Raw genomic sequence first — 115,343 nt, forward strand, 5'->3', positions numbered from 1 at the left:
CTCTCCATTGGGGTTCAACCTTCAATGGAGAGTTTTTTTGTATATATAGATATCAATCATTACTTCTCACTACCTGAGAAAATCTTGATTCGCTGTTCCTCAGACAATTTGCAGATAAGCAACGTTCCGTCTTCCTCTGCTACAATATAGCCATCCAGGCCCTGGATAACAACCTTCTTCTCATTCATGGTATGAACGATATTGTTCTTGGATTCCACCATCTGGATATTATCTCCAATCAGTGCATTGCCATACATATCCTTATGGCTCTGTGCCAGGAGGCTTCCCCATGTACCGAGGTCACTCCATCCAAAGTCGGCAGGCATCACGAAGATTTCCTCCGCTTTCTCCATGATAGCATAGTCAACAGAGATATTCTCGCACTCAGGATAACGCAGATCAATTTCAGCCTGCTCCTTATCTGTACCATAAATACTGCGCATGCTCTCGAAAATCTTGGCAATGCTTGGCTGGTAAACACGGAAGGCATTGACGATGGTTGCGGCACTCATCACGAAGATACCGGCATTCCAGAAGAAACTCTTATCTTGAATATATTGAGTAGCTGTCTCCAAATTTGGTTTTTCCCTGAACTGATCAACACGGAAGATTTCCTTGTTACGGGCTGAAGGGGTACGGAGATCAGCCTGAATATAGCCATAACCTGTCTCTGGGCGAGTAGGCTTCATTCCCAAAGTAACAATGCTGTCAGTCTCACCAGTAAACTTCAAGGCAGATGTTACCACTCTTCTGAATTCGTTGGCATTGGTAACGATATGATCAGAAGGAGATACAACAATATTTGCATGAGGATCCTTTTCCTTGATTCGCCAACTGATATAGGCGATGCAAGGAGCTGTGTTTCTTCTGCATGGTTCCTGCAGAATATTACCCTCAGGAATCTCAGGCAACTGCTCGTGAACCAAGGCTGCATACTTTTTATTGGTTACTACCCAAACATTCTCCGGGTCACAGACACCCTCAAAACGATCGAATGTAAGCTGTAAAAGTGTACGACCTGTTCCTAAGACATCAATAAACTGCTTAGGCTTGTCCACGGTACTCATAGGCCAGAATCTACTGCCTACTCCACCTGCCATAATTACCAAATGATTATTTTTATGAGCCATATTTATACCTTTTTATATAATATTCCGCAAAAGTAATAAAAATAATTGGTTTAAACAAATAAAGGATGGAAAATTATTCCATCCTTTACCATATTTTGAAAAAACTCGTGTTATTCGAGCACTTCCCGTATCCCAGTATCAATGCAAAACTTAGAGCTTTCCAAGTTCAGCTTTCCAGTCAGCATAAGCCTCAAGATAAGCACTGCGATTTGCCTCATCAGGCTCAATTACCGCCAATTTCTTAAGAGATGCAAATGCCTCATCGTGATCCTTATAGATTCCGGCACCGATACCAGCTCCCTTGGCAGCACCAGCACTACCATCGGTCTCGTAAAGTTCAATGGTTGCACCACTCACACCTGCCAGGGTATCACGGAACAGAGGACTGAGGAACATATTTGCCTTTCCTGCATGAACCTTCTTGATATCCATACCCATCTGCTGCATAATCTCCATACCATAGCAGAAACTGAACACGATACCTTCCTGTGCAGCTCTTACGATATGGGCACGATTATGCTTGGTAAAGCTCAAGCCACGGATAGAACAGCCCACTTCACGATTTTCCAATACGCGCTCTGCTCCATTGCCGAAAGGAATAATCTTCACGCCGTCGCTGCCAATAGGCACACCGGCTGCCATATCGTTCATATCTGCATAGCTTACATCTGGCGTGATGTTACGATGTACCCAAGCATTCAGAATACCTGTGCCATTTATACAAAGCAACACTCCCAGACGGTCGAGTTCCGTTGTATAGTTAACATGTGCGAAGGTATTGACACGACTCTTTGGATCGTAATTGACATCACCGAGCACACCATAGACTACTCCGGAAGTTCCTGCGGTGCTGGCAATCTCACCAGGATTGAACACATTCAGGCTGACAGCATTATTAGGCTGGTCACCTGCACGATAAGAGATAGGAGTTCCCTCCTTCAGACCAAGTTCCTCAGCGGCAGCCTTGCAGACTACGCTCTGAACAGAGAAGGTAGGAACAATATCTGCGAGCATACTCTCATCGAATCCGAAATAATCAAGCAGGAACTTGGCTGGTTTCTTTGCCTTGAAGTCCCACATCATACCTTCAGAAAGTCCGCTGATAGTAGTCTGTGCCTCACCGGATAGTTTCATCGCCAGATAATCACCAGGGAGCATAATCTTATCTATCTTATCGAAAAGCTCAGGCTCGTTCTCCTTGACCCACGCCAGTTTGGAAGCGGTAAAGTTACCTGGAGAATTGAGCAGATTACGCAAGCAGAGATCCTCACCTAAATCATGGAACGCTTTCTCGCCGTAAGGAACTGCACGGGAATCGCACCAGATGATAGATGGACGCAGAACCTGCTGGTTCTTATCCACACAAACCAGACCATGCATCTGATAGGAAATACCGATAGCAAGAATATCCTCACCTTTGGCACCACACTCCACCATAATCTTCTTGAGAGCCAACTTGGCATTGTCCCACCACATTTGCGGATCCTGTTCAGCCCATCCTGCCTTTACTGCCATGATAGGTGCTTCATGATCAGGATAGAATGCAGAAGCAACAATCTCACCACTATCTACATCTGTAAGAGATGCCTTTACAGAACTTGAACCCACATCAAAACCTAATAAATATCTTCTAGCCATTTGTCCGTTATTTAAAATTGTTTGTTATTACTAAACCTAAAGTATAGAAATGCATTTGATAGAAATGCTCATTCCATATTTCATTATACAATTATAATACGAACAAACTGACAGATTCCCCCATCAGGATAACGAAAAAAATCAAGTTGGTGCCCAACAGGTGTATTTCACTCGCACATCAGCTGTTGTGCAAGCGCATATCAGCTGTTATGCAAGCGCACAACAGCTGTTGTGCGCTTTGAAAAGACTATGACTCCGGAAACAAGAATTAATCTTTCAGACAACTTCCATTGCTTCTTCGGACAACTTCTATTGCTCCTTTCGATGACTTACGTTGCTTCTAACAACAACGCAACTAGCTTCGTTAGACAACGTAACTAACTTCATTAGACAACGTAACTAACTTCATTAGACAACGTAACTAACTTAGTTAGATAACGTAACTTAGTTAGATAACTTACCAGACTTCTATCAATTACCAAAGAGATCAAGTTCCTGCGATTGCTTGCTGTTCTCGCAGTCATCCTCCTCTTTCTGTATAGAGGCAGAAGAGAAATCAAGCATCAGCTGCTGCATAGCCGAACTCTTATAGTTGATACGATAAACTCCATATCCCTTGCCTTTCTCTATGATAGAACTTGGATTCTTGGAATTCTTAATAAGATACTGAGAAACAAAACCATACACATATTTATAATCTAGAGGGGTAAAAATCGAGTTACAAGAATTATAAACATGACGGACAATCTTCTCCAACTTGAGACCTTGACTGCCGGCTTGTACCAAAACGTTGAATATTTCTTGTTCTAAATTCATATAAATTATGCTAGATGGTTATGGTGAAAAGAAATTTGAATAAAGACAGAGAAGAGTGAATCGAAAGAAGAGTAAACAGGAAGAAAAGTGAATAAAAAACAGAAAAGCCGCAGTTTCTTCCACTAAGTTAAGAAACTGCGACTCTTAAGGTTCTTATTTAAGCGAGAGCTACCTTGTTGTCCTCTTCCTTAATCTTACCCTCTTTGAAGAGCCATCCAATACCAAGGATAGCATCCTCAACACTAATCTTTGCCTGCTTAGCAACCTCCTCCAAAGAGAGAGACTGTTCTGCTGCTGCCAATGCTTGGTAAACATCACCAGCACGGAAACCTGCGTTCTCAGCAGTCAAATAGATAACTTCCTTCTTAGCTGTAGAAGTCTTCTTTGTAGCTGTAGCAGTCTTTGCTGCTGTAGCCTTCTTAGTAGCTGTCTTCTTGGCAGCTGTCTTAGTTGTTGCTTTCTTTTCTACCATGTCTTTAGTAATAATTTGTTTTGAGAAATGTTTGTTTCTTAAGCATTTCCTTAATTATTCTGATGCAAAATTAAAAAAAATAATTTAAATTTTAGCATTTTAAAGCAGAAAAGTGCTTGTACACAAGAAGTTGCACCGCATTTCTTGACTTACATCAAGATAAATGCAGTGCAATTTATAATTAATCTTTCAAATCAAGCTTAATCTCCAGCTCATCAAGCTGCTTTGGGTCCAGCTCTGAAGGAGCATCAAGCATCACGTCGCGACCTGAATTGTTCTTTGGGAATGCGATGCAGTCGCGGATACTGTCGAGACCAGCCAAAATGCTCACGAAGCGATCAAGACCGAAAGCAAGACCTGCGTGAGGTGGTGCTCCATACTTGAAGGCGTTCATCAGGAAGCCAAACTGAGCCTCAGCACGCTCTGGCGTGAAACCGAGAACCTCGAACATCTTCTCCTGCAACTGAGTATCGTGGATACGGAGAGAACCTCCACCCACTTCGATACCATTGCAGACGAAGTCGTATGCCTTGGCACGAACCTGCTCTGGATGTTCATCGAGCAATGGGATATCATCAGGATTTGGCATGGTGAATGGGTGGTGTGTTGCCATCAGGCGCTGCTCCTCATCACTCCACTCGAAGAGAGGGAAGTCAATAATCCAAAGACACTTGAACACGTTCTTGTCACGCAAGCCCAGACGATCACCCATCTCAAGGCGGAGTGAGCAAAGCTGGATACGAGTCTTATTGGCATTGTCGCCGCTCAGAATCAAAACGAGGTCGCCATCGTTAGCACCCATTACAGTCTTGATTTCTGCAAGTTCCTCTGGAGAGTAGAACTTATCGATGCTACTCTTCACTGTGCCATCTGCATTATACTTGATATATACCAAGCCCTTGGCACCTACCTGTGGACGCTTTACAAAGTCGGTCAACTCGTTCAACTGCTTGCGGCTATAGTCAGCACAACCAGGAACACAGATACCACCAATATACTTAGCCTCATCGAATACAGAGAAGTTACCCTTGCCTGTGAAAGCATCCTTCAACTCTACAAACTCCATGCCGAAGCGAAGGTCTGGCTTATCGCTACCGAAACGGCGCATAGCCTCATGCCATGTCATCTGCTCCAGCTTAGGAAGCTCTACACCACGAATCTCCTTGAAGAGATGGCGAGCCATTTCCTCGAAAAGATTGATAACATCGTCCTGATCTACGAAGCTCATCTCGCAGTCAATCTGAGTAAACTCAGGCTGACGGTCTGCACGAAGGTCCTCATCACGGAAGCACTTGGCAATCTGGAAGTAGCGGTCGAAACCTGCTACCATCAGGAGCTGCTTCAAAGTCTGAGGGCTCTGTGGAAGAGCATAGAACTGACCAGGATTCATACGAGAAGGAACAACGAAGTCGCGAGCACCTTCTGGTGTACTACCGATGAGGATAGGAGTTTCAACCTCCATGAAATTCTGTGAATCGAGGAAGTTACGAATCAAGATACACATACGATGACGCAACTCCAAATTCTTGCGAACCGCAGGACGGCGCAAATCGAGATAGCGATACTTCATGCGAATATCATCACCGCCATCAGTATTATCTTCGATAGTGAAAGGAGGTGTCTGACTCTGAGAGAGCACATTCAGCTCCTTTACCAGGATTTCAATATCACCAGTATCCATTTTAGGATTCTTGCTCTGTCGCTCACTAACTGTACCCTTGACCTGGATGCAATATTCACGACCCAGCTTATTGGCAGCATCACACAAGGCCTTATCATCTGCCTCGTTGAAAACCAACTGTGTGATACCATAACGGTCGCGCAAGTCAACGAATGTCATACCACCCATCTTTCTTGAGCGCTGTACCCATCCGGCAAGTGTAACTTCCTTGCCAGCATCAGAGAGACGAAGCTCTCCACAAGTTTGTGTTCTGTACATACCTTATTATATTATATATTTTTGTTTCTGATGTGCAAAGTTACTATAATTTGGGGAAACAACAAAATAAAATCGCAAAAATGTTACTATAAATAACACCTTTGCGACTTTATACATTATCTTTTCACATGCTTAGGGTGATTTTGGTGCCACTGTCTGGCTCTCTTAAACGCCTGACGATGGAACTTTTCTTCTGCCTTGATGATCTTAAGCACCTTGCTGGCAGGCAGGATATACATAAACCGATTATGATATTCCTGCTGCAACTGCTTCATCTCGATATCCAACTCATCCTGGCGGCGGATAGCCTCAGCACAACCATTCTCGTCTGCCGGATTGACGAAATGATACCTACGCATCTCATCAAAACAAGAACGCATCTTCTTCATCATCTGGCGGTAAACCGGGAAGAACTTACTTGCTTCCTGCGGAGTGAGACTCGCATGGATTGTAATATACTGCTCCAATTCTGCCTCAAAACGCTTCGGGTCAAATGGCGGACGCTGACCTTGAGAATTCTCGGCATGACAGGTCAGCCCCATCATGGTCATCACAAGAACTGACATAATAATCAGGATTAGATGTCTTGTTCTATGCATGCTATTATTATCTTCTTTCATCTATAAGTCTTTTTTAATCTATTCTACATCAATTCTCCGCAACAAGTTGAGCATAGAAATCCTGACTATCCATCATCGTATAATCAGCCATCTGCTCAAAGGCAGCATCATCCCCGTCTGTGACGTGTGAACTCTCAATGGCTGGAGTTTCGTTATGCGCCAAAGCATGATGCTTCTTCTCTGACTGTTGAAGCTGGTAAAGCACACCACCACCCAACATAGCAGTCACGGCTAAGACGGCAGCAATCTTTCTGAGAGGCAAACGTCTCCACAGGCTTAAATGCACGAACTTAGCCTTATTCTCCTGAAGTTCCCTATCAGTCTCTTCAAGAGTATCAATTTCCTGCACAGGAATCTTTGCCATCATCTGTTCTGCAAAGTTATCGAAATAACCTTCAGGAACCTTGAAATGGTTTTCCTTGCCGAAAATATCATTTATTTTTTTCTCTTCGTTCATCATATTGCAATATCCTTTCTTCTTTTATTTGAATAGACGATTTACATCTCATAAGGTTTAATCAAACAGATGCAAATATTCTGTTATTTTTTTCACTGCTAGATGATAAGAAGCTTTCAGTGCACCTTCACTGGTATTAAGAATCTGACTCATCTCAGAATACTTCATTTCCTCAAAATATTTAAGATTAAAAACCGTCCTCTGCACTTCAGGCAATCTTGCCACCGCTTCCTGTAACCTGGCCTGCACTTCATTACCATCAAAATATTCGTCGCTCATCAACCTGGATGCCACGGAAACATCTTCATCAGCACTTACTCTATCTGACAGTTTCTGTTTTCTCAGGAAATCGAGTGATTCATTGATGGCAATACGATAAAGCCAGGTAGAAAGCGAAGACTTTCCCTGAAAATTCTGCAGATTACTCCATACCTTGATGAATACATTCTGAAGAACATCATTAGCATCTTCATGACTGAGCACGATACGACGCACCTTCCAGTATAGTTTTTCACTATACTGCTTAACCAGCACTGCGAATCCTTCTCGCCGGGTGCGTGGTTCCCGAAGCATCTCTACCAGTTCAGAATCACTGAGTATCATGAAGTTTTCCTATTTAATAATACTAATTCTTTAATTCTTATTACTTGCCTACTTTCCGGCTATAGATATTTTTTTAATTGCTCGAATATCACACCATCATATCCATAGACATCGGGATAGCTTACCACACCCTTGGCAAATGGATAAAGCGTGTAATACGTGATGAAGAGCGGAATCTGCGGTTCCACCTTTACCGATCCAACCACTAATTTCTTAATCTTTAGAGAATCGGCTGTCATCGAATAGTTGATGCGCTGGATAAGCTTTTCGTTTTTCTCATGAAGCAGGAATTTAGCGAGTTCGAAAGGTTTCTCTACCCTTATGCATCCATGCGATACGCCTCTGTCTTCCCGGCTGAAAACAGTCTGACTCGAGGTATCATGCAGATAGACAGAGAAGTTATTATCGAAACGGAAAATGATTCTTCCCAACGAATTTCCCTTTCCACCACGCTGAACCACACCATATTTACCGGAAAGCAACATGGCTCTTGTAACCTGAGCCGGATTCACTTCCTCACCTGTCGAACGATCTGAGATATAGTAATTGCGCGCATTGAAGTAAGCCGGATTTCCAGCATGATGCACCATATCCTTGACCATGATGCTGCGAGGCACAAACCATTTCGGATTCAGATCCATCCGCTTGATATAACTGTTCAGTATCGGTGTCTTGGTCTTGGTTGAGCCACATCCAATCTTCATCGCAAGCGTATCCTGCTCATCTATGGCATAAAGATGAAAAGATGGTATATTAACCAGCACATACTTCTTATGTCTGGCAGGACTGTCAGCCTCCCTCCACCGGCATCTCTCCATGTTCACAAGAATCTTCATTCTCTGATTTCTGTCAAGACCTTCCGACTTCAATTTTTCCTGCAACGTATAATAGAAAGGAGACTTTGGCTGAACATCCTTCAAGAATGCCGCCAATCTGCTTTTCTCAGTTTCTTCGCCACCAACATCCACCCTACTTCTCAACTGCTGAAGAGCAAGATGAAAAAAAGCATCACTGGCATGCTGCATCTTCACATCAAAAAGGCCACGGTATCTCACAGCCCGCTTGATGGAATCGTATGGATTGGGGGCAATGCTGTCCAGACGATTCAGGACGAATGAAGGATTGACGAATCCAAATCTCTGACCGCCCACGTATCTCAAATACGACTTGGTAAGTCTGTATTCCAGACGAGCCATCACATGGTTGATATCCTCGTTGCCTTCCCCCAGATTCAAGCTATGGAGTCTTTCCAGATCTTGAGTAATCTGATTCACATAGAAATGCTTAGTCTTGAATCCCATTTCATCCACCTTCTGCAGATAGGTCAGCAGCGTATCTGCACGATGATCTATTCCATGGCGGTCAACCCAAAGGAATCCTCCATGATTGCGATAATATCTCTTGGTATGCAAGTCGGCAACAGTAGAACCCGAATCATTGTTCATCAAGCTATCCATCAATCTTCTTACCTTTTTGGAATTGATTGCATAGTTTGGGTTCACCAGCTCCTGATAGTATTCCAACGTCAAGTTCTGATTTTCGTTGGGTTCATGCTGCTTACACGACAGAATGACCCAACAGAGCAGGAATGGCAAAATTCTAAGTATTTTCACGAAACGTATATGAATGATAAAAGAAGTCAACAGTTAACGTCTAACCAGAATCTTTCTCGTAAAGGAGGTTCCTACCTTGATGATATAGACACCATCAGAGAGAGAAAGGTTAAAGCGCTTGTCCTGTCCCTCTACCCTGAAAGACTTCACGGCGACACCAGCCAGATTGTAGATGGTAACTATCTGACTGTTGGCTCCGGTGATATGCATCACGCCTCCGGAATAAGTCAAGGAAATCTTCTGCACTTCCATGTCTATCATTTCCTCAGCACCTGTCCGTGCCGAAGAAACCATAGGCACAGCAAACATCATGCATGGCATCATCAATATGGTAAGTATAGTTTTCTTCATATTCCTGCTTTTACGTAAAAAAATACTTTCCTGCAAAGATATAAAAAAAGAAGGAACCTGCCATCATTCCAGATGCCAAGTTCCTTCTTTTTATATATATTTAACCGTAATTACATAATTCCGTCGGCACGGAGCTTCTGCTGCCACTTCCAGGCAGAAGCCAAGACATCTTCAAGCTTAGCCTCAGCCTTCCAGCCCAATACTTCGTTAGCCTTGGTGCAATCACCCCAGATCTTCTCAATATCGCCCTCACGACGTGGACCATACTTCCAGTTCAACTTCACGCCAGTAGCCTTCTCGAATGTCTCTACGATTTCGAGAGTAGAGTTACCGTTACCTGTACCGATATTGAAGTACTCAATTGGTTCAGTCTCCTTGTCGAGTACACGAGCCATAGCGCAAACGTGAGCCTTAGCGAGGTCAACTACATAGATATAGTCGCGGATGCAGGTTCCATCAGGAGTATCATAATCGTTACCGAAGATGGTGAGTTCCTTGCGAATACCCATAGCAGTCTGAGTTACGTAAGGAATCAGGTTGTTTGGCACACCATTTGGCAACTCACCAATCTCTGCAGATGGATGAGCACCGATTGGGTTGAAGTATCTCAAGATAATGCTCTTGATGTTAGCACCGCTATGGATATAGTCTGCGATGATCTGCTCGTTCACCTCCTTGGTATTACCATAAGGAGAAGTAGCCTTCTGATGAGGAGCCTCCTCAGTTACAGGCAAGTTCTCAGGCTTAGGCTGACCGTAAACGGTGCAAGAAGAAGAGAAGATAATACCCTTTACGTTATATTTTGGCATCAACTCAAGCAGGTTGATGAGCGAAACCAGGTTGTTGCGGTAGTACAACAAAGGCTTCTGTACACTCTCACCTACAGCCTTGCTGGCAGCAAAGTGAATGATACCCTCGATGGCAGGATACTTCTGGAATACAGCCTCTGTAGCTGCCTTGTCACGAAGATCAACCTGCTCGAAAGCTGGACGAATACCTGTAATCTTCTCAATACCGTCAAGAACCTCAATCTTTGAGTTTGAAAGATTATCTACGATTACTACGTTGTAGCCTGCCTGCTGCAACTCTACTGTGGTGTGGCTACCGATAAAACCAGTACCGCCAGTTACCAAAATTGTTTGTTTCATATTGCTAGTCTATTGAATAATTGATATTATCTTTATTTATATGAAAGTGAGGATTGATGCCCGGCAGAAATCGATTCCGATACCGGACTTATCATCCTACACGTTTGCAAAAGTAATGCAAAAAAGTGAAACTACAAAATATTTCAGAAAAAATATGCCGAAAGATTTTTTATTTTCAAGAATAAGCTGTAACTTTGCATCTGAAATATAACTTATCAACAGAAATGGTGTGTTTCAGCAATTAACATTAGAATTATCAATTATTGACGCAAACAATGACGCAAACATTAAGGATTACGAATATGAAACAGTATGATATCAATCACGACATGCGGTACCTGCAGTTACTCGCACAGTCGTTTCCATCCATAGCTGAGGCTAGCACGGAGATTATCAATCTGCAAGCTATTCTCAATCTGCCGAAAGGCACAGAGCATTTCCTCGCCGATATTCACGGCGAGTATGAGGCCTTTCTGCACGTACTGAAAAATGCATCAGGCAACATCAAGCGTAAGGTGAACGAACTCTTCGGCAACACCCTGCGTGAACAGGACAAGCGTGAACTCTGCACCCTGATCTACTATCCGGAACAGAAACTGGAGCAGGTAAAGCAAAGAGAATCAGATATAGACGACTGGTATCACATTACCCTTCACCAGCTGGTGGCAGTTTGCCGTGATGTGTCAAGCAAGTACACCCGTTCCAAGGTACGCAAGTCACTGCCATGCGATTTCTCCTATATCATACAGGAGCTTTTGCACGAGCATACGGAAGATCACGACAAGGCTGCATACGTGAATGTCATCGTAGATACCATCATCTCTACAGGACGTGCTGACGATTTCATTGTAGCCATTGCCAATGTGATACAAAGACTCGCCATCGACCAGCTTCATATACTCGGCGACATATACGATCGCGGACCAGGAGCACACATCATTCTCGACAAGATGCGCCACTATCATAGCTGGGATATTCAATGGGGCAACCACGACGTACTCTGGATGGGAGCCGCAGCCGGCAATGATGCCTGTATCTGCAACGTCATCCGACTGTCGCTGCGCTATGCCAACCTCGCCACCCTGGAGGAGGGTTACGGCATCAACCTCATTCCATTGGCAACCTTTGCGATGGATACCTACGGCGATGATCCTTGCGAAGAATTCCAGCCAAAGATGACGGGTGGTGCAGCCGCTATGGATGACAAGACCAAACGACTCACATCTCTGATGCACAAGGCTATTGCCGTGATACAATTCAAGATAGAAGGTCAACTCATCGCCAAGCATCCAGAATGGAAAATGGACGGCAGACGACTCTTTGAGTACGTAAACTATGAAAAGGGAACCGTAGAGATTGATGGCAAGGAATACGAAATGTCCACATGCCACTTCCCTACCATCGACCCGGAGAATCCGAACAAGCTCAGCGAGGAAGAAGAAGTCCTGATACAGAAGCTGCACCATTCATTTATGGTATGCGAGAAACTGCACAAGCATATCAAAACCATGCTGCAGCATGGCTGCATGTATGCCATCTTCAACAACAACCTGCTCTTCCATGCTTCCTGTCCACTCAACGAAGACGGAACATTGAAAGAGGTAGAGATTTGTCCTGGAGAAAAGTATAGCGGCAAGGAACTGATGCATCATACCGGAATGCAGATTCGCACGGCATTCCAGCAGGATTCCGACCCAGACGAGAAACAGTATGCCATCGATTACTTCCTCTATCTCTGGTGTGGTCCAGACAGTCCACTCTTCGATAAGAGCAAGATGGCAACCTTCGAGCGATATTTTATCGCCGACAAGGAGACCCACAAAGAGGAAAAGGGCTACTACTTCAAGCTGCGTGATGACGAGAAGGTGATAGACCATATCATGGATGCCTTCGGGCTGAAGGGCGAGAATCGCCATATCATCAACGGTCACGTTCCGGTAAGAACCCTAAAGGGAGAGAATCCTATCAAGGCAAACGGAAAGCTGATGGTGATTGATGGTGGTTTCTCCAAAGCTTACCATAACGAGACGGGTATAGCAGGTTACACCCTGGTTTATCACTCTCGCGGTTTCCAGCTCGTACAGCACGAACCTTTCACAAGTGCCGAGGATGCCATCACACGCGGTACCGACATCAAGAGTACCACCCAGATTGTAGAAATGAGCAATCGAAGAATGCTCGTAGCAGATACAGATATCGGTCAGGATTTACGCAAGCAGATAGAAGATCTCCAGGAACTTCTCTATGCTTACCGACACGGCTACATCAAGGAAACAGAAAGAAAGAAGTAAAAACGAACAGGATGGTATCAGCAGGTACCTGAACAAAAAAATGCGAACAGTATGGTTGAAACGGGCTGAAAGCCCAAAAGCTCCTAGCCCAGGGCACCGCCCTGGGTATAATAGCAATCAACAAGACGCCCTGTAAGGGCAAAAGCTTTGTTTATTGCCTGTTTTTTAAAGCTTTTGCCCTTACAGGGCGACGGTTTTGCGTTCATAATTACCCAGGGCGATGCCCTGGGCTAGGAGCTTCTGCCCTTTCAGGGCGTATTGGGTAAATTCAACCGTACAGGTCGAACTTATCTTTTAGACAAGGAAATCTTCTTGCTCACCTTAAATCTATCAAATCCCTCACCATACACACCGATTACAGAACTCTGACTCACAAATGCAGTAGGGTCAATCTCATCAATCAGGCGGAATATCTTCTGCGATTCTCTCTGTCTAGCCAGCACAAAGAGCATGTGAACATCCTTGCCGCTATAGCAACCATGGCCATCCATTACCGTACATCCACGTTCGGCGGTCGTATTGATGGCAGCACTCAGCTCCAGATACTTGTCAGAAATGATAAAGAACTGTACCGAACGGCGCATGGCGTTGACAACATGATCAACTGTAAGCGAAACAACGAACAGGCACACATAACCATAAATCACCATTTCCCAGGAGCGAAGCACAAGATAAGAACTGGTAATGATGAGCAAGTCGCAAACCATGATGGCATGTCCCAGAGAAATGTTATAGTACTTATTGATCATTGCAGCCACCGTATCACTGCCTCCTGTAGAACCATTACATCCAAGACCCAATCCAGCACTGCTACCCATGAAGAAGGCACCGATGACTGTCGCCATAAAAGGCTGATCGTGAAGCAAAGGCGTCATACCTACCGTATGAATCTCTATGAAGCGAGTCACCGCAGCAAAGATTGCTACACCATAAATCGTCTTGGCACAGAATTTCCAACCCAGGATACGGAATGCAATCAACAGCAAAAATACGTTGAGCGCCAGATAAGTGACCGAGGCAGGAATGCCAAATCCCCAGCAGAAGATAGAGGCGATACCGCCTACTCCACCCATCGTGATATGATTAGGGAGGAGGAATAAATTGAGTCCGATACTACCTTCTACCATTGCCAGACCGATAATGATGTAGTCGCGCAACTCATGCATTTTTGTTTTTCTCGTCATTTGTTGTTTTTTTTTAAAAATCATGATTATTCATACCATAAACGTGAAGCCCAACAGGTTTCGGGGTGCAAAGTTACTAGAAATCTTGTTAAAATCAAAGTAGAATCTGCTAAAAAATAGTCTAAAATGAAAAAAAAGCTATTTTATGCCGACATTTCAAAAAATATTCATACTTTTGTACTGATCTATAAAGACAACGGAAGCAATATCTATTCAAGAAAACTATAAAGAAGAACGATTATAAACATCTTGTCTATGGCAGAAAAAAGCATTAACATCGCATCATGGCCTTGCCTCAGCAATGGCCTTCACTACAATTGGCTAGTAGATTACGCTGCTTTCAGCGCATTCGGCACCTTCGAGCTTTCAGCAGAAGAATGGGAAAAGCGCGACCTCATCGTCAACTTCAAGGGTAACTCGGAACTCACTACCGAGATAGACCACCAGCAAGCTGTCGATAAGGCCATCGACTTGGTGTCTTCTTTCCTAAAAGCGGTATTCTCTGAAAAAGAGGGAGCCACAAACTCACACTCAACTCTTTCACAACTCACTCTGGTCTGCCTACCAGCCTCAACCCGAAAGCATACTGAGCGCAGATTCCGCAAGTTCAGCGAACAGGTATGTGCGGCAACAGGTATGCAGAATGCCTACAACGCATTCAGCTTCACAACAACAAAGGATGAGGATGGAGATGAAGTGGATACACTTCATATAGATGAAACATTCTTCCAGGGAAAACAAGTGATCCTCTTCGATGACATTATTGCATCTGGAGGATCTATTGTTCGATTTGCTGAAAAACTAGAAAAATCGGGGGCTAAAGTCATTGCCGCACTCGCTCTGGGAAAGAAAATCCCAGACGGATACGACAATAACGAATAGCGATTACTAGAAATGGAATCTCACATCCACACCACATTGGAAAGGATTGCCTCGCTGGGCAAAATATTCTTTCGTGCCTGTAGCTGAATTATCTACCGCAAAGGTATTATAATTGGTGTCTGTGAGATTTCTACCCCAGAAACTTACATTGAATGCCTTGAAATTCAAATCAACATGTGCTCCCAAAACTGCATACAGCTTTTGGGAGTAAGTATTTGCATTGTCCCAATAGGTCTTGCCTTGTGCATTCACGTTTGCACCGAGGGTCAGCCAGTCGGTAAGACGATAGTCTGCCATCGCAGCCATTGTATGCTGTGGCACGTAAGGAACGTATTTTCCTTTATAGTCCACGGCATCCTCGCCTTCTCCATCCACATACTTATCAAACTTGCTGCGAGTATAACCATAACTCATTGCCCAATCAAATTTTCCATCGAAAAGCTGTCCTCTCAAAGCTGCTTCAATACCACAGCTGTGACTCTTTCCGGCATTCACCATCATACGTCCGAAGCCATAATTGCCCGCCATGACAGAGAGCTGCTGGTTGGTCACCTTCATATAGAAAGCACTCAAGTCAAAATGCAGCATATTATCGAAGAGATTCAGATGAGCACCAGCCTCATAATTCCAGGAAGTCTCTGGCTTGTAGGCGATGGTCTTGTCAATACGCTGGTAATCCTCCTCGGTATGCTTTACATGATAATCCCCACGCATTGCCTGATTACGATTGGCATTCAGTTCGGTCTGTAGCACATCGCTGAACATCTGGATATTATATCCACCAGCACGATAGCCCTTGCTTACAGTAGCATACACATTACTGCCCAGCTCATCAATCTTCAGATTAAGTCCGAATTTCGGTAAAAGCTGGCTATAATCGTCACTCACCTCGTGATCCAGCGAAGAATCCAAAACATTGGTAGCCAACATTCCCATTACATTGGCAGTCATCTGCATATAGGCACTGGCATCATAATGGATGGCAGTATGCATCAAGTCATAGCGCAAGCCCAAGGTGGCAGTAAGGCGATCGGTGATATTGAAGTTGCTCTCATGAAAGAATCCCAGGTTCCACTGAGGTGTATGATACAATCCCGGTGCACCCATATTCACATTCATAGATACGCCTCCAGCCTTCTCTATAGCCTTGGCAGCTGCAGCCTTGGCAGCCTTTTCCGGCATACCCTGTGCAATCATCTTCTGTGCCATCGCATTGACCATCGCATTATACATCTGCTTCTGGATAGCATTGCCGATAGGCTGGGTCATACCCTCATTGAAGAAGACCGGTCCATTGGTCTTCAGCCACTGATAAGAGAAGAAGCCACCCGCAGTCCAATTCCAGAAACCGCCCACAGCACGATTACTCTTCAAGGTAAATTCCTGGGTAAGCGAGTTCTGAAGCTGCTCCTGCAGGATGCTCATATAATCGGTAGGAAGATAATCCTGATCCATATTCATCTTATCCTTCAGATACTGATAGCTTGTGGTAGAAGCAAAGCTATAATCAGCTCCTGTATGATTCACGGTAACACCCGAGATAAAGGAATGGCGCAAATAGGTTCCGTCGAAGGTGGTGGAAGGAAGCGAAGCCTTGCCTGTCTCCAAATCCAGCTTGCCATAAGGGAAACCATTCTGGTCAACATACTGATAGTTGGCGAGAAGATCTACGTTCCATCCTCTGTTGAGCTTTGCCTTCAGCACAATCTTTCCTCCAGCCTCATCATACTTGTCGGCTCTGTTACCGGTATTCGTATTTCTGAAGAATCCCTTCTGTGCATCATTGAAAGCTGCTACCGTAAACGCCAGATGGTCATTGATACGGTGATAATGAGCCAGCTCTACATTGCGATAATATCGGGAACCATAACTCAACTTCAAATCAGTACCCTCATACTCAAACGGATTACGGGAATAGATACGCACCAGTCCGCCCTCTGTGTTCTGGCCATAGAGAGTAGCCTGAGGTCCACGCAGGATATCAATACGGGAAGTCTGATAATGATGAAGATTGAAGGCAGACTTGCTCATCACCGGGATGCCATCCAGATAGATACCTACCGCAGGACTGTTTACTCTGCTGCCAATGCCACGCACATACATAGCACTGGAAAGACGGCTGCCATAGTTTGGCATTACAAAATTAGGGATATAACTAGAAAGCTCTCGCAAATCGCGGGTGCCTAGTTTCTGTATCTGAAATCCACCGACAGAAGTACTGCTGAGTGACTGCTGGCGAAGGCGAAAGTTCTCTTTAGGTTGTGAAACCACAACCACCTCGTCGATATCAAACACCTTACTGCTATCGGTGAATACTTTGAAATTCGTGTTATCTACTCTTTCATTAACAAGGGACAGGACATTGCTTGTGCCAGCCCACAAAGAGATTGGCGCAACTGAGGAAGCCAGCGCCAATGCAATCATTTTCTTATTTATTATATCCTTTTTCATAACGGGTGCAAAGGTACAGCTTTTTCCTGACACCCAAAATCCTTATTTATTAGGAATTCCCCCTGCGATAGGACTTGACGGCAAACCAAATGTATGCCACCAGCAGGATGTAGCCTATATAATATAAGGTGGAAACACTGAAAATGATATAATCGAGTGCACATACACCTGCCAGACCGCCCAGATACAACAGGGCTTCACCAAACGGAAGACGATGATAAACTTCATCGACACATGCCAGTCCCACAATGAGAATACTCCATACCAAGGCAAGAAATACTCCCAACACCTTAGGTACCGCAAAAGGATTCAATGACGGATGGAAATAAAACTGTCGCCACATCTCTGGTTCAAAAGTCTGAATCCAGGCATAAAAGGCTGCCGAGATGGATACCAGAAGCACAAGAGCAAGAGGATACGGCGAATCAATATCATTGAAATGCACAATCTTGGCATTGCTATGAAATACCTTTCTTACCAGATAAGCCAAAGTGATGACTACGATGACCACCAGGAATATGAGCAGGTGGACATTGCTGAAAGTCATGATGAATTCAGAGATAGGATCATCCGGTACTACCTGAGGAAGCAATCTCGATTCCCTACTCCATCCAAACCTGTTATCTTCAGTGGCAAGCTGCACCCATACAGAGTCTATGCTGTCTTGTGGCACCATACGGATATCTGTCACAACCAGAAGCTGGTTCTTTTTGACAGAGAATGAATCTACCGAAAGACCACTCACCAATTCTTCTGGTTGCTGTCGCATCAAGTGGATAGAATCCTTAAACACCATAAAGTTATATTTGTTGGTGTAATGGTGGGTGGTAGAGAATGAGATAGAATCCAACTGACGGTCACTGTACTCCAGCATAGCTGCATGCTGTTGATGGGAGTTATGACGATGATAGCAGCTGTTGAGCATCAAACAGATGCCCAACATACATACCATCATTCTTATCATCAGTTTTATTCTCATTCTTCATTTTGGGTTACGAAACCCGTTTCGTTTTTATTTTGTGCTATAGACATTCATCTGGCACTCTGCACAGTTGAATTCCAATCGGAATCTTCTGCCATCGCCCAGCTCCAGGAACAGAGGCTCCTTCCATTGCGGCTTCTTGCCTCCTCGTTTTACACAATAACCCAAAGAGTAACGGATGCAATGGCGGCACTGCATGATGAGGGATTCTCCCTTAGGTTGCTCAACCTCAAATGCAGATTCAATATGCTTCATGCCATGCGCCTTGTAGAAATGCTCAGCACTGCGGTTAGCGATATTATAGAGATATGGCCATTTGCCATAGGCAGGCTGCCATACAAACTTCTCCGGGTTTAACTCGTGCTCACCAGCCTGATTCAGCTGATAAGGTGCAGAGAATATTTCTTCCACCACGCCTTTCACCAAGGATCTATCTACAATATTCTGAATTCCTTCTGTCGCCGTCTCGATCAAATCTCTACGAATCTCAGACAATACACTATTTGGAATGAAATAATTCTCAAGATCACCCGCAAGAACAACTTCATCACACTCAAATATCGTATTACCCATCTTGCTCAACTGCAGTCTGATGTTATCACCCTGCGGACGCCTTGCCAATTCCAACGGTGCTTCAAAGTCATAAGAATACTCATCAATCTTGTAAAAGAGATGCTTCTCCAAGAAGCCTTCTGTTGTCATTGAGTCTAATTGAGGAACATTAACCGAAGCACCAATCTCAATCAACACCTGCTGAAGAGCACCGGATTCTAAATACTGAGGCGTAACTCTGATGTGGAGAGGTATCTTGCGGCTCGCAGTTTTCTTTGATAGAATATTCTCAAAAGCCTGGTCATTATTACGATAGAGAGCCATGCCTGGGCGCAGATGCTCCGGCATACGAAGCGGATAGAGTCGGTTACCTTCCACACGGTTTACGCGGAATCCCTCCAGCTCTTTCTCGTCGTTGATAAAGCAGAGACCATCACCATTGGCAAAGCTTGCCACTGTCGCCACGTTGAAGGAAACATTACCTCTTATCTCCTTGACCTTACCTACATACTCGCCCATCGCCTTCGGTGTATCAAAAGAAGCGATGTCCGGCTGTCGCCCATTGAGGAAATAGTTGGTAAATCCTCTGTTGAATGTCTTTTTCAAGTTAGGCTGAAACGTATGGATAGCACGACCAAATGATGCTCTACAATACTTATCCGGATTGGCAGCAACAATCTCATCGAGTTTCCGACTATAGGCAGCCACAACATTCTTCACATAGTTTACATCCTTCAGGCGTCCTTCAATCTTGAAAGAAGTTGCACCCGCATCAGCAAGTTCCAGCAGATGATCTATCTGGCAGAGATCCTTCAAAGACAGCAGATGACGCTCATGCTCTATTTCATTTTCATTGGAATCTATGAGATTGAATTTCATTCTGCAGAACTGAGCACACTCACCACGGTTTGCAGAACGGCCGAAACATTTTTCCGAAGCATAGCATACACCCGAATAACTAACACAAAGCGCACCATGCACAAAGACCTCCAACTGCGTAGAAGGATTTTTCCTGTGGATTTCCCTGATTTCATCAAGAGAAAGTTCACGGGCAAGGACCACTCTATCGAATCCTAGCGTTGACAGCCAGGCAACCTTGTCTGCAGAACGTGCATCACACTGCGTGCTGGAATGCAACTCGCGATGCCATAGTTGATTGGCTCTTACATCCCAGAGAACACCCATATCCTGCAACAGGAGTGCATCCACTCCAATACGGTCCAACTCGGCAATCATCTTCAGCGTATCCTCCATCTCATTTTCATAGATGATGGTATTCACCGTCACGTGAACCTTGGCACGAAACTGATGGGCATAATCACAGAGTTTCTTAATATCCTCCAGCGAGTTGGCAGCAGCAGCGCGGGCTCCAAAGCGTGGTGCACCTATATACACCGCATCGGCACCATGATTGATAGCAGCGATACCACACTCCAGATTCTTGGCTGGGGCAAGAAGCTCTAGCTCCGTCAAGTGTATTTCTTTTTTCTTCTTTGCTTCAATATCATTCATTTCCTAACCTATCTTAGTTCTTTTTACGACTCCAACCTTATTGAATATCCTCAATGTTATAAGGAGTTTCCTGATAAACGTAATAGTTGATCCAGTTACTGTAGAACAGGTTGGCATGGGCACGCCATGTTACCAAAGGTGCCTCATTCGGATCGTCATGGAAGTAATAGTTCTCAGGCAATTCTACGTCGTCTCGCTTGCCCATGTCTCTTTTATACTCCTTATCGAGCGTGTTAGGCGCATATTCCAGATGACCTGTCACGAAGAATTCGCGTCCACCCCTCGCCATTACGATACTCACGCCACTCTCTGCAGATTCTGCGATAATATCCAGTCCCGGCACTTTTTCGATGTCTTCCCTGCGCACCTCTGTATGGCGGCTGTGTGGCATATTGAAGATGTCATCAAAACCACGGAAGATAGGGAGTGACGGATCAAGCGGTTTCTGAGGAAAGATACCAAACTTCTTTTTATCAAGCTGATATTTTGGTACACCATAAAAGTGATAGAGTCCAGCCTGCGCACCCCAGCAGATATACAGCGTAGAGGTAACGTGGGTACGTGCCCAATTGAATATCTCCTGGATTTCCGGCCAATACTCCACCTCCTCATATTCCATCGTCTCTATAGGAGCACCCGTCACTATCATACCGTCAAACTTCTGCTTTGACAGTTCCGCAAAGTCCTTATAGAACATCATCATGTGTTCTATCGGCGTATTCTTTGGAGTATGGCTCTTCAACTTCATGAAGTAAACCTCCAACTGCAGAGGCGTATTGGAGAGCAATCTCACCAAATCAGTTTCTGTCGTGATCTTAAGCGGCATCAGGTTGAGCACACAAATCTTCAGCGGTCTGATTTCCTGATTATGTGCACGACTCTCATCCATCACGAAAATATTCTCATGCTTCAGCAGCTCAATAGCTGGAAGTTTATCCGGTAATCTTAACGGCATCTTATCTTGTTCCTTTCTTCTTTAAAAACATTATATATATCCCCTTTTCTGCAAAAGCGGACATTTCACTTATTCCGTGCAAAGTTACGTTTTTATTTTGAAATAGCAAAAGAAAAAAGAAAGAAAAATAAACTCATATAGGAAAAATATCTTCTGTAACAAAAACAAAAAAGGCCGCATACCCTTTAATAAGAGTATTGCGACCTTATTGTATTTATGCGAGTCTCCAAGAGAACGCTAGTCTGAATGCCTATGCAACCAGATTAGTCCTTGAAGAAATCCTTAACAGCCTCGTTTGGTACCATCTTCTCATCGAAAACGTAAGCACCAGTCTTAGGGCTCTTAACCATCTTGATAACCTTTGTGTATGCGCGACCATCCATGTTACCTTCGTGGAGGGTAGCGACCGCTTTCTTTGCCATAGTCTATTAAAATTGATAAAATTGTTTATAAACTTGTAAGCGAGCTTACTTAATCTCCTTGTGAAGAGTCATCTTCTTAAGGATTGGGTTGTACTTCATCAACTCAAGACGCTCAGGAGTGTTCTTACGATTCTTTGTAGTCACGTAACGGCTTGTACCTGGCATACCACTGTTCTTATGCTCAGTGCACTCGAGGATAACTTGTACTCTATTACCTTTTGCTTTCTTTGCCATGATATTATTCTCCTATAACTTTAATGTCCTTCCAATCTACGTAGCCCTTCTTTACTGCCTGATTCAAAGCAGCATCGAGACCTACCTTGTTAATAAGACGAAGACCAGCAGCACTGATCTTGAGGCTGATCCAGCAACCCTCTTCTACATAGTAGAATTTCTTGCTGAAGAGGTTAACGTCAAAGCTTCTCTTTGTACGGTGCTTTGAGTGAGACACATTGCAACCTAACTGTGCCTTCTTACCTGTGATTTGACAAATTTTAGACATTTCTATCTTTAATTTTGTAATTCGTTAATTGATACCTATTCCAAACAGAGTGCAAAATTACAAAATAATTCGGTAATAACAAAATAATCCCTAAAAGAACGCTGTCTTTTAAGGATTATTAATACTTTATGGCTCTAAATTAGCATTTTATGCCTCTTTTTTCAAATCTTCAGCATGTTCTTTCAGGAAATCGAGCATACCCTTAAGCGCTGTATTTGTGGCAATTGCAAGATTGATATCGCGACCGAAATCCTCTGTAAGTTTCACCACACGAACATCATCCTTGCTACCAAAACCAACGAAGATTGTACCCACTGGCGCAGATGGAGTACCACCTGTAGGTCCCGATACACCTGTTGCCGAAATGGCGAAATCAACATTCAGGGCTTTGATGGCACCAAGCACCATCTCCTTGGCTACTTCCTCGCAGAAGGCTGTCTTCTCCTCCAGAAGCTCATGGCTCACTCCGAGAAGATTCTCTTTTACCTCATTGGTATAACTTACCACACCACCCTTGAAGTAATTGCTGGCACCTGGCACTGAGATAAGCGCTTCGGCGATACGACCGCCTGTGCAGCTCTCGGCTGTGCCCACTGTCTTGTCACTATTGTAGAGCATCTCCTGGATGCCCTTGCTTAATATCTTTGTTTCAAATTCCATAAGAATTTCTGTTTACTTAAATGTTACTTTACTATATGCAGGCAGATCGATGGTGGCAAAATCGCCATCACGATACTTGAATGTACCTACACAACCAATCATAGCCGCATTGTCTGTGGTATAGCTGAACTTTGGTATGTAGATGGTCCAGCCAAAACGCTTGGCATGATCACGGAAGGCATTGCGGAGACCATTGTTGGCACTCACACCACCAGCCACAGCCACATGCTTGATTCCTGTCTGTTTCACTGCCATACGCAATTTCTTCATCAGGATATCCACGATGGTGAACTCGATGCTCGCAGCCAAGTCAAACTTGTTCTTCTCCACAAAATCCGGATCAGCAGCTACCCACTTGCGCAGACTGTAGAGGAAACTGGTCTTGAAGCCAGAGAAGCTATAGTTCAGTCCAGGGATATGTGGCTCAGCAAAGCTGAAAGCCTTCGGATTACCCTGGCGGGCATACTTATCTACAACAGGGCCACCTGGGTAGCCCCACTCCAACACCTTGGCACACTTATCTATCGCCTCACCGGCAGCATCATCGATAGTCTGACCGAGAACCTCCATATCGTTGTAGGCATTCACCTTCACAATCTGCGAGTTTCCACCGCTCACAAGAAGACAGATAAATGGGAATGGAGGTGCACTCTGGTCATCATCGCTTTCCTTGATGAAATGAGCCATCACATGACCCTGCAAGTGATTGACATCAATCATCGGGATGTTGAGCGAACGGGCAAAGCCCTTGGCAAAGCTCACACCCACGAGCAGAGAACCCATTAAGCCCGGTCCACGGGTGAAGGCAACGGCAGACAGATCTTCCTTTCTGATGCCCGCACGGGCGATAGCCTGATCTACCACAGGCACCACATTCTGCTGATGAGCACGGGAAGCAAGCTCAGGCACCACGCCACCATAGGCACGGTGCACTTCCTGAGAAGCAGTCACGTTACTCAGCAATACTCCATTCTTGAGCACTGCGGCTGAGGTATCGTCACAACTGCTCTCTATACCTAATATATATATATCCTTTTTTTCTTCCATAATTACTAAGGGCTAAGCCCATATATATTAATGTGTAAGAATCTCCACACCCGTCTCAGTCATCACGAGTGTATGCTCCCACTGAGCAGATGGCTTTTCGTCACCGGTAATTACCTCCCATCCGTATGGATCATCGGCATCGATGAACACCTGCCAGGTTCCCATATTGATCATTGGCTCGATAGTAAACACCATACCAGGCACGAGCAACATACCAGTTCCTCTATGACCATAATGAAGAACCTCAGGCTCTTCATGGAACTGGCAGCCTACTCCATGACCACAGAGGTCACGGACAACACCATAACCATACTTCTTGCAATGCTTTTCGATGGCATGACCGATATCGCCCACAAAAGAGTAAGGCTTAGCCGCCTCCATACCAATCTCAAGACACTCCTTGGCAACACGAACCAACTGTTCCTTTTCAGGAGTTGTCTTGCCGCCAACGATGAACATACGGCTGGCATCTGCATAGTAACCATCCACGATGGTAGTCATATCCACATTGACGATGTCACCCTCTTCGAGAACATCCTCTTCCTTAGGAATACCATGACATACCACTTCATTGATGGATGTACATACACTCTTAGGGTAGCCCTCATAGTTGAGGCAGGCAGGAATCGCATTATGATCCTTGCAATACTGCATACAGAGGTCATCGATCTGCTGAGTATTGATACCCGGACGGATCATCTCGGCAACAGCATCGAGACAACCTGTATTCACGACACCACTCTTGCGGATGCCTTCTATTTGTTCCGGAGTCTTAATCAAGTCGCGGGTAGGCACGAGCTTACCCTTATTTTCCCAAAACATCACCTGCTTGTCGAGCTCTGTAACAGGCTGACCAGGCAGACAATGCCATCTTTTCTTCTTAACCATTGTCTAATTATTTAATATTTGCGACTGCAAAAGTACATTATTTCTTGCAGAATGCAAAATAAAATGGCAATTATTTGCAGTTGGACCGCAAATAATCACCATAAATCATTACTTCAAATAATCGTAGATTTTATCGCACCAGTCCTCTCCGTTCTGCGGACAATAGGTAAAGAGCCCTACCTCAGAAGCCGCACAGCAGTTACGGGCGCCGTCATCAATAAAGAGACATTCCTCCGGCAACGCCTTTTCCTGAGCCATCACGTAACGGAAGAAATTCTCGTCCGGCTTCATATATTTCACCTCATAGCTGCGATACATGGCATCGAAATAATCACCGATAGGGTGACCGTCGCCTGAGAAATCCTCACTATCCGTCCAAGCCGATACGTATGGATTGGTATTGCTGAGCAAGACCACGCGATATCCCTGCTTCTTGAGATTTCTGATGGTCATCAACTTGCGGGCAGGCACCTCCTTCATATAGCCCAGCCAGCAATGCTGCAGCTCCTCAAAGCTCACCTCTCGACCCACCTTCTCGCTTACCAGACGGCGATACTCCTCCTCGGAAAGCTTTCCTCCTTCCAGATCGCCATTCAAGCCCGACTGCTTATAAGGATCCATCTTCTCGGCAAACTCCTTCATACCTAACTCAACAAAGCGTTTGCCTGCCTCATTCTCGTCGAGGGTGATCACGACACCACCCATATCAAAAATAACCGTCTTGATCATATTATCCTTATTACTAATACCTTATATATTCTATTATAAAACATTTCTGCTACATTATCAAAAAACGCTTAGTTTAAAACAGCTCAAGCTTGTTCTTTCTGGCTTCTTCCAGCGAGACAATCTTCGCCTGCTGTTCGTGATACTCATTGCGCAAGCGTTCGTATCGCTCATCAAGTTCAGCTATAAACTTAGGGCATTCAGTCTCGTTGAGGAATCGGGCACAGATACCGGCATTCAGCGAAGCATCCTTCACCCAGATAACCGGTCCATCATACACCGGTGCGATCTTCAATGCCACATGCAGTTCGCTCGTGGTAGCGCCTCCCACCATGATCGGGATACGCAAGCCTGCCTTCTGCATCTCCTGGGCAGTGTGAACCATCTCTTCCAGTGATGGAGTAATCAAGCCGCTCAAGCCGATGGCATCCACCTTCTCTTCTATCGCCTTCTTCACAATCTGCTCGGCAGGTACCATCACGCCCAGGTCGATGATATCATAGTTGTTGCACGACATCACCACACACACGATATTCTTACCGATATCATGCACATCTCCCTTTACGGTCGCCATCAGTATCTTTCCGGCAGAAGTACTTCCACCCTGCTTCTCTGCTTCGATATGAGGCTGGAGGATGGAAACGGCAGCCTTCATGGTTCGTGCCGTCTTCACCACCTGCGGCAAGAACATCTCGCCCTTACCGAAGAGCTCACCCACCAGGTTCATACCATCCATCAGCGGACCTTCGATGACGTTCACGGCATGCGGATACTTCTGCAATGCCTCATCTATATCAGGTTGCAGGAACTCGGTAATACCCTTCTGCAGGGCATACTTCAATCTTTCCTCCACAGCCTGCTTACGCCACTCTGGAGCAGCAGGCTTCGGAGCTGGCGCACCGCCTGCCTTGGCTGCAGCCTTTGCCGCATCAGCCTTCGCCTTGATTTCGGCAGCCAGTTCGATGAGATCATCGGCAGCACCCTTTCTTCTGTTCAACACCACATCCTCGATGAGTTCGAGCTGTTCTTTAGGTATTTTATCATAATCCATTCTTGCCTTGGCATTTACGATACCAAAGTCCATACCCACCTTTTGGGCATGATGCAGGAATACACAATGAATCGCTTCACGGATATACGTATTGCCGCGGAACGAGAACGAGAGGTTGCTGACTCCACCACTGACATGTGCTCCAGGCAGATTCTGATGAATCCACTCGGTGGCACGGATGAATTCCACGGCATAATTATCATGCTCCTCCATACCCGTAGCGATGGCAAGCACATTCGGGTCGAAGATGATATCGAGCGGATTCATTCCCAGTTTATCTACCAGGAGGTGATAGGCACGCTCGGCAATCTCGATACGTCGCTCATAGGTAGTGGCCTGTCCCACTTCATCGAAGCACATCACCACAACGGCGGCACCATAACGCATCACATCACGTGCATGAGAGAGGAAAACCTCTTCACCCTCCTTCAGGGAGATGGAATTCACGATACATTTACCCTGACAGCACTTCAGTCCGGCAAGAATCACATCCCACTTCGAGGAGTCTATCATCACAGGCACCTTGGCAATCTCTGGTTCTGCCGCTATCATATTGAGGAAGTTCACCATTTCAGCCTTGGCATCCAGCAGTCCGTCGTCCATATTCACGTCCACCACGGCTGCACCATCTGCCACCTGCTTACGGGCAATACCGATGGCTTCCTCATAACCTTTCTCATTAATCAATCGCAGGAACTTCCTACTACCAGCCACGTTACAGCGTTCGCCTACGTTAACGAAGCGGCTGGCATCTACCGGCAGACGAACGGAATCATCCACCTGCAGCAAGTCCAAACCAGAGAGCCACATATACTTAGGCTTCTCCACCACCTGATGCGGTTTCTTACCCTCAGCACTTCTGGCATAGTGAGCGATGAATTCCGGACTGGTTCCACAGCAGCCGCCGATGATGTTGACGATGCCCTCATCGATAAACTCGGCTATCTGGGGAGCCATCGACTCAGCCGTCTCGTCATATTGTCCCATCTCGTTAGGCAATCCTGCATTAGGATGGGCACTAATATAATAAGGTGCAACCTTTGCCAGATGCTCGATGAACGGTTTCATCTGGGGAGCACCGAAGGCACAGTTCATACCTACCGAGAAAATAGGATAAGGAGAGAGCGAGGCCAGGAAAGCATCCACGGTCTGACCGCTCAGTGTTCTGCCAGCCAGATCACTCACCGTAAGACTGATCATAATAGGCAGTTCTACCCCATGCTTCTTCATCATGGTGATGGCAGCATCAATCATAGCCTTGCAGTTGAGCGTATCGAAGATGGTCTCGATGAGGATGACATCAGCACCACCTTCGATGAGACCATCCACCTGTTCGCAGACATCAGTGAAAAGTTCATCATACGTAATCTCCCGGGCAGCAGGATCACTGACGTCCGGACTCATGGAACAAGTTTTATTGGTAGGTCCCACATCTCCTGCTACGAAGCGTGGTTTATCGGGTGTAGAAAACTTATCACATTCGATACGCGCCAAGCGGGCGCCTTCGAAAGCCATTTCCCTAGCACAGTCTTCCAGGTGATAATCAGCCTGCGAGATGCGCTGACACGAGAAGGTGTTCGCCGTAATGATGTCGGCGCCCGCCTCCAGGTAACGTCGGTAAATATCAGAGATAACATCAGGGCGAGTGATGTTGAGCATATCGTTGTTGCCCTTCATCATTCCCGGCACATCGCGGAAGCGATCGCCTCTGAAGTCTTCTTCTGTAAGATTATACTTCTGAATCTCAGTACCCATGGCACCATCCAGAATCAGAATCTTCTCCTTAACAATCTCTCTTATATTCTTCATGGGTCTAAAAGTGCTTAATGGCTCTATCCATCTCTCTTCTGTCCTCTTTCTCCTTCAGGGTCTGACGCTTGTCATACTCCTTCTTACCCTTGCAGAGGGCGATATCCACCTTGGCACGTCCATTGTCGTCAATGAAGACAAGTGTAGGCACGATGGTAAAGCCCGGCTGCTTGCTATCCTCTTCCAAACGGCGCAATTCGCGCTTGGTGAGAAGGAGCTTGCGGTCGCGGCGAGCCTCATGATTGGAAAAAGAGCCATAGAAATAAGGCGAGATATTCATACCCTTTACCCAAAGTTCACCCTGATAGAAATCGCAGTAGCAATCTACCAGGGATGCCTTACCGCCACGGATCGACTTGATCTCGGTACCGGTAAGTACGATACCAGCGGTGTAAGTATCAACAAAGAAGTACTCGAACGATGCCTTCTTGTTGCGTATCTGTATCGGACTCTTCTTGCGGAGTTCCTGATCTTTCTTGTTCATAATCCTAATACCTTAATATTATATAATAGTGACGAAGTTTTCGATATGCTCATCAATATAGAAAGCCACCTTGCTGGTCCATTCCTCTTCGTTCTCCACGAATTCATCATCGAAATCATCAAACTCAGGGAATTTCTCATAAAGCGCCATGAAGTCCTCGTCGCTCATATCCCCCTCGATTTCTTCATGATGACTCTTATAGAGGAAATGACTTTTCTTGATAAGCTTTGAAAGCTCCACAAGCCCCCAGTTACGGAACGCCTTGTCGGTAGGATTCTTCCAGAGGAAGGCACCATAGCCGTTATGGATGAGCTGAATCATACCGCCATCCATCATCTCCTCGTGCAGGGTATCCCACGCCAGGAGCGTAATCTGGTCGCTATTCAGCTCAGCCATGGTCTCAGCAGTGAGTTCGCCACCAATCGCCTCGCGGATTGCATCCACGAAAGCCTTCACAAATTCATCCATGCCTGCCTCCGCTGCCTGCTGAAGCACGGCGTCCTGTATCTTAACTTCAATCATAATCTTCAAAATTGCTATTTTCAGTTTGCAAAGATACATTAAAATAGGGACAAACCCAAGAAAAAATCTAAATATTAGGTTAAAGAGTTAAAAAGAATACTCTTTTTTGGGTATTTTACAGATATTTTTTGTACTTTTGTGGTCGGAATTGAGGTTTAACGCCGATGTTTCAGCAAAACAATATGAATTTAAGAAGAAGAATTTATACTTTTATATATTCATTAATATAAAATTTAGCGAATATGATCTATTCAAAAGAAGTAGACAACATGTGCGTTGTCGCTAAGGGTCCTAACCACGGACCAGCTCCAATTCCTGAAGAGGGAAAATGGATTCAGGCAAAAGAGATCAAGGATATCTCTGGTTATACCCACGGTGTGGGTTGGTGTGCTCCTCAGCAGGGTGCTTGTAAGCTCTCTTTGAACATCAAGGAAGGCGTTATTCAGGAGGCTCTCGTTGAGACTATCGGTTGTACTGGTATGACTCACTCAGCTGCTATGGCTTCTGAGATTCTTCCAGGTAAGACTATCCTTGAGGCTTTGAACACTGACCTCGTTTGCGATGCTATCAATACTGCAATGCGCGAGCTCTTCCTCCAGATTGTTTACGGTCGTAGCCAGAGCGCTTTCTCTGAGGGCGGTCTTGTTATCGGTGCAGGTCTTGAGGACTTGGGTAAGGGTCTTCGTTCACAGACTGGTACTCTCTACGGTACTGTAGCTAAGGGTACACGTTACCTCGAGTTGACAGAGGGTTACATCACAAAGCAGTTCTTGGATAAGGACAGCCAGGTTTGTGGTTACGAGTATGTTCACCTCGGCAAGATGATGGAGGCTATCAAGAACGGTATGGACGCTAACGAGGCTGTCAAGAAGTTCACAGGTAGCTACGGTCGTACAACTGCTGAGCAGGGTGTTGTTAAAGCAATTGATCCACGTAAAGAATAATAAGGAGATACAGATATGATTAGAAAAGTAAGTTACGAAAGTCAGGAACGTCGCGAGAAGCAGGTTCTTGCTGCTCTTAATGCTAACGGTATTCAGAGCTTGGAAGAGGCTAATCAAATCTGCGAGGACGCAGGTGTTGACCCTTATCAGATGTGTGAAGATACTCAGCGTATCTGCTTCGAGAACGCTAAGTGGGCGTATGTAGCTGGTGCTGCTATCGCTATCAAGAAAGGTGCTAAGACTGCTGCTGACGCAGCTGAGGCTATCGGTATCGGTTTGCAGGCTTTCTGCATCCCTGGTTCTGTAGCTGACGACCGTAAGGTTGGTCTCGGTCACGGTAACTTGGCTGCTCGTTTGCTCCGTGAGGAGACTCAGTGCTTCGCTTTCTTGGCTGGTCACGAGTCTTTCGCTGCTGCTGAGGGTGCTATCAAGATTGCTGAGATGGCTAACAAGGTTCGCAAGAACCCATTGCGCGTTATCTTGAACGGTCTTGGTAAGGATGCTGCTCAGATTATCAGCCGCATCAACGGTTTCACATACGTTCAGACAAAGTTTGATTACTACACAGGTGAGTTGAAGGTTGTTAACCGCATCGCTTACAGCGACGGTCCACGTGCTAAGGTTAACTGCTACGGCGCTGACGACGTTCGCGAGGGTGTTGCTATCAACTGGAGCGAGGATGTAGATGTATCTATCACTGGTAACTCTACAAACCCTACACGTTTCCAGCACCCAGTTGCTGGTACATACAAGAAGGAGCGTATTGCTGCTGGTAAGCCATACTTCTCAGTAGCTTCTGGTGGTGGTACTGGTCGTACATTGCACCCAGATAACATGGCTGCTGGTCCTGCTTCTTACGGTATGACTGATACTATGGGTCGTATGCACTCAGACGCTCAGTTCGCAGGTTCTTCTTCAGTTCCTGCTCACGTAGAGATGATGGGCTTCCTCGGTATGGGTAACAACCCTATGGTTGGTGCTACTGTTGCTATCGCCGTAGCTATCGACCTCGCTATCAACAAGAAGTAAATTCTTTGAGATAACAAAGCAATAAGTATAAATGATCCCTGTAACTTGCTATAAGTTACAGGGATTTTTCATTTTCATATAAACGATATGGAAGAATACCAATCCCTTATCTTATTCATACAAACGATATGGAAGAATACCAATCCCCTATCTTATTCATACAAACGATATGGAAGAATACCAATCCCCTATCTTATTCATACAAACGATATGGAAGAATACCAATCCCCTATCTGAACTACATACAACAGCCCAATATTGTGTAAGAAAAATTCCATATTCTAATCTTTATACTGAAAGCCCCGAAAAATAAGGAGAGTAGAGACACAAAATTTTCCCTTAAGGAAAAATAAAAATATCCTTAAGGAAAAATATATTTTTCCTTAAGGGAAGAAATTTTTCTCCTTAAAGATAATTTTGACTTTCTGAAACTTGTAATATTATTTACTAAACTTAAGTAAGTACCTCCCCCACACGCCCTGAAAGGGCAGAAGCTCCTAGCCCAGGGTATCACCCTGGGTATGAGAACAATCAGTAAGACGCCCTGAAAGGGCAAAAGCTTTATATATTCTACTGCTTCAACGAACGGTGAATTTTGGAGAGACTATACGCCAGAGAATCCAGGAACAGGAAAAGACCCAGCAGCCAATAGCCCCAGGAATCTGCATCCCACAACCATACTACACCTCCTATCAGCAGCAGATTCAGAAGATGAACCACCAGATGCTTGCCTGCCAGGAAACTCAGGCGATAGGCATAATGAAAATGACAGAAAACAAAGACTCCTATCGACTCCAGGACATAGGCAACAACAATACCTGCCCCCAAACCATCCAGACCATACCATAGATAGCCGATGATTTCACAAACGATGAGCAATAATACGCAACAGCATTCCTGAACCAGAAATATCCGAGCCTCACCCCTAGACAAAGGGATATACTCCAGCGGCAGATAAAACGCCTTCCATAATAACCCTGCTGCTGCAATCTGAGTCATACCCAAGACACCTAGAAACTGAATGTTGTATAATAATGGTATGGCTATAGGAAGCAACAGGATAATGGCAATGATGATTGGACCCATCAAGAGGATATTCATCTCTAACTGCCTGTTTACAATCAGATTACGGTTTTCCGCCTCGACCATACAACTCTCCTCACTCTTTACTGCAGAAAGACGGGGATAATAATCAGTTTCCATCACCGAAAAGATCATACCACCATACACCAGCACCAGGGTAATACCGGAATTGAAAAGACCAACCACGGCGAGATCTCCCTGCTGATTGAGAAAGGCTCTTACCAGAAATTCTGCCCCACTACTCATCATTCCAGCCAAGACAAACGAGAGTCCCAGACGAACCATCGGGAAAGCTTTAACCAACTGGCTCCAGGAAAAGCACAAGCGAAACGGCTTTTCCTTACGTGAAAACCAAAAGGCAAGCAACCATTGGCTTAATGCCAACAGAAAAAGTACTACGAGAATTCCCTGCTCTCCGAAGTAGCCATAGATGGGCACAGAAACAAGCAAAGACAAGAGCGCCAACAAAGAAGACAGCACCGCCAACGCCTTGAGCTTACCCAATCCTTTGAGAATAGCCGTCTCACCTCCAGCCAATATGGTAAAGAAGATAGTAGGAGCCAACAATATGAAATGCAGGGTATGATTTCCCCACGAAAAGGTGAAGAGATTAAGCAAGGGGCCTAAAAGAGCACAAATCAAAGCACCCAGAAAAGCAGAAAGCAGACTGAGTAAACGGACCTGGGCAACAGCCTGGTCTATCCCGCTTCCGGTATCAGCCTCAGAAACCACTCTAACGCCACTGGTAGGAATACCGAGATTGGAAACAGAAGAAAGGAAATTGGAAGTAGAATTGAAAAGAGACAGCAATCCCATGCCTGAAGGTCCCAGGAACATAGCGGTAAATTTATTCCTGACTACGCCAACGAGCATATTCAACCCCTGTACTCCTCCAAACAATCCGGTATATTTCAATATATGCGAATAGCTGTTCTTTTCTGAATCCAGTCTTTCATCCATTTTCTTAGTCTTTCCCATAATACTTTAACGCAAATCCAGGATATTTATTGTAAAAACAGGGGATTTATTGTAAAAACAGGCAACAAAAAAAAGGCCGACACTCTTCATAAGAGTAATCGACCTTTATACTTTTCAATCTCCAAAGAAGATTCTTTTAGAAGATTAAGCCTCAGCTGGAGCCTCCTCTGTAGCCTCAGTCTCAGCAGCAGCCTCTGCAGCAGCAGCGGCAGCAGCAGCCTTCTTCTCAGCTACCTTCTTAGCGATTGCCTCGTTCATCTTCTTCTCAGCCTCGAGCTCCTTAGCAGCAGCTTCCTTCTTAGCCTTAGCGTCGCCCTCGCGAACAGCAGAAGCCTTAGCGTCCTTGCCATTCTTCCAAGCGTCGAAACGCTTCTGAGCCTCAGCATCGTCGAATGCGCCCTTCTTAACGCCACCCTTGAGGTGCTTCATCAAGTAAACGCCCTCGCCCTTGAGGATGTTGCGAACTGTGTCTGTTGGCTGTGCACCTGTCTCTACCCAGTAGAGTGCGCGCTCGAAATTCAAATCTACAGTAGCAGGATTGGTGTTAGGGTTGAAAGTACCAATCTTCTCAGTAAATTTACCATCACGTGGTGCTCTAACGTCAGCGATTACGATGCTGTAGAAAGCATAGTTCTTACGACCGCCGCGCTGCAATCTGATTTTTGTTGCCATTTTTTAAATCTAATTTTAATTTAATTATTAATGAGGTTTGAATTTTATGCTGTCATCTCGTGACAGCGGGTGCAAAGGTACTACTTTTATTTGGTACCCACAAATTTTTCTCCTATTTTATAGGCTTTTTTAGCATTTCTTTTAAGAATCAGGGCTTTATCGGATGCGATCAGCGGCTTTTACCAGCTTTTCGTCATCATTTACACCCTTATATGCCATAGCGACAAGTATCAGGCTGACGATTGGCAGACAGGCTGCGAACTCTGTGCCCATCTTGCCCTGAACCTCTGGAATAGGAATGATACCCAGAAGAATCAAGACATAATCTATCACCCACAGTACCTGAAGCAGCATGGTACATTTGCAGATACTCATCTGTACCTTGCGATTCTTATAAAGGAATATCGTTACCAACGATAAGATTGCTGTTACGCTGAGCAGGACAAACAGAGGGATGCAGGTGGCAGAGACAGCAAGACCGCCCTCGCCTGTCACCACACCCAGATTGTAAACCATGCTGTCTGTTCCCATTCCCTCTGGCGCTATACTGCCAATAGGAAAGAACAGACCCAGCGCACATACAATAACAGCTAAAAGCAAAAACAGGGTTTGTTTACGCTGTATCATAACTCTACCTGTCTTGTTTAGAGTTCATCCTCATCAGAAGAGTGAGCTGGCATACTTGGATCACGCCAATAGATGCTCTTCTCTACAAACTCCTCTGTAGCAATCAAAGTTGGCTTTGGCAACTTCTCATAGAAACGAGAGATCTCAATCTGCTCACGGTTCTCGAAGACCTCTTCCAAAGAATCGTTGTAAGAAGCAAACTCAGAGAGTTTCTTGCTCAAGTCCTGCTTAATCTCAAGCGAGATCTGGTTAGCTCGCTTAGCGATGATTGCAACACTCTCGTAAATGTTATGCGTATCATCACAGAGATCCATGATGTTACGAGTAACTGTGTTAACTGGTGCTTTTGATTTCTTATAATCCATAATTTATAGTACTATATATATTATATCTATTTTTATCTATCGTTTCCTGCTAGTAAGCTGTGAGGGGCATTATTTGTTGTCCCCTGCGAGCTTGTCGAGTGTATCCTCAGGATGTGCCTTCTCGAAAGCCTTGCACTTCTCGATATATTTCTCGGCAGTGGCACGCTCCTTAGAATCCGGATACTCATTGATGAAGCCATAGCATTCATCCTCAGCATCCTGATAGCGCTCCAGCTGCTTGCTCTCAATACTCATCTTCGCCAGTTCATACTTGCTCTTCATGATGAGTGTAGCAAATTCCTCGCGCTTGTTGCTGTAAGGATAATCCTTGAGGGCATTCTGCGCTGTTACGATGCAAGCCTCATAATTGTTGCCGCCGTTGGTGCAGTTGCCGAAGTAAGTACCCATATCGAAGTACAGGCGTGCACTCTTATACTCCTTCTCTACCAGAAGATCCTGCAAGGCAAAGAGACGGTTGGTTGCCTGAGCCTTGAGATGAGCATCCGGGAAGAGATCGAGAAACTCCTGGAAGGCTGTAATCGCAGTATAAGTAGTACTCTGGTCGAGTCGAGGCTCCGGGGCATTCTGATAGAGGCTTTCGCCCACAAAGTACTTCGCCATCTCTGCATACTGTCCCTTCGGATAGCTGGCATAATATTTCTTGAAATACTCTGATGCCGTTTCGTAATCCTTCAAGCCATACTCAGCCATCGCCAACATATAGAGACACTCCTCGCCCTCAGTTGAACCCTTCTTCATGGTTACAACTTCCTGCAACAGAGGAATGGCACGAGAATACTTGCCCTGTGCAAAACACTGCTTGGCATACTCGTACTTATAGGTAGGTGTTGCTGCCTTATATACCTGATTATATTCGCTCGCACAGCCAGTAAGAAGCAATGCTACACTAGCTGCGATTAGTATTGATTTCTTCATATTATTACTTTTGTGGATGCAAAGTTACAGATAATTTGCTTATTATCAAAAGAAAAAATACATTTTTTCGCAAATAATTAATCTTTATAACGATTAATGCCGTTTTTTTTGTATTTTTGCACCCAAAAACAGAGATTATGGACTTTAAAATCACATCAGAATATCAACCGACGGGTGATCAGCCGCAAGCCATCCGACAACTCACCGAAGGCATCCAGCAGGGAGAGCCCGCACAGGTGTTGCTTGGCGTAACCGGTTCCGGCAAGACCTTCACCGTAGCAAACGTTATAGCCAACGTGGGCAAGCCGACTCTTATCCTGAGTCATAACAAGACGCTTGCCGCCCAGCTTTATCAGGAGATGAAAGGCTTCTTCCCCAACAATGCCGTGGAGTATTACGTTTCCTACTACGACTATTACCAGCCGGAGGCATATCTGCCAACCACGGATACCTATATAGAAAAAGATCTCGCCATCAATGATGAGATCGACAAGCTCCGTCTGGGTGCCGTTTCCGCTTTGCTTTCAGGCAGAAAAGATGTCATCGTGGTATCTTCCGTATCATGCATCTATGGTATGGGTGGACCAGTAGCTATGCAGGAAAACATCATCAAGATTCACAGGGGACAGCAACTCGACCGAAATGAATTTCTCCGGAAACTGGTAGATGCCCTCTATGTAAGAAACGACATCGAACTGCAGCGCGGCAACTTCCGCGTAAAGGGAGAAACGGTAGATATCTTCATGGCGTACAGCGACAATGTGCTGCGAGTAACCTGGTGGGATGACGAGATAGACAGCATCGAGGAGGTAGATTCCCTCACCTATCACCGACTCGCCTCCTTCGAAGAATATGAGATTTATCCTGCCAACCTTTTTGTAACCAGCAAAGAGCAGCAGGAAATCGCCATCAGAATGATACAGGACGACCTGGTGAAGCAGGAAGAATTCTTCAAGAGCATAGGCGATGGCATCAAGGCACAGCGCATCAAGGAGCGTGTGGAATACGATATGGAGATGATCAAGGAGCTGGGACACTGTTCGGGCATCGAGAACTATTCGAGATATTTCGATGGCCGACATGAAGGAGAGCGGCCATACTGTCTGCTCGATTTCTTCCCGAAAGATTTCCTTCTGGTGGTAGATGAGAGCCATGTGAGCATTCCGCAGATCGGTGCGATGTATGGTGGCGATAGAGCCCGAAAGAAGAACCTGGTGGAATACGGTTTCCGATTGCCTGCCGCCTTCGACAACCGTCCGCTCACCTTCGAGGAATTTCACAGTATGATTCATCAGGCCATCTACGTGAGTGCCACCCCAGCCGACTATGAGTTGAGAGAATCTGAAGGTGTGGTAGTAGAACAGCTGATCCGCCCTACGGGATTGCTCGATCCGGAGATTGAAGTACGCCCAAGCGAGAACCAGATAGATGATCTGCTCGATGAGATTCTGACCAGAACCCACCGGGATGAACGTGTACTCATCACCACCCTTACCAAACGTATGGCAGAGGAGCTGACCGAGTTCCTGCTGAACCACAATGTAAAGGCTGCCTATATCCATAGCGATGTGGCAACGCTCGACCGCGTGAAGATCATGAATGATCTGCGAGCAGGCGTGTATGATGTACTGGTGGGTGTGAATCTGCTCCGCGAGGGTCTAGACTTGCCTGAGGTATCGCTTGTTGCCATCCTCGATGCAGACAAGGAGGGATTCCTGCGCAGTCACCGTTCCCTGACCCAGACCGCCGGCCGTGCCGCCAGAAACGTGAACGGCAAGGTGATTATGTATGCGGACAATATCACAGACAGCATGCAGAAGACCATTGATGAGACTGCCCGCCGAAGAAGCATCCAGCTGAAATACAATGCCGACCATGGAATTACGCCAAAGCAGATTCAGAAGGCGATTACCTCTGCACTGCCTATGGGCAAGGAAGAAGAAGCTGCTTCAGGTGCAGCCACCATCAAGAGCATCAAGAGTGCCGAGAAAGCCAAAGGCATTATGGATCATAAGAACATCAAGGGAGCCGAAGGATCCAGACAGCGTGTCTATATCGAACCAGATAGCGCCACGATGGTTGCCGATCCTATCGTCCGCAGCATGAGCAGGGAGGAACTGGAGAAGAGCATTGCCAACACCACTGCTCTGATGAAACAAGCCGCCAAGGACCTCGACTTCATGCAGGCAGCACAATATCGCGACGAAATCATCCGATTGCAGAAGGAATTGGAAGAAAAAGGATAAATATACGAAGAGGGTATGTCATAAGTCCTGATAATGGTAGCCCGAGGACGGATAAAAGCCCCAAAGTACCTAGGTGTCTTCAAGAGCGTAAACCCGCCAGGCGTCCCGGCGGATTTGAAATCCGCCGTAAAAAAAGGTTCGACCTATAAACACCGGGGGATTTGTAATCCCCCAATAAAAGGAAAAGCATACTCCTTTGCTGCGGATTGCAAATCCGCAGAGCCTAAATAGGTTAGGACATTTTTTAACGCCGGATTGCAAATCCGGCGGGACGCCTGGCGGACTTACGTTCTTTAAAAACTAAAAAAGGGTGCGTTGTGGACTTATGACACACCCTCTTTCAGGGCGTGTGGGAACTCTGTGATTTTCCGTTATTCAAACGACAGCTTTTTCAGGCGGGTACGCAATTGCTCAGCCTCGCTCTTCCTGATTGACAGCTTGATGCTACAGGTATTGTCGAAAGTCTGATCCACGATGCGGGGATTCATCTCCTTCACAATCCTCATCACATCATTCATCATCGGATAGGTGAAATCATAGGTTACGATTTCCTCTACCTGCTGCGTTACCTCCTCGCAATGCGCCAGGGCATCTATCGCTGCTTCACGATAGGCTACAATCAATCCGCTGGTACCCAGCTTGACTCCTCCGAAATAGCGAATTACAACAATCAGGATATCCGTCAATTCCGCCTTTGTTATTTGTCCCAGTATCGGTTTTCCTGCCGTAGAAGATGGTTCACCATCATCATTGGCACGAAACTCCGTGCGCTCCGGACCTAGCATATAGGCATAACAACAATGTCGGGCATCGTAATATTTCTTACGGTACCCGGCAACAATCTCCTTCACCTCGTCAACAGTGGTAACGTGGTGAGCAAAGGCGAGAAACTTACTCCTTTTCTCGGTGTAATATCCCTCGCCTACAGTATCTGATATAGTTTTAAATTCGTCAATCATTAATCCAACTTGTGAATAATCAATCCGCTGCGCAACTTTGGCTCAAACCATGTTGCCTTAGGAGGCATAATCTTGCCACTGTCAGCGATGTCCATAATCTGCTGCATGGTAACTGGATGCAAGGCCAATGCCATCTTCATCTCGCCACTATCTACACGACGCTTCAACTCGCCGAGTCCGCGAAGGCCGCCCACGAAGTCGATACGCTTATCAGAACGCAAATCCTTGATGCCCAGAATATCATCCAGAATCAGACGGGAAGAGATATCTACATCGAGCACGCCGATTGGGTCCTCATCATCATAGGTTCCTGGCTTGGCAAACAAACCGTACCATTTACCATCGAGATACACGAGAAAAGAATGGAGAGCGGAAGGCTTCAGGATATCCAAGCCAAACTGCTCGATTGCTTCATCAATGGCTATCTTCTCATAGCATGGGATACCCTCCTCATCGCCAGAAACATTCACATTAATTGCGTCAATCTCAATAACTTCGAAGTTCTTGGTAAGAGCATCAAGGAATTCATCTGATGTCAGACCATTCAGATCCTTTACGACACGGTTGTAATCAAGAATGGTGAGCTGACTTGCCTGGAAGCAGACAGCCATAAAATAGTTGTATTCCTCCTTACCAGTATGGTTAGGATTCTGCTTAGCCTTCTCTGCGCCTACCAAAGCTGCAGCAGCAGAACGGTGATGACCATCGGCGATATAGAGGCTAGGCATCTTGGCAAATTCAGCGGTGATGGTTTCGATATCCTTGTCATCACTGACAATCCAGAACTGATGACGGAAGCCATCGATTGGAGCAATAAAATCATACTCAGGCTCTGTTGCTGCATAGCGCATCAGAATCTCATTGAGCACAGAATTATCAGGATAAGCAAAGAAAACCGGTTCGATGTTTGCATTGCAGACACGAACGTGCTTCATACGATCCTCTTCCTTATCACGGCGGGTAAGCTCATGCTTCTTGATGACACCCGTCATATAATCATTTACGTATGCACCCACAACAAGACCATACTGTGTCTTGCCATTCATGGTCTGTGCATAGATATAATACTGTTCCTTATCATCCTGCTTCAACCAGCCATTCTCCTGGAACTTCCTGAAGTTCTCTGCAGCGCTTTCATAGACGCGAGGATCATACTCAGATGTACCTGGTTCGAAATTGATTTCAGGTTTAATGATATGATAAAGGCTTTTCTCGTTATCGCCAGCCTCGGCACGAGCTTCCTCTGAATCGAGGACATCGTATGGACGAGACTCAACTTGCTCTACTAAATCTTTTGGAGGGCGAATGCCCTTGAAAGGTTTTACTATTGCCATAATGTTATAATTTACTTTGTCAAGATGAATAAAAACACGAAAAGCCCATCAAGAGTGCTTCGGTGAAAAAGCACTCTTCATGAGCTATATATTCGGGATGAATAATTACTTATTTACCTGGAACTTGGTGCAGCCATCTGCAAAGAATGCATTGATCTGCTTGGCAGCTGCGATACCAGCATTGATGTTAGCCTCGGCTGTCTGCGCACCCATCTTCTTAGGGGTTGAGAAGTAGCGGCCCTCGAACTTGGCGAAGTCTGCATCAGCATCTGGCTTGATGTCGGTGATGAACTTCAAGTCCTCACGCTCTGCAAGAAGCTTCAGGAGCTCAGGCTCATTGATGACCTCCTTGCGGGCTGTATTGATAAGAATACCACCCTTAGGCAACTGGTTCACGGTCTTGTAATCGATGCTCTTGATAGTCTCTGGAGTAGCAGGGATATGAAGAGAAACGATATCGCAAGTCTGGAACAGCTCATCCTGAGACTTCACGGCGTGAACACCTGCAGCCTCGATGACATCTGCAGGGCAGAAGGCATCATAAGCAGACACTTCCATACCGAAGCCCTTGGCGATGCGAGCTACATTGCGACCCACGTTACCAAATGCCAGGATACCCAACTTCTTACCCTTCAACTCAGAGCCAGCCTTGCCATTGTAGAAATTACGAACTGTGAAAACCAGCAAACCGAATACCAGCTCGGCAACGGCGTTGGAGTTCTGACCAGGAGTATTCTCGGCTACTACGTTGTGAGCAGTAGCAGCAGCCAGGTCGATATTATCATAACCTGCACCGGCACGAACGATAATCTTCAGGTTCTTGGCTGCGTCGAGCACCTCGGCATCAGCCTTGTCAGAACGGATAATCATCGCATCCACATCCTTCACGGCATCGAGAAGCTGAGCCTTCTCTGTATATTTTTCGAGCAGTACCAACTCATTGCCTGCTCCCTCTATTTCTTTCTTAATGCCCTCGACAGCAGCTGCTGCGAATGGCTTTTCTGTTGCAACTAATACTTTCATACTTGAATCCTTTAAGAATCAATTATCACCAAGGATAATTATAAATTATTAATTGTTAATTATAAATTATCAATTAGTGTTGTGCTTCAAAATCCTGCATAGCCTTGACGAGTGCCTGAACACCCTCCATGGTCTGTGCATTGTAGCAGCTGGCACGGAAACCACCTACAGAACGGTGACCCTTGACACCAACCATGCCACGCTCTGTAGCGAAATCAAGGAATGGCTTCTCCAGTTCCTTGTACTCATCGTTCATCACGAAGCAGATGTTCATCAATGAGCGGGATGCCTCTTCCACGGTACCCTTGAAGAGCTTGTTGCGGTCAATCTCTGCATAGAGAACCTCAGCACGCTCGTGAGCTCGCTTGTCAGCAGCCTCTACGCCACCATTTGCCTTCAACCAGCGGAGGTTCTCCATCAAAGTATAGATAGGAACTACAGGAGGAGTATTGAACATACTGCCCTTCTCTACGTGAGTACGATAGTCGAGCATGGTAGGAATCTCGCGAGGAGCCTTGCCGAGCATATCATCCTTCACGACGATGACGGTAACACCAGCCATAGAGAGGTTCTTCTGGGCACCAGCATAGATGGCGGTGTACTTTGAAACATCCACAGGACGGCTCATGATATCTGATGACATATCAGAAATCAAAGGCACGTTCACATCTGGATCTACACGGAGTTCGGTACCATATATGGTATTGTTGCTTGTGAGATGCAAATAATCACAATCGGCTGGCACAACGTTAGGAACCTGAGGATAGAAAGTGTAATTGGCGTCGGACGATGATGCGATCTCCACGACCTCACCAAAATGCTTTGCCTCTTTCATAGCCTTCTTAGCCCAAGTACCAGAATTAATGTAGGCAGCCTTCTTGATGAGGAAGTTGGCAGGAATCTGCATAAACTGCAACGACGCACCACCACCAAGGAAGATTACGGAGTAACCCTCAGGAATGTCAAGAAGCTCCTTGAAGAGGGAGACAGCCTCGTCGACAACTGGCTGGAAATCCTTAGCACGGTGGCTGATTTCCATCAATGAAAGACCTGAACCATTAAAATCCAAAATCTGCTTTGCTGTGTTCTCAATCACTTCACGTGGAAGCATTGATGGACCTGCGTTAAAATTGTACTTCTTCATCTTGTTTAATTATTTTAGTTTTCTGACTATGCTATTCCTGTTAGCAGGAACAGTATAAGCGCAATCCACCCATTTAGGCAACTGAGCAACCCTAATGTATGGATTTACGGATGCGAAATTACATATTTTATTTGAATCTACCAAATTTTCCTGCACATTTTTAGCGATTTGGGCAAAAATCTTTCATTTTGTCAGTGCTTTTAACATATTTATCGCATATTTATGCCATAAATATCAATTTATAACAAGAAAAGCCTCCTCTGGATATAATTTCCAAGAAGAGGCTTTTATCTACATTAGAATCATCGCACTTCTTCTACGATGGTCTTTACGCCCTTAATTTTCTCACCCTTTACATTGTTGAGCACACTTCTCAACTTTGGTCGGGCTATCGCTGCATAGGCATAGCGGTCGTTGACATCAATCTTTCCGATTTCAGACGAATTCAATCCGCCCTTCTTGCAAAGGAAGCCCAGGATATCACCCTTGCTGATCTTATCCTTCTTTCCCTTACCTATATATAAGGTAGCCATTTTTGGCTTTGCAGGCATCGGCAACTCCTCAACGGCAGGAATCTCGTAATCCTCTACCTCTGCATCAACATATTCCGGAATGTGCTCCTCTGGACCCAACAGGAAGAAAGCTCTGCCCTGTGCCTCCCATCTTGCAGTACGACCCACACGATGGATATAGCCATCCTCGCTTTCCGGCATGTGGTAATGGATGATGTTATCAATGTCTGGGATATCGAGACCACGTGATGCGAGATCGGTACTCACCAGGATATTGGCACTGCCGTTGCTGAAACGATAAAGTGAAGCCTCGCGCTCCTTCTGCTCCAGACCGCCATGGAAGAAAGAGGTAGAGAACCCCTGCTCCACCAGATACTTATTGGTACGCTCTACGCTATCACGATAGTTCAGGAAGACGATGGTACTCTGGTCGCCCAAACTGCGGAGCAGCATACCCAGACTCTCCAGCTTATCCTTCACCGGACTTTCCACCTTATATATATGTACACGTTCAGGCACCTGCTCCTCGTCCATTCGATAATCAATCTTCTCTACTCTGCCCATGTGTACGAAACGAGGAATCTCCTCAGCCTCGGTAGCAGAAAGCAGGAAGTGACGGCGCAAGCCAGGAAGCGATTTCACCAAACGGCTCATCTCATCCTGGAAACCCATTTCCAGACATTTATCAAATTCATCAATTACGAGATATCTGATATGGTAACGGTTCAGATTACCCTTATCAAGATGATCGTTCAGACGGCCTGGAGTTCCGAAGACAATCTGTGGGCGCACCTGCTTCATCACGCGATGCTCATCCATTGTCGCACGACCTCCATAACAAGCCATGGCACGAAGTCCGCTACCCATATTCTTGAGCACGGTGGCAGACTGCAGCGCCAGCTCTCTACCCGGAGTCACCACGATAGCCTGCGGCTCATCGTCGCCGGCATCAATGAGTTGCGAGAGCGGCAGGAGATAAGCCAGCGTCTTACCACTACCCGTAGGCGAAAGCACTACCACATCTCTATCGGTGTGCAGCACGGCCTGCATCGCATCCTGCTGCATATCGTTGAGTTCGATACCCAACTTATCTAAAATTCTATCTATCATTGTCTTTTGTTTATTGAAAAAGAGATTACCTTTTCTTCATGATTTTATCTATTTCATCAAACTCCTTACCCATATTCAGGTTCAGATAGATGGTATAGAGCGGAAAAGCCCATTTAGACTGCTCATCAGGCTGAAGCTTTCTATACTTGACGAGATAAGGGAGTGCCTTCCTGTAATTGGCATCCACCTGTTCACGCACCTTTCTCGAAGTCTGCGAACTCTTATCCTGCTCCACTGCCATATTGAAGTAACAGATGCCTGCATTATAATATGGATCGGCAAGTTCCTCATTCACGGAGATAGCCTTATCGCTTACCTTGATACACTCCTGGAGCTTGCTCTGTTCGAAGAGGATGTTGCTCTTGGCAACAAGATACATATCACTGTCTGGCACAATGGTGAGAGCCTTATCTACTACTGCCATCGCAGAATCCAGCTGATTGATATCTACATAAAACTCCACGAGTCGTGGGAAGAAATACGGGAAAGTAGGCACCCGTTCGAATCCTTCCTTGAGCGATGCCAGATAGCGCGCTGTATCCTTCTCCAGATAATAGGTTTCGGCAAGATACTGCAACATATAGTTGTAATGCACGGTATCTTTCAGCGCTACATAAGAATGATGCAGCGTTGCCTTGGGATCCTTCATCTTATAGCCGGAATATACGGCATAATAGGCAGCCAAAGGAAGATGCTTATCCTTCTGGCTGTAATCGTACGACCGGAACAACGGCTGGTTGGCACAATCTATATAACGGTCGAAGAACTTATAGGAATCGGCATACTTCTTCTTACCGAGGAACCACAGTCCACCGTTAAAGAGATTGGTGCGGATATGGGAAAGATAATCAGCATGCTGCTTACGGAATTCGATTTCCACCTTTCCCTTTTTGTTAGGAACCATCTCTACAGAATCAAACTGCTGCGCAATCTCGAAGAGCTGTCGGGTGAAATTGAAGAGCTGGGCAGTATCATACTTCTGCTTGAGATAGAGCTTTTCGTTACCCTGCTCGTATTGCTTACGTACGGCATCGAAGTAGAGGTTCCAGATTTTCTTGTTGTTCTGATTGGCAGAATCTGCCAGAAGTTTCTGCATGCTTGCCTGCGCCTGAGGCAGGTTCTTGCCCGACTTCACCTGATCCTTCGCCAATTGAATTTCCTTCTTCTGGGCAAAGCCCGCAGATGGCACAAGAAGGAGCATCCACAATAGGACACTCGCCAAGTTGCGGAAAAACGGATATCCCCATTTACTTCTATATCCCGATATTTTATGTCTCAATCTATTATTTATTTCCATAATCATAATAGTACCAATATGTGTTGCTGTATGTATCGCGGAGAACAGACTGGCGTTCTACCGGATTGCTATACTTACGCTCCATCGACTGATAATCGGAAAAATCGGCATCCATCACGTTGTCGTGAAACTCTACGATAGGATGCGTCCGAAGATGACAATAGAGCAAAATTGCCTCTTTGTAATGAGTTGGCAGCTTGGTCAATTCGTGATACTTAACCAGCTTGCGGACAAATTCATCGAGCTTCTTGTCCAACAGAAGCGCACAAAGCTCGTACTCCTTCGAGAGGCGATACTTCAGACGATGTTTCTTCATCCAGGGCGATGTTCCATACATCCACACCGGAGCCTGCCACATCAATGCCTTGACGGACGTGCCATTGATATACATCGATTGGCTGCCGCCTACCAATGGATAGGAGAAAAGACGGCTGCCCAGCTCGCCCGTTCTGTAAAGACAGGCTATACGGAGCATCGTAAGCGACGAATCGGTCTGCAGGGATTTCTCTCCAACCTCTAAAGCTTTTTCATACTGTTTTTCTTTCATCAGATGTTCCATCTTCATTCTTTCGTGAAAGAGGCGATCATTGTTGGTGATGAAGATAACTGCCAGCATCATCACGACAAGCTGGGAGATGTTCACCCATGAGTAACGCGAGAACCAACCGAAACTATGTGGTTCCTGCTCAAGAGGTTCCAACTGTCTGACCACCCACATCACACCAGCCCAGACCAGGAGACTGAAAGGCAGAACAAGCCACCACCAGCCCAGCGAAACACTGGTATCTACATGGGTAGGCACATCGGCAATCAGGGCCAGCAAAAGGAATGAAGGGAAATAAGTAAGTCCGTGAAAACGACGCTTCACACGGGTCACCGCATATGCTCCCAACTGCAGCAGAAAGCATACAAAGGTAACAAGCAGCGGTGCAAGCGTATAGAAATAATCTGTCTTACCTTCTGATAAGACATGCTGCGCCACGGCTAAAATATCTGCCTGGTAACAAGCCAGGAATGTATAAGCAAAAACTAAAAAAATGATAGCACAGGCGAAGCGCATCTTCGCCGTGCTATTCCTTTTATGATCCATATATCTATGTTTAATTTTTCTTGAGCACCAGTGCCGAACGGGCTGGCAAGTAGAGCTTCAACCACTCCTTGCGATCGTTCACATACACAGGGTCATAGTTGGTGAGGTGGGTCATCTCGTCATCGTTCAGACCATTGCCACCAAACGCCTTGTTGTCGGTATCGAGTACCACACTATAGGCACCGGTAGGTACCAGGAAGCCATAGTCGGTAAACGAGCGGGTTGGCGAGAAGTTGAAGACGAAGAGCAGGTCGCCTCTCATATAAGCGAGTACCTGATCGCCATCATTGTGCCAGATTTCAACAACTGGTGTCTTGTTAAAGTTCTTTTCACTCTTAATTGTCTTGAGCATCTCCTTGTCGAAGTCGCCGAGATAGTGATAGCAGAGATCCTTGTTATCTACCAGATTCCACTGTCTGCGAGCATACTTGTAGCTCCATCCGTTACCCTCGCGAGGGAAATCAATCCACTCTGGATGACCGAACTCATTACCCATGAAGTTCAGGTAACCGCCATTGATGGTAGAAGCAGTAGCCAGACGGATCATCTTGTGCAAGGCAATGCCTCGGTGAACCATATCGTTCTCATCACCCTTCTTGAAGTGCCAGTACATATCAGCATCTATCAGGCGGAAGATGATGGTCTTGTCGCCTACCAGTGCCTGGTCGTGGCTCTCGCAATAAGAGATGGTCTTCTCGTCTGCACGACGGTTCTTGATTTCCCAGAAGATGCTGGATGGCTTCCAGTCTTCATCCTTCAGCTCCTTGATGGTCTTGATCCAGTAGTCTGGAATATTCATTGCCATACGATAGTCGAAGCCATAGCCGCCATCGGCAAACTTGGCAGCCAATCCAGGCATACCGCTCACCTCTTCAGCGATGGTGATGGCATTCTTGTTCACCTCGTGAATCAGACAGTTGGCAAGAGTGAGATAGCAGATAGCGTTATCATCCTCATGGCCATTGAAGTAGTCACCGTAATTGCAGAACGCCTCTCCCAGACCGTGGCTGTAGTAGAGCATAGAGGTTACACCATCGAAGCGGAAACCATCGAAGTGGTATTCGCTGAGCCAGTACTTGCAGTTGCTCAGGAGGAAGTGCATCACCTCATCCTTACCATAGTCGAAGCAGAGACTGTCCCAAGCTGGATGCTCATGTCTGTCGCCAGGATAGAAGTACTGGTTAGGATCACCGGCAAGATTGCCGAGACCTTCCATCTCGTTCTTCACTGCATGAGAGTGAACGATATCCATAATGACAGCTATGCCATTCTGATGGGCTGTATCAATGAGAGACTTGAGTTCCTCTGGGGTTCCGAAACGGCTGCTGGCAGCAAAGAAGCTGCTAACGTGGTAACCGAAGGATCCGTAGTAAGGATGCTCCTGGATAGCCATGATCTGAATGCAGTTGTAACCATCCTCTATGATACGTGGCAACACATTTTCCTTGAATTCCGTGTAGGTGCCCACCTTCTCGGCATCCTGTCCCATGCCTATGTGGCACTCGTAGATGAGCAGCGGAGTGGTGTTAGGCCTGAAGGTCTTCTTCTTCCACTTGTAAGGCTCAGGGTTCCATACCTGCGCAGAGAAAATCTTGGTCTGCTCATCCTGAACCACACGGTTAGCCCATGCAGGGATACGCTCGCCTTCTCCACCTTCCCAGTGCACCTTCATCTTGAAGAGATCACCGTGCTTCATTGCCTTTTCCGAGAGTTTCAACTCCCAGTTGCCGGTGCCCTTGATACGCTTAGCACGATACTTAGGGCTTTCCTGCCAGCCGTTGAAATCTCCGATGAGATAGATATCTGTAGCATTTGGCGCCCACTCGCGGAACACCCATCCCTTCTCCGTCTTGTGTAATCCGAAGTAGTCGTATCCGTTGGCGAAATCGCTGAGCGAAATCTTGCCGTTACGGGTAAGCTGGTTGAGTTTCCAGAGCGCATGCTCATGTCTTCCTACGATAGCAGGCTCAAAGTCTGCCAGATATGGATCGTTCTTCACGAGTCCGATATGTTTTGGGGCAGCAGCCTTCACGGTTTTCTTGGTAGCGCACTTGGCGGTTGCCTTGCAGGTAGCCTTCTTGGCTGTTGTCTTCTTTGCTGTAGTATTTTTAGCTGAAGTTTTCTTTTCTGTTGCCATATATCATGATTTTAGATGGTTCTACTATTTGATTAAGGTTTTTAAGCCTTTACCTTGAAGATAGCCTTATGGATATCACCCTTGCCGATGCATGGCTGATGACCGTCCTGTGGGAAGAAGATAGCAAACTGGCCTGGCTTGCAGGTTACCAGTGTCTGAGCCTTCACGCCAGGATACAAGGTACAATCCTTAGCCTCGTCGTATTCCACTTCCGGGAGATCCTTCACTGGAGAATATCCATAGGTTTCCTCTGTATTCATAGGAATCTGAATATCAATCATCTGGCGATGTGCCTCGATGGTAGCCTCTTCCTCGGTCTTGCCGTGAGCTACAGCGATATTCACAAAGAGTTCATCACCCTGGATAGGATGCTTGCCGGTCTCCAACTTAGTGAGATCAGTCTCGTTGATAAACTTCACTACTTCTGTGAAGAGTGGATTAAGAGAAACATATTTCTCCAAATTGTCTAATGTATCAATTACCATAGTATATTGAATTTTGTGATTGATTTCTACTTTTTTAAGTTTATATTTCAGGAAAGCATAGAAGCGGATAAGCATTTCATTGCCTCTAGATTGAATCATGATTCAATTCTTGCCGGAAGTTTAATCCTCAAATCGCTTTCCGTTCTCATATACACCCTTGGCAGTAACCTGACCATTGCAGTCTTTCTCTACGAATCTGCCATCGCGTGCATCCTTCTTATAGTTGCCCTCGAAGCGCTTGCCGTCCTTGTTCTCCTCGATACAGAAGCCCTCGCGCTTACCATTGTGATAGACACCCTTGAAGCGGTTGCCGTTGGCGTAATGTATCACCACGTTGCCATCGACATATCCCTTCTTGAACTCGCCTTCAAAGATGTCGCCGTTCTTCTTGGTCAACTTTCCCCTACCGTTCTGCAGGTCGTCTTTCCAGCTGCCAACATAGATGTCGCCATTCTTCCATACGAAAGTACCCTGTCCGGAACGCTGGCCATCCACAAACTGTCCGGTGTATTTCGAACCGCTGGCTGAGCGGAAAATTCCTTCACCGGTACGTTCACCCTGCGAATAATTACCTTCATAGATATCACCGTTATGGAATTTGTAGATACCCTTACCGTCCTGGATATCATCCTTCCAGTCGCCAATATAGGTATCACCGTCAGCATATTTAAAGGTACCCTTGCCGGAGCGCTGGTTATCTACCCACTGTCCATCGTAGGTGGTTCCATCTCCCCAGTCAAAGAATCCATTTCCATTCTTCATGTCGTTCATCCACTGGCCTTTGTATTTGGCACCGTTGGAATAGGTGTAGGTACCTTTTCCCTGTCGCTTATCCTTATACCAGTCGCCGTCATACTTATCACCATTGTAATAGTACATCACGCCATGTCCGTGCTGGAAATCGCGGAACCAGAGTCCTACATACTTATTATTGTTCTGGAAGTAATAGGTACCCTTGCCGTGCTGCTGGTCCTGCAGCCACTGTCCTTCGTATCTCTCGCCATCCGAGAAAGTATATACGCCATATCCGCTGCGCTTTCCCTTGACGTAGGCACCCTCGTAAGTATCACCATTCTTATATATGGTAGATCCCTTGCCCTGTGGCTTGCCGCTTACCATCTCTCCCTTATACTGACCGCCATCACGGGTGATGCAGCTACCGAGCGAGATTTTCTGCGCCGACATGGCAAGAGGCGAACAAGCCAGCATCATCGCCAGCATCATCTGCTTACCTGTAAGCAAGAACGTGCTTACAGAAAAATATCTTATAGAATTGTTTTTCTTATCATTCATGTCGTTTATCATCATTTTGATTTCAATAAGAACCGGTATTACAACCGTTTCCGAGCCACATGATTGCGAGTCCAGAACGGAGTTTGACCGATTCCGAACCGATATATTCGATTCAATCCCCAAAAGTAACGCTTTTTCGGCAAACCGCCAAATAGATTAAGCAAATTTAAGGGAAAAAGAATAAAAATAAGATTTCCTGAAAAAAAGTTCTTCCGGATACAATAAAACGGGAAATCAGCCGTTATTAGGGCAAATAAATGATAATACCATCCAACTAATCAAAAAATAAAAATAAGTATGATATTAAACTGCGCCATCATAGATGAAGATCCTGAGGCTTTGGCTTTGCTGAAGCATTATGTTGAGGAAACACCATCCCTCAATCTTATCGGTGCGTACCACAACGCCATCGAAGCTGTAGATGGAATCCACCACAGCCATCTTGACATTCTGTTTCTTGCCATCCACATGCAGCAGATCAGCGGACTCGAGTTTGCCAAACTCGTGCCGATGAACGTGAAGATTATCTTCACCACCGCATTCAAGGAGTATGCCATCGAAGCATACAAGGTGAACGCCTTCGACTATCTGGTCAAGCCTATCCTATACGAAGACTTCATGCAGACCTGCCAGAAGGTATTCGACCATTATATGCAGGACGATACCTACAACCCTATCAAGCGCGATGGCTTTGTAGTAGTGAGGAACGAAAGCAAATACACCCGAATTCCTTTCGAGAACATACTCTTTATCGAGAGCGTGAAAGATTACGTGAAGTTCCACATGGCGGACGGACGCAACATCATGACCCTGGGCAACCTGAAACGCCTGGAAGAGAAACTTCCGCGCCAGAAATTCAGAAGAGTGCACCGCTCTTTCATTGCCAATCTAACTAATTTTGACTACATCCAGAACATGAAGGTAGTCTATGGCAAACTGGCGGTGCCTATCTCTGACACCAACAAGGATGATGTGGTGAAATTCGTAGAAGAACACGGAATCAACTAACAGATCTGCAGCGGGGATGTAACAAATATTCTAGCATCATGTGCGATAAGGAATTCGAGATCGCGGAATCCCCAAAGCACACTGATGCAAGGCATTCCGCTGTTCTTGGCGGTCATGACATCCACATCACTGTCGCCGATATAGACTGCGCTTTCCCTATCGGCATTCATCTGACGCAAAGCCTCATTTACAGTATCCGGGGCTGGCTTTTTCTGAATATCCTCACGTTCACCGATAGCCACATCTACCAAGTCGCCAAAGAAATGGCGACAGAGGGCTTGGGTGGCAGCATAAAACTTATTGCTCACCACGGCAATATTCTTACCTCTATCCTTCAACTCCTGTAACATTTCCATCACACCCGGATAAGGCTGCGTGGTATCAAGATTATGCATCATATAGTGCTTGCGGAAATCGGCAAACACCTGTTCAAACTTCTCATTTTCCAAACCTTCCGGAATGGCACGTTCCATCAGTTTCTTGACACCGTTTCCAACAAAGCGGCGCACCTCATCTACACTACGCTCAGGAAAACCATTCGTCTTGAGGGCATAATTGCAGCTCGCAGCCAAATCGCCCAGGGTAGAAAGCAAGGTACCATCCAAGTCGAAGATATAGGTATCGAAATTAAACTGAGCATGAGGTGGCATCTTCTTCACACGGAATTCACCGCCATGTAGGATACAGACATCCTTGGAATAAAGTCGGATTTCATCCGGACCGCTAACCGCATAGCGGTTGGCTTTCTCCTCCTCATCATGGCCATAGGCGATACCTGTTCCCATGGTGCGATTCTCACCAAACTCCCATCTCTTAAACTGATGGGTCCTGGCATCCACTACCACATATTTATACTCCAGCGGAGCCTCCAAAGCCTGTACGTTGACAGAGAGCACCCAACTGGTTCCGCCCTGATGAATCATCGGAAGATAATGGTCAGTATTCCACTCGCCCAAGGTTGGATGATTACCCAGCAGTGCCACAGCCTCACCCTCGTGAAGCTGAGGAGCAGAAACCTTGAAGATCACGGTCTGCTCGAACAGAGGCAGCTTGGCAACCTCATCACCCGTCCAGACTACCGGAGACGTATAGTTGATGAAACCGCCCAGCAGCTCATTCTCATCATCCAGCCAGAAGTCGGACAGGATATAGTTTCTGTTCGCCTCATACACATAGGCTCTAGGAGAAGCTACAGATTCCCTGCGCACCACATTTCCCTCGGCATCCACCACCTTATAATAATAGGCTACAGCCACAAAGGGATGATGACGGTTTTCCAAAGTATGGGTTTCAGCCATCCAATGATAACCATCTACTGTGTTCATCGCCAGATCTACCACCTTCCGCTTTCCGTCACGTGCGAAGAAGGTGATATCGGCATGCAAAGACTCCCCCCACTCTGCCTTGTATGATATTGTAAATTTCATTCTCATATCATCTATCGTTTTAATATGTCAATATTCCTCAGTTTCAATGATGCAAAGGTAATGAAAATCTTCATACCACGGATAAAGAATCAGTGAATTAACCTATTTTAATTGACTACGCTTTGCTATTTGGCATTTTTACTGTACTTTTGCACCAAAATGTTTCAAGAAGAACAGATCAAGTTCAAAGACGAACAGAAATATTTCAAGAAGAAAAGAAAATGTTTTAAGTAGATAAAGAAAATGAAGAAAAAGAAAACAACTTCTAAGTTTTACCTCTATGGCGCCATCGGCTGCATCGCCGTCATTGCCATCGTAGGTTATCTCTACTGCTTCTCATCATTCTCGAAAAGCAGCGAAACCAAGTATGTATATATCGATGCCGATGACAACATCGACTCTGTATATAATAAGGTGAAACCTTTCGCCAAGAGCATCCCGATGCAGGCATTCCGCACACTCACCCTTCATTCAGGCTATGCCGACCACATCCGCACCGGTAGATACGCCATCCATCCTGGAGACGGAGCACTCAAGGTCTGGCGTCACATGAAGAATGGTTTGCAGGAACCTGTCAACCTCACCATACCTTCCGTACGCACCATCGACAAGCTCGCCGTAGAGCTGAGCAAGAAACTGATGCTCGACAGCACAGAAATCAAGAAGGCACTCACAGATGAGACGGTTTGCGAGAAGATGGGCTACGACACAGCCACCATCGCCTGCATGTTTATCCCTAACACCTACGATATCTACTGGAATGTATCCATCGAGAAATTCCTGGAACGCATGAAGAAAGAGAGCGACAAGTTCTGGAACTTTGAACGCACGGAGAAGGCCAAGACGATGAAGCTCACTCCTAACCAGGTGATTACACTTGCCAGTATTGTAGATGAGGAAACTGCCAACAACGGCGAAAAACCGATGATTGCAGGTATGTACTACAACCGACTGATGCTGCGCAATGCAGAGTATCCGGAAGGTATGCCACTGCAGGCTGACCCAACCATCAAGTTCGCCTGGAAGCGTTTCGAACTGAAGCGTATCTACAACAACCTCCTGTACATCAAGAGCCCATACAACACCTACAAGAATCCAGGTCTTCCTCCTGGTCCTATCCGCATTCCATCGGTTGCCGGCATTGATGCCGTACTCAACCATGTAAAGCACGAGTATCTCTATATGTGCGCCAAGGAGGATTTCAGCGGCACCCACAATTTTGCCCGCACCTATCAGGAGCACCTGCAGAATGCAGCAAAATATTCCAAGGCACTCAACGAAAGAGGAATCAAGTAAACGATATATCAGAAAACTTGCAAAATGTCTGTCATTTTGCAAGTTTTCTGTTTTTTATTTGGTAGTCTCCCTAAATTGTTGTAAATTTGCAGCATTAAACTATCCATATAAAATAATTTATTACATGAACAGAACGATTATTACAGTAGTGGGCAAGGATACAAAAGGTATCATCGCCAGAGTTTGTACCTATTTGGCAGAGAAGGACGTCAATATCCTGGATATCTCTCAGACCATCGTACAAGAGTACTTCAACATGATGATGATTGTTGACATGGGTAAGATGAATACATCTTTCGAGACTGTTGCCGACGAACTCGCTGATCTTGGCAAGAGCATTGGTGTTCAGGTAAAATGCCAGCGTGAGGAAATCTTCAACATGATGCACCGCATCTAAGTTTATCACATTTAAAAGCAATAGAAGGAATATGATCAATATATCTGAGGTTATCGAAACCAACAAGATGATTGAGCAGGAGAACTTCGACGTGCGCACCATCACCATGGGTATCAACCTCCTGGACTGTGCCACTTCAGATCTCGACCAGCTCTGTCAGAACATTTATAATAAGATTACCCGCCTCGCCAAGGATTTGGTGAAGACTGGTGAGGACATCTCTAAAGAGTATGGTGTGCCTATCGTAAACAAGCGCATCTCTATCACTCCGATTGCACTCGTAGGTGGTTCTGCCTGCAAGACTACCGATGACTATGTGAAGATTGCCAAGACTCTCGACAAGTGTGCCAAGGAGTTGGGTGTCAACTTCCTCGGTGGATACTCAGCCATCGTAAGCAAGGGTATGAGCAAGAGCGATGAGCTTCTCATCCGTTCTATCCCTCAGGCTATGGCTCAGACCGATTTCATCTGCAGCTCTGTAAACGTAGGTTCTACCAAGACCGGTATCAATATGGATGCCGTACGACTGTTGGGCGAAATCATCAAGGATACAGCCGAGGCTACCAAAGATAATGGTTCCTTGGGTTGCGCTAAGCTCGTTGTTCTCTGCAATGCTCCTGATGATAACCCATTCATGGCAGGTGCCTTCCATGGCGTTTCTGAGGCAGACGCTGTTGTCAGCGTAGGTGTCAGCGGTCCTGGTGTAGTAAAATATGCTTTGGAGCAGGTGAAGGGCGAAAGCTTCGAGGTTCTCTGCGAGACTATCAAGCGTACTGCTTTCAAGATTACACGTGTAGGTCAGCTGGTTGCCAAGGAGGCATCACGCCGCCTGAACGTACCATTCGGCATCATCGACCTTTCATTGGCTCCTACTCCAGCCATCGGCGACAGCGTAGCTGATATTCTGGAGTTGATTGGTCTGGAGCGTGCTGGTGCTCCAGGTACAACCGCAGCACTCGCACTTTTGAACGACCAGGTTAAGAAGGGCGGTATCATGGCTTCTTCTTATGTTGGCGGTTTGAGTGGTGCCTTCATCCCTGTTTCTGAGGACCAGGGTATGATCAATGCCGTAGAGGCAGGTGCACTTACTATCGAGAAGTTGGAGGCGATGACTTGCGTTTGCTCTGTAGGTTTGGATATGATTGCCATCCCTGGCGATACAGCAGCTACCACCATCTCCGGTGTCATTGCCGACGAGGCTGCCATTGGTATGGTAAACCAGAAGACCACTGCCGTCCGCATCATCCCTGTTGTGGGTATGAAGGTGGGAGATACAGTAGATTTCGGCGGTTTGTTGGGTTATGCTCCAATCATGCCGGTTAATCAGTTCAGCTGCTCTGATTTCGTAAATCGTGTAGGTCGCATTCCTGCTCCTATCCACAGCTTTAAGAATTAAGACATTTAAAACTTTCCATATCGTTTGGGGGAGGCATCAGTCTATCACGACTGCTTGCCGCCCCCTTTTCTTTTGTGGGAAATAGATTATCATACAACTACTTCACCTATCACTTACAGCTGCCTCTCCTATCACTTATAGCTGCCTCTCCTATCACTTACAGCAGACTCTCCTATCACTTGCAGCTACTTCTCCTATCACCTGCAGCTACTTCTCCTATCACCTGCAGCTACTTCTCCTATCACTTGCAGCTGACTCTCCTATCACTTACAGCTGACTCTCCTATCACTTGCAGCTGACTCTCCTATCACTTGCAGCTACTTCTCTATACTGGCACCAAACTGCAGCACATACTTGATCTGCTTGCCGGCAACATGAGAAGGATTCGCTTCTAGCCCTAAAGCTAAAAAAAATCCGCCTCCTATGCAGAGTTTTCACAAATTCATACATAAGAGAACGGACGAATGGTAAATATATACGGTAGAAAAACCTTATACCAGAATTATATAGCCTTTATTATTTCTTAACGACAGCGATGAGCTCCTCTGCAGAAACCAAAGTCTGCTCACCACTCTCCATATTCTTCAATGTAACCTTGCCAGCTGCCATCTCATTCTCGCCAGCGAGAACAACAAATGGAATCTGCTTGGCGTTGGCATAGCTCATCTGCTTCTTCATCTTCGCCTTGTCTGGGAAGATCTCAGTGCGGATACCAGCTGCACGAGCGGCAGTCACGATAGGAAGACAATAGGCTGTCTCTTTCTCACCGAAATTGATGAAGAGCACCTGAGTAGAATTGACCGCCTCCTTTGGATAGAGATCGAGGGCATTGAGCACATCGTAGATGCGGTCGGCACCAAAACTGATACCTACTCCACTCAATCCTGGCAAGCCAAAGATACCGGTAAGGTTGTCGTAACGACCACCACCAGTGATACTGCCCATAGGAGTATCAAGCGCCTTCACCTCGAAGATGGCACCAGTATAATAGTTCAAGCCACGAGCCAAAGTAAGGTCGAGCTCAATCTCATTGTTCAGACCAACAGACTTCAAGGTATCAAGGATAAACTTAGTTTCCTCTACACCCTTCAATCCGATTTCAGAACCTTCGAGAACCTTGGAAATCACTTCAAGTTTCTCATCGTTAGAACCTGACAATGAGATGATTGGCTGCAACTTCTCAATAGCCTCTTCAGAAATGCCATCATTGCGAAGTTCCTCGTTCACATTGTCAAGACCAATCTTGTCGAGCTTATCGATAGCCACGGTGATATCTACGATCTTCTCTGCCTCGCCAATTACCTCAGCAATACCGGTAAGGATCTTACGGTTATTGATCTTGATGCAGACACGCACACCAAACTTGGTAAAGACTGTATCTACAATCTGCATCAACTCAACCTCGTTGAGAAGAGAATCAGAACCAACCACATCAGCATCGCACTGATAGAACTCGCGATAGCGACCCTTCTGTGGACGGTCGGCACGCCATACTGGCTGAATCTGATAGCGCTTGAAAGGCATCTGCAACTCATCTCGATGCTGCACCACGTAGCGTGCGAAAGGCACGGTAAGATCGTAGCGAAGACCCTTCTCGCAGAGCTTTGCCGCCAACTTGAGTGATCCGAGCGAATGAATATCCTCATCGCTCACCTTATTCATATAGTCACCTGAATTCAAAATCTTAAAGAGCAGCTTGTCGCCCTCCTCACCATACTTACCCATCAAGGTCTGAAGGGTCTCCATGGCAGGAGTCTCAATCTGCTGGAATCCGTAAAGGGCATACACATCCTTGATGGTATTGAAGATGTAATTACGCTTTGCCATCTCAACAGGACCGAAATCGCGGGTACCCTTTGGAATACTTGGTTTCTGAGCCATTTATTTATGTTAAATATTAAATGTTAAATGTTTAATGCCTAGTGCTATGCTCACCCTTAAGCAAACATCATACACCAAACATTAAACACTATCAAATTATTTACGAACAATAGTCTGAGCGCGGTCTGGACCGATAGAGATGATACCAATCTTGGTCTCAAGGAACTCCTCTACGAATGCAATGTAGTCCTTGAATTCCTGTGGGAACTGATCCTCAGAAGTAAACTGAGTCATATCAGTCTTCCATCCCTTGAACTCCTTGTAAACAGGCTCTACGTTATCAATCTCGTAAGGGAAATCTGTAGTAACAGTGCCATCAGGCAACTTGTAAGCCACGCAAGCCTTGATGGTATCGAAACCATCGAGCACATCGCTCTTCATCATGATAAGTTCGGTTACACCGTTTACCATAACAGAATACTTGAGCTGTACGAGGTCGCACCATCCACAACGACGCTCACGGCCAGTAACCGCACCATACTCATGACCCAGGTCACGGATCTTGGCACCAGTCTCATCGAAGAGCTCTGTTGGGAATGGACCTGCACCTACGCGAGTACAGTAAGCCTTCATGATACCATAGACATTGCCGATACGGTTAGGACCGACACCCAGACCGATGCAGGCACCCGCACAGATGGTATTAGAAGAAGTTACGAATGGATAAGAACCGAAGTCAACATCGAGCATAGTACCCTGAGCACCCTCGCAGAGGATGTCCTTGCCAGAGCGGAGCACCTTGTTGATTTCCACCTCGCTGTCGATGAGCTTAAACTGCTTCAAGTATTCGATGCCCTCCATCCAGGTCTTCTCTACCTCAGTGATATCGAAATCAGTGTATCCGAGGCTAGCGATAGTCTTGAGATGAGCAGCCTTGTGAGCAGCATACTTCTCCTCGAAGTTTTCGAGGATATCACCTACGCGAAGACCAGTACGGCTTACCTTATCAGTATAAGTAGGGCCAATACCCTTACCAGTAGTACCTACCTTGTTCTTGCCCTTAGAAGCCTCAATGGCTGCATCGAGCACACGGTGAGTAGGCATGATGAGATGCGCCTTCTTAGAAATGTAGAGACGGCTCTTGAGGTCATGGCCACTCTTCTCCAAATCCTTAGCCTCGCCCATAAAGAGGTCTGGAGCCAAGACTACGCCGTTACCGATGATGTTTACCTTGCCACCCTGGAAGATACCAGAAGGGATAGAACGAAGAACATACTTCTCGCCTTCGAACTCGAGAGTATGACCCGCATTAGGACCACCCTGGAAACGAGCAATGACATCATACTTAGGGGTCAAAACATCAACCACCTTACCTTTTCCTTCATCGCCCCACTGCAAACCGAGCAGGACATCTACTTTACCTGTGTTCATTTCTATAAAATATAGTTATTTTTATTACTTATCGTTTTTCTTGCGTGTAAGCTTTGCCTGGCATGTACTGCATACGCCGTAAATATAGAGGGCGAAAGTATCCTTTCGGAAACGCTGCAGCTTGAGGTCATTCACTGCTGCCGTAACAGCCGGCACATTGATCTCCGTTACCTGCCCACACACGCTACACACCTGATGGATATGGCTATCATTGTAATAGCACGCCTCGTATTTGGTACCATCCACCAGACTGTGTCTCATCACGAGCCTCAGCTCGATGAAGAGATGCATTGTATTATAGAGCGTAGCTCTGCTCACCCGGAAGTTTCTCTTCGTGAGCTCAGCATCCAGCTCTTCAAGAGTGAAGTGCCCATCAATGCTATAAACCGCATCCAGAACTGCATATCTTTCCGGGGTCTTGCGGTGATGATTGCACTCCAAATATGTGTCCAAGATTTCACGAACCTTGGCTTTATTTTTCTCAGTCATAATCCTTGTTAGTTACATAAAACGCACAAAGATACTCATAATTCCGGACATAAGGGCATATTTAAATTTAAAAAAACTAAATTGCCCTATTTTTGATGATTTTCCTGCTGTTTCTTCACCAATCTGATGGCTGTTTAGGGATTATTGATGCAAATTGCCACAAAAGCCCCGACCAATTACTCTGCTAATTTAAGCATTTCAGCATAGATGCGCTGCACTGGCAAACCCATCACGTTGTAGTAACTGCCCTTGAGTCCGGTACATCCGATGTAACCTATCCATTCCTGGATGCCATAGGCACCCGCCTTATCGAATGGTTTGTAATGAGTGATATAATAATTAATCTCCCATTCTTCAAATTCCTTGAAACTTACTTCCGTACATACCGAGAACTTGCGCTGTTCTTTCTTCGTAGTAAGACATACGCCCGTAACCACATGGTGAGTCTTGCCGCTCAACATCTTAAGCATGCGAACCGCATCATCGGCATTCTGCGGCTTTCCGAGAATGATTCCCTTACCCTCCTGATCGTTCTGTTCATCGGCAGCAGGAGCAATCACTACGGTATCCGCTGTAAGAATGAGCAAATCATCGGAGGAGGATTTGCCTGAAGATTTTTCTGAAGTAGAATCTTCAGAAGCCTCTTCAGAAGCCTCATCTCCATCCAATAAAGAGCGATAAGCATCCGCTTTCTTCTGGGCAATATACTCAGCCACATCGTATGCATCCAAATCTTCAGGATAGCTTTCATCAATACCACGCAATACCTTCACCTCGAAATTAACATCCAATCCTGCCAACAACTCCCTGCGGCGTGGCGAATTGCTCGCCAAAATAATCTTATACTTCATCTGTTTTTTACCATACTGAACTTGCGAAAGTTCAAATTACTAATTCATTTACCATCCAAACGCCTTGGCATTGGAAAGCCAATGCCCCTTGGCACGAAGCACCTGCTCTACAATATCCCTGCCCACTCCTTCGCCACCATTGGCAGAAGAGACATAGCAGGAAATCTCCTTGATATCAGAGCAGGCATCGGCTGGGCAGCACGGGCAGCCACAACGACGCATTACCTCGTAATCCGGGATATCATCACCCACATAGATGATTTCCTCATCAGAAAGCTGATACTTCTCCAGAAAAGCATCATAGGTATTGATTTTCACAGCACATCCCATATAGATATCCTGCACGCCCAATCCCTCATATCGCTTGCGGATAGCCTCGGTAGTTCCGCCCGTAAGGATGACGATGCGCACACCCACCTTCTGAGCCAACTGAATTGCATAGCCATCCTTGATATTCACGGTGCGAAGAGGTTCACCCGTACTGGCAAGCGTAATGGTCTGGCGGGAAAGCACGCCATCCACATCAAATACAATTGCCTTTATCTTCTTCAAATCGTAATTAATCATACTTGAAAACTTTTTCTATTTAGTAATCAGACACTTGAACTCTATTCCTTGATACTTAGCTTATGAATACTCATGCTCATTCTGTCATAGATATCCTTCATCTGCGGATTCGACTTGAGCAGAGCTCCCTGCGCCCGAAGCACATTCTCATCATACCTTACAGCCGGCCCCGTCTGTGCATCTTTCGGATCCAACTCGTGCACCTTCGCAGCCGTCTCGTCTATCAACGGAAGCATCACATCAAATGGTATTCCGTGCTCCTCCAGGATTTCCCGACTCAAGGCATAGCAATGATTCACGAAATTGCAGGCAAAGACGGCAGAGAGATGCAGGTACTTGCGGTCTTCACTCGCCAGATGATACACCCTACTGCTCACCTGATGCGCCACATCACCGATCAGCTGCAAGGCATGCTCATCATTCGCCTCGATAAAACAAGGTATCTGAGAGAAATCCACCTCACGCTGCTTGGAGAAAGTCTGCATCGGATAAAGCACACCATAATGTAAAGCCATTCCCTGGAAAACATCCATCGGGATAGAGCCTGCCGTATGCAGAAAAACCTTGGTCTCCTTTCCTTTGCAGAGAACAGGAATCAACTCTACAATAGCACTATCCTTCACCGAAACGACGTACAGATCTGCATCTGAGCGAACATCTGATATATCCGAAACAGGCTGTGCGCCCACCTCGGAAGCCAGAGCCGTAGCCGATTGCATCGTGCGGCTGAACACCTGCACCACATCATGACCTGCGGCAAATATCGCCTTCCCCAAATGAGTGGCAAGATTGCCAGCACCAATCAATATCACCTTCATATCTTTTTCTTTTTCAATCTTATTTTTACCTGAAGCCATCAAGCCGCTTTACGCAAGCCATCAGGCCATTTTTACCTAAACAATCCTTGATAATGTGCAAAAATACTAAAAAAGAGCCACACAATGGAAGAAAACTTGTTTTTTTATAATTAATTTATTATTTTTGCAATGTGAAAAGAATAGAAGTAAGAATATATTCGGAAAACGAGGAGCTGCCCCATCTGCTGGAGGGCAACTTCTTCCATAGCTTGGAACTCTTCCAGATAGGTGAAAAAGTACCAAGCGATACCCCCATTATGGCTGTAGCTACCCAGGAAGGAAGAGTAGTCGGACAAATGCTAGCCATGATACACCGCCGCCATATCCTTATTCCACCTTTTATATATATACATGCCCACGTGCACGGAGAAGGAGCCTATCTGGATGAAGAAACCGCCGAAGCCACCTTCCCTACTCTTCTGCATGCGATGACCCGCGAACTCACCCGCCGCCATACCCTCTACATCGAATTTTCAGAGATACAGAAAAAGATGTTCGGCTACCGACATTTCCGTCGCACGGGCTACTTCCCTGTGGCTTGGCAGGAAATATACAATTCACTACACAGCAAGACACCGGAAGAGCGTCTCACCGACAAGGCTAAAATGCAAATTGAAGCAGCAGAAAGAAAAGGATTGAAATGCCATAGCACTTCTGACGAAAACGAAGTGGGAAAATTCTATCAACTCTATAGAAACTTCTACAAGATGAAACCTCGCCGCTATGTGCCACCAAGAGAATACTTTGAGCAAATAAGCAAAAGCAGCGAAGCAAAGGTCTTTGTGACAACCTACGACAAGAAACGCCTGGGTATCAAGAAAGCATCTTACGAAAACAAGATACTGGGCGGATGCACCCTGGCCTTCTGCGACAACGATGCCTATCTGTGGCACCTGGCATCGCTCAGGAAAAGCTACCGATATCTGCATCCCGATGCCCTGACCGTCTGGCACGCCATCCAATACGCCCACCAAAGGGGCTTCAAGCACCTGCACTTTATGGATGTAGGCTTACCTTGGAAGCGAAATCCGTATAGAGAATTCATTCGCAGCTTCGGAGGCAAGCCCGTGGCAAAATACCGCTGGTTCAGATGCAACATCGGCATCATCAACAGACTGATGAAATGGATATACAAGCTTTAAAGCTGTCCGATTGCCTTATCCAGCAATTCGAGACCGCGATCGGTACAGAAACCACGAATCATAATGAGAGTGAAATTATCGAAGAGCTCCTGCATCGTAAATCTCTTATAGAGCTGCTGATGCATCATCTCTGACATACAGATTCTCGAAGACTCATAAACCACCTCGAAATTTACATCCTTGCGGAAGTATCCCTCATCTACACCAGCCTGGAAGAAGCGCATGCTATCATCATATTCCTTATCATGCTCCTCTTTCAGGAACTTCAGGATGCGGGGCATTCTATGAATCTCCTCATAGAAAACTACCCCCACCTGCTGGTTACGCTCCATCTGAAGGCGATAGATATAGCCAATCACATCCATTACATTACGTGCGTGCGCAAGAGCATACTCTTCAACGCGGGCCTTGTATTCTGCCCGCTCTATCTTCATTCCTGCAAGCAGCAGTTCCTCCTTGTCGCCGAAGATCTCATACACCGTACGCTTCGACACACGGAGTCCACGAGAAATCTCATCCATCTTCACCGCCTTTACGCCGCGCTGATGAAACTCTTTCATGGCATAAGCTATGATCTTATCGCGCAATTCCTTTCTATATTGATTAATTTCTGCCATATCTCTTATTTTAATGGTTTGTTGCATATCCGATTCTGCCAACTCCATATTGCAAAACCGCATCCTTTAAATAATTTTTGTGCAAAGATACAAAAAAAATAAAAATCCATCTTTTTTTAATAAGTTTTTTATTACCTTTGCACAATCTTTAAGATAAAACGCATTTTTTGCGAAAAACAGAAAGAAATAGAATCATTAAACCAATACATTGTTATGGTAAAAATCACAAAAGAGGCGGCTCTCGAATACCACGAAGCAGGCCGTCCTGGTAAGATTGAGGTTAAACCAACAAAACCTTATCACACACAAACGGACTTGAGTTTGGCGTATTCACCAGGCGTAGCTTTCCCATGCTTGGAGATTCAGCAAAACCCAGACGAAGTTTACAAATACACAGACAAGGGTAACCTGGTAGCTGTGATCAGCAATGGTACTGCTGTGCTCGGACTCGGCGACATCGGCGCGATGAGCGGTAAGCCAGTAATGGAAGGTAAAGGATTGCTGTTCAAGATTTATGGTGGAGTGGATGTCTTCGACATCGAAATCGACGAGAAAGATCCAGAGAAATTCTGCGAGACCGTAGAGAAAATCGCACCTACCTTCGGTGGTATCAACCTGGAGGATATCAAGGCGCCTCAGTGCTTCTACATCGAAGAGCGTCTGAAGAAGACCCTCGACATCCCTGTGATGCATGATGACCAGCATGGTACTGCCATCATCTCAGCTGCAGGTTTGAAGAATGCCCTCGAAGTAGCCGGCAAGAACATTGCCGACGTGAAGATTGTGGTTAACGGTGCCGGAGCTGCAGCCATCAGCTGTACCAAGCTCTACGTTGCCCTCGGTGCACAGGTGAAGAACATCGTCATGCTCGACTCTAAGGGTGTAATTACAAGCGACCGTGAGAACCTGACAGAGCAGAAGAAGTTGTTCGCTACCGACCGCCGTGATGTTCACACACTCGAAGAGGCTGTGAAGGGTGCCGATGTATTCGTAGGACTCAGCAAGGGTAACGTACTCTCTAAGGATATGATCCGCTCTATGGCTGACAGCCCTATCGTATTCGCACTCGCCAACCCTGTTCCAGAGATCAGTTACGAGGATGCTATGGACAGCCGTCCAGACGTATTGATGTCAACAGGCCGTTCCGACTATCCAAACCAGATTAACAATGTTATCGGTTTCCCATATATCTTCCGTGGTGCACTCGACGTTCACGCCCGTGCCATCAACGAGGAGATGAAGATGGCTGCCGTTCACGCCATCGCCGACCTGGCTAAGCAGCCTGTGCCAGACGTAGTGAACGACGTATATCACGTAAACGACCTCACATTCGGTCCTAAGTACTTCATTCCAAAGCCAGTTGACCCACGCTTGATCACAGAGGTATCTGCAGCAGTAGCCAAGGCAGCAATGGAAAGCGGCGTAGCTCGCACCCCTATCAAAGACTGGGAGAAGTATAAGCAGGAGTTGCGCCAGTTGCTCGGTCAGGAGACCAAACTCACCCGCAAGCTCCACGATACAGCCCGCCTCCACCCACAGCGCGTAGTATTCGCAGAGGGCGGTAACCCAACCATGCTGAAGGCTGCAGTCCAGGCAAAGAACGAGGGTATCTGCGAGCCTATCCTGTTGGGCAACCCTGACCGTCTGAACCGTGTGGCAAGCCGATTGAAGCTCGACCTCTCAAACATCGAGATTGTAGATATGCGTGCCGACAACGAGCAGGGTCGCCGTGCCAAGTTTGCCAAGCACCTGGCAGAGAAACGTGCCCGCGAGGGTTACAGCTTCGAAGAGGCTTACGATAAGATGTACGAGCGCAACTACTTCGGCATGTCTATGGTTGAGCAGGGTGATGCTGATGCATTCATCACTGGTCTCTACACCAAGTACAGCAATACCATCAAGGTAGCCAAGGACGTTATCGGCATCCGTGATGAGTACAAGACATTCGGAACCATGCACATCCTCAACACTCAGAAGGGCGTATATTACATCGCAGATACACTGATCAACCGTCACCCAGACGAGGATGTCCTGACCGATATCGCCAAGTTGTCTGCCGGCACCGTGAAGTTCTTCAACGAGGAGCCAGTAATGGCTATGTTGAGCTACTCTAACTTCGGTACAGACGCCATCGGTTCTCCTGTAAAGGTAAAGAAGGCAGTGGCAGAGATGCAGAAGGAGTTCCCAGACCTCGCCATCGATGGCGAGATGCAGGTAAACTATGCACTCAACAAGGATCTCCGCGATGAGAAGTATCCATTCTCACGTCTCAAGGGCAAGGATGTGAATACTTTGGTATTCCCTAACCTGAGCAGTGCAAATGGTGCATACAAGCTTCTCCAGGGATTGAACCCAGAGGCAGAAATCATTGGTCCTATCCAGATGGGATTGAACAAGCCTATCCACTTCACTGACTCAGAGAGCAGTGTACAGGATATCGTAAACATCACAGCCGTAGCTGTAATCGATGCTTACGTAGAGAAGATCAAGAATCAGAAATAACCTCTTAAATAAGAGTTATTAAATATCGGAAATTATGCTAGTAATAGCAAAAGATTGATTATGAATATGTTTAGGGAGGGGCAGAAGCTTGTGAAAGTTTCTGCCCTTTTTTCGTATATAAAGAATCTATACCCAATCTAACAAAAGAAAAAATATCAGTTATCCTATTTGATATGAAGAACCTGCTAAAAAAGCACAAAAGACAGCAAAAAGCAATCGTTTACGCATCAATTTCCGTTAACACTAGTTAAATAATAGAATTGTGCGCCTACACATTTGATATGAGACAAAAAAAGTTTCAAAAAGATTTGGAGATATCAAAAATAAGCCTTACCTTTGCAGCAGTTATCCTGAAAACAATCTTTTCACCTTAAGGAAAACTAATACCTATTGAAGATTTGGAGCGGTAGCCTGTGAAGGTCATCGCTTTTTTGTTTATATCCACTTTTTTGTTAACGACCCTACGTCTTGTACCCACTTTTTGTTAATAACCATGCTTCTTTGTTAATTCTTCCTAAAAGAAGAAAGATTTTCATCCCCCTATTCTCTTATTTCAAAGAAAGTTAGTAATTTTGCACCCCGAATGCTCATGGATTGGGCAAATATTACAGAAAAAGTTAAGTTCGTTGGGGCTCGGTAAAGATCCGGCACGATGCAGGACGCCTCGCGGAAAAACCCGTTTATATAAATAATTAAATGTACGCAATCGTAGAAATTAACGGTCAGCAGTTCAAGGCTGAGGAGGGCAAGAAGCTCTTCGTACATCACATCAAGGATGTTGAGGCAGGTCAGACTGTTGAGTTCGACAAGGTTTTGCTCGTTGACAAGGACGGCGCAATCACTGTCGGTGCACCAGCTGTAGAGGGTGCAAAAGTAGTAGTAGAAGTAGTGAACCCACTCGTAAAGGGTGACAAGGTTATCGTCTTCAAGATGAAGCGCCGCAAGGACTATCGCAAGAAGAACGGTCACCGTGCACAGTTCACTGAGGTATCAATCAAATCTGTAATCGCTTAAAATTAGGAGGAATTAGAAAATGGCACATAAGAAAGGTGTTGGTAGTTCTAAGAACGGCCGTGAATCAGCTTCACAAAGATTAGGCGTTAAGATCTGGGGTGGTCAGAGCATCATCGCAGGTAACATCATCGTTCGCCAGCGTGGTAACAAGCACTTCCCAGGTGAGAACGTAGCTCAGGGTAAGGATGATACATTGTATGCTTTGGCAGACGGTATCGTTTACTTCCACAAGGGCCGCAAGGACAAGAGTACAGTTTCTGTTCTCTCTCCAGAGGTTTACGCTGAGAAGACTAAGAAAGCTGACGCTTAAATTTTAAAGTTTTAGAAAAAACTATTCCAAACAAACAACATAGAAGCCTGCTCATACCTAGAGCAGGCTTTCTTCGTTTAACCCCCATAAAAACCACGAAAAAACTTTAATTCTACCCTTCTCTGCAAAAAAGTTGGCATTTTTTTGCGCTATCACAAATATTTTTTGTAATTTTGCCTTCAAATAGGAAAATTAATATAAAAAAGAAATATTATGCTTACACTTAAACTCATCAGTGAAGAAACTGAACGTGTAGTTAAAGGTCTCGAAAAGAAGCATTTTCCAAATGCTCGTGAGGCAGTAGAGAAAGTTTTGGAGTACGACAAGATTCGTCGCGAAGCTCAGCAGAAGTTGGATAACAACAAGCAGCAGGCTAATCAGTTTGCCAAGCAGATTGGTGCCTTGATGAAGGAAGGCAAGAAAGAGGAAGCTGAGAGCGCTAAGGCTCAGGTAGCTATGCTCAAGGCTGATGCCAAGGCTCTGGAAGAGATTATGGAGAAGGCTCAGAACGATATGACCAACCAGTTGCTCGAAATCCCTAACATTCCTTGCGAGCAGGTTCCTGAAGGTAAGGATGCTGCCGACAATGTAGTTGTAAAGGAAGGCGGCGAAAAGCCTAACCTCGGCCCAGACGCTCTCTGCCACTGGGATCTCCTGAAGAAGTACAACCTCGTTGACTTCGACCTCGGTGTGAAGATCACTGGCGCTGGTTTCCCTGTATATATCGGCAAGATGGCTCGCTTCCAGCGTGCTCTTGAGGCATTCTTCCTCGATGAGGCCCGCAAGAGCGGATACCTGGAGATTCAGCCTCCTTACGTAGTTAACGAGGATTCTGGTCGTGGCACAGGTCAGTTGCCAGACAAGGAGGGTCAGATGTATCACGCCAATCTCGACAACCTCTTCCTCATCCCTACTGCCGAGGTTCCTGTAACCAACATCTTCCGCGATGTTATCCTCGATGAGAAGGATCTCCCTATCAAGCGCTGCGCTTACTCTGCCTGCTTCCGTCGTGAGGCTGGTAGCTATGGTAAGGACGTTCGTGGCTTGAACCGTCTGCACCAGTTCGACAAGGTAGAGATTGTACGCATCGATAAGCCAGGCCACTCATACGAGAGCCTGAACGAGATGCTCGACCACGTAGAGGGTCTCTTGAAGAAGCTGGAGTTGCCATACCACATCCTCCGTCTCTGCGGTGGTGATATGAGCTTCACCTCTTCTATCTGCTACGACTTCGAGACATGGAGTGCAGCACAGGGCCGCTGGCTGGAGGTTTCATCAGTATCTAACTTCGAGAGCTACCAGGCTAACCGTCTCCACTGCCGCTACCGCCATGCAGAGGACAAGAAGATTGAGCTTTGCCACACCCTTAACGGTTCTGCTCTCGCCTTGCCACGTATCGTAGCAACCATCCTGGAGAACAACCAGACTCCAGAGGGTATCCGCGTACCTAAGGTATTGGTTCCTTACTGCGGATTCGAGATGCTCGATGACAAGAACTTCGATTAATTCGACAAGAATCGATTAATTCGACAAGAACTTCGATTTATTCGATAAAATTTAAATAAAACATATTGTACGAGGATAACTTCGGCTACCCCATAAAGGCGGCCGCAGTTATCCTTTTGCATTTTATATACCATGAGCAAACATCAAGACAACTAATAAGAAATAGAAACACAGATAGTATTCAACATAAAAAGTTAATAGCCCATGAACAAGATTATCAAGAAAATACAATACTCTGAAAAGGTATTCCGTTTCGATGTGGAAGCTCCACTCATCGCCAAGAGCCGCAAGGCTGGCAACTTCGTCATCATCCGTGTAGATAACAACAGCGAGCGCATGCCGCTGACCATCGCCGATGCCGACATCGAGAAAGGCACCATCACGCTGGTTGTACAGAAGGTAGGACTTTCTTCTACCAAGCTTTGCGCCCTGAACGAGGGCGATGAGATTCACGACGTGGTGGGACCACTCGGCAACCCTACCCACATCGAGAACTTCGGTACCGTGATCTGTGCAGGTGGTGGTGTAGGTGTGGCTCCAATGCTCCCTATCATCAAGGCACTGAAAGCTGCAGGCAACCGAGTGCTCAGCGTGATTGCTGGTAGAAGCAAGGACCTCGTCATCATGGAAGATGAGGTGCGTGCATCCAGCGACGAACTCATCATCATGACCGATGACGGAAGCTACGGCGAGAAAGGCGTAGTAACCGTGGGCATCGAAAAGCTCATCAACCAGGAACATATAGATAAGGTGTTCGCCATCGGTCCTCCTATCATGATGAAGTTCTGCTGCCTCCTTACCCAGAAATATAATCTTTCTACTGATGTATCGCTTAATACCATCATGGTAGATGGTACCGGTATGTGCGGTGCCTGCCGTCTCACCATCGGCGGCAAGACCAAGTTTGTCTGCATCGATGGTCCGGAGTTTGATGGCGCCCAGGTAGATTGGGATGAGATGTTCAAGCGTATGGGCACCTTCAAGGATGTAGAGCGCGAGGAAATGGAGCACTTCGAGGAGCATCTGGCTACAGTGGATGCAGGGAAGAAGAAGGAGACTACAGACATTACGATGGATGTGGAGCCTACCGATGCACCAATAGAAGAACTGACAGACCGTAACGCAGAGTGGCGCAAGGAGTTACGTGCATCGATGAAAGCAAAGGAACGCACCGCTATCGAGCGCGTCAAGATGCCAGAGCTGGACCCAGTATATCGTGCAACTACCCGCACCGAGGAAGTGAACATCGGTTTGACCAAGGAGATGGCTTTGACAGAGGCAAAGCGCTGTCTCGACTGTCCGAAGCCTACCTGTATGGAGGGCTGCCCAGTGAGCATCAACATCCCATCCTTCATCAAGAACATCGAGCGTGGGCAGTTCCTTGCCGCAGCCAAGGTTCTGAAGAACACCTCTGCCCTCCCAGCCGTTTGTGGTCGTGTTTGTCCTCAGGAGAAACAGTGCGAGAGCAAGTGCGTACATCTCAAGATGAACGAGCCAGCCGTAGCCATCGGTTATCTGGAGCGCTTTGCTGCCGACTACGAGCGTCAGAGTGGCAACATCTCTGTGCCTGAGTGCGATGAGGCAAACGGCATCAAGGTGGCGGTAGTGGGTTCAGGTCCTTCCGGCTTGAGCTTTGCTGGCGATATGGCGAAGAAGGGATTCGACGTCACCGTGTTCGAGGCTCTGCACGAGATTGGCGGTGTATTGAAATATGGTATTCCAGAGTTCCGATTGCCAAATGCCATCGTGGATGTAGAGATAGAGAATCTCCAGAAGATGGGCGTGAAGTTCATTACCGACTGCATCGTGGGCAAGACTATCTCCGTGAAGAATTTGGAAGAACAGGGATTCAAGGGATTCTTCGTTGGTTCGGGAGCCGGACTTCCTAACTTCATGAATATCCCTGGCGAGAACGCCTTGAACATCATGTCATCCAACGAGTATCTTACCCGTGTGAACCTGATGGATGCAGCCAACCCTCATACCGACACCCCTATCAACCTGGGTAAGAAGGTGGTTGTTGTAGGTGGCGGAAACACTGCAATGGACAGCTGCCGCACCGCCAAGCGTCTGGGAGCCGAGGTAACATTGGTTTATCGCCGTTCGGAGGCAGAGATGCCAGCCCGACTTGAGGAGGTGAAACATGCCAAGGAAGAAGGCATCAACTTCATGACCTTACATAATCCAAAGGAATATGAGGCGGATGAGAAGGGCGCAGTAAAGGCTGTGGTCTTGGATGTGATGCAGCTCGGTGAGCCTGATGCCAGCGGCCGTCGCCGTCCGGAAGCTACAGGCGAGACCATCACTTTGGAGTGCGACCAGGTAATCGTAGCTGTTGGCGTAAGCCCTAACCCTCTCGTTCCTCAGAGCATCGAGGGATTGGAACTCGGCAGAAAGAATACGATTGCCGTAAATGACCAGATGCAGAGCTCTATTGAGGAAATCTATGCTGGCGGCGACATCGTAAGAGGTGGTGCCACCGTGATTCTCGCAATGGGAGATGGCAGAAAGGCTGCACTCAATATGAGTGAGAAGCTTTTGAAGAAATAGTATATTACATAAAAAACCGAAAAAAGGCAGGTTGCAAATTAGCAATCTGCCTTTTTCGTTATTCATTACTCTCCAAAAAGATGGGAGTAATTGATACTATATACTATAGATTGAATCTCAAACCGAACTGGAGATTGAAATTCAACTTCTTATCCTTGAAGGTATTTTCCACATGGCTCCCGTTATCGAAATAATATTTAGCACCCGGTTCGATATACAGACCCACCTTTGGTGTGATGTCATACTGCGCACCGAGCGAAGCCTTTCCAGAGAACTGCACTCTGTCTCGCTTGGCATTCTCTTTCTTTACACCCTCTTCTTCGGTATCATTCTTCACATTGTAATCAGCCTCAGCACCAGCCATCACATAAGCATGGAAGCCTCCACTCTGCCAGAATTCATAATTCAATCCCACCGGAATACCCACATAATGAAGCACCTGATGAACATTGTAGCTACTACCTGGTGCGTATGGATAAAAATCAGAAGAAGTGCGTGTATATACCATACCCGTACTCAAAGACAGACGAGGGGCAATACCAAAGGCTACCTGCAAACCAACAGATACTGGAGCATGATGCTTGGCATTCACCTGCTGTTTTCTTTGAATCGCCTTATAGGATGCCAAGAGATATTCTTCTCCATATATGCCTCCAGCCGTCGGATCAGGGATGACACCCGGCATCGGTTCTGCCATCGTTCCATAGCTAAAATCATTATAGCCTCCAGACGCGTCGGAATTCACACCGCCCAGACTTGGCGTCAGGTTTTCGGCATAGAGTTGCATCGACCAGCCAGAAACCTCCTCATTTTTTTCAAAATGATAAGACTGAGAAGCATACGCTGCCGCATGATGATCGGTAGAGCGGGTTAAGGCCTTATAATCGGATTTCTCTGCAAGCAAAGAGATTTCATTCTCAGATTCTTCCTTAAGAACATCATCACTCGTCTTCTTTTGGGATGCAGCGGATTGCAAATCCGCTGAAACAACGAGGGATGGAGCGGGTTGAGATGCTGCGGATTGCAAATCCGCTGAAACTGCGTGGGATGGAACGGATTGAGATGCAGCGGATTGCAAATCCGCTGAAACTGCGTGGGATGGAGCTGGTTGAGATGCTGCGGATTGCAAATCCGCTGAAACAACGTGAGATGGAGCTGGCTGGGATGCAGCGGATTGCAAATCCGCTGAAACAACGTGGGATGGAGCTGGTTGAGATGCAGCCAATTGCAGATTACCCTTTTCTACATCCTCCTGGTGCAGATAAACATAGCTTCCACCTATTCCCAATAATGCCACGGCTGCTGCAGCCGCAGACCATCGCTTGAAATAGACTATCCTGGCATTCTTTTTAGCCTCTGAACTGTCGTGTAAAACCCTGGCATCCTTTTTAGCCTCTGAACCAACGTTTGAATCAGCAGATTCTGAGCTTTCTGAAGCTATCGTCTGTGGATTCGACGAAACAGATTCTATATTATTCTGAGCAAGCGATTGTTCAATGCCTGCCCACAAGTCGTGGCTGACAGACTCCTGATAGCCTGCCAACTGGTCTTGAAGTTTGCTTGTCCAATCTTGATTACTCATATTCTTTCTCGTTTATATTATTTAGATATTCATTTATTTTCTTTGCCAGAAACTTCTTGGCTCTTAGATATTGCGAAGCAGAGGTACTCTCCTTGATGCCCAGCAGATCAGCAATCTCCTTATGGCTCCTTTGCTCAAACACAAACATGTTCAGAACCAGTCGATAGCCCTCGGGCAATTCACCGATCATCTTCGTCAATACGGCAGGCGGCACCCGTTCTACCTCCGGTTCGTCGTCACTCACATCTTCCGGAACTTCATCCACGAAAGTGATGCGACTCTGCCTTCGGGTAAAGCTGATAGCCTCATTTGCCACAATCCGGAGAAACCACGCCTTCAGCGAACCTTCGCCCCTGTACTCGAAGTTGGCAATACCAGAGAAAAGTTTCACAAAACTATCCTGCACCACATCCTCCGCATCATCACGTAAAGGGACATACCTCAGCGCTACCGCCATGGCATATCCTACGTAGCGGTCGTAGAGCCGGTGCATCGCCGCCCGACTGCCGCCTTTGATGTCGTGCAAAAGTAGTTTTTCAGATTCCAATTTTCTCTATCTTTTATGTATTAAACGAATATCAACACAAAACCTTGCACCAAAAAACAAACTTTTTTTGATGCAAGGTTGTTTTTATACCGAGATAACCATTCCCTCATTGGTGAGATAGCTTTCCTCGAAAACCTCTTTGGCTTCTTTCAGCAGAACCGTCTCATCATTATATCTCGCACTATAATGTCCCAGGAGCAACTTGCCTACCCCGGCAGCCTTTGCCACCATCGCAGCCTGCTTCGCCGTACTATGGTTGTAGATCTTAGCCCGGTCTTCCTGCTCCGAAGTATAAGTACTTTCATGATAAAGCACCGTAACCCCCTTCACCTTTTCCCAGAGATTCGGAATATATCGGGTATCACTCATATAGGCATAACTGCGAGGCGGGTCGGCAGGTGTCACCAGACGGGCATTCGGAATCACCTCGCCCTCCTCGTTGGTCCAGTCAGCCCCATTCTTGATGTTGTTGATCTGACTGATTGGGATGCCGTAGTAATCTATCATATCCCTCTTGATATGAGGCAGCGTAGGCTTCTCTCTGAAGATATAGCCGCAGCATGGCAGACGATGTTTCAGAGGCACCGTCTCCACCGACAGAGAATGATCTTCGTAGATAATCTGCTGTTTCTCCGTATCCACCGGAATCATCTCCATCTCATACTCCATCGTCTGCATAAAGAATTCTACCTGTTGTTTAAACAGAGGAGCATAATCCTTTGGAGCATAAACTCTTAACTTAGATGTACGTCCGAGCATTCCGAGCGTAGAAAGCAAGCCCATCAATCCGAAACAATGATCGCCATGCATGTGGGTGATGAAGATGGCATTGAGCTTGGAGAAATGGATATGGGAACGACGGAACTGCATCTGTGCACCCTCGCCACAATCTATCATATAGCACTTTCCCCGCATCTCTATGAGCTGCGAGGAAGCATTGTGTTTCAGGGTTGGCAGCGCACTGCCACACCCCAGTATATGTATCTTAAATGGTTCCAACTTAATCTAAAATTTAGAATGACAATTTACTCCTGGCGCTTGAAGACATAGATGCCCTGGGTATTCTCCAGCATCAAGCTGTCAGAGCCCAGTTTATCGATGGCAAAGGTATCCTTGTTGAGCAGGAGCTTTCCGTTCAGGATTTTCCATGAAGTCCAAGGATTGGTCTCAGCCTTCACATTGTTTTTTACCTCTCCACCTTCCAGCAAGTCGAAGTTCTTGTCGAGTGAAGTCCACTTGCCCAGGAGTGAAGTAAGATTGATGATTTTCTGTGCCATCATCTCTCCATCCTGTGCCTTGTAACCGATAAGAGCGATGCGGTCGCCTGCCAGCAAACCACCCAGCACGATGTCTGGCTGCTCATCATCGATAAAGACTGAGAGCGTATCTCCCTCATCAGAAATCAGCTCCAGATTGTGCATAGATGTACCCTCACCACAAACACCGTAGATGGTTGAATCATCGGCAACCTCCTCCAGATCAAGGGAATCTGTAGGAGTGATTACCTGTGCGGTTTTCTTATCCTTGCAGCTATTGGCAGCAAAGAGTACCACCAAAGCCATCATCATATAAACTAATCTTTTCATAATCCTTATAGTTTTTGTTGTTATAAAAACGTTTTATCTTGTTTATCATGAAGCTCCTCCTATTGAAGCTTACGATTCTTTCTGAAGTCTTTCCTGTTTCTTGGCTTCATCCCACAGTTTATCCATCTCTTCCAAACTCATGTCTTTCAGATTCTTACCCTGCTTGAGCGAATGATCTTCTACATAGTTGAAACGGCGGATAAACTTCTGGTTTGTCTTCTCCAGTGCATTGTCCGGATTGAGCTTGTAGAGACGGGCTGCATTGATGACGGAGAAGAGGAAATCGCCGAGTTCCTGGGTAGAGTTTTCCTTGTCGTCCTTGGCAAGTTCTGCCTTGAGTTCTTCCAGTTCTTCGTGTACCTTGTCCCATACATCCTCCTTCTCCTTCCAGTCGAAGCCCACGTTTCGTGCCTTGTCCTGAATGCGATAGGCCTTGATAAGGGATGGCAGGGAATTTGGCACACCGCTCAGAACGCGCTCGTTGCCATCTTTCTCCTGCTGCTTGATCTGCTCCCAGGTTTTCTCTACCGAGGCTGCATTCTTGGGTTTGCTGGCACCAAGAGCCAGGGTTTCTTCCGAGCTTCCCGCCTCAGCCTTCCCGGTTGCAGATTCTGCCTTCCCGGCTTCTGCTTTTTCAGACTCCTTATATACCACCTGTCCCTCATCATTGATATACATATCAGGATTCGCCACAGTCCATTCGCCCTCCTCCTTCCAGTTGATGAAAGGATGGCGGAACATCAGTTTATCAGCTTCCTGATTGCAGACATCGCAGATATCGAACTCGCCGTCTTCTCTGCCGATGATGCTATAGAACATCACGTGCTCCAGCACATCGCCCAGCTCCTTCTTGATATCCTTGTAATCGCGCTTCATCAAGGCGTCACAAAGCTCGAAAGTCTCCTCGATGGTATTCGGACGAAGACTCTCAAATGTCTGCTTCTTATCCCATGGACACTGCAGGCGCAAACGGTCCTGCACATCCAGCAAGCGGCTGAACGCCGCTAACTTTTCTTCTTTCGTATGCATTGTTTTAATTTCTACTTTTTACTGCATTACAAACCATCGTTTTGTGCAAAAATTAATAATTTTGATGCAAAGATAGCATTTTTCGCTCAAAAATTCGTATCTTTGCACCGTTTTTTAAGGAAAAAGAAAGAAAAAGAATAAAAATTAGATAGAAACAATGGAATTAGCAAGTAAATACGATCCACAAGCAGTGGAAAGTAAATGGTATCAGTACTGGCTCGACAACAAGCTTTTCAGCTCTAAGCCAGATGGTCGTGAACCTTATACGGTGGTTATCCCTCCACCAAACGTAACAGGTGTGCTCCACATGGGACACATGCTCAACAATACTATCCAGGATATTCTCGTTCGCCGTGCACGCATGGAGGGCAAGAACGCTTGCTGGGTACCAGGTACCGACCACGCCAGTATCGCTACCGAGGCTAAGGTGGTTAACCGCCTCGCACAGCAGGGTATCAAGAAGACTGACCTTACTCGCGATGAGTTCCTCAAGCACGCTTGGGACTGGACTCACGAGCACGGCGGCATCATCCTCAAGCAGCTCCGCAAGCTCGGTGCCAGCTGCGACTGGGACCGCACAGCCTTCACCATGGACGAGACCCGCTCTCGTGCCGTAATCCACGTTTTCTGCGACCTCTACAAGAAGGGTCTCATCTATCGTGGCGTGCGCATGGTCAACTGGGACCCTAAGGCCCAGACTGCACTCTCTGACGAGGAGGTTATCTACAAGGACGAGCACTCTAAGCTCTACCACTTGAAGTATTATGTAGTAGAGCAGGACTGCCAGCAGGTGGACGAGGAGAACGTGATGCACAAGGATGAGAAGGGCTACTATGCAGTGGTAGCAACAACCCGTCCTGAAACCATCATGGGCGACTCTGCCATGTGTATCAACCCAGAGGATAAGAAGAATACCTGGCTGAAGGGTAAGCACGTGATCGTGCCTCTCGTAAACCGCGAGATTCCTGTTATCGAGGATACATACGTAGATATCGAGTTCGGTACCGGATGTCTGAAGGTAACTCCAGCTCACGATATCAACGACCACGCCCTCGGTTTGAAGCACGGTTTGGAAACCATCGACATCTTCAACGACAACGGTACCATCAGCGAGGCAGCAGGTCTCTATGTAGGTATGGACCGCATGGACGTGCGCAAGCAGATTTCCATCGATCTTCAGAACGCCGGTCTGATGGAGAAGATTGAGGACTATAATAATAAGGTGGGCTTCTCTGAGCGTACCAATGTGCCTATCGAGCCAAAGCTCTCTACACAGTGGTTCCTCAAGATGCAGCACTTTGCCGACATCGCCCTCCCTCCAGTAATGGACGACGACATCGAGTTCTATCCTAAGAAGTATAAGAACACCTATCGCCACTGGTTGGAGAACATCAAGGACTGGTGTATCAGCCGTCAGCTCTGGTGGGGTCACCGTATCCCAGCCTACTACTTCGACAATGCCGGCAAGAAGGATTTCGTGGTAGCTGAGACTGCTGAGGAGGCTCTGAAGCTCGCCCAGGAGAAGAACGCCAGCATCAAGGCTGAGGATCTTGAGCAGGAGAGCGACTGCCTCGACACCTGGTTCTCTTCATGGCTGTGGCCTATCTCTCTGTTTGATGGCATCGAGAATCCAGACAACGAGGAGATCAACTACTACTACCCTACTTCCGACCTCGTAACAGGTCCGGATATCATCTTCTTCTGGGTAGCACGTATGATCATGGCTGGCTACGAGTATCGTGGCAAGATGCCATTCAAGCACGTATATTTCACAGGTATCGTCCGCGACAAGCTGGGCCGCAAGATGAGCAAGAGTCTCGGTAACTCACCAGACCCATTGGATCTGATTGACAAGTTTGGTGCCGACGGTGTTCGTATGGGTATGATGCTCAGCGCTCCAGCCGGCAACGACATCCTCTTCGACGAGAGCCTCTGCGAGCAGGGACGTAACTTCAACAATAAGATCTGGAATGCCTTCCGCCTCGTGAAGGGTTGGGAGACTGCAGATATCGAGCAGCCTAAGAGTGCAGAAATCGCCGTGAAGTGGTTTGATGCCAAGCTCAAGGAGGTGAACGAGGAGATGCAGAAGCAGTTCAAGGACTACCGTATCTCTGAGGCATTGATGACTGTATATAAGCTGTTCTGGGATGAGTTCTCATCTTGGTACCTGGAGATGGTGAAGCCAGCTTACGGCCAGCCTATCGACCAGAAGAGCTACGATGCTACCCTCCGTTTCTTCGATGCCCTCCTGAAGATGTTGCATCCATTCATGCCATTCATCACCGAGGAGTTGTGGCAGCACATCTACGACCGCAAGGATGGCGAGAGCATCATGCGCGAGAAGCTGGAGATTCCTGCACCTACAGCCGAGGAGCAGAAGTTGGCAGCCGACATTGAGGCAGTGAAGCAGATTATCGCCGGTGTTCGTACCGTTCGCAACCAGAAGAACATTGCCCAGAAGGAGCAGTTGTCTCTCCAGGTAGTAGGCAAGAACGATTTCGAGGCTTACAACGACGTAACTCTGAAGATGGCAAACCTCGACAAGATTGAGGTCATCGCTGAGAAGAGTGCCGATGCATCCAGCTTCATGGTAGGCACCGACGAGTTTGCCGTACCATTGGGCGACCTCATCGACGTGGCAGCCGAGATCGAGAAGGCAGAGGCTCAGCTCAAGCACCTGGAGGGCTTCCTGATTGGTGTACGCAAGAAGCTCAGCAATGAAAACTTCGTAGCTCACGCTCCTGAGAAGGTAGTAGCCCTGGAGCGCAAGAAGGAGAGCGACTCTGTAGAGAAGATTGCTGCCCTCAAGGCAACCATCGAGGAGCTCAAGAAGAAGTAACAGATTCTTTTTATATATGTTGAATGTTGAGTGTAGAATGATGAATGTGGAATCAGACGGATGAATTCGTCAGCCATTCTGCAACTCAGCATTCAGCATTCAACATTCAACTTTTTTATTATGATCAAGAAGCTTTTCACCTTATTTATATGTATGTTTTCGTTCGCCATGACTTTCACCAGTTGTAGCGACGAGGCTTTTGATGTGGATAGCGTCAACAAGCAGACCATCCTGGTATATTATCCATGGACAGGCAGTACCACCAGTTCGGGTTTGAAGGAATTCCTTGCAAACAACATCGACAGCATCTGCCAGGGTATCGTAGCCAAGAAAGGACTCAGTGACTCACGTGTGATGGTATTTTTCAGCGAGAAATACAACAAGAGCACACTCTACGATCTGCAGTACGATGCCGCCAGCAGGAAGGTGAACCGTGTGCACGTAAAGACCTACGAGGACAACAGCTATTGCACGGCAGAGGGATTCGCCAACCTTCTCAATGAGGTGAAGCAAAATGCCGAGGCACTCAACTATGCCCTCATCATCGGAGTACATGGTTCCGGATGGACCTATGCAGAAGATTGGGTGAATTATCCGAACTATGCCCGTCCTGGCTTCGGAAGCACAGCCACAGCCGGCAAGCCATCCAGTACATTCAGTGGCATACAGTTTGGCAGCGACCCAGACCATCCAGTCACCCGCTTCTTCGGAAGTGTAAATTCCAAGAGTTATGCCATGGACATCCCAACCCTGGCAGAAGGAATCAGACAGAGCGGAATGAAGATGCAATACATTCTCTTCGATGCCTGCTATATGGGAAATGTGGAGACTGCCTACGAACTGAAGGATGTCACCAACTATCTCATCAGTTCGAGCAGCGAGGTGATGGGTATGGGCATTCCATACCGAAGCATCTGGAGCATGCTCAATTCCGCAACGCCCAACTATTCCGGCATCGTGAACGGTATTGTCAACTTCTACAAATCCAGCGACGTACCTTATTGCAACATGGCAGCCATCAACTGTCGCGAGATGGATAACCTGGCTAGCGTAATGAAGGAAATCAACAGCAAATATACGCTCGATTCCTCCATTCCTCTAGAAACAATCCAACCTCTCGACGGCTTCACTCCCAACCTGTTTTATGACATGTCGGTATATGTAGATAGTCTCAAGCCAAGCGGTTACCTGAAAGACCAGTTTGCCGCCCAGATAAAGAAAACCATCAAGGAGGCAGCTCATACCGATGAGGCAATTACCATGCTGAAGGACTCGTATAGAGGAACCATCTTCCAGGTGAAAAGCTATTGCGGTCTTTCCATCTCCGACCCGAGCCAGCACAGTGTAGCCCTCAAGGGAAGAGAGAAGACAGGATGGTGGAAGGCAACCCACTAATACCTGAAGCAGCACGCCCTGAAAGGGCAAAAGCTCCTAGCCCAGGGCAACGTCCTGGGAATTATGGACGCAAGCGTGCCGCCCTGAAAGGGCAAAAGCTCCTAGCCCAGGGCATCGCCCTGGGTATAATAGCAGTTTACAAGACGCCCTGTAAGGGCAAAAGCTTTCAAATACCTGGCAATATACAAAGCTTTTGCCCTTACAGGGCGACAGGTTTGCGTCCATAAATACCCAGGGCGATGCCCTGGGCTAGGAGCTTCTGCCCTTTCAGGGCGTGTGGGGCTTACTTGCAAAGAAAGATTGAGTACTCATAAAGAGGAACTTACTTGCAAAGAAAGGTTAAGTACTAATAAAGTTGAATGTTAACATTTAAAAATTAAAAGGACAAAGATGGAATTTTTTATAATCGATCGTAATGGACAGCAGGCAGGTCCTTTCAGTTTCGACCAACTCGTACAGAAGGGCATCAGTCCCGAAACACTGGTATGGAAGCAGGGTATGGCAGATTGGACTCCAGCCTGGAAGGTAGAGGATCTGAGAGCTGTATTGGAAGCAATAGAAGCCAACCAGAGCAACCAGAATGCCCAAAAGCAAGAAGGAGTTCAGCAAGGTTTCCCGCAAGGAGCCAACCAGCAGCAGGATTATCAGAAAGCCCAGCAGGAAGCCTATCAGCAGGGATTCCAGCAGGGAGCAGCAATGAATTCGAATTTCCAGCAGCAGCCTAAGAAGAACAAGAAGAAGAGCCATTTCGCGATGAAGATGGTGATAGGTCTCATTATTTTCATCCTTGCCATATTTGCCATAACCAATCCGAGCGCAGATGCTCATAAGGAGAAGGTTCGCACGGAGGCAAGCAAGGCAGTAGAAAAGGCGGTAGGATCTACCGACAACAATTTCTTCTCGCAGGCACTCCGCTCTGTAGCCAAGATGATGGCTGGCAGCATGATGGACGAAGCGATGAACCAGCTTTTCGAATACCACAACTATATCGTTTGCTCTACGGGTTCTGTAGAGTTCAACGGCAAGCCGCATACCGTGAGTTTCGGTATTCTCGGCAACGTCTATACGATGAATGCCGACGATATGGTGAAAGCACTGGAATCAGCCGATAATCTCCATATCGAGGAGTCGGAATCAAATGTATCCTCTGATACTCCTAATATGGATAGCTCAGATTCAGAAGACCAGGCTGACAGCGATGAAGGCAGCTTCAGCACAAAAATGCAGAAGAAACTGGAAGAGAAAGCCAATCAGACTTTCGATAAGGCGGCAGATAAAGTGAGCAAGAAGGTAGAAGAGAAAATCAACCAGAAGCTCGAAGAGACCACCGATTCTTCCAGCATCGAAAAGATAATCGATAAGATCCTGGAGCTATTTTAACGGCATATAAAACAAATCTCCCTATAAGCAGGCGACATACGTCAGGCTTATAGGGAGATTTTTTGGTTAAAATAGCCTATAAATAGCAGCACAGATATCAGGCTACTTCCAGAAAATCGGGAGAGCGGGATATCTTGACCACCACTGCGTGATGGCGCACAAACTGCATGCGAATGCGGGCAATGAGAAGATCATAGCACGCCTCGCTATGAATGAGGAAACCCAGATGGAGACACTCTCCTACGATGATGCAGTGGTTGCGCCAACCGTGAATGCCATTACCCCTGGAGAAGGACACACGGGAATCAACATGGGAGTCAACCCCAGAATCAACATCTGACAGTCTTATATAATAAGGTAATGCCAGCTTGCTGTTGCGCTGCAGGGCATATTCGCCTTCCGGCAGACAATGCACATCCTCCTCCAACGTATCACAAACATGCTGACCATCAATCAGCAATCTACCACTTACGGCATGATGATAACTGCCAAAACGTTCTATAGCTATTTCCATAAACTTTTGATTTTTCCAAACTATTATTTTTTAACCTTAAACCCATCCCCATCTTCTCTCCATATCCGTGTAAATAATATTCAAGGAGGAGAGAAACAGGCAAAAACGCCCGAAAAATGGGGAAAAAAGAGATTGAGAATTTTCCCTTAAGGGTTTTTATTTTTTTCCTTAAGGGAAAATATATTTTTCCTTAAGGGAAACGACAGCTTCTCTTAAGAGATTTTTCTGCCACGTTTAACTTGTAAAGTTATTTACCACTACCAATGCTATACTCCCACTCCATCCGGCTCTCCGAGATAGTAAAAGATATAATCTACCATCTTGGGCGTGAAACTATGCAGCGAAGGTTTATACCCCAATTCCTGCAGTTTGACATAGAGCGGAGTGCAGCGCTTCACCCAATCCATAAACTCATCTCTCGCAGCATGCCCCTTGGAACGGCTGTGAGGACAGTAGAGGTGAGCAAGCTCCTGCTTGCTCATCACTCTACGTTCTACAAAATGTTGCTTGGTAACATTCATCTAGTTTTAATTTTTAGTTAGTAATCTTATCTTCTACAAAGTTACAAAAAAATCGGATAGGGTGTTTCATCTGATTACAAAATTTAATATTTACAATTCAGATGTAACAAGGGCTGGAGCGTGGTGGCATCAAAGCAGGGACACGCCTTCTGCACTCCAGGCAGGTCACGATGCCCCAGAATGGTGCGGATGCCGGGAAACTGTATCTTCAGCTGAACGATCAGCTTCTTCATCGCCTTCTTCTGCTCCCCGGTACGGGTATCCGCCACATAGCCGTTCTCATCCAATCCGCCCTCATAGCAGATTCCGATGGAATGTGCATTCCAGCCACGGGCATGGGCACCCATGCGCTCCAGCGGACGGGTGGCATGTACCTTGCCGTCACGGCTGATGAAGAAATGATAACCGATGTAACGCCAGTGGTTCACCTCCACGTGATCGTGGTAAAGCTGATGCACGGTGTAAGGGTGGTTGCAGCGGGTTGCGCTGCAGTGTACCACAATCATTGTAATTTCTCTAGTCATAAGCTGATGTTTTTAATGTTTCAACACTGCAAAGATAAGACATTCTCCTAACTCCAACTGGCGATAGCCGTCGATTTCCGGCGAAATTCCGCCTACACCGGAATGTTTTATATTTAGTTAACTAGTTACCTCTCGTGGAAGAAATGTCTAGATAGTTACTTCTCGTAGGCAAACTTACCAAAGGGTTACATCTCATCAGAGAAAACCGTTACATCTCGCTGGATAACGCCTTCTGCCAGTTACCTCCCATGGTAACAGTATTTTCTATTCATCTGTCTATCTGATAGTTACACATCAAAATAGCGCCACAAGAAATATGATAATATGATATATAAGAAATAAACAAGAAAAATGGTCATGATGGGTTCTCAAAGTTTTTTTTCTCTTTTTTCTAAAAAAACTTGTAAAATACTTGTTAGTTTCAGAAAATTTATATATCTTTGCAGCGCTCTTTCAGTAGAAATACCGGAGGAGCAGACATACGGCATCCTGTTGGCAGGATGCCCAAGCATGATAAATGCTGAGTTTACATCTCAAAATCCCTTGTAAGGTGTGGAGCTAAATCCTTGCATGGGGTACTCAATTGTAAATTCAGGCTAGATTTTCGTGCGCATTCTCTATGAACAATTCATACGGGGGTGCGACATGGGAAAATTCTGGTCTGATGTGAAAATTGAGTTAAGGACCAGAAAAAAAGCTCCAAAATATTTTTGGTCCATTTGAGATTTCGCATCCCCCAGATTTGTTTTCATTGCCACCCCCATTTTATAGACTTTTATAAAACAACGAGCAATGAACAAGATCCTAACTTTCAACGTAGCCGAAGCCACAGAGCTTGGCACTCATTGCGCCCTGCATCACAGCTACAGCCCGCAAGAACAGAAGTACATCTTCAGACTTGACGTGTACAATCAGAAACAGATCAAAATGGCTATCAGCCAGAACGCACACCATGGGCAACTGGACCTCAACGGTTTCGAGCACCTCGAAAATATGTTACGTTTCGAAGTACCCTACAGAGCTTTGGAAGCTACCAAATCACATTACAACAACCTGGAGACTGCCCTTATCGACATAGGCAAAAAGCCGGTCTGTATCCCTTACACCGTCGCAGAATCTGGTAATCCTGGAACATACCACTTGTGCTACAAGCAGTTCGACTACCTCTACCACTTCGTTGACTACACCAAGAAAGGTCAGGAGAAGAGAGCCATCCTGGAGATGCCGATTCCCGTGGCTCAGTACTACTTCGCCCTGGACCTGGGCTACTTCAAGGTTTCGCCGCAGCTTTACGAGTCATTCCATCACCAGTCTTCCCGCTGCCTTTATCTCCTGACAGAGAGCCGACTGAAGAAGGGCTACACCAAGTTTACGCCTCCCGAGATCCTTGCGCTCCTCACCAGCCACACCCAATATCGCGGCACGGGGAATCTGGAATATACCCAGCTTTCTACTGCCGAAGAAGAGATCAGAAATGCCTACAAGCTGAACCGTCTCGACTATATCGTGATACACACGCTAGAGACTACCCGTAACCAGGTAGTAGGCAAATACGGCTGCTTGGTAATCTTCGGCCTCAAGTACCGCAACGATGACCCAGATATGCTGAGCGATGAAGACAGAACAAAGCTGACAATGAAGAAACTAAACTTTAGAAAGCTACTCACCTCTTCCTACTGGAACGTGAGCCACAAGGTGGCAGAGGAGTTGAGCGATCGCCTCACCCTGTCAGACCTGGATGCCGTGAACCAGTGCTTTCTGGCAGCCTATGCGGCGAAGAGAAAGCACGAGATCAAGAATCCCGCAGGGTATATCGTGTCCAGCCTGGATAAGGTTCTGAGGAAGAAATAACAGAAATTCCCCAGGCGTTCCGACGGATATGTTATCCGTCGTAAAAAAAGGTTCGACCTATTAAACCGGGGGATTTGTAATCCCCCAAAGCCTTGAATCTGTGTAAATCTGTGGGATTTATTCTTTGTCCCACAGATTTCACAGATTTACACAGATCTCTACCTTAAAATTATGGGATCCTAACTTTTTCTGAAACTTTTCACAGAATTCTCTTGCAGGTTTGAAAATAAAGTCGTAACTTTGCGCTATATAATTTTAAAACGGATGGTTATGAAGTATTTAGATCCTAAGGCAGACCTTACGTTCAAGAAGATATTCGGCAATCATCCGAAAAGAATGATCAGCCTTCTGAACGCACTCCTGCCACTCAGTGAAGAAGAGCAGATACACGAGATAAAGTATCTGCCTACAGAACTTGTACCCCAGCTCGAAGGGGGCAAAAACACCATTGTGGATGTACTCTGCACCGATGCAAGAGGTAGAAAGTTCTGTGTGGAAATGCAGATGGAATGGTCCGACGCATTCCAGCAGCGAGTACTGTTCAATGCATCCAAGCTCTATGTGAGTCAGGCTAAAAAGGGAGGAAAATACAGTGAACTGCAACCCGTATATTCTCTCAACCTGATAAATGATATCTTTGCGCATGATACTCCAGATTTCATCCACAACTACCGAATCGTGCATGACAAAGACAGCAATAAGGTCATCGAAGGCTTGCATTTCACCTTCATAGAACTTCCGAAGTTCACTCCACATTCCATCACCGACAAGCGGATGATGGTATTGTGGCTCCGTTTCCTCACGGAAATCAATTCCAATACGCAGAAGATTCCTGCTGACCTGCTCAATGACCCGGAGATTGGAAAAGCCGTAGAAGAGTTGGAAATTTCCGGCTTTACAGATGCCGAACTCAGAGCCTACGACAAGTTCTGGGATTCAGTAAGTGTTGAAAGAACCCTCCTGGATGACAGATATCAAAAAGGTAAGGAAGAAGGAATAGCTGAAGGCATGGAAAAAGGTAGAGCTGAAGGCATGGAAAAAGGCATGTCACAACGAAGCCTTGAGATTGCCCGAAAGATGTTGGCAAAGGGCTTAGATGATACCACTATTATGGAAATGACAGGGTTAAGCCTGGATGAAATCAGGCTATTGAAATCGCAAATGAATAAAATATAAAACAACCCGTCCCGAAATCCGCCGGGACGCCTAGCGGAGGAAAGAGATATCCGGCGCTAGGGAATAATAAATCAAAAATTGAAGTTTCGCATATGGTTCATGTACGGGCTGAAGGCCCAAAAGCTCCTAGCCCAGGGCATCGCCCTGGGTATAATGGCAATCTTTAAGGCGCCCTGTAAGGGCAAAAGCTTTGTATATTGCCCGGTATTTTAAAGCTTCTGCCCTTTACCTTTCCCTTCGGCCGGTGACCGTTGGTTCAGGGCGTGTGGGGCAAAACTTGCGAAAGTTCAATCAAAGATAAACAGAAATCCCCCATCCTACTTTCTCAAGCGGGATGGGGGTTTTGCTTATGTAATAATTAAACCTAAAAAACAAAAGCAAGTATCAACTCTTCAGGAGTTGGTATTTATATTTATAGATATATGATATCTTTTGGATTTTCGGAATAAAAGCCCTGCCGGCTTTCACAAGCAGGCAGGGGATAATTATAAGTAAAAGATGTAAATAGATGTACCACTGTACAACCTACTTATTAAAACTATAAAATTAATCTTGCAGATTCTACACACATTAATCTGCTTCCTTGAATATGAAGGAGGCATATTCACATATACCCGCAATCAATAGACTCTAATTCTTGCGATTATTTACCACAGGCTATCTCTAGCCTACCTATTATATCTCGAACTGTCTTTTTAGAAAACGCCCCGGCGGAGACATAACTTCCGCCGAGGCGCGGCATTTTCATGCGCATTCTATGAAATGAATTTCTTCCGTTCTAGACTGTCCTCCGTTAGGCGTCCCGACGGATATGCTATCCGTCGTAAAAAAGGTTCGACCTATTAAGCCGGGGGATTTGTAATCCCCCTATCCCATCGATATGCCGGCTAATGCCTGGTTGCTGGGGATTGCAAATCCCCAGAGCATAAAGAGGTTAGGTCAGTTTTTGACGGCGGATTGCAAATCCGCCGGAACGCCTAACGGGGGATGGGCATATCCGGCGCTACTGGCTGCATAAAAATCATCCCCCAACCTGCAAACTGCGGGCTGGGGGGGGGTGCAATCCCCTATCCCATCGATATGCTGGCTACTGCCTGGTTGCTGGGGATAACATATCCCCAGAGCAGAAATAAAGCAGTAAATACCTTAATTTATTCTAAAATACAAAATTATATAGCCAAAATATATCGTTTTTCAAAATTTATATATATCTTTGCACTTATAATTAATAAAGAGAATTATGAGAATTATTTCGCATAGAAAACTAAAAGAGTTTTATGAATCCCCAGGACGAGAAGACTCTAAAGTTGCCCTTGAAAGGTGGTACCAGATAGCAGAAGAAGCAGAATGGCATAACTTTTCCGATATTAGAGCAGACTTCCCTGATGCCGATTACGTAGGTAATCAACATTACGTATTCAACATCCGAGGAAATAACTATAGATTAGTAGTTGTCATAAAATTCACTATAGGCCGACTTTTTGTAAGATTTGTCGGAACACATAGTGAATACGACAAAATTGACTGTACCAACATTTAACATCAAGAATTATGGAAAAAATAACAAAAGAACAGTATGAGTTTGCACTCAACAGAATAGAAGAGCTTTTACCATTGGTAACGGATGAAACTCCTGCTAATGATAAAAATGCCATTGAACTGACATTAATGTCAGATATTGTGGAGTCATACGAAAAGAGACATTTTCCTATAGGAAAGCCTTCAGTATCCGAACTCATTGAACTTTCACTGAGTGAAAAAGAAATGACACAAAAACAATTAGCAACAGAAATCGGAATAAGCCCTTCCCGCATTAACGATTATATTACTGGACGTTCGGAACCTACATTAAAAATTGCCAGATTGCTTTGCAAGGTACTGAATATTACTCCTGCTGCTATGTTACAATACTAAGTAATAGTTTTCAGCTTACAAGAAATCCCCCCATCCCGCTTTCTCAAGCCGGATGGGGGGTTTGCTTATGTGATAGAGAGAGATTTATGAATGTCTATCAGGCAGTTTTCCCACTTTTTATTTGGGCGTTTCAGGAAAAAAGCGTAATTTTGCAGTGAAACTAAATGTTGAACTAAATGAATGGCGTATGAAACAGGTAGAAGAATGGGAGTATGAAGCAAGCAAGATGGCATACCGGGATATCAAGAACTCCATTGATACGGCGAAGCAAGAAGGTCTTGCGGAGGGTATGGAAAAGGGTATGGAATTAGGTATGGAAAAAGGAATGAAAAAAGGAATGAACCAGAAAGCCCTGGATATTGCCAGGAATATGCTTGCTGATGGTGTTGACATCAATCTGATCATGAAGTATTCCGGACTTACCCAAGAGCAAATAGAAAAATTAAAATAAGATATTATCCCCGCTAGGCGTCCCGACGGATTTGTAATCCGTCGTAAAAAAAGGTTCGACCTATTAACCCGGGGGATTTGAAATCCCCCTATCCCACCACCATACAGTCTACAGCCTGATTGCTGTGGATAACATATCCCCAGAGCATAAAGAGGTTAGGACATTTTTTGACGGCGGATTGCAAATCCGCCGGGACACCTAACGGAGGATAGGGATATCCGGCGCTGCTAATTTGTGTTTAAGTTGTGAATTCAATTTTACGCATCACAAGGATGCAAGTTATTAAAATAGTAAGAATAGTAAAAGGAGCTGCACACAAGAGTGCCGGGAAAAAATCCCACGCTACCAGATACCAGTATGAATACATTGGAAGCATAACAGATAATCCACCCCAAGAAAAGCATTTGAACATACTTAATGGTTCTTTTAAAGGATGTATTCTTTGCCCACAATGATTGCATTCGGTATAATAATTGGTACCATGCCAAAAATACTTACTTATAACTCGCAATGACACTTGCTTACCACAAGTGGGGCATATTGCATTCGAAAGATTTATGTCTAACATATTATTGTTGCGTTTTGAAGTTTAAACTAAATTTTCATTGCAAATATACGAAATTAAGTTGAATCCTGCAAGACTAATCGGCATGAACAAGACAAAAAGTGTGATAAATAGCATAAAACCAAACATAAGATAGTTTCTTGGCTACTTTTTCTCTGAAAATGGCGTTGTAAGAGCTTTCCTTAGAGAAGGTAAATCTGTATCAATTAACCATTCTCTAAATGACTTAGAACAGCAACTCAATCCCGATGTGTTCTTTCGCGTCAACCGACAGTACATTATAAACATATCATTCATTGAGAAGCTCACCAAATTCTTTAACTATAAAATGATTATCAAACTCTATGGCTTTACTGATTTACAGATCATCGTCAGCAAAGAAAGAATCTCCCAACTCAAAAGTTGGTTAGACAGATGACGAAATAAAGAAACAATTGGTCATCGTGACCTGCCTGGCATCCAAATCCCCCTATCCCATCACTATAAAGACTACAATCTGGGTGCTGGGGATAGCATATCCCTAGAGCCTAAAGAGGTTAGGTCATTGTTTGACGGCGGATTGCAAATCCGCCGGAACGCCTAACGGAGGAAAGGGATATCCGGCGCTACGAAAGTTTTCCTACTTTTTATTTGGTCGTTTCAGGAAAAAAGCGTAATTTTGCAGTGAAACTAGATGTAGAATTAAATGAATGGCGTATGAAAAAGGTAGAAGAAAGATACATCAGCTTGCTGACCGACTTCGGCTTCAAGCGAATATTCGGAACGGCAATGAACAAGGATTTGCTCATTTGCTTCCTCAACAGCTTGTTTAATGGCAGACAGGTTGTGAAGGATGTGTCGTATCTGAATCCGGAGCACGTGGGAGATGTATATACCGACCGCAAGGCCATCTTCGACGTATATTGCGAAGGCGAAAACGGCGAGAAGTTCATCGTGGAAATGCAGAATGCTTACCAGACTTATTTCAAGGACCGCTCTCTCTTCTACTCCACTTTCCCGATTCGCGAGCAGGCACCAAAGGGGAGCGACTGGGATTTCAAGCTCAATCATGTCTATACTGTTGCGCTGCTCAACTTCAACATGAATGAAGATGCCTTCGACAAGGAGAAGATCCGCCATCATGTACAGTTGTGCGATACCACTACCCACAAGATTTTCTACGACAAGCTGGAGTTTATCTATGTAGAGATTGCGAAATTCAATAAGACACTAGGAGAACTGGAAACGCTCTACGAGAAGTGGCTTTATGCGCTGAAGAATCTCTATAAGCTTACCCAGCGCCCGAAGGAGCTGTGCGACAAGGTGTTCGACCGTCTCTTTGAGGAAGCCGAGATTGCCAAGTTCACTCCACAGGAGATGAGGGAGTATGAAGCAAGTAAGATGGCATACCGGGATATCAAGAACTCCATTGATACGGCGAAGCAAGAAGGTCTTGCGGAGGGTATGGAAAAAGGAATGAACCAGAAAGCCCTGGATATTGCCAGAAATATGCTTGCCGATGGTGTTGACAGCAATCTGATCATGAAGTATTCCGGTCTTACCCAGGAACAGATAGAAAAATTGAAATAAGATATTATTTTAGAAGTAACAGATAAACAGAAATCCCCCATCCTGCCTTCTCAAGCCGAATGGGGGTTTTGCTTAAAATATAGGATTGAATGAATGTTAATGCCGGATAGGATTATCTGTCAATTTCAGCACGGATGAATTTACCGGCACTGCTGTAATACAGGTCGTAGCCTGGGATGTCTATTTCGTAACCACCTATCTCCTTCTCTATCTTATACGGCTGCTGTGAAGGATAGCGCTTGGCAATGTCCGCAGCGATAACATCAGGAATGATGCCTGATGGCAAAGCTGAGAACTTGCAGTCCACGCTCTTCCACTCTCCCTTGTTGTTGAAATCTATTTTGGTTCCATCGTTCAATGTTGCCTCATATTCCCAATTTCCGTTGTCCTTCTCCTTCTCTACACGGGAGTAGGTAGCAGTAGGAAAATACTGCTTAACAAACTGCTGAGCCTGTGCTGGCAACTCAGCATAACCGATTTCTTTCTCATCACTGCCGTGACAAGCTACTGCTACCAAAGCAAAAACAATCGACAGAAATGTCGCTAAAAACGTTCTTTTCATGTTGTTACAATTTAAATTTTGATGTTACTATTTTAATTATTTATCACTTATTATTATACACTATCGTATAACCCGTATATTGCCATACACGGGGTTGTTTTATATGCTACAAACATACTAAAATAATTTCAAACTACAAAACATTCGCCCCATATTTTAGAGTGTTTTAACGGTTATAATTGCATTATGATTTATGACATACCTTCTTAGGTATGTGATAGAGAGATTTATGAATGTCTATCAGGCAGTTTTCCTACTTTTTATTTGGTCGTTTCAGGAAGCTAGTTTCCTACAGATTTCACAGATAACACAGATGCATAGACTTACTATAATAATTGTTTTTTCTTTCAAGTGGCGAACAACTCTTGATTTCCGCCCCAAAATTTTGTATCTTTGCATTGTCATTGAAACACAATGGCTTGCAGAAACAAAAGCTCTGCAATCAATGTTTAACTAAAATGTTTTTTGAGTTATGGGAATGAATGTTAAAGCTATTGAGCGCAAGATTGCTTACTTGGGTAAGGAAGGTGGCAAGGACCAGTACATGTACGTGATGCAGCCACTGATCTACAACAAGCTCACACCGGAGAAGGTGATCCAGCAAGCTGCCCTGCATTGCGGTCTGACTCCTGCCGTGATGAACGTGGCTTACGCTGCCCTGAGCGAGGTGATCAAGGCGTGGGCTACAGAGGGTCACTCCGTATCGGTACCGGGTCTGGGCACCATGCGTTTCGGTCTGCGTGCCAATGCGGTGAAGTCGGTAGAGGATGTGAGCACCAAGCTCATCACCCAGCGACGCGTAATCTTTAGCCCTAATATGGAGATTAAGCAGGAGCTTGCCAAGACGGGTATCAGCATCACCTGCGTAAACCGCGATGGCGAAGTGGTAAAGAACATCTCTTCCAACGATTCGAAGGATGTGGAGGACACCGAGGGTGACAACCAGGAGAACCCTGACGAGAACAAGGGTAATACCGGAACTACCGGCGGCAACACGGGCGATACCGGAACCCAAGGTGGCGGAAGCGATACCGGAACCCAGGGTGGCGGTTCGCAGACTGGCGGAAGCGATACCGGCGACAACGGAGAAAATGGTGATAATGTAAGTCTCTAAAAAATATAGCCCATGAAACGTGAAAACTGGAAAATCGTAATTAAGATTGCTCTCTCACTCCTTACAGCCATCGCAGCCTCTTTAGGTTTGACAAGCTGTATGTAAGTCGGGATGTAAAGCTAGAACCTCTCAAAGAGGGTGTGTCATGAATTGATGACACACCCTCTTTTTTTATAGACAAGCTATTCATTTAACCCTTATTAACGGAAATCAAATACTATTTTTCCTACTTTTATGATGTTATTTCGAATAAAAACTGTACTTTTGCATATATAAGATGTATAACCGAAATGCAGATAGACTGCAACGATAGTATTACAAATGTTTAAGGTCACAAATTGTGATCTCCAAAAGGATATACACATGACAGATAAAAATAACCAAGACATCACCCTACAAGGGTTTGTCAACGACATAAAGACTATCATCAATACAGCTCGCACCAATGCCGTGCGCAGTGTTGATTTTTGCCGAGTGCAAATGTACTGGGCTATAGGACAGCGTATAGTAGAAAAGGAACAACAAGGGAAAGAACGTGCAGACTATGGCACCTACCTTATAAAGAACCTTGCCAAGGAGATTGAGCCTGAGTATGGCAGCGGATTTGGTGTACGTCAACTGGAACGTTGTCGCCAGTTTTATACTATCTATCCAATTGCGTCCACACTGCGGACGCAATTGAATTGGTATCAATATAAGCAACTTATTGCTATTGCCGACCCCGACAAACGAGAGTATTACGAACTGGAAGCTGTCAACGAGGGTTGGTCCGGTCGCCAGCTTGAACGCCAAATCAATTCGATGCTGTATGAGCGTCTTCTAATGAGCAATGACAAGGAATCTGTACTTGCAGTAGCACGCAAAGAACGTATTCCAGAGTCGCCACAGGAGATTATCAAAGACCCGATGGTGCTGGAGTTTCTTGGTCTGGAGCGCAAGGCTTCTTACTATGAGAAAGACTTAGAGAGTGCCATCATCTCTCATATAGCCGACTTCTTGCTCGAAATGGGCAAGGGCTTTTCTTTTGTGGCAAGACAAAAGCGTCTGTTGATAGAGGATGATGAGTATTTTGCGGATTTAGTTTTCTATAATCGTCTGCTACGATCTTTTGTGGTTATTGAAATAAAAAACCATAAACTAACACATCAAGACCTCGGTCAGTTGCAACTATACGTCAACTATTACGACCGATACGAAAAGACAGACGACGAGAATCCAACCATCGGTATTTTGCTCTGTACCGACAAGAATGATACTGCGGTAAAACTTGCTTTACCAGAAAACAACAAAACGATTCTTGCCAGCAAATACCAACTCTATCTGCCTACAACAGAACAGCTGATTAGTGAAATCAACGAGGTCAAAAAGTTGGCAGAAAAGCATTAACATTAATTTTATGGTCGATAAAGAAGAAAGTGATATTATATAATAATGATAAAAAAGGCTGCGTCACCCGGTGGTAACGCAGCCTTTTTTCATATTTCATTCTTATCCCTTTAAAACTTAAAAAACTAACGGGATATTTGATCTTTACCAAAGCTCCAGACGCTCATTCTTAGGAATGAACATCTTGTCGCCCTGCTTTACACCGAATGCCTCATACCAGGCATCAATGTGAGGAAGAGCACCATCTACACGCCACTTACCAAGCGCATGAGGATCGTTCTTCACACGGTTGCGAATCTCCTTCTCGGTGATGTTCTGACCCCATACACCAGCGTAGGCAAGGAAGAAGCGCTGATCAGCAGTAAAGCCATCCTTGTTCTTCAAAGGCTTCTTGGCTGTCGCATTCTTGAAGGCATTGAAAGATACCATCAAACCACCGTGGTCGGCAAGGTTCTCACCCAATGTAAAGCGACCGTTGGCATTCAGGTCTGGCAATACCTTGATGTTGCTGAAGAAATCAGCATACATATCGGCACGCTTGTTGAAGCCCTCAGCATCAGCTGCTGTCCACCAATCCTTCAGGTTACCGCTGGCATCATACTGGCGACCCTGATCATCAAATCCGTGAGTCATCTCATGACCAATCACTACACCGATAGCACCATAGTTGAATGCCGCGTCTGCCTTGGCATCAAAGAATGGATACTGAAGGATACCTGCAGGGAAGCAGATCTCGTTGGTGGTAGGATTATAGTATGCATTCACAGTCTGAGGAGTCATATACCACTCATCTCTGTTGACTGGCTTACCAGCCTTCTCAGCAATCTCCTTATTGTTGCGGAACTGACGGCAGGCCATCACGTTCTCATAGAAACTCTTGGATGGGTCGATGGTAAGCTTGCTATAGTCAGTCCACTGGTTAGGATAACCAATCTTGACATAGAACTTATCGAGCTTATTGTGGGCAGCAGCCTTGGTCTCTGCACTCATCCACTCCTGAGCATCGATACGCTGACCGAGACTCACCTGGAGATTCTTGACCAAAGTCTCCATCATCTTCTTGGATGACTCAGGGAAGAACTTCTTGCAGTAGATTCTGCCGAGCGCCTCACCCATCTGAGCATCTACCTGAGAAGTAGCACGCTTCCACAATGGATGGTCTTCCTTTCTGCCACTCATGGTCTTGCCGAAGAAATCGAAGTTTGCCTCACGGATCTCATCGGTGAGATAAGCAGAAGAACTGCCGATGACACTCCACTCCATCAATGCCTTCAAGGTCTCAGCATCCTCTGCAGCAGTAATCTTGTCGTAACCAGCCATGAATGCAGGCTGACCTACAATCATCTCCTGGATATATTCGCTCTTGATGCCCTCGCCGTTAGCCAATGCCTCGAGAGGAATGTTTGGATAATTCTCTTTAAACTGCTTCAGGCTCATCTTGTTGTAGTTAGCCTGTGGGTCACGGAGTTCGGTACGGCTCTTGGAGATAGTAGCAAGACTGGTCTCGTGGAGGAATACCTTCTGTGCCTTCTTGGCAGCATCGGCAGCAGAGAAGCCATAGAGCTGGAACATCTTTGCCACGTAGGTCTTGAAAGCCTCACGGATAGCTACGGTAGCAGCATCGTTGTTGAGGTAGTAATCCTTGGCACCGAGAGTCAAACCACCCTGCATCACATTGTAGATGTTCATGGTTACGTTCTTCTCATCAGCACCGAAACCGGTACCGAAACCTACGCCCAAGCCCTGCATGGCATACTTCACCTGCAAGTTCTGGAGATCTGCCTTGGTCTTGGCAGCAGCAATCTCGTCGAGGAGAGGCTTTACGGGAGCAATGCCCTCCTTATTGCGGCGGTCGATATCGAGCGCCAACTTATAGAAGTCGGAAAGCTTCTGTTCGATGGTTCCTGCCTTGTAGGTCTTCTTCTTGAGTTCATCAAGAATAGAGTTGATACGCTTGTTGCTGTTCTCAGCCAACTGTTCGAAACTACCATAACGGCTGTAGGCAGCAGGAAGCGGATTGTTCTTCTGCCAGCCACCGGTAGCAAACTGATAGAAATCATCAGCAGGCTTTGCTGTCTTGTCAAGATTACTCATGACAAGTCCCGACTTGTTCTGAGCATCAGCAGCCAAAGGCATGGCTGCGAGCATCATCATCGGAAGGATGTACTTCATTTTCATTTTCTCGTTATTTATTATTGTTTTAACTATGAATTCTTGATTTCCTCCAGTTCTTCGGAGAGCATCATCCAGTTCTCGTTTTCCTCATCCAGGCTCTTCATCAGCTCGGTATATTCGGTAACGAGTTCCATATTCGTAGCATTCTCAGGCTTCATCAGGAGGGCATCAATCTCAGCCTTGCGGGTTTCGAGCTTTTCAATCTTCGTCTCGCATTCCTTCACCGCCTTCTCAGCCTTGCGAATCTTCTTCTGCTGTTCCTTGTGCTCGGCATAGCTGAGTTTTCCAGAGGATGCTTCGGAAGATTCTGCAGATGATGATGAAGAAGATGGAGAGCCGGCAGATGACATATTCTGACTTCCGACCTGATTCGCCAGTGCCTGACTGATGCTCTCAGCATTGTGGGCACGGAGATAATCGTAGATACCGCCCAGATGCTCACGTACCTTGCCACCGGCAAACTCATATACCTTATCTACCAGTCCGTCGAGGAACTCACGGTCGTGACTCACTATAATGGCGGTGCCGTCGAATGCCTTGATGGCTTCCTTCAACACATCCTTCGACTGCATGTCGAGATGGTTGGTAGGCTCATCGAGAATCAGGAGATTCACCGGTTCGAGCAGGAGCTTGATCATCGCCAGACGACTGCGCTCTCCTCCACTCAACACCTTGACATATTTCTCGGAAGTTTCGCCACCAAACATAAAGGCACCCAGCAGATCGTTCACCTTGAGGCGCATTTCGCCGGTAGCCACATTGTCGATGGTCTGGAAGATGGTAAGATTCTCGTCGAGCAGCTGTGCTTGATTCTGTGCGAAATAACCTATCTGCACGTTATGACCTATCTTGAGATTGCCCGTAAAAGGAATCTCGCCCATGATACACTTCACCAGGGTAGATTTACCCTCGCCGTTCTTACCTACGAAAGCTACTTTCTCACCACGCTTGATGGTAAAGGTCACATGGTCGAAGACGGTATGATCGCCATAATCCTTTCTCACCTCATCGCAGATGACCGGATAATCGCCACTACGGAGACAAGGAGGGAACTTGAGATGCATCTGCTTGGTATCCACCTCATCCACCTCGATAGGAACGATTTTCTCCAACTGCTTGATGCGGCTCTGCACCTGCACTGCCTTGGTTGGCTTATAGCGGAAACGCTCGATGAAGTCCTTGATATCGGCTATTTCCTTCTGCTGGTTCTCGTAGGCACGGAGCTGCTGCTCGCGGCGCTCGGCACGAAGTACCACATACTCATCGTATTTCACCTTGTAATCCTCTACCCTTCCGCAGGTAATCTCCAGGGTACGGTTGGTTACATTATTGATAAAGGCACGGTCGTGACTTACCAGCACCACCGCCTTGGCACTCTGCGCCAGGAACTGCTCCAGCCACTGGATACTCTCGATATCAAGATGGTTGGTAGGCTCATCGAGGAGGAGCACATCCGGCTTCTGGAGCAGGATCTTTGCCAACTCGATACGCATACGCCATCCACCGGAGAACTCCCGGGTAGGACGGTCGAAATCTTCACGGGTGAAACCCAGACCGCTCAACGTGCGCTCTATTTCCGCCTCGTAGTTTTCACCGCCCATCATCATATAGCGATCATGTTCCTGGGTGAATTTCTCCACGAGCTGGGCATAGCTCTCGCTCTCGTAGTCAGTGCGGTCAGCCATTTCCTGCTGCATCTTGTCGAGGCGCGCCTTCATCTCGGTATTGTGGGCGAAAGCCTTTCGGGTTTCCTGCTTCACGGTGGTATCATCCTGCAGTTTCATCACCTGAGGCAGGTAGCCGATGGTGGTTTCATTAGGGATAGCCACTACGCCGGAGGTTGGCTTCTGCAAGCCACAGAGAATCTTCAGCATCGTAGATTTGCCGGCACCGTTCTTGCCTACCAGGGCAATGCGGTCGCGGTCGTTGATTACGAAGCTTACATCATTGAAAAGTGGCTTTACGCCAAACTCTACTTTCAGTCCTTCTACTGAAATCATCTATTTTAATGTATAATGTATAATTTATAATTTTCCTAACTACTTACTCAAGTTTCGCAAGTAAGCCCCACACGCCCTGAAAGGGCAGAAGCTCCTAGCCCAGGGCATCGCCCTGGGTGTTTATGGACGCAAAACTGCCGCCCTGTAAGGGCAAAAGCTTTCAAATACCTGGCAATATACAAAGCTTTTGCCCTTACAGGGCGCCTTGCTGATTGCCATTATACCCAGGGCGATGCCCTGGGCTAGGAGCTTTTGGGCCTTCAGCCCGTACTTGAACCACATGCGAAACTTCAGTACTTATTTCTTTCTTCCTATGAAAGAGTTTCTTCTTGTGAAAAGAGCATTTCCTTACGGAATGAGCAGGGAGGAATCTCCATAGCTCAGGAAGCGGAAATCATGAGAGAGGGCATAATCATATACCTTCTTCCAATCACCATGCAGGAAAGCACTCACCAGGAGAAGCAGGGTGCTCTGAGGCTGATGGAAATTGGTTACCAGCATCTTCACAATCTTATAGGTATAACCTGGAGCGATGATGATCTGCGTGCTGGAATGAAGGGCTTCCAATCCGTTGCGGTCGAGATAATCGACGATTGCCTGGATAGCCTGCACCGGAGTGATGTCATCCACCAGATTGCCATCTGCCGACAACTCGTATGGATCCCACTGTTTTACATGCAGATCCTCTTCACTTGCCTCAGGATGCTTGATGAGATGCACGCCCATATAGTAGAGACTCTCGATGGTGCGCACACTGGTGGTTCCCACGGCAATGACCTGGCACTCGTGCTTGATGAGCTTTTCCAGACTGCGACGATGAACCACGATATATTCGGTATGCATCTGATGGCCTTCTATCTCAAGACTCTTCACTGGCTTAAAGGTTCCCGCTCCAACATGAAGGGTTACCTCTTCACGGTCGATGCCATGCGCATCCAGGTCCTGGAGCACCGCATCGGTGAAATGCAGACCGGCTGTTGGGGCAGCCACACTACCCTTGATCTTGGAATATACGGTCTGATAAGTGGTCTTGTCACTTTCTTCTGTCTTGCGGTTCAGATAAGGAGGGATAGGCAACTCTCCCACTGCTTCGAGAATCTCGGCAAAGGAAACATGCTCGTTGTCCCAGTCGAAATCCACCCAGTAGTTGGTGCCGCCACCTTTAGCCACCATTTCAGCCGCCTCTGTGCTGAGCGCATCTCCACGGCGCATGGTAGCAGAGAGGGTAAGCTGATGACCCTTGATCTCGAAGTCGCGCTTCAGGCTTCCCTCTTTCCATTTCTTCAGGTTACCAATCATACAGAGCCATGAGCAGTGACCCGATGTCTGGAACATCAGCTCATAGTCGGTAGGTGCAGCAGGTTCCATCAGGAACACCTCGATGAGTGCTCCCGTCTCCTTGCGGAAATGCATGCGCGCCTGGATTACCTTGGTATTATTGAATACCATCATGGCACCCTTTGGCAGATAGTCGGGAAGATGGAAGAACACATCGTCGCTCACCTCGCCATGCTTATAGACCAGCAGTTTACTGTGGTCGCGCTGTGAGATAGGAAACTTGGCGATGCGCTCATCTGGCAAATCGTAATTATAATCACTAATCTTAATATGTTTTGTATCCATTGCTTTCTTTGAAAATTGAACTTTTTATTTTTGAAAATAGTGATGCCCCCCAAGAAGGCTCACTGCCTGATTACAACCCCGTCATCAGAACGACGGCACGCAGGATGACATATACGAGGGTGAGCATCAGAACGGTCATAATCATATCGATGTCATCGCAATCATATCCCGTACAGGTATATTGATTCGAAACATACTTGATTTCCGGTGACATACGCCGGTACATACGATGGAAGAAAAGATATACCAGCGTACCAACCACCATGCCCAGCAGCATACCGCAAACGATGTCCAGCGGATAATGAACGCCCAGATAGAGGCGGGTCCAGCAGTTCACCAGCGACCATGCTATCAGGGTGAAGGTGAGCATCCTGCTCCTTACAAGCAGCGAGAAGAACACGGCTATCGCCATGGTGTTGGCTGCATGCGCCGAACAGAAACTGTAGTCCTTCAGACGAAGATTATCCACTACCTGTACGGAATATTTTACCAGCGGATCGTTGGAAGGTCGCCATCTGGCCGCAAGCGGTTTGATGATTCCCTCGGCAATGCCATCGGCAAAAAGGATGCACAGGAATGCGCAGCCTACAATAAGACCAATCTGCCCGATTGTCTCATTATTGCGCATCACGATGATAAAGAGTACAAGATAGAGCGGTATCCAGGTGAAACCCGAAGTAAGTGCCATCACCAACTGGTCGAGAATCACATTGTTACTGCCGTTGAACCACTGCAGTATCTGAAAGTCAATATCTTGTATCGAACTAAAATCCATTTACTTATTGTTTTATATTTAATGTTGAATGTAGAATGATATCAGTGTCTGACGCTCCATCCACTTCATTCTCCTAGATTTCCTCGAGATGCTTGGTCTCGATCCATCCTTCTCTTCCATCGCCTACGCGGATGCCACGCCAGTCGGTCATACCCTTGTCGATGATATCTACACGGGTACCCTCGTGGAGAACAAACTGATCGGTACTGGTCTTGGCAGGCGTCTTCTTGATGTTCACGGAAGGTGAGATGATGATGGCACCCTTGCGGTTGTCAAGCGCCTGCTTCTGCTGATAGGCAAAGAGATTGCTCAGCAGGAAGACGAGGAAGAAGCCGATACCGCCAAAGAAGCCGATCTTGCGCATCAGGATGTGCGGACCGAAGAGATAGAGCAGCACGAGCAGCAGCGCCATGATGATGGAGATGATACCAGTCTTCGCCCAGTTATCTACACTCGTGAAATTGACCAGCGCCTTATACCAGGTAACAAAGAACATTTCGCTTACCGGGGTAATCTTGTCGATGGTCTTGCTGCGTGCAAACTGGAGATTGAAGTTGATATCCTCATCTCCAGGCGAGAGCAGGCGGGCACGTTCATAGTTGAGCACCGCCTTGGTGATATTGTCTGTACGATAGTAGGCATTGCCGAGATTGTAGTAAATCTCGGCAGAGGCACCATTCTTGAGTAGCTCTTCGTAGTCGCGGATAGCCTGCTGGTAGTTGCCTTTCTGGTATTCCGTATCAGCATTGTTCTTGGTGATTGCCAATACCGGAGAAGCGCCGAAGCCCAGCATCGCCAGGAGCAGCCATACGAAGGAATATCCGGCAGGATGCTTCTTGGCGTTCTTGCGAGTCGCATTGATTGCATTTTCTATTTCCATAATCGCTGTCATTGCCGATTCGAAGGTACGGTTCATATTGCCGGCAGGATCGCCTGGAGCATAACGCTCGAACTCGCACTCATCGAGAGCGGAAGTAAACTTCTGTATTGTAACATCGTCCACATCGTGGGCGAAGAGTTTCTCACGGATATTCTCACGAGAGAGCTGCTCTACCGGCATGTTCAGCTTGTAGCTCATATATCCCCAGAGGGCACGCATCACCTCATCGTAGAACTTCCCCTGCTTGCCCTGCAACATCAGCTTGTTGGCCATGCGCAGACGCTTGGTGGCTATCTTGCCCGCCTTGTTGGAGCGCTTCTTCACGATGTCGGCATTCTCGATGGCTCTGCGGTGGAATACCACCAGCAGCACGAAGAAGGCGATGAGCGGAATGAGCAGACAGGTCCAGTAGCCGAAGCTTCCGAAGAACATATCATCTGCCTGATGCTGTGAGGTCTTGCCCAACATGATGGTATGGATATCCTTGTCCTTGCTGGTATAGTCAGCCGACTCGGATGTGGATCCATCTCCCTTCTCCACGTTCAGAGTGAAAGGTTGGGTCTTGATGGTCTTATACGCATTCTTGCTGGTATCATAATAGGTGAACTCCACGGCTGGAATGGTATAGCTGCCCTGATTGCGAGGAACAGCCAGGAAATCGTAGATCATATTACCCTCCACTCCATTGGCGGTGAGTCGGGTCTTATCTGTTACCTTGGCATCATACTTGTCGAAATCCTTCGGGAAATTCACTACTGGCTGCTTCAGTAACTTGAGGTTTCCGATACCTCCCACTATCACACGGAGCGTGATCGGTTCGCCTGCCTTGATTTCCTTCTTGTCAAGACAAGCAGAGATATTGAACTTACCTACTCCACCCGAGAAGTTGGCAGGGCGCTGAGGCAACGGATCTACCTGCAGGGTGATACCCGGAGCCTTGATGTCCTTCTTTACCTCTACATATCCGGAGCCGCCATTGAAGAAGGCCTCCATAGGGTCAACATTGCGGTTCTGCTGTACCACGATGCCCTTGAAGGTGATGGAAGGAATCTCCAGCTTACCGGTCATCTGAGGATACATCACATACTGGCTCCAGGTAACACACTTGTAAGGACGGCCGTTCACCATTTCGGTATGGAAAGTCTTCTGCTGTGGCAGAGGTACTTCCTGGTTGTGGAATCCCTTCAGGTCTGGCATCTTGCCTTCCAGCTGGGTGAGTTCCACCTGTGTATATACCTTGTAGGTAAGCAGGATAGGTTCCTGCTCGTGTACTCTCTTCTTGTTGGCAGACACCTTGATGAAGAGGTCGCTGCCTGAGATGGCAGAGCCTGCGGTACGCATACGAGGTTGGTCGTAGCTATTCTGTCCGTGCATGCTAGGAGCGCCGTTGGTATGCTGGGCGTGACCCGACACCGTAATCCTCACGGCGTGAGAAGCCAGGCTCCTGCCCCCCACGATGGCGTGGGAAGAACCAATATTGAAGGTACCATTCTTTGCCGCATAAAGGGTGTAGGTGATGGTTACAGATGAAGAGGACGAGGTATGTCCGTTGATCATCTGATAACTGGATTGCGAAGATGTGTAAGGGCCTGCGATGACTTCGAGTCCATCCTGCACTGCACCCATTCTGAATTCCTCTACATCACGGGTGTTGATGGTATAGGCGACACGGAAGTTTTCTCCAGCCGCTACGTGCGATGGAGCCGACACGGAGATATGCTGGGCCACCGCATGCACCTGGTAGCCTAGCAAGCATATCAGCAATATCATATACCAACCTATTCTTTTCATATCGTATCTTAAATAATAGCTAAATATTATATGTAAATCGTATTTTTATCTAATCTTTTACCAATTCTTGTCGTAAGCCTTTCTGCGTGGCTGGCTCATCGCCTTCTGCAACTTGCGCTTGGTGGCTTGCTCCTGCTGAACGGCGGCATTCAGGAGCTGCTCGGCATTCTCGCGGCTCATTTTGTCCTGGTTCGGCTGGTTTTGGTTCTGATTATTCTTGTTATTCTTATTTTTATTCTTGTCGTTCTTGTTCTTATCGTCGTTTTTATCCTTGTTGTCTTTGTTCTTGTCCTTATTCTGATCCTTCTTGTTCTTGTCCTTGTTCTTATCCTTGTTGTTCTTGTTCTTATCCTTGTTTTGCGGATTGTTCTTGAGCAACTTCTTGCAGAGGGCAAGATTATAACGGGTCTCATTGTCCTGTGGATTGCATCTCAGCGCCATCTTGTAGTATTCGATGGCCTGGGCATATTCACGGTGGTTCTGCATGATCACGCCCATATTGTGATAGCTGGCTGCACGGCGGAGGCGGTTGGTTTCCAACTGGGCTGCATTGGTAAATTGCTGTATCGCCATGGAGTCTTTCTGCTGCGCCATGAGCGCACAACCAAGATTGTATATCGCCTGTGGATTCTTCTGATTCTTGGAGATAGCCTTGCGATATTGGGTTTCTGCCACTGCCCATTTCTGGGATTTGAAGGCACGATTGCCCTGACGGATCAGGTTACGATCAGTCTGGGCTCCGACTTGTGCCGTACCCACCAGCAACATTGCCACAGTTACTATTATATAATGTATATACTTCATTTTTACATCTATATTTTAAAGCTTTTGCCCTTTCAGCTTTACCCAGGGCGATGCCCTGGGCTAAGAGCTTCTGCCCTTTCAGGGCGACTCCGGAAACGAAACCGGAAAACAACCGTTCAGGGCAAATAGGTGACAGGCCTGACTTTCTGCCCCGATTATTTCGGCAGCTTCAAGGAATCCCTTTTGAAGAACTTGATGTTCCTGAGCAACGGATTCTTTACTTCCAGCATGCAGACCTCGATGATGAGCAGGAGGATGATGAGAATGCCCACAGCCTGAAACTGTTCATCGTAGGCACTGTATATCACGCTGGTCATATCTCCCTTCTGCAACTTGGTAAGGTCATCATTCAATGCCTTTTCTGCATCGCTCGTATTATCCACATGGATATACTGACCCTTGCCAGCCTGCGCCAGTTCGCGGCACATCTGCTCGTTGAGGGCAGTCATCACGGTATTGCCTGCGTGATCCTTCAGATAAGAGCCATCGCCCATCGGGATAGGAGCACCCTTGGTATTACCGATACCGAGGATAAACACATTGATGCCCTTCTTCTGGGCAATCTCGGCTGCCTCCTTGGCACCATCCTCATGGTTCTCACCATCGGTAATCACGATGATGGCTCTACCCACATTGTCCTGCTGGGTAAAACTCTTGGTGGCAAGCGAGATGGCATCGCCGATATTGGTACCCTGAGTCTGGATCAGCCCCGGTGTGATATTCTGCAGGAACATCTTTGCCGATACATAATCGCTGGTGATAGGCAACTGCACGAAGGCATCGCCTGCAAAGACGATCAGTCCGATCTTGTCGTTGCTGAAGTTATCTACCAGATTCTCTATCAGCATCTTGCTCTTGTCGAGACGGGAAGGAGCCACATCCTCGGCAAGCATGGAATTGGAGATATCGAGACAGATCATCGTCTCGATGCCATTACGCTTGTCGTGAGAAATTTTGCTTCCCATCTGAGGGCGAGCCACCATCACGATGACGAGTGCCAAGGCAGCAAGCATCAGCACAAACTTCACCGTAGGACGGTATTTGGATATGTCGGGCATCAACTGCTTGAGCAGTTCCGGATCGCCCAAGCTTTTCAGCTTAGCCTTTCGCCTTCTCCAGCCTACCAGACGAACCAGTATGAGCACCGGTATCAGCCAGAGCAGCCAGAGAAACGTAGGATCTTCAAATCTTAACATATTTATATGATGTTATAATCTATTTTGTCTAAACTCCTCTTTCATCAAGGAATTCTTCTGAACCAAGTGAGGCGGAGCAATATCTCCAGGAGCAGTACCAGGAGTGCACCCAGGGCAAAAGGCTGATAGGCCTCATAGCGCTTGGCAAAATGCTTCACATTAAACTTAGACTTCTCCAACTTGTCGATGTCCTTGTAGATTTTCTTCAACTCGGCTGTACTCGTAGCACGATAGAAGTTTCCATCGGTGGTCTGAGCGATGTCGCGCAGCGTCGGGGTATCGATTTCCACCGGGATATTGACATACTGTACGCCTCCTGCCACAGGCATCGGATAAGGCGCCACCTTGTTGGTTCCCACACCAATGGTATAGACTCTGATGCCGTAGCTCTTGGCTATCTCGGCAGCGGTCATAGGCGAGATGTCACCCATGTTGTTACTACCGTCGGTGAGCAGGATTACCACCTTGCTCTTTGCCTTGGAATCCTTGAGTCGGGTCACAGCGTTGGCAAGTCCCATACCCACAGCGGTACCGTCGTCGATGAGTCCGCGAGCCGCAATATCAGTGCGGGTATCATGCAGGAGTCTGAGCAGACTGGCATGATCGGTGGTCATCGGACATTGCGTGAAAGCCTCTCCGGCAAAGATGGTGAGTCCGATATTGTCGGTAGGACGGCCTGAGATAAACTCAGTGGCAACATCCTTTGCCGCCTCCATACGGTTTGGCTTCAGGTCCTCGGCAAGCATAGAGGTTGATACGTCCATGGCAAGCATGATATCGATACCTTCTACGGTCTTGTTGTCCCAGGAATAGTGGGTCTGCGGACGGGCCATGGCGATGACGATGAGCACGAAGCAGATGCATCTCAGCACCATCGGCAGATGGATGAGTCTGACGCGCATGCTCTTGGGAGCATACTGATAGATTCGTGTATCACTCATGCGCATCGTAGGCTCGCTCTTCTTCCTGCCCAGGAAATACCATAATATATAAGGTATCAGCAGCAGGAGCAGCAGAAAATATGCTTTACTTGCAAATTCCATTTCTTAATTTCTTTTTATTGTTTACATCACCAGCTCTGGATTTCTGAGCCTGATGACATTACATCACGAGCATCGCTACCTGATAAACGATGTAGCCGAAGATGGCAACTACGCTGATGCCGCCCACCCAGAGCAGGGTCTTGATGAGTCGGCGCTGCTGCTGCGACTTCTGGTCTTCGGTGCTGAGCGTTGGAACGATCTTCTCCTCCTTAGGCTGCTCATCGGTCTTCGTCTGATCGATGAAGTTGATGGCATTCACCAGGTTGGCATCGTTCTCGTTCATCGGAATCTCGTACTTGGCAAACTTCACCAGGTCGGCGGTGGAGAAGAGCATTCTCAGCTCGTCTATCATCTTCTGGTCGCCCGAAGCACGCAGGTGCTCGATGATTTCTCCACTGGTCATCTCCATCGCATTGAATCCGAAGCGGCTCACGATATAGGCACGCAGCGTATTGGTCAACTGGGTGTAGTACTCTTTCTGAGTCTCCTGGCTGGCACTGGTATGATGATGCTTGATGTCATTGATTTCACGCAGCGCCTTCTCATGGGCAGGCACCCTCTTCACGATGCGGATGCGGGCGATGATAGGCTTGTTCTTCTTCAGACGATTGCGGAGATAAATCATTGCACCACAGATGATAATCATCAGCAGGCTCAACCAGAAGGCGAAGCTCCACTCACTCCACTCGAAAGGATTATCCTGTACACCCTTTGCCGGATAGAACTGGTTAGGATGCACCGTATCTACCGGAACGGTGAGCACCTTCAGTGCCAACGGATTTCCGTGATAGCTCTTGCCGTCGATCTTCACATCGAGTGCAGGAACCACATACACCTTCTCATCGAAAGAGGTAAGCGTATAGTCGCGGCTCACCTGGATGCGGTCATCACCCATCTGCATCGTGTCGCCCTTGCTCTGCTCCACCACCTCTACACCAGGTACAATCTGATCCTGAGGCTTGAAGGATGGCAGCACAATTCTGGCACCCTTCCGGGCAGTAGCCTTGAGGTGCAGGATGGTCTGCTGTCCGATAAGCAGCTGCAGGGAATCCATGCGCTGCTCCACGGTCTGACCGAAAGCCAGCGTAGAGCAACCCATCAGCGCCATCGTCAATATGATATTCTTTATTTTCATGTTATCTTACTTTAGCCTCTCTGTTTGAACAGCATCAGGAGCGCCTTCGAGAAGTCCTCATTGGTGGCTACCGAAGTCCAATCTACCTTGCTCTTAGCAAAGAGCTGTCGCAGATTCTCCTGCTGTCGCAACCAGTTTTGGGTGTGAGCCACTCTCAATTTCTTCGAACTGGTATCGATATACATCTCGTGTCCCGTCTCGGCATCCATCACCTTGAGCAGTCCCACGTCGGGCAGCTGCTTGGCACGTGGATCATACACCTGTATTCCCACCACATCGTGCTTCTGGTTGGCTATCTGCAGCTGGTGCTGATAGTCCTTGCTATCGTAGAAGTCGCTGATGACGAAAGCCGTGCAATGGCGCTTCATCACTCTCGTGAAGTATTCCAGGGCACATCCGATATCGGTACGCTGACTCTCGGGATGAAAATCGAGCATCTCACGAATGATGTAGAGGATATGCTTGCGTCCCTTCTTGGGAGGGATATATTTCTCTATTCTGTCGGAAAAGAAGATGACACCTATCTTGTCGTTGTTCTGGATGGCACTGAAGGCAAGGGTTGCAGCTATCTCGGTAGCCAGGTCGCGCTTCATCTGGCGCATGGTACCGAAATCGAGCGAACCGCTCACATCCACCATCAGCATCACGGTAAGCTCTCGCTCTTCTTCAAAGACCTTGACGAAAGGGCGATGGAAGCGAGCCGTCACATTCCAGTCGATGTCTCTCACGTCGTCGCCATACTGATATTCGCGCACCTCGGCAAAGGCCATTCCCCTACCCTTGAAGGCAGAATGATACTGGCCGGCGAAGATGTTCTGGCTCAATCCGCGAGTCTTGATCTCGATCTTCCGAACTTTCTTTAAGATATCTTGTGTATCCAACTTAATTTACTTTGAATTTTGAACTAAATCAAGGCACTTCAACCTTGTTGATGATGCGGCTGACGATTTCCTCGCTGGTGATTTCGCTTGCCTCTGCCTCGTAAGAGAGGCCGATGCGGTGGCGGAGCACATCGTGAGCCACGGCACGTACATCCTCAGGAATCACGTAGCCACGGTGCTTGATGAAGGCGTAGGCTCTGGCTGCCTTGGCAAGTGAGATGCTGGCACGAGGACTGCCGCCAAAGGTAATCATATCCTTCAACTCGCCCAGGCCGTAACGGTCTGGATAACGGGTAGCAAAGACGATGTCGGCAATATACTGCTCAATCTTCTCATCGATATACACCTCGTTGACGATGCTGCGAGCCTTCAGGATTTCCTCGGCTGTAGTAACCGGAGTCACGGTAGGCAGACCGCCCTGGATGTTTTCACGGATGATGAGCTTCTCTTCTTCGATGGTAGGATAATCGATGACAACCTTGAGGAGGAAACGGTCCACCTGAGCCTCAGGCAACTGATAGGTACCCTCCTGCTCTACCGGGTTCTGGGTAGCCATCACCAGGAATGGATTAGGCAAATGGAAAGTCTGCTCGCCGATGGTTACCTGATGTTCCTGCATCGCCTCGAGCAAGGCACTCTGCACCTTGGCTGGAGCACGGTTGATCTCATCTGCCAGGACGAAGTTGGCAAACACAGGTCCTCGCTTCACATGGAAGGCTTCATCCTTCTGCGAATAAATCTGCGTACCGATCACGTCGGCAGGCAACAAATCGGGTGTAAACTGTATGCGGCTATAGTCTGCACTAATCAACTGTGACAATGTTTTGATTGCAAGAGTCTTCGCCAGACCCGGTACACCTTCCAGGAGAATGTGACCATCAGAGAGAAGACCGATAAGGAGACAGTCAACGAGGTGCTTCTGACCTACGATGACCTTGTTCATGCCCATTACCAGGTTGGTAACGAACTGACTCTGTTGTTCAATCCGGATATTCAACTCACGGATATCAATAGCTTCTGCCATAATCTTATTATCAATTTTACGTTTAATTCATTCTAAAAACAGAACAAAGGGCACTTCCAAAATGCCCTCCGTCCTCAAATCAAACGCAAAAGTACTCAATTATGAGCACAAAAGCGAATAAAGCTAACTAAATTATATTAAAAAAGTTTCACAAACGCTATTTTTAGAAACTTTTAATAAAGCAGGCACACGAAGCATCAGCGATTGCGATGCTTCATATACCATGGATGTACTAGGAAATTATACACCAGGAGAGAAACCACTGTCAATCCGAAAGTCGGATACAGAAGTTCCTTATACACAGGATTCAAGATCACCGAATCCATACCAAGACCCTTCGGATACAAGTCCTTCACCAGCCAGAAACCCAATCCGATTCCTAAGCTCAACCCCAGTTCCCACGCCAGGAAGAAGGAGCTCATACTGGTGCCACGCTGGCAATGCTTGGCAAGCTTGATGTAGAAAAGCAGGAATCGGCTTCCGATGATACCCACTCCCAAGGCAAGCAAGGCAGGTACAAGCATCTCTTCGGCAAAACCCTGATCGCTTAAGGAAACAAATTCTGCTGCCGCGATCAATATCAGTCCCACGATTACCTGACTCTTCAGCTCTGCATCTGCAAAAACGTATTTCTCTGCCACCAATGCCAGAAACAGTCCGCAAAAAAACATCGCATAGACGGTGAGAGAATGAGGCAGCGACAGATAGAAGCCCGGTATCACCATGATGCATACAATATTGACGAACAGCGGAAATCCCTGAGGCAGGAAAAAGCGGTCGCTACTGATGAGTGACACGTTTTCTGACGGAGCCTTGAACGGGAATTTCACTCTGGAAACCAGCACCAAGGCAACCAATGCCAATACTGAGGCTACAGGAAAAACGACTTTCATACTGAAAACATTATAGACCAGAAGCGACAGCAATGGACCTACCGCAATGGAAAAGCGGGCAAACCAGGAGGTGATATAATTCGCCTCCGTACGCTGGAAAGATTCACAGGTATCGATAATCAGCGTACTCGCCAGCGACATCTCTGCCAAACCCAGGAAAGCGCCCTGAATCAGACGCATCACCACCAGCATCTCGAAGCCCACCTTGATATTCCAGAAGGTTTCCAGATAATAAAGAACGACGAGACTGACTGCCACACCCAGGATGGATATCTGGCATACCCGATTGCGGCGATAGCGCTGCACCAGATAGGAGCAGAAGCCACCCAAAAGAAAGATGCCCAAGCCATAAGCAGCATAAACCACGCCAATCTGAGTAACGGAATATCCATCCTTAGCCATAAAATAAGGTATGGTCAGGAGGAGCATGTAGATGCTCGTCATCAGGAAGAGATTGGCGAAGCAGAGACGCCAGAAGTCACGGTGCCACAGATTAAAATGCACCGGGGTATTTTGCGTATCCATCTTAGTAGCTCTCTTCTGCGCTTGGATACTCCACGCTCTTCACGGCGTCGATATAAGCCTTTACTCCCTTCTGCATCTCCTCGCCTACCTGGGCAAAATGACGCAGGAATTTTGGCTTGAAGCCCTGGGTCATACCGAGCGCATCAGCATAAACCAAAACCTGTCCATCACAACCGTTACCAGCTCCAATACCGATAGTTACAGCGTTTACCTGACGTGAAACTTCAGCCGCCAGTTTGGCAGGGACCTTCTCCAGAACGATGGCAAAACAGCCAGCCTTATCCAGAGCTTTAGCATCGCTGATCAGCTTCTCTGCCTCTGCATCCTCCTTGGCACGGATGCCGTAACCGCCAAACTTATTCACGCTCTGAGGAGTAAGTCCGAGATGGCCGCAAACAGGAATACCGGCATTGATGAGTGCCTGAACAGTATCCAGGATTTCCACGCCACCTTCCAGCTTCAGCGCATCCACGCCCGTCTCCTTCATCATTCGGCAGGCATTGCGCAAGGCATCTTCCTTGCAAACCTGATAGCTGCCGAAAGGCATATCACAGAGCACGAGTGCATGATTGCAGGCGCGGGCCACACTGCGTGCGTGGTAAATCATCTGATCTACGGTGATAGGCAATGTATCAGCATTTCCAGCCATCACATTGCTAGCCGAATCACCAATCAGGATGGTATCGATGCCAGCAGCATCGATGATGCCTGCGGTAGTGAAATCGTAGGCAGTAAGCATCGTAACCTTCTCACCTGCCGCCTTCATTTCGGTGTAGGTCTTGGTTGTGATTTTCTTTTTGTCTGTAGATAAATATCCCATATAATTGTGTTTACTAAAAAGTATTATTCTTATCAGTCTATTTTCCTGATTATCCTTTCTACAATCTTTTCCAGGTCATCGTATCCGAATCCATTGTAATCGGCTATCACATAGTCGCTGTATGGCTGGATGCTCTCTGCAGAATTGGTAGTAGCGAGCCCGAGGGTAAATGCACCCGAAGCTCTCACGGCCTTCAGTCCGTTGAAGCTGTCTTCCAGACCCACACATTCCTCCGGCTTTGCTCCGAAGCAGGCAGCACCCTTGAGATAACAGTCTGGATCCGGCTTGCTTTTGGCAAAATCTTCGCTGGTGAGCACGCGGTCAAAATAGGTCTTGAACTCAGGATGATGCTTATACACCTGCTCCATCTTCTGCAGATTGCTGCTCGTCACCACAGCGCACTTCACACCATGCGCCTTCACGTCTTTCAGGAAAGTTTCGAATCCGGGAATGTAAGGATACGACATATTCAGCTCGAACTCATCGAGCCGGGCTGTTATCTTAGCCTGTTCCGACTTGTAATCGGTGTATCCATCAATATGAGCGAATGTGGCATCATCAGAGAAGTACTTGTCGTAGATCTGAACCAGGGTCTGTCCCTTGATGCGGAGCGCAAAGTCAGGCATCTCCGGATGATACTCCCTGCCTATCATTCCCCAGAAAACGGAATACTGGCTTTCGGTATCGAAAACCACGCCGTCTAAGTCGAATAATGCTGCTTTTATCATTACTTTTTATATTAAATAAATACTATCTAACATCTTTTTCGGGTGCAAAGGTACACATTTTTTTGCTAACAAGCCCCGAAATAACTACTAAATATACAAAAAAAGCTAATTTTATTTTGTTTTATCTACAATTTGCACTACCTTTGCATCGGTTTATATACATTAATAAATATAGATAGAAAGAAACAAAAACAAGATAGAATGAATATCATAGAGAAATATTTCCCTCACCTCACCGACGAGCAGAAGAAGCAGTTCGCTGCCCTCGACGGTCTGTATCGCGATTGGAATGCCAAGATCAATGTCATCAGCCGCAAGGATATCGACAACCTCTACGAGCACCATGTGCTCCACTCTCTGGCTATTGCCAAGGCGATCAACTTCCGCACGGGTTCAGAGATTCTCGACTTCGGATGCGGCGGTGGTTTCCCGGGCATCCCGCTCGCCATCCTCTTCCCTGAGTGCAAGTTCAAACTCATCGACGGCACCGGCAAGAAGATTAAGGTGTGCAATGAGGTGGCTGGCGCTATCGGACTCAAGAACCTGGTGGCTGAACACCTGCGCGGCGAGGACGAGAAAGGCAAGTACGACTTCGTGGTGAGCCGTGCCGTGATGCAGTTGCCCGACCTGATGAAGATCATCAAGAAGAACTTCAAGAAGGCTGGTCAGAATGCCCTGCCTAATGGTTTGCTCTGCCTCAAGGGCGGCAATCTGAAGGAAGAGCTCAAGCAGTATTATAAGATTTCGGAAATCACCCCTCTCAGCACCTTCTTCGATGAGGAGTGGTTCAGCCAGGACAAGCAGCTGGTTTATGTTCCTGCTTAAATTAAAGAAAAAAGTAAAATGCTACATATCGAAAGATTCCAAGTCAACATGTTGCAGGAAAACTGCTACGTGGTCAGCGATGACACCCTCGAGTGCGTCATCATAGATTGCGGCGCCTTCTATCCTGAAGAGCGCAAGGCGATCACCGAGTATATCAGAAAGAACAATCTGAAGCCTGTTCATCTCCTCGTTACCCATGGTCATCTCGACCATAATTTCGGCAACGATACCATCTACCAGGAGTTCGGACTGAAGCCGGAAGTGGCACAGGGCGATGAGAAGCTGATGAAGGGTCTGGCTCATCAGGCAGAGACATTCTACCAGATGCAGCTCGACACCCACTTCCCTCCTATCGGTCATTTCTTTGAGGAAGATGAGGTAATCAAGTTCGGCAATCACGAATTCACCATCATCGAGACTCCGGGCCACAGCAACGGCTCCGTATGCTTCTATTGCGAGGCAGAGCACGTACTCTTCTCGGGCGATACCCTCTTCAAGAGCTCCATCGGCAGAACCGATTTCCCTGGCGGCAGCATGTTCCGCATCATCAACAGCCTGCGCCATCTCGGCATGTTGCCGGATGAGACACAGGTGCTGCCAGGGCACGGAGAGGCTACCAGCATCGGCGAGGAATTGGCTCACAATCCATATATGGACCGATAGATTCTGGAAGATACAGCATTCAGAATTCCAAGGATTCAGAAGATACAGCATTCAGATGATTCAGAAGAAATCGAACACAGAGAAAATCATCCTGGGCATTGACCCCGGCACCAACGTGATGGGCTATGGCGTGATACGCGTCATCGGCAACAAGGCAGAACTGGTGGTGATGGGTGTCATCGATATGCGCAAGGAGAAAGATCCCTACTTGCGACTCGGCAGGATTTTCGAGCGGGTGACTGGCATCATCGACTCCTATCTGCCCGACGAGATGGCGATAGAGGCTCCCTTCTTCGGCAAGAATGTGCAGTCGATGCTCAAGCTCGGCAGGGCGCAGGGAGTGGCTATCGCTGCTGCCATCCACCACGACGTACCCATCCACGAGTACGCTCCGCTGAAAATCAAGATGGCAATTACCGGACAAGGTCAGGCTTCCAAGGAGCAGGTGGCGGCGATGCTGCAGCGTATGCTCAACATCCGGGAAGACGAGATGCCGAAATACATGGATGCCACCGATGCCCTGGGCGCTGCCTACTGCCATTTCCTGCAGATGGGCAGACCCGAAACGGGTGCAAAGCCCTATAGCAGCTGGAAGGATTTTGCTACCAAGAACGCCAGCCGCATAGAGAAAGGTACAGGCATGACGGGTCCGCAGGCAAAGCTTCTGGCGGCTATCAACCGTACCACGCACAAGTAGCCTAGCCCGGAAATATCATCCTGTTATCAAGCAATATATCAAAAAAAATAAGAGAGATGCAAAAGATTATCAGTATTCAGAATGGCGTAACCCGTATGCCGGAATGGCGTATGGCTGAGCCAGTTAACTTCGAGGCATGCGACGGCGAGCATATCGCTATCGTAGGTCCCAATGGTGGAGGTAAGTCGATGTTCGTGGACATCCTTGT

General features: G+C 46.6%; 103 protein-coding genes and 2 pseudogenes (1 of these 105 running past the window's edge). 32 read left to right on the forward strand and 73 right to left on the reverse strand.

The window, feature by feature from the left end:
- Positions 1-59: 59 nt before the first annotated feature.
- The 11 genes from CFT61_RS04820 to galE all read right to left on the reverse strand — a co-directional run bounded on the left by CFT61_RS04820 (position 60) and on the right by galE (position 10,787).
- Positions 60-1,130, reverse strand: a complete 1,071-nt coding sequence (locus tag CFT61_RS04820) for a mannose-1-phosphate guanylyltransferase (protein WP_089543340.1) — start codon at positions 1,128-1,130, stop codon at positions 60-62.
- Between the two features lie 150 nt (positions 1,131-1,280).
- Positions 1,281-2,768, reverse strand: coding sequence for a xylulokinase (locus CFT61_RS04825; protein ID WP_089543341.1), 1,488 nt, complete (start codon positions 2,766-2,768; stop codon positions 1,281-1,283).
- Positions 2,769-3,239: 471 nt separating this feature from the next.
- Complete coding sequence (locus tag CFT61_RS04830; RefSeq protein ID WP_089543342.1) at positions 3,240-3,584, reverse strand: hypothetical protein; 345 nt, start codon at positions 3,582-3,584, stop codon at positions 3,240-3,242.
- A gap of 157 nt (positions 3,585-3,741) precedes the next feature.
- Positions 3,742-4,056 (reverse strand): winged helix-turn-helix domain-containing protein, encoded by a 315-nt coding sequence (locus tag CFT61_RS04835; RefSeq protein WP_089543343.1) that lies wholly within the window; start codon positions 4,054-4,056, stop codon positions 3,742-3,744.
- A gap of 181 nt (positions 4,057-4,237) precedes the next feature.
- The gene (gene aspS, locus CFT61_RS04840) at positions 4,238-5,995 is read right to left on the reverse strand and encodes an aspartate--tRNA ligase (RefSeq protein ID WP_089543344.1); all 1,758 of its coding nucleotides are present in this window, start codon (positions 5,993-5,995) and stop codon (positions 4,238-4,240) included.
- Positions 5,996-6,111: 116 nt separating this feature from the next.
- Entirely contained in the window at positions 6,112-6,594 is a 483-nt protein-coding gene (locus CFT61_RS04845) for a hypothetical protein (RefSeq protein WP_089543465.1), read from the reverse strand.
- A 49-nt stretch (positions 6,595-6,643) separates the two neighbouring features.
- Complete coding sequence (locus CFT61_RS04850; protein ID WP_089543345.1) at positions 6,644-7,075, reverse strand: hypothetical protein; 432 nt, start codon at positions 7,073-7,075, stop codon at positions 6,644-6,646.
- A gap of 54 nt (positions 7,076-7,129) precedes the next feature.
- Positions 7,130-7,675, reverse strand: a complete 546-nt coding sequence (locus tag CFT61_RS04855; protein ID WP_089543346.1) for an RNA polymerase sigma factor — start codon at positions 7,673-7,675, stop codon at positions 7,130-7,132.
- A gap of 59 nt (positions 7,676-7,734) precedes the next feature.
- Complete coding sequence (locus CFT61_RS04860; protein WP_367379328.1) at positions 7,735-9,288, reverse strand: L,D-transpeptidase family protein; 1,554 nt, start codon at positions 9,286-9,288, stop codon at positions 7,735-7,737.
- Positions 9,289-9,321: 33 nt separating this feature from the next.
- Positions 9,322-9,639, reverse strand: a complete 318-nt coding sequence (locus CFT61_RS04865; RefSeq protein WP_089543347.1) for a T9SS type A sorting domain-containing protein — start codon at positions 9,637-9,639, stop codon at positions 9,322-9,324.
- A 110-nt stretch (positions 9,640-9,749) separates the two neighbouring features.
- A complete protein-coding gene (gene galE, locus CFT61_RS04870; protein ID WP_089543348.1) occupies positions 9,750-10,787 on the reverse strand; it encodes a UDP-glucose 4-epimerase GalE in 1,038 nt (345 codons plus the stop codon).
- A 302-nt stretch (positions 10,788-11,089) separates the two neighbouring features.
- Here galE and CFT61_RS04875 point away from each other — a divergent pair, with 302 nt between their 5' ends.
- The gene (locus CFT61_RS04875) at positions 11,090-13,078 is read left to right on the forward strand and encodes a fructose-1,6-bisphosphatase (RefSeq protein ID WP_089543349.1); all 1,989 of its coding nucleotides are present in this window, start codon (positions 11,090-11,092) and stop codon (positions 13,076-13,078) included.
- Positions 13,079-13,365: 287 nt separating this feature from the next.
- Here the strand turns inward: CFT61_RS04875 and CFT61_RS04880 are convergent, their stop codons facing one another.
- A complete protein-coding gene (locus CFT61_RS04880; protein WP_089543350.1) occupies positions 13,366-14,262 on the reverse strand; it encodes a YitT family protein in 897 nt (298 codons plus the stop codon).
- A 255-nt stretch (positions 14,263-14,517) separates the two neighbouring features.
- Here CFT61_RS04880 and CFT61_RS04885 point away from each other — a divergent pair, with 255 nt between their 5' ends.
- The gene (locus CFT61_RS04885) at positions 14,518-15,144 is read left to right on the forward strand and encodes a phosphoribosyltransferase (protein WP_089543351.1); all 627 of its coding nucleotides are present in this window, start codon (positions 14,518-14,520) and stop codon (positions 15,142-15,144) included.
- Between the two features lie 6 nt (positions 15,145-15,150).
- Here the strand turns inward: CFT61_RS04885 and CFT61_RS04890 are convergent, their stop codons facing one another.
- From CFT61_RS04890 to CFT61_RS04955, 14 genes are all read right to left on the reverse strand, one after another.
- Positions 15,151-17,568, reverse strand: a complete 2,418-nt coding sequence (locus CFT61_RS04890; RefSeq protein WP_254918858.1) for a TonB-dependent receptor — start codon at positions 17,566-17,568, stop codon at positions 15,151-15,153.
- Positions 17,569-17,644: 76 nt separating this feature from the next.
- Complete coding sequence (locus CFT61_RS04895; protein WP_089543353.1) at positions 17,645-18,574, reverse strand: beta-carotene 15,15'-monooxygenase; 930 nt, start codon at positions 18,572-18,574, stop codon at positions 17,645-17,647.
- Between the two features lie 33 nt (positions 18,575-18,607).
- On the reverse strand, positions 18,608-20,602 hold the full coding sequence (locus CFT61_RS04900) for a peptidase U32 family protein (protein ID WP_089543467.1): 1,995 nt from the start codon (positions 20,600-20,602) through the stop codon (positions 18,608-18,610).
- Positions 20,603-20,678: 76 nt separating this feature from the next.
- Positions 20,679-21,596 carry a homoserine O-acetyltransferase MetA gene (gene metA, locus CFT61_RS04905; RefSeq protein ID WP_089543354.1) on the reverse strand — a complete coding sequence of 306 codons (918 nt, stop codon included), beginning with the start codon at positions 21,594-21,596 and terminating at the stop codon, positions 20,679-20,681.
- 263 nt (positions 21,597-21,859) lie between these two features.
- Positions 21,860-22,018, reverse strand: a complete 159-nt coding sequence (locus tag CFT61_RS04910; RefSeq protein ID WP_006849046.1) for a DUF4295 domain-containing protein — start codon at positions 22,016-22,018, stop codon at positions 21,860-21,862.
- Between the two features lie 45 nt (positions 22,019-22,063).
- Positions 22,064-22,252, reverse strand: coding sequence for a 50S ribosomal protein L33 (gene rpmG / locus CFT61_RS04915; protein WP_006849045.1), 189 nt, complete (start codon positions 22,250-22,252; stop codon positions 22,064-22,066).
- Between the two features lie 4 nt (positions 22,253-22,256).
- Entirely contained in the window at positions 22,257-22,520 is a 264-nt protein-coding gene (gene rpmB / locus CFT61_RS04920; protein WP_006849044.1) for a 50S ribosomal protein L28, read from the reverse strand.
- Between the two features lie 147 nt (positions 22,521-22,667).
- Positions 22,668-23,180: a CinA family protein gene (locus tag CFT61_RS04925; protein ID WP_089543355.1), complete on the reverse strand. Its 513-nt coding sequence runs from the start codon at positions 23,178-23,180 to the stop codon at positions 22,668-22,670.
- A 12-nt stretch (positions 23,181-23,192) separates the two neighbouring features.
- Positions 23,193-24,227 (reverse strand): tRNA (adenosine(37)-N6)-threonylcarbamoyltransferase complex transferase subunit TsaD, encoded by a 1,035-nt coding sequence (gene tsaD, locus CFT61_RS04930; protein ID WP_089543356.1) that lies wholly within the window; start codon positions 24,225-24,227, stop codon positions 23,193-23,195.
- A 27-nt stretch (positions 24,228-24,254) separates the two neighbouring features.
- Complete coding sequence (map, locus tag CFT61_RS04935; RefSeq protein ID WP_089543357.1) at positions 24,255-25,115, reverse strand: type I methionyl aminopeptidase; 861 nt, start codon at positions 25,113-25,115, stop codon at positions 24,255-24,257.
- Between the two features lie 108 nt (positions 25,116-25,223).
- Positions 25,224-25,844: an HAD family hydrolase gene (locus CFT61_RS04940; RefSeq protein WP_089543358.1), complete on the reverse strand. Its 621-nt coding sequence runs from the start codon at positions 25,842-25,844 to the stop codon at positions 25,224-25,226.
- A gap of 73 nt (positions 25,845-25,917) precedes the next feature.
- Positions 25,918-28,701, reverse strand: coding sequence for a methionine synthase (gene metH, locus CFT61_RS04945; RefSeq protein ID WP_089543359.1), 2,784 nt, complete (start codon positions 28,699-28,701; stop codon positions 25,918-25,920).
- Between the two features lie 4 nt (positions 28,702-28,705).
- The gene (gene smpB, locus CFT61_RS04950; protein WP_089543360.1) at positions 28,706-29,185 is read right to left on the reverse strand and encodes an SsrA-binding protein SmpB; all 480 of its coding nucleotides are present in this window, start codon (positions 29,183-29,185) and stop codon (positions 28,706-28,708) included.
- 18 nt (positions 29,186-29,203) lie between these two features.
- Positions 29,204-29,707 carry a DMP19 family protein gene (locus CFT61_RS04955; protein ID WP_089543361.1) on the reverse strand — a complete coding sequence of 168 codons (504 nt, stop codon included), beginning with the start codon at positions 29,705-29,707 and terminating at the stop codon, positions 29,204-29,206.
- 242 nt (positions 29,708-29,949) lie between these two features.
- On the opposite strand from CFT61_RS04955, the gene CFT61_RS04960 reads away from it, so the two are divergent.
- Entirely contained in the window at positions 29,950-30,651 is a 702-nt protein-coding gene (locus tag CFT61_RS04960; RefSeq protein WP_006849036.1) for an iron-sulfur cluster assembly scaffold protein, read from the forward strand.
- A 15-nt stretch (positions 30,652-30,666) separates the two neighbouring features.
- Positions 30,667-31,680 (forward strand): GGGtGRT protein, encoded by a 1,014-nt coding sequence (locus tag CFT61_RS04965; RefSeq protein WP_089543362.1) that lies wholly within the window; start codon positions 30,667-30,669, stop codon positions 31,678-31,680.
- Positions 31,681-32,250: 570 nt separating this feature from the next.
- On the opposite strand, the gene CFT61_RS04970 is transcribed toward CFT61_RS04965, so the two are convergent.
- The 5 genes from CFT61_RS04970 to CFT61_RS04990 form a co-directional block, all read right to left on the reverse strand.
- A complete protein-coding gene (locus CFT61_RS04970) occupies positions 32,251-33,741 on the reverse strand; it encodes an oligosaccharide flippase family protein (protein WP_089543363.1) in 1,491 nt (496 codons plus the stop codon).
- Between the two features lie 144 nt (positions 33,742-33,885).
- Complete coding sequence (locus tag CFT61_RS04975) at positions 33,886-34,413, reverse strand: 30S ribosomal protein S16 (protein WP_089543364.1); 528 nt, start codon at positions 34,411-34,413, stop codon at positions 33,886-33,888.
- A 156-nt stretch (positions 34,414-34,569) separates the two neighbouring features.
- Positions 34,570-35,040, reverse strand: coding sequence for a DUF4293 domain-containing protein (locus tag CFT61_RS04980; protein WP_089543365.1), 471 nt, complete (start codon positions 35,038-35,040; stop codon positions 34,570-34,572).
- 17 nt (positions 35,041-35,057) lie between these two features.
- The gene (locus CFT61_RS04985) at positions 35,058-35,405 is read right to left on the reverse strand and encodes a DNA-directed RNA polymerase subunit omega (protein ID WP_089543366.1); all 348 of its coding nucleotides are present in this window, start codon (positions 35,403-35,405) and stop codon (positions 35,058-35,060) included.
- 69 nt (positions 35,406-35,474) lie between these two features.
- Positions 35,475-36,341 (reverse strand): outer membrane protein assembly factor BamD, encoded by an 867-nt coding sequence (locus tag CFT61_RS04990; protein WP_089543367.1) that lies wholly within the window; start codon positions 36,339-36,341, stop codon positions 35,475-35,477.
- A 137-nt stretch (positions 36,342-36,478) separates the two neighbouring features.
- Here CFT61_RS04990 and uvrB point away from each other — a divergent pair, with 137 nt between their 5' ends.
- Entirely contained in the window at positions 36,479-38,587 is a 2,109-nt protein-coding gene (gene uvrB / locus CFT61_RS04995) for an excinuclease ABC subunit UvrB (RefSeq protein ID WP_089543368.1), read from the forward strand.
- Positions 38,588-38,958: 371 nt separating this feature from the next.
- Here the strand turns inward: uvrB and CFT61_RS05000 are convergent, their stop codons facing one another.
- The 10 genes from CFT61_RS05000 to CFT61_RS05045 form a co-directional block, all read right to left on the reverse strand.
- Complete coding sequence (locus CFT61_RS05000) at positions 38,959-39,546, reverse strand: IMPACT family protein (protein WP_089543369.1); 588 nt, start codon at positions 39,544-39,546, stop codon at positions 38,959-38,961.
- Positions 39,546-40,880: a DUF1015 domain-containing protein gene (locus CFT61_RS05005; protein ID WP_089543370.1), complete on the reverse strand. Its 1,335-nt coding sequence runs from the start codon at positions 40,878-40,880 to the stop codon at positions 39,546-39,548. The genes CFT61_RS05000 and CFT61_RS05005 overlap by 1 nt, the downstream gene beginning before the upstream one ends.
- Before the next feature lie 105 nt (positions 40,881-40,985).
- On the reverse strand, positions 40,986-41,903 hold the full coding sequence (locus tag CFT61_RS05010) for an NAD(P)-dependent oxidoreductase (RefSeq protein ID WP_089543371.1): 918 nt from the start codon (positions 41,901-41,903) through the stop codon (positions 40,986-40,988).
- A 73-nt stretch (positions 41,904-41,976) separates the two neighbouring features.
- Positions 41,977-43,047 (reverse strand): 3-phosphoserine/phosphohydroxythreonine transaminase, encoded by a 1,071-nt coding sequence (gene serC / locus CFT61_RS05015; protein WP_089543372.1) that lies wholly within the window; start codon positions 43,045-43,047, stop codon positions 41,977-41,979.
- 302 nt (positions 43,048-43,349) lie between these two features.
- Positions 43,350-44,669 carry a DEAD/DEAH box helicase gene (locus CFT61_RS05020; RefSeq protein ID WP_089543373.1) on the reverse strand — a complete coding sequence of 440 codons (1,320 nt, stop codon included), beginning with the start codon at positions 44,667-44,669 and terminating at the stop codon, positions 43,350-43,352.
- Positions 44,670-44,694: 25 nt separating this feature from the next.
- Entirely contained in the window at positions 44,695-45,966 is a 1,272-nt protein-coding gene (locus CFT61_RS05025) for a tetratricopeptide repeat protein (RefSeq protein ID WP_233904261.1), read from the reverse strand.
- Positions 45,953-47,056 (reverse strand): DUF6057 family protein, encoded by a 1,104-nt coding sequence (locus CFT61_RS05030; RefSeq protein WP_089543375.1) that lies wholly within the window; start codon positions 47,054-47,056, stop codon positions 45,953-45,955. The genes CFT61_RS05025 and CFT61_RS05030 overlap by 14 nt, the downstream gene beginning before the upstream one ends.
- Positions 47,057-47,066: 10 nt before the next feature.
- On the reverse strand, positions 47,067-49,193 hold the full coding sequence (locus CFT61_RS05035; protein WP_089543376.1) for an alpha amylase C-terminal domain-containing protein: 2,127 nt from the start codon (positions 49,191-49,193) through the stop codon (positions 47,067-47,069).
- A 41-nt stretch (positions 49,194-49,234) separates the two neighbouring features.
- Positions 49,235-49,678 (reverse strand): YhcH/YjgK/YiaL family protein, encoded by a 444-nt coding sequence (locus tag CFT61_RS05040; protein ID WP_089543468.1) that lies wholly within the window; start codon positions 49,676-49,678, stop codon positions 49,235-49,237.
- Positions 49,679-49,798: 120 nt separating this feature from the next.
- Complete coding sequence (locus CFT61_RS05045) at positions 49,799-50,902, reverse strand: phosphatidylinositol-4-phosphate 5-kinase (RefSeq protein ID WP_254918868.1); 1,104 nt, start codon at positions 50,900-50,902, stop codon at positions 49,799-49,801.
- Between the two features lie 366 nt (positions 50,903-51,268).
- Here CFT61_RS05045 and CFT61_RS05050 point away from each other — a divergent pair, with 366 nt between their 5' ends.
- Positions 51,269-51,979: a LytR/AlgR family response regulator transcription factor gene (locus CFT61_RS05050; protein ID WP_089543377.1), complete on the forward strand. Its 711-nt coding sequence runs from the start codon at positions 51,269-51,271 to the stop codon at positions 51,977-51,979.
- Here the strand turns inward: CFT61_RS05050 and CFT61_RS17200 are convergent.
- Positions 51,976-52,629 (reverse strand): HAD family hydrolase, encoded by a 654-nt coding sequence (locus tag CFT61_RS17200; protein WP_254918869.1) that lies wholly within the window; start codon positions 52,627-52,629, stop codon positions 51,976-51,978. The genes CFT61_RS05050 and CFT61_RS17200 overlap by 4 nt on opposite strands.
- A gap of 138 nt (positions 52,630-52,767) precedes the next feature.
- Positions 52,768-53,412 (reverse strand): annotated as a pseudogene (locus CFT61_RS17205) (carbohydrate-binding module family 20 domain-containing protein); the annotation flags it as partial.
- Between the two features lie 237 nt (positions 53,413-53,649).
- Here CFT61_RS17205 and mltG point away from each other — a divergent pair.
- The 3 genes from mltG to CFT61_RS05070 all read left to right on the forward strand — a co-directional run bounded on the left by mltG (position 53,650) and on the right by CFT61_RS05070 (position 56,495).
- Positions 53,650-54,702 (forward strand): endolytic transglycosylase MltG, encoded by a 1,053-nt coding sequence (gene mltG, locus CFT61_RS05060; RefSeq protein WP_089543379.1) that lies wholly within the window; start codon positions 53,650-53,652, stop codon positions 54,700-54,702.
- Between the two features lie 124 nt (positions 54,703-54,826).
- A complete protein-coding gene (locus tag CFT61_RS05065; protein WP_089543380.1) occupies positions 54,827-55,099 on the forward strand; it encodes an ACT domain-containing protein in 273 nt (90 codons plus the stop codon).
- A gap of 31 nt (positions 55,100-55,130) precedes the next feature.
- Positions 55,131-56,495: a PFL family protein gene (locus CFT61_RS05070; RefSeq protein WP_089543381.1), complete on the forward strand. Its 1,365-nt coding sequence runs from the start codon at positions 55,131-55,133 to the stop codon at positions 56,493-56,495.
- A gap of 516 nt (positions 56,496-57,011) precedes the next feature.
- Here the strand turns inward: CFT61_RS05070 and hisS are convergent.
- The 6 genes from hisS to CFT61_RS05100 all read right to left on the reverse strand — a co-directional run bounded on the left by hisS (position 57,012) and on the right by CFT61_RS05100 (position 62,511).
- Positions 57,012-58,376 (reverse strand): histidine--tRNA ligase, encoded by a 1,365-nt coding sequence (gene hisS / locus CFT61_RS05075; RefSeq protein WP_089543382.1) that lies wholly within the window; start codon positions 58,374-58,376, stop codon positions 57,012-57,014.
- A gap of 96 nt (positions 58,377-58,472) precedes the next feature.
- A complete protein-coding gene (locus CFT61_RS05080; RefSeq protein WP_089543383.1) occupies positions 58,473-59,747 on the reverse strand; it encodes an adenylosuccinate synthase in 1,275 nt (424 codons plus the stop codon).
- Between the two features lie 24 nt (positions 59,748-59,771).
- Positions 59,772-60,236 carry a Fur family transcriptional regulator gene (locus CFT61_RS05085; RefSeq protein WP_089543384.1) on the reverse strand — a complete coding sequence of 155 codons (465 nt, stop codon included), beginning with the start codon at positions 60,234-60,236 and terminating at the stop codon, positions 59,772-59,774.
- 176 nt (positions 60,237-60,412) lie between these two features.
- Positions 60,413-61,087, reverse strand: coding sequence for a Maf family nucleotide pyrophosphatase (locus tag CFT61_RS05090; RefSeq protein WP_089543385.1), 675 nt, complete (start codon positions 61,085-61,087; stop codon positions 60,413-60,415).
- A gap of 48 nt (positions 61,088-61,135) precedes the next feature.
- Positions 61,136-61,654: a KdsC family phosphatase gene (locus CFT61_RS05095; protein ID WP_089543386.1), complete on the reverse strand. Its 519-nt coding sequence runs from the start codon at positions 61,652-61,654 to the stop codon at positions 61,136-61,138.
- A 41-nt stretch (positions 61,655-61,695) separates the two neighbouring features.
- Positions 61,696-62,511 (reverse strand): Rossmann-like and DUF2520 domain-containing protein, encoded by an 816-nt coding sequence (locus tag CFT61_RS05100; protein ID WP_089543387.1) that lies wholly within the window; start codon positions 62,509-62,511, stop codon positions 61,696-61,698.
- A gap of 131 nt (positions 62,512-62,642) precedes the next feature.
- Between CFT61_RS05100 and CFT61_RS05105 the strand changes: the two genes are divergently transcribed.
- A complete protein-coding gene (locus CFT61_RS05105) occupies positions 62,643-63,653 on the forward strand; it encodes a GNAT family N-acetyltransferase (protein ID WP_254918863.1) in 1,011 nt (336 codons plus the stop codon).
- On the opposite strand, the gene CFT61_RS05110 is transcribed toward CFT61_RS05105, so the two are convergent.
- On the reverse strand, positions 63,650-64,270 hold the full coding sequence (locus CFT61_RS05110; protein ID WP_176425505.1) for a TetR/AcrR family transcriptional regulator: 621 nt from the start codon (positions 64,268-64,270) through the stop codon (positions 63,650-63,652). The genes CFT61_RS05105 and CFT61_RS05110 overlap by 4 nt on opposite strands.
- Before the next feature lie 213 nt (positions 64,271-64,483).
- On the opposite strand from CFT61_RS05110, the gene CFT61_RS05115 reads away from it, so the two are divergent.
- The 5 genes from CFT61_RS05115 to CFT61_RS05135 all read left to right on the forward strand — a co-directional run bounded on the left by CFT61_RS05115 (position 64,484) and on the right by CFT61_RS05135 (position 72,152).
- Positions 64,484-66,772 (forward strand): NADP-dependent malic enzyme, encoded by a 2,289-nt coding sequence (locus CFT61_RS05115; protein WP_089543390.1) that lies wholly within the window; start codon positions 64,484-64,486, stop codon positions 66,770-66,772.
- 696 nt (positions 66,773-67,468) lie between these two features.
- Positions 67,469-67,786 (forward strand): 50S ribosomal protein L21, encoded by a 318-nt coding sequence (rplU, locus tag CFT61_RS05120; RefSeq protein WP_089543391.1) that lies wholly within the window; start codon positions 67,469-67,471, stop codon positions 67,784-67,786.
- Positions 67,787-67,805: 19 nt separating this feature from the next.
- Positions 67,806-68,096 (forward strand): 50S ribosomal protein L27, encoded by a 291-nt coding sequence (gene rpmA, locus CFT61_RS05125; protein ID WP_006848684.1) that lies wholly within the window; start codon positions 67,806-67,808, stop codon positions 68,094-68,096.
- A 213-nt stretch (positions 68,097-68,309) separates the two neighbouring features.
- Positions 68,310-69,602 carry a serine--tRNA ligase gene (gene serS / locus CFT61_RS05130; protein WP_022109697.1) on the forward strand — a complete coding sequence of 431 codons (1,293 nt, stop codon included), beginning with the start codon at positions 68,310-68,312 and terminating at the stop codon, positions 69,600-69,602.
- A gap of 204 nt (positions 69,603-69,806) precedes the next feature.
- The gene (locus CFT61_RS05135) at positions 69,807-72,152 is read left to right on the forward strand and encodes a bifunctional dihydroorotate dehydrogenase B NAD binding subunit/NADPH-dependent glutamate synthase (protein ID WP_089543392.1); all 2,346 of its coding nucleotides are present in this window, start codon (positions 69,807-69,809) and stop codon (positions 72,150-72,152) included.
- A gap of 103 nt (positions 72,153-72,255) precedes the next feature.
- On the opposite strand, the gene CFT61_RS05140 is transcribed toward CFT61_RS05135, so the two are convergent.
- From CFT61_RS05140 to mazG, 5 genes are all read right to left on the reverse strand, one after another.
- The gene (locus CFT61_RS05140; RefSeq protein ID WP_089543393.1) at positions 72,256-73,734 is read right to left on the reverse strand and encodes an outer membrane beta-barrel protein; all 1,479 of its coding nucleotides are present in this window, start codon (positions 73,732-73,734) and stop codon (positions 72,256-72,258) included.
- Positions 73,727-74,281 (reverse strand): RNA polymerase sigma factor, encoded by a 555-nt coding sequence (locus CFT61_RS05145; RefSeq protein WP_089543394.1) that lies wholly within the window; start codon positions 74,279-74,281, stop codon positions 73,727-73,729. Before CFT61_RS05145 ends, CFT61_RS05140 begins: the two co-directional genes overlap by 8 nt.
- Before the next feature lie 84 nt (positions 74,282-74,365).
- Complete coding sequence (locus CFT61_RS05150; RefSeq protein ID WP_089543395.1) at positions 74,366-75,280, reverse strand: ribonuclease Z; 915 nt, start codon at positions 75,278-75,280, stop codon at positions 74,366-74,368.
- Positions 75,281-75,306: 26 nt separating this feature from the next.
- Positions 75,307-75,867: a hypothetical protein gene (locus CFT61_RS05155; protein ID WP_089543396.1), complete on the reverse strand. Its 561-nt coding sequence runs from the start codon at positions 75,865-75,867 to the stop codon at positions 75,307-75,309.
- 69 nt (positions 75,868-75,936) lie between these two features.
- Entirely contained in the window at positions 75,937-76,896 is a 960-nt protein-coding gene (mazG, locus tag CFT61_RS05160) for a nucleoside triphosphate pyrophosphohydrolase (RefSeq protein WP_089543397.1), read from the reverse strand.
- 157 nt (positions 76,897-77,053) lie between these two features.
- On the opposite strand from mazG, the gene CFT61_RS05165 reads away from it, so the two are divergent.
- The 3 genes from CFT61_RS05165 (at position 77,054) to CFT61_RS16865 (ending at position 82,510) form a co-directional block, all read left to right on the forward strand.
- On the forward strand, positions 77,054-79,735 hold the full coding sequence (locus CFT61_RS05165) for a valine--tRNA ligase (protein ID WP_089543398.1): 2,682 nt from the start codon (positions 77,054-77,056) through the stop codon (positions 79,733-79,735).
- 120 nt (positions 79,736-79,855) lie between these two features.
- Positions 79,856-81,130, forward strand: coding sequence for a clostripain-related cysteine peptidase (locus tag CFT61_RS05170; RefSeq protein ID WP_089543399.1), 1,275 nt, complete (start codon positions 79,856-79,858; stop codon positions 81,128-81,130).
- A 390-nt stretch (positions 81,131-81,520) separates the two neighbouring features.
- On the forward strand, positions 81,521-82,510 hold the full coding sequence (locus tag CFT61_RS16865; RefSeq protein ID WP_176425506.1) for a GYF domain-containing protein: 990 nt from the start codon (positions 81,521-81,523) through the stop codon (positions 82,508-82,510).
- A 97-nt stretch (positions 82,511-82,607) separates the two neighbouring features.
- Here CFT61_RS16865 and CFT61_RS05185 read toward each other — a convergent pair whose 3' ends face one another.
- From CFT61_RS05185 to CFT61_RS05195, 3 genes are all read right to left on the reverse strand, one after another.
- Positions 82,608-83,024, reverse strand: coding sequence for a DUF5675 family protein (locus CFT61_RS05185; RefSeq protein WP_089543401.1), 417 nt, complete (start codon positions 83,022-83,024; stop codon positions 82,608-82,610).
- 266 nt (positions 83,025-83,290) lie between these two features.
- Positions 83,291-83,545, reverse strand: coding sequence for a DUF4248 domain-containing protein (locus CFT61_RS05190; RefSeq protein WP_089543402.1), 255 nt, complete (start codon positions 83,543-83,545; stop codon positions 83,291-83,293).
- Positions 83,546-83,628: 83 nt separating this feature from the next.
- Positions 83,629-84,069: an N-acetylmuramoyl-L-alanine amidase gene (locus CFT61_RS05195; protein ID WP_089543403.1), complete on the reverse strand. Its 441-nt coding sequence runs from the start codon at positions 84,067-84,069 to the stop codon at positions 83,629-83,631.
- Positions 84,070-84,861: 792 nt separating this feature from the next.
- Here CFT61_RS05195 and CFT61_RS05200 point away from each other — a divergent pair.
- The 7 genes and pseudogenes from CFT61_RS05200 to CFT61_RS05235 all read left to right on the forward strand — a co-directional run bounded on the left by CFT61_RS05200 (position 84,862) and on the right by CFT61_RS05235 (position 91,595).
- On the forward strand, positions 84,862-85,920 hold the full coding sequence (locus CFT61_RS05200) for a hypothetical protein (protein ID WP_089543404.1): 1,059 nt from the start codon (positions 84,862-84,864) through the stop codon (positions 85,918-85,920).
- 264 nt (positions 85,921-86,184) lie between these two features.
- Positions 86,185-87,096, forward strand: a complete 912-nt coding sequence (locus CFT61_RS05205; RefSeq protein ID WP_089543405.1) for an Rpn family recombination-promoting nuclease/putative transposase — start codon at positions 86,185-86,187, stop codon at positions 87,094-87,096.
- A gap of 1,240 nt (positions 87,097-88,336) precedes the next feature.
- Positions 88,337-88,636: a type II toxin-antitoxin system HigB family toxin gene (locus tag CFT61_RS05215; RefSeq protein WP_089543407.1), complete on the forward strand. Its 300-nt coding sequence runs from the start codon at positions 88,337-88,339 to the stop codon at positions 88,634-88,636.
- A gap of 11 nt (positions 88,637-88,647) precedes the next feature.
- A complete protein-coding gene (locus CFT61_RS05220) occupies positions 88,648-89,010 on the forward strand; it encodes a helix-turn-helix domain-containing protein (RefSeq protein WP_089543408.1) in 363 nt (120 codons plus the stop codon).
- Positions 89,011-89,197: 187 nt separating this feature from the next.
- On the forward strand, positions 89,198-89,461 hold the full coding sequence (locus tag CFT61_RS05225; RefSeq protein WP_254918865.1) for a hypothetical protein: 264 nt from the start codon (positions 89,198-89,200) through the stop codon (positions 89,459-89,461).
- Between the two features lie 722 nt (positions 89,462-90,183).
- Positions 90,184-90,444, forward strand: a pseudogene (locus CFT61_RS17395) (LytTR family transcriptional regulator DNA-binding domain-containing protein); the annotation flags it as partial.
- 278 nt (positions 90,445-90,722) lie between these two features.
- Positions 90,723-91,595, forward strand: coding sequence for an Rpn family recombination-promoting nuclease/putative transposase (locus CFT61_RS05235; protein WP_089543410.1), 873 nt, complete (start codon positions 90,723-90,725; stop codon positions 91,593-91,595).
- Positions 91,596-91,707: 112 nt separating this feature from the next.
- Here the strand turns inward: CFT61_RS05235 and CFT61_RS05240 are convergent, their stop codons facing one another.
- Positions 91,708-92,157: a PepSY-like domain-containing protein gene (locus tag CFT61_RS05240; RefSeq protein ID WP_089543411.1), complete on the reverse strand. Its 450-nt coding sequence runs from the start codon at positions 92,155-92,157 to the stop codon at positions 91,708-91,710.
- Positions 92,158-92,629: 472 nt separating this feature from the next.
- On the opposite strand from CFT61_RS05240, the gene CFT61_RS05250 reads away from it, so the two are divergent.
- The 3 genes from CFT61_RS05250 to CFT61_RS05255 all read left to right on the forward strand — a co-directional run bounded on the left by CFT61_RS05250 (position 92,630) and on the right by CFT61_RS05255 (position 94,657).
- A complete protein-coding gene (locus tag CFT61_RS05250; RefSeq protein ID WP_089543413.1) occupies positions 92,630-93,271 on the forward strand; it encodes a hypothetical protein in 642 nt (213 codons plus the stop codon).
- A gap of 12 nt (positions 93,272-93,283) precedes the next feature.
- Positions 93,284-93,376, forward strand: a complete 93-nt coding sequence (locus CFT61_RS16870) for a smalltalk protein (protein ID WP_158573505.1) — start codon at positions 93,284-93,286, stop codon at positions 93,374-93,376.
- A 258-nt stretch (positions 93,377-93,634) separates the two neighbouring features.
- A complete protein-coding gene (locus CFT61_RS05255; protein WP_089543470.1) occupies positions 93,635-94,657 on the forward strand; it encodes a PDDEXK nuclease domain-containing protein in 1,023 nt (340 codons plus the stop codon).
- Between the two features lie 144 nt (positions 94,658-94,801).
- Here CFT61_RS05255 and CFT61_RS05260 read toward each other — a convergent pair whose 3' ends face one another.
- From CFT61_RS05260 to CFT61_RS05325, 14 genes are all read right to left on the reverse strand, one after another.
- The gene (locus tag CFT61_RS05260; protein WP_089543414.1) at positions 94,802-96,835 is read right to left on the reverse strand and encodes a M13 family metallopeptidase; all 2,034 of its coding nucleotides are present in this window, start codon (positions 96,833-96,835) and stop codon (positions 94,802-94,804) included.
- A gap of 26 nt (positions 96,836-96,861) precedes the next feature.
- Positions 96,862-98,832: an ABC-F family ATP-binding cassette domain-containing protein gene (locus CFT61_RS05265; RefSeq protein ID WP_089543415.1), complete on the reverse strand. Its 1,971-nt coding sequence runs from the start codon at positions 98,830-98,832 to the stop codon at positions 96,862-96,864.
- Positions 98,833-99,180: 348 nt separating this feature from the next.
- On the reverse strand, positions 99,181-100,455 hold the full coding sequence (locus tag CFT61_RS05270; RefSeq protein ID WP_089543416.1) for an S-adenosylmethionine:tRNA ribosyltransferase-isomerase: 1,275 nt from the start codon (positions 100,453-100,455) through the stop codon (positions 99,181-99,183).
- A gap of 70 nt (positions 100,456-100,525) precedes the next feature.
- Positions 100,526-101,230, reverse strand: coding sequence for a phosphatase PAP2 family protein (locus tag CFT61_RS05275; protein ID WP_089543417.1), 705 nt, complete (start codon positions 101,228-101,230; stop codon positions 100,526-100,528).
- 73 nt (positions 101,231-101,303) lie between these two features.
- Positions 101,304-103,901 carry a BatD family protein gene (locus tag CFT61_RS05280; protein WP_089543418.1) on the reverse strand — a complete coding sequence of 866 codons (2,598 nt, stop codon included), beginning with the start codon at positions 103,899-103,901 and terminating at the stop codon, positions 101,304-101,306.
- 57 nt (positions 103,902-103,958) lie between these two features.
- On the reverse strand, positions 103,959-104,705 hold the full coding sequence (locus CFT61_RS05285; RefSeq protein WP_089543419.1) for a tetratricopeptide repeat protein: 747 nt from the start codon (positions 104,703-104,705) through the stop codon (positions 103,959-103,961).
- 155 nt (positions 104,706-104,860) lie between these two features.
- On the reverse strand, positions 104,861-105,901 hold the full coding sequence (locus tag CFT61_RS05290) for a vWA domain-containing protein (protein ID WP_089543420.1): 1,041 nt from the start codon (positions 105,899-105,901) through the stop codon (positions 104,861-104,863).
- 44 nt (positions 105,902-105,945) lie between these two features.
- A complete protein-coding gene (locus CFT61_RS05295; protein ID WP_089543421.1) occupies positions 105,946-106,944 on the reverse strand; it encodes a vWA domain-containing protein in 999 nt (332 codons plus the stop codon).
- A gap of 58 nt (positions 106,945-107,002) precedes the next feature.
- On the reverse strand, positions 107,003-108,079 hold the full coding sequence (locus CFT61_RS05300; protein ID WP_089543422.1) for a BatD family protein: 1,077 nt from the start codon (positions 108,077-108,079) through the stop codon (positions 107,003-107,005).
- 11 nt (positions 108,080-108,090) lie between these two features.
- Positions 108,091-108,960, reverse strand: coding sequence for a DUF58 domain-containing protein (locus CFT61_RS05305; RefSeq protein WP_089543423.1), 870 nt, complete (start codon positions 108,958-108,960; stop codon positions 108,091-108,093).
- Between the two features lie 28 nt (positions 108,961-108,988).
- Positions 108,989-109,984, reverse strand: coding sequence for an AAA family ATPase (locus CFT61_RS05310; protein ID WP_089543424.1), 996 nt, complete (start codon positions 109,982-109,984; stop codon positions 108,989-108,991).
- Between the two features lie 197 nt (positions 109,985-110,181).
- Complete coding sequence (locus CFT61_RS05315; RefSeq protein WP_089543425.1) at positions 110,182-111,402, reverse strand: MFS transporter; 1,221 nt, start codon at positions 111,400-111,402, stop codon at positions 110,182-110,184.
- 1 nt (position 111,403) lies between these two features.
- The gene (panB, locus tag CFT61_RS05320; RefSeq protein ID WP_089543426.1) at positions 111,404-112,222 is read right to left on the reverse strand and encodes a 3-methyl-2-oxobutanoate hydroxymethyltransferase; all 819 of its coding nucleotides are present in this window, start codon (positions 112,220-112,222) and stop codon (positions 111,404-111,406) included.
- Positions 112,223-112,254: 32 nt separating this feature from the next.
- Complete coding sequence (locus CFT61_RS05325) at positions 112,255-112,950, reverse strand: HAD family hydrolase (protein ID WP_089543427.1); 696 nt, start codon at positions 112,948-112,950, stop codon at positions 112,255-112,257.
- A gap of 201 nt (positions 112,951-113,151) precedes the next feature.
- Here CFT61_RS05325 and rsmG point away from each other — a divergent pair, with 201 nt between their 5' ends.
- The 4 genes in view from rsmG to CFT61_RS05345 are tightly spaced (at most 56 nt apart) and all read left to right on the forward strand, a layout consistent with a single transcriptional unit that may run on beyond the window.
- Positions 113,152-113,775: a 16S rRNA (guanine(527)-N(7))-methyltransferase RsmG gene (gene rsmG / locus CFT61_RS05330; RefSeq protein WP_089543428.1), complete on the forward strand. Its 624-nt coding sequence runs from the start codon at positions 113,152-113,154 to the stop codon at positions 113,773-113,775.
- 18 nt (positions 113,776-113,793) lie between these two features.
- Complete coding sequence (locus tag CFT61_RS05335) at positions 113,794-114,438, forward strand: MBL fold metallo-hydrolase (protein ID WP_089543429.1); 645 nt, start codon at positions 113,794-113,796, stop codon at positions 114,436-114,438.
- 55 nt (positions 114,439-114,493) lie between these two features.
- A complete protein-coding gene (gene ruvC, locus CFT61_RS05340) occupies positions 114,494-115,135 on the forward strand; it encodes a crossover junction endodeoxyribonuclease RuvC (RefSeq protein ID WP_089543430.1) in 642 nt (213 codons plus the stop codon).
- Between the two features lie 56 nt (positions 115,136-115,191).
- Positions 115,192-115,343 carry the start of an ATP-binding cassette domain-containing protein gene (locus CFT61_RS05345; protein ID WP_089543431.1) on the forward strand. 1,336 nt of this gene lie beyond the right edge of the window, so only the first 152 of its 1,488 coding nucleotides appear in the window; the start codon lies at positions 115,192-115,194; its stop codon lies off the right edge, out of view.

It is taken from the genome of Segatella copri, from assembly GCF_002224675.1.
Classification (GTDB): domain Bacteria; phylum Bacteroidota; class Bacteroidia; order Bacteroidales; family Bacteroidaceae; genus Prevotella; species Prevotella copri_U.

Coding starts and splice junctions, on each gene's coding strand:
- CFT61_RS04820 (WP_089543340.1), bottom strand. CDS start 1,130: ATGGCTCATAAAAATAATCATTTGGTAATTATGGCAGGTGGAGTAGGC.
- CFT61_RS04825 (WP_089543341.1), bottom strand. CDS start 2,768: ATGGCTAGAAGATATTTATTAGGTTTTGATGTGGGTTCAAGTTCTGTA.
- CFT61_RS04830 (WP_089543342.1), bottom strand. CDS start 3,584: ATGAATTTAGAACAAGAAATATTCAACGTTTTGGTACAAGCCGGCAGT.
- CFT61_RS04835 (WP_089543343.1), bottom strand. CDS start 4,056: ATGGTAGAAAAGAAAGCAACAACTAAGACAGCTGCCAAGAAGACAGCT.
- aspS (WP_089543344.1), bottom strand. CDS start 5,995: ATGTACAGAACACAAACTTGTGGAGAGCTTCGTCTCTCTGATGCTGGC.
- CFT61_RS04845 (WP_089543465.1), bottom strand. CDS start 6,594: ATGCATAGAACAAGACATCTAATCCTGATTATTATGTCAGTTCTTGTG.
- CFT61_RS04850 (WP_089543345.1), bottom strand. CDS start 7,075: ATGATGAACGAAGAGAAAAAAATAAATGATATTTTCGGCAAGGAAAAC.
- CFT61_RS04855 (WP_089543346.1), bottom strand. CDS start 7,675: ATGATACTCAGTGATTCTGAACTGGTAGAGATGCTTCGGGAACCACGC.
- CFT61_RS04865 (WP_089543347.1), bottom strand. CDS start 9,639: ATGAAGAAAACTATACTTACCATATTGATGATGCCATGCATGATGTTT.
- galE (WP_089543348.1), bottom strand. CDS start 10,787: ATGAAACAAACAATTTTGGTAACTGGCGGTACTGGTTTTATCGGTAGC.
- CFT61_RS04875 (WP_089543349.1), top strand. CDS start 11,090: ATGAAACAGTATGATATCAATCACGACATGCGGTACCTGCAGTTACTC.
- CFT61_RS04880 (WP_089543350.1), bottom strand. CDS start 14,262: ATGACGAGAAAAACAAAAATGCATGAGTTGCGCGACTACATCATTATC.
- CFT61_RS04885 (WP_089543351.1), top strand. CDS start 14,518: ATGGCAGAAAAAAGCATTAACATCGCATCATGGCCTTGCCTCAGCAAT.
- CFT61_RS04890 (WP_254918858.1), bottom strand. CDS start 17,568: ATGATTGCATTGGCGCTGGCTTCCTCAGTTGCGCCAATCTCTTTGTGG.
- CFT61_RS04895 (WP_089543353.1), bottom strand. CDS start 18,574: ATGAGAATAAAACTGATGATAAGAATGATGGTATGTATGTTGGGCATC.
- metA (WP_089543354.1), bottom strand. CDS start 21,596: ATGCCGTTAAGATTACCGGATAAACTTCCAGCTATTGAGCTGCTGAAG.
- CFT61_RS04910 (WP_006849046.1), bottom strand. CDS start 22,018: ATGGCAAAGAAAGCGGTCGCTACCCTCCACGAAGGTAACATGGATGGT.
- rpmG (WP_006849045.1), bottom strand. CDS start 22,252: ATGGCAAAGAAAGCAAAAGGTAATAGAGTACAAGTTATCCTCGAGTGC.
- rpmB (WP_006849044.1), bottom strand. CDS start 22,520: ATGTCTAAAATTTGTCAAATCACAGGTAAGAAGGCACAGTTAGGTTGC.
- CFT61_RS04925 (WP_089543355.1), bottom strand. CDS start 23,180: ATGGAATTTGAAACAAAGATATTAAGCAAGGGCATCCAGGAGATGCTC.
- tsaD (WP_089543356.1), bottom strand. CDS start 24,227: ATGGAAGAAAAAAAGGATATATATATATTAGGTATAGAGAGCAGTTGT.
- map (WP_089543357.1), bottom strand. CDS start 25,115: ATGGTTAAGAAGAAAAGATGGCATTGTCTGCCTGGTCAGCCTGTTACA.
- CFT61_RS04940 (WP_089543358.1), bottom strand. CDS start 25,844: ATGATCAAGACGGTTATTTTTGATATGGGTGGTGTCGTGATCACCCTC.
- metH (WP_089543359.1), bottom strand. CDS start 28,701: ATGAAGAATATAAGAGAGATTGTTAAGGAGAAGATTCTGATTCTGGAT.
- smpB (WP_089543360.1), bottom strand. CDS start 29,185: ATGAACAAGAAAGATCAGGAACTCCGCAAGAAGAGTCCGATACAGATA.
- CFT61_RS04955 (WP_089543361.1), bottom strand. CDS start 29,707: ATGATTGAAGTTAAGATACAGGACGCCGTGCTTCAGCAGGCAGCGGAG.
- CFT61_RS04960 (WP_006849036.1), top strand. CDS start 29,950: ATGATCTATTCAAAAGAAGTAGACAACATGTGCGTTGTCGCTAAGGGT.
- CFT61_RS04965 (WP_089543362.1), top strand. CDS start 30,667: ATGATTAGAAAAGTAAGTTACGAAAGTCAGGAACGTCGCGAGAAGCAG.
- CFT61_RS04970 (WP_089543363.1), bottom strand. CDS start 33,741: ATGGGAAAGACTAAGAAAATGGATGAAAGACTGGATTCAGAAAAGAAC.
- CFT61_RS04975 (WP_089543364.1), bottom strand. CDS start 34,413: ATGGCAACAAAAATCAGATTGCAGCGCGGCGGTCGTAAGAACTATGCT.
- CFT61_RS04980 (WP_089543365.1), bottom strand. CDS start 35,040: ATGATACAGCGTAAACAAACCCTGTTTTTGCTTTTAGCTGTTATTGTA.
- CFT61_RS04985 (WP_089543366.1), bottom strand. CDS start 35,405: ATGGATTATAAGAAATCAAAAGCACCAGTTAACACAGTTACTCGTAAC.
- CFT61_RS04990 (WP_089543367.1), bottom strand. CDS start 36,341: ATGAAGAAATCAATACTAATCGCAGCTAGTGTAGCATTGCTTCTTACT.
- uvrB (WP_089543368.1), top strand. CDS start 36,479: ATGGACTTTAAAATCACATCAGAATATCAACCGACGGGTGATCAGCCG.
- CFT61_RS05000 (WP_089543369.1), bottom strand. CDS start 39,546: ATGATTGACGAATTTAAAACTATATCAGATACTGTAGGCGAGGGATAT.
- CFT61_RS05005 (WP_089543370.1), bottom strand. CDS start 40,880: ATGGCAATAGTAAAACCTTTCAAGGGCATTCGCCCTCCAAAAGATTTA.
- CFT61_RS05010 (WP_089543371.1), bottom strand. CDS start 41,903: ATGAAAGTATTAGTTGCAACAGAAAAGCCATTCGCAGCAGCTGCTGTC.
- serC (WP_089543372.1), bottom strand. CDS start 43,047: ATGAAGAAGTACAATTTTAACGCAGGTCCATCAATGCTTCCACGTGAA.
- CFT61_RS05020 (WP_089543373.1), bottom strand. CDS start 44,669: ATGATAGATAGAATTTTAGATAAGTTGGGTATCGAACTCAACGATATG.
- CFT61_RS05025 (WP_233904261.1), bottom strand. CDS start 45,966: ATGGAAATAAATAATAGATTGAGACATAAAATATCGGGATATAGAAGT.
- CFT61_RS05030 (WP_089543375.1), bottom strand. CDS start 47,056: ATGGATCATAAAAGGAATAGCACGGCGAAGATGCGCTTCGCCTGTGCT.
- CFT61_RS05035 (WP_089543376.1), bottom strand. CDS start 49,193: ATGGCAACAGAAAAGAAAACTTCAGCTAAAAATACTACAGCAAAGAAG.
- CFT61_RS05040 (WP_089543468.1), bottom strand. CDS start 49,678: ATGGTAATTGATACATTAGACAATTTGGAGAAATATGTTTCTCTTAAT.
- CFT61_RS05045 (WP_254918868.1), bottom strand. CDS start 50,902: ATGATGCTGGCGATGATGCTGGCTTGTTCGCCTCTTGCCATGTCGGCG.
- CFT61_RS05050 (WP_089543377.1), top strand. CDS start 51,269: ATGATATTAAACTGCGCCATCATAGATGAAGATCCTGAGGCTTTGGCT.
- CFT61_RS17200 (WP_254918869.1), bottom strand. CDS start 52,629: ATGCCACCTCATGCTCAGTTTAATTTCGATACCTATATCTTCGACTTG.
- mltG (WP_089543379.1), top strand. CDS start 53,650: ATGAAGAAAAAGAAAACAACTTCTAAGTTTTACCTCTATGGCGCCATC.
- CFT61_RS05065 (WP_089543380.1), top strand. CDS start 54,827: ATGAACAGAACGATTATTACAGTAGTGGGCAAGGATACAAAAGGTATC.
- CFT61_RS05070 (WP_089543381.1), top strand. CDS start 55,131: ATGATCAATATATCTGAGGTTATCGAAACCAACAAGATGATTGAGCAG.
- hisS (WP_089543382.1), bottom strand. CDS start 58,376: ATGGCTCAGAAACCAAGTATTCCAAAGGGTACCCGCGATTTCGGTCCT.
- CFT61_RS05080 (WP_089543383.1), bottom strand. CDS start 59,747: ATGAACACAGGTAAAGTAGATGTCCTGCTCGGTTTGCAGTGGGGCGAT.
- CFT61_RS05085 (WP_089543384.1), bottom strand. CDS start 60,236: ATGACTGAGAAAAATAAAGCCAAGGTTCGTGAAATCTTGGACACATAT.
- CFT61_RS05090 (WP_089543385.1), bottom strand. CDS start 61,087: ATGAAGTATAAGATTATTTTGGCGAGCAATTCGCCACGCCGCAGGGAG.
- CFT61_RS05095 (WP_089543386.1), bottom strand. CDS start 61,654: ATGATTAATTACGATTTGAAGAAGATAAAGGCAATTGTATTTGATGTG.
- CFT61_RS05100 (WP_089543387.1), bottom strand. CDS start 62,511: ATGGCTTCAGGTAAAAATAAGATTGAAAAAGAAAAAGATATGAAGGTG.
- CFT61_RS05110 (WP_176425505.1), bottom strand. CDS start 64,270: ATGGCAGAAATTAATCAATATAGAAAGGAATTGCGCGATAAGATCATA.
- CFT61_RS05115 (WP_089543390.1), top strand. CDS start 64,484: ATGGTAAAAATCACAAAAGAGGCGGCTCTCGAATACCACGAAGCAGGC.
- rplU (WP_089543391.1), top strand. CDS start 67,469: ATGTACGCAATCGTAGAAATTAACGGTCAGCAGTTCAAGGCTGAGGAG.
- rpmA (WP_006848684.1), top strand. CDS start 67,806: ATGGCACATAAGAAAGGTGTTGGTAGTTCTAAGAACGGCCGTGAATCA.
- serS (WP_022109697.1), top strand. CDS start 68,310: ATGCTTACACTTAAACTCATCAGTGAAGAAACTGAACGTGTAGTTAAA.
- CFT61_RS05135 (WP_089543392.1), top strand. CDS start 69,807: ATGAACAAGATTATCAAGAAAATACAATACTCTGAAAAGGTATTCCGT.
- CFT61_RS05140 (WP_089543393.1), bottom strand. CDS start 73,734: ATGAGTAATCAAGATTGGACAAGCAAACTTCAAGACCAGTTGGCAGGC.
- CFT61_RS05155 (WP_089543396.1), bottom strand. CDS start 75,867: ATGAAAAGATTAGTTTATATGATGATGGCTTTGGTGGTACTCTTTGCT.
- mazG (WP_089543397.1), bottom strand. CDS start 76,896: ATGCATACGAAAGAAGAAAAGTTAGCGGCGTTCAGCCGCTTGCTGGAT.
- CFT61_RS05165 (WP_089543398.1), top strand. CDS start 77,054: ATGGAATTAGCAAGTAAATACGATCCACAAGCAGTGGAAAGTAAATGG.
- CFT61_RS05170 (WP_089543399.1), top strand. CDS start 79,856: ATGATCAAGAAGCTTTTCACCTTATTTATATGTATGTTTTCGTTCGCC.
- CFT61_RS16865 (WP_176425506.1), top strand. CDS start 81,521: ATGGAATTTTTTATAATCGATCGTAATGGACAGCAGGCAGGTCCTTTC.
- CFT61_RS05185 (WP_089543401.1), bottom strand. CDS start 83,024: ATGGAAATAGCTATAGAACGTTTTGGCAGTTATCATCATGCCGTAAGT.
- CFT61_RS05190 (WP_089543402.1), bottom strand. CDS start 83,545: ATGAATGTTACCAAGCAACATTTTGTAGAACGTAGAGTGATGAGCAAG.
- CFT61_RS05195 (WP_089543403.1), bottom strand. CDS start 84,069: ATGACTAGAGAAATTACAATGATTGTGGTACACTGCAGCGCAACCCGC.
- CFT61_RS05200 (WP_089543404.1), top strand. CDS start 84,862: ATGAACAAGATCCTAACTTTCAACGTAGCCGAAGCCACAGAGCTTGGC.
- CFT61_RS05205 (WP_089543405.1), top strand. CDS start 86,185: ATGGTTATGAAGTATTTAGATCCTAAGGCAGACCTTACGTTCAAGAAG.
- CFT61_RS05215 (WP_089543407.1), top strand. CDS start 88,337: ATGAGAATTATTTCGCATAGAAAACTAAAAGAGTTTTATGAATCCCCA.
- CFT61_RS05220 (WP_089543408.1), top strand. CDS start 88,648: ATGGAAAAAATAACAAAAGAACAGTATGAGTTTGCACTCAACAGAATA.
- CFT61_RS05225 (WP_254918865.1), top strand. CDS start 89,198: ATGAAACAGGTAGAAGAATGGGAGTATGAAGCAAGCAAGATGGCATAC.
- CFT61_RS05235 (WP_089543410.1), top strand. CDS start 90,723: ATGAAAAAGGTAGAAGAAAGATACATCAGCTTGCTGACCGACTTCGGC.
- CFT61_RS05240 (WP_089543411.1), bottom strand. CDS start 92,157: ATGAAAAGAACGTTTTTAGCGACATTTCTGTCGATTGTTTTTGCTTTG.
- CFT61_RS05250 (WP_089543413.1), top strand. CDS start 92,630: ATGGGAATGAATGTTAAAGCTATTGAGCGCAAGATTGCTTACTTGGGT.
- CFT61_RS16870 (WP_158573505.1), top strand. CDS start 93,284: ATGAAACGTGAAAACTGGAAAATCGTAATTAAGATTGCTCTCTCACTC.
- CFT61_RS05255 (WP_089543470.1), top strand. CDS start 93,635: ATGACAGATAAAAATAACCAAGACATCACCCTACAAGGGTTTGTCAAC.
- CFT61_RS05260 (WP_089543414.1), bottom strand. CDS start 96,835: ATGAAAATGAAGTACATCCTTCCGATGATGATGCTCGCAGCCATGCCT.
- CFT61_RS05265 (WP_089543415.1), bottom strand. CDS start 98,832: ATGATTTCAGTAGAAGGACTGAAAGTAGAGTTTGGCGTAAAGCCACTT.
- CFT61_RS05270 (WP_089543416.1), bottom strand. CDS start 100,455: ATGGATACAAAACATATTAAGATTAGTGATTATAATTACGATTTGCCA.
- CFT61_RS05275 (WP_089543417.1), bottom strand. CDS start 101,230: ATGGATTTTAGTTCGATACAAGATATTGACTTTCAGATACTGCAGTGG.
- CFT61_RS05280 (WP_089543418.1), bottom strand. CDS start 103,901: ATGAAAAGAATAGGTTGGTATATGATATTGCTGATATGCTTGCTAGGC.
- CFT61_RS05285 (WP_089543419.1), bottom strand. CDS start 104,705: ATGAAGTATATACATTATATAATAGTAACTGTGGCAATGTTGCTGGTG.
- CFT61_RS05290 (WP_089543420.1), bottom strand. CDS start 105,901: ATGTTAAGATTTGAAGATCCTACGTTTCTCTGGCTGCTCTGGCTGATA.
- CFT61_RS05295 (WP_089543421.1), bottom strand. CDS start 106,944: ATGGAATTTGCAAGTAAAGCATATTTTCTGCTGCTCCTGCTGCTGATA.
- CFT61_RS05300 (WP_089543422.1), bottom strand. CDS start 108,079: ATGAAAATAAAGAATATCATATTGACGATGGCGCTGATGGGTTGCTCT.
- CFT61_RS05310 (WP_089543424.1), bottom strand. CDS start 109,984: ATGGCAGAAGCTATTGATATCCGTGAGTTGAATATCCGGATTGAACAA.
- CFT61_RS05315 (WP_089543425.1), bottom strand. CDS start 111,402: ATGGATACGCAAAATACCCCGGTGCATTTTAATCTGTGGCACCGTGAC.
- panB (WP_089543426.1), bottom strand. CDS start 112,222: ATGGGATATTTATCTACAGACAAAAAGAAAATCACAACCAAGACCTAC.
- CFT61_RS05325 (WP_089543427.1), bottom strand. CDS start 112,950: ATGATAAAAGCAGCATTATTCGACTTAGACGGCGTGGTTTTCGATACC.
- rsmG (WP_089543428.1), top strand. CDS start 113,152: ATGAATATCATAGAGAAATATTTCCCTCACCTCACCGACGAGCAGAAG.
- CFT61_RS05335 (WP_089543429.1), top strand. CDS start 113,794: ATGCTACATATCGAAAGATTCCAAGTCAACATGTTGCAGGAAAACTGC.
- ruvC (WP_089543430.1), top strand. CDS start 114,494: ATGATTCAGAAGAAATCGAACACAGAGAAAATCATCCTGGGCATTGAC.